The organism is Glutamicibacter sp. NPDC090743, from assembly GCF_044769125.1.
Lineage (GTDB): Bacteria > Actinomycetota > Actinomycetes > Actinomycetales > Micrococcaceae > Glutamicibacter.
Genome location: NZ_JBIVXE010000002.1, coordinates 281,922 through 393,412 on the forward strand (window position 1 = coordinate 281,922; position 111,491 = coordinate 393,412).

Sequence of the window (111,491 nt, forward strand, 5' to 3'; positions counted from 1 at the left end):
CGGAGTTGGTTCAGGAGTCAGTTCCGGAGTTGGTTCAGGAGTCAGTTCCGGAGTTGGTTCAGGAGTCAGTTCCGGAGTTGGTTCAGGAGTCAGTTCCGGAGTTGGTTCAGGAGTCAGTTCCGGAGTTGGTTCAGGAGTCAGTTCCGGAGTTGGTTCAGGAGTCGGCTCGACTGAAGGCTCCACCGTTGGTTCCGGAGTCGGCTCCGGGGTTGATTCAGGAGTCGGCTCGACTGAAGGCTCCACCGTTGGTTCCGGGGTTGGTTCCGGAGTCGGTTCCGCAGTCGGTTCCACTGTTGGTTCCGGAGTCGGTTCCGGAGTCGGTTCCGGAGTCGGTTCCGGAGTCGGCTCGACTGAAGGCTCCACCGTTGGCTCCGCAGTCGGCTCAAAAGTAGATTCAGAGGTCGCTTCAGGTGACGGTCTTGCCGCTGGCACATGTGACAGCGGGTAAAACGGCCTCGTGAATGGCGATTCCACTTGGTTTGTGAATTCTAATTCGTCTTTCGCATCAGGAACGGTTCGCCCAGTCAGGTCCCGCAAGAACATGGCACGGCTCATGACGGCAGATGGCTCGGCCCCAACCATCGGGGCTTCGACTCCTTCCAGCTGGGGCTGGACTGCGCTTTCGGGTGCGCCCCTTTCTCTTTCATCATGCACGATCAGTATCGGTATCAGACCGATGGCGGACGCTGTTACGGCGACACCCACCAAGCCAACGCCTAAAGTAACGGCCAGGCTACTACCTCCTGCAATACTCACACCGGCCCCCGAAGCAACAGAAGCTGCTGTCCCGGCAGTAGCTCCACCAGCAGCCGTTGCCGTGGCTGCCGAAGCTCCCATTCCTGCAATACCTCCCGAGGCAGGAATTCCCAGCGCAGTAATCCCTCCAACGACCAGAGGAAGGACGAAAGCACGCAAAGTAGCACCGATTTCGTCCAATTCCCCGAACACTACTGCGCAATTCGCGCACGACTTCAAGTGCGCCTTGACTCCACGCTCGTTCCGGCTCCCCAGCGTTCCGCGGATAAAGGCCGGCAGATGTTCACGAATATCGGAACAACTTGCGGGCAACCCTGACTGGCCATTCATATGCGCAGCCAAGTAGGCTTCGCGCAGTCCCTCTCGCGCGCGTACCGCCAATGCGGAAACCGCATTGGGTGTCATGCCGAGCATTGGCGCAACGTCTCTCGGCGGCAGTTCCTCTACTTCGGTGAGCCACAGGACCGTCTTCCAGCGCTCGGTCAAGGCCTTGAACGCGAGGATGGCAAAGGTGGATTCATGGCGTTCCATCGCCTCGTCCGCGTGCGCATCGCCTGGCAGGAAGTCCTGGACGTCTTCGACGGTAATCTGCTTTGAGGCTGATTTGTTCCTGGAAAAGGCTTCGCGCGATACCGCAGTCAGTAAATAGGCGCGGAAGAACTCATCAGGTCCTGCCCCACGTTCGATGATACGGAAGACCCGCAGGAAAGCTTCGGAGACGACATCCTCGGCATCGGAAGGAGAGTTCGTATGCCTAAACGCTACGTTCAGCGCCACTTGCCTGTGCCGTCGATACAGGTGGTCCTGGGCCTCGCTGCTTCCGTTCCTAACGCCACGAATTAAATCTGCATCGCTGACGTCAGCAAAGCGTGCCCCAGAATCTATTGTCATTACGTCCCCATAACGTTTCACGCGACAGCGCCGGTACCCGCCGCCGATCGCCCCAAGGATTCCCCAATCCCCGGAGCCGGCAAACGGCAACCAAGGCCCCGTCGACGATGCCGCCCGACTTTGGACGGCATTTTCATCCTTTAGAACCTATCAGGATTTTTCCAATATCTCTATGAAATGGGTTCGAAAATCCTGAAAGGTGGGCGAGCTCCATCCCCCAAGCTTGCAACTCGCCCACCCGTCAGCATCTTCCCCATAAGACAACTGGACGTCTCGAAACCTCATAATTCCTTGTTGCCCAGTTCAGCGCGTACATTACTTAGATACGCGGAAAAGGGAATCATGACGCAAGAATCCGGATTAATCTGAAATTTTTTCTTCGAGCCGGAATTCGCATAGATTCCGCGATTAGTCCGCATCCGGGCGAGTAGCAGGAACCTGGCTCCAAGCACCCTCCAATGCGGACCATATGCTGTCGTCCATTAACGAAGTGGGGGTAACGGAGACATGCAGCAATGAATGGTCCTCGGCATTCAGCAGTTCCTTGCTCACGGAACTGCTGTCCATGGAACCTGCGCCTTCCCAAAGCCCGATTTCCAAGGAATACTTTTCAGGTTCCTGCTTCATGTACCGCTGTACCAATTCGTCTGTCGAAACCCGATTGGACGATGCGATGCCCCGAAAATTCCAGATGTTCAGGCGGTCAACCACGTTCAGAAGCTGCCCGTAGTCTTGGCCGGAATCAGGGCGTCCCCTTGGATCTCCGTTGGCAGGTGATCGCACATCCATGGTGAGCACCGGACCGGTTTCGTCCAGACTTCCAGCCACTTTCTTCATGATCGAGGTGACTGCGTTTGACCGCCATAGGTAGATTTGCTCTGACGTGGAATCAATCGTTCCGTCAGCAGACCTCGGCCAATCAGGGCGCTCGCTGAACTTCGCAAAATTCTCCAAGTCATCCTCGCCGAACGTGTAGCCGGGAAACATCAGCTCCGTGACGTTGATGCCATCGGGTGCATAGCGCCGAACGGCTTCACTAACCAGCTCGACAAGCCTGGTATCAAGTCCATCCTCTTTCCACGCCGAGATACTTGCCCAGTTCTTGGAAGGATGCCCCTCGGAGTTGATTCCTGCTAGCGATGGACGGCGCTCCAGCTCTCTGCCCAGCAACGTATCGATATTCAAGTAGATTGTTCGAGGTCTACCCTGCTCATCGCAGCGGAAGGCACCAATCGCTTCGGCAACATAGTCCCGCCCGGTTTGCGTGACTTCGCTGGATTCGACATCGCGTTGGGCTGGCCAGGGGAAAGCCACCCAGTCGAGACGTCCAATGGAGAGCGATACTCCTGTCGCCCTGACCGAATTTAATCGACGGGCAATTTCCGGAATACGGTCAGGATCTTCGGCGGTAATATCTTCAAAACCAACGTTCACAACTCTGGAAAATCGGGGAAGTTGGGCGTCTATCTTGGAGTGGCGCATGCCGAGGTTGTCTCCTGGGGAACTGGTGCCCTCTGCGCGAGGGGAATCTTGGCAGGCATGCTGCGGAGGCATCGGCGCAACCACCGTGGGGGTCGGTTGATAGGCTGCAGAAGTGGGGAATCCGGTCATGTAGCAAGCAGCCGCCAACAAAAGAAAAGTCACCAAGCCCGCTATGGCTGCCATTGCCAGTTTCCGGCGTTGACGCTGCATCTTGGCCGTGCTCATGATCCGCTTCCAAGAATGGCAGAGAACTCGCCGCTGGAAATGACACCGGTTCTTTGCAGCTTGTTCCATTTGGCGGGCCTCCCGCGGATCTCAAACGCTACCGCTGCGAGCATGGTGAGCCCCATCCCCGTGGCATAGAACGGCCATAGCGGAAGGGTCCACAGGTTCGCCAAATCCCTCCATGCAGTGTTCAACGCAATGCCAAGAACCACCGAAGCCAGCGTGATTCCGATGCCAATCCAACCGACCACCATCGCGGTGCGACCAATTAAGGTTGCTTCTTCTTCGCCGCCGAAGGTAATCAGCCCGGCCGGGATGAAATAGAGCAATCCGGCAAGCACCAGGATCTGAGCCAGTGGCACCACCACCATCGTGAGAAAATTGAACAGCAGGAACACTCCGAACGGCCCGAACCGGGGGTTGCCGTGCATCCGCCAATGCATCTTGATCGATTGCAGCAGGCCCCGTGCCCAGCGGACTCGTTGCTTCCACAGCGCCTGCAGCGTAGAAGGCGACTCCGCCAAGACAATCGCGCGTGGTTCAAAAGCCACACGATATCCGGCACCGTAGAAGCGCCAGGTCAATTCCAAGTCCTCTCCAACCGTATCGGTGCGGAACCCGCCAAGATCCCTGACCAGATCAGCACGGAATGCACCTATATTCCCGGAAACCACCGGCAAGCAATGAATCAGGGACAGCGCCCGCCGAACAACTCCCGTTCCCAGATGCGAAAGGACCGAAAGCATCTTGGTCAGCACCCTGTCCAGGTTTACAGGCCGGTCATCACCGCAAACCGCGCCCACCTTCACATCGCGGAATCCGGTGAGCAACCACGGAATAGTCACCGGCGAAAAAATTCCGTCGGCATCGACAAAAACCAGTATCTCTCCAGTCGCGAGGGCAATCCCACGATTAAGTGCCGCGCCTTTGCCGGCGTTCTCCTGGCTGATGGCCTGCACCAGGCGATGCTCCTTAGCCAGCTCATGCATCAGCCGTGCGGTGCCATCAGTGGATCCGTCATCAACAATCACCACTTCAGCGAGGTTTCCCTTGCTGCGGACAATTGATTCAACGCAGGCGCGCAATACCACTTCCTCGTTATAGGCCGGGATGATTACCGATACCCTGTAGTCCGGGATCTGCCCGAAATGCCTCGACGCCCGGGTTCGACGGCGGGGCCGCAGAATAGCGTTTGCCGGGATACCAGGAGGCAATGACGACAGCTTCCCGTACCGGGTGAAAAGCAGACCCCGGCGGCATTCGAAAAGCAACGCCAAGGGGATCAACCCCAGCTTGAGCACGCCGACGGAAAGGATGACTGCGGTCAGTGTGTAATAGCCAAGAACGAGTGCCGAACTCATGCACAGCCAACTTGCGCTGTGGACGCCACCCCGAGCAAGCGCAATGCAGCATCCAGCAGTTCCGGCGCGGACTGGCTATTGGCTCCAAAACGGGCATTGACCTCGAGCACCACCGGTTGCCCATCGCCACCCAGGCGCACGTCCATGTCTACCGGCCCGACCAGCTCTAGCGACTGCACTGCATTCTTGGCCACCCACGCAACATGAGCGGCTATTGGATCATTCGACTCGCAGCGGCGCACCGATACTGCGTTGCCCACGAGTCCCTCGCGCAGCTCGGTCTTCTCCACCACCACGCAGACCTCGATCTCCCCGGAATCAGGGTTCCTGAAGATCATCGGCGCGAATTCGCGTCCGGGGGCAAAGCGCTGCACAAGATCCCGCGTACCAGCCAGTACGCGGCCTGCCCCGAGGTCTCCTGCCGTAGCCAAGCGAACGCCCCGTCCTCCGCGTGATACGCGTGGCTTGATGATGATCTGCTCTTCCGGGCTGAACTGCGCCAAGGCTTCGCCACTGCCAGTGTTGATCCGGGCAAAGTCGGGGACGGGCACGTTGTCCCCTCGCAAAGTCAGCATCGTGTAGTACTTGTCGTCGCTGATCAGCACGGATTCTTTCGAGGAAATCAATAATCGGGCTCCGGCCGATTCCAGCAGCTCTCGGATACTCTCTGCCGAAAGCACCGGGAGTTCTTCGCTGACGGTAGGGATAACCAGTTCAGCTGAGTGCTGGAGAACAATCTCTTGAAGCCGAGTGGGGTACTGCTGGTGACTGGCTGCTGGAACCTGGTGGAAGGCGTCGAGCAGCGGATCAGTTGTTGGCACCATGTCAGCGCCGATGACGCTATGTCCTCGCGCATGCAGCTGGCGCGCAAGCGAGCTTCCTGCTGGACCGCCGACCCCGGTGACTAGAATCTTCATTAGAAATCCCCCACTGTGGTTGATACGAGGCGCATTACTTCAAACCCTTCGGCCCGCTGCTGCTTGACCTGATTGCCACGGAAAGTGGCCATGGACTCGATCCGCGCACGGGTCATATAGGGCTTGTTCCGCTGATCGGCATGTAGCTTGATGGCTTCCACCTTGACGTCGGTGTAGTTCTCGACGTCAACGAAGAAGCTTGGAGAGAAATCATTGCCCACCGAGGGGCTCTCGAAGCAGAGTATGGAGGGCAGTCGCCTCCCGGCGCGCATTACTGCACGGTGCACCGCCTCATGGTCTTGGTGGATATCAGTAGCAGAATGAGTCAGCACGACATCCGGTTCGAAAGCAGCGATTTCCTCCTCGATCGCTGCAACCATCAGGTTGGAATTCTCCGACAGCCGCGTATCGCAAAAGGACCGCACCGTATGGGACTGGGCACCCAGGTAACCGGCTCCGCGTCGGGCTTCTTGAATCCTGCAAGGAGCATGTCCACCACTTTCACCCTGCGACATGACGACAATACGCACATCATGGCCGGCATCCACCAGTTTCGCGATGGTTGCACCGCAAGCCAGCTCAACATCATCGGGATGTGCTCCGACAGCCAGGAAGCGTCGCGGACGGGTGTTGTTTCGAGGCCTTCGTTGCAACGCCAACATGGACAGGCAGAAAATCAATAGAGAGATGGCCATCATTATGGCCACCACTGCCCCGATGTCCGACTGCTCTTGGGAAAGAAGATGCCAGCAGGCCGCGGCGATGAGCACCAAGTTGCCAGCAACCCAAGCGACAAGGATGGTCTTGTAGTGCGTAAAGTCGCGCACCAGCCATCGTCGTCCCCGCCGGCTCAATGCACTGAAGATCGCGGTTATAGAGGCCACAATGCCGAAGATTGCGAGTGACATACTCATGACGTTCCCTTTCTATGGAGCGTTCAGAAGCGGATCCTTTGCGTTCTTGGCTCTGGTCCTCCTGATAGCGAAGAAAGCCGCATCCCCATGCTGCGCCTGGATTGTTGGGAGATTCCTAAAGCGCATGCTTTCATGCCATCAACGAGTGCCCAATCGATGGATCCATAGAGTTAGAGGGCGCCTGGGTTCACTTCGTGACGGCACTTTCGCAGGAATTCCGAAACTGCGTATCGGCGAGCAAGCAATGCCCATGGTAGTGAGAGCTACAACTGTCAGCTCACTAACGGTTTCTACCGAGGTCCTAGATTCTGGTGAGTCATCGCTGCAGGTTCACAGGGCGGAGGGAACCAGACCGGCAAAGTTCAGATGAGAACACCGGGCGGAGAGGCCATCAGCAACGCACCAAATAAGCCGGCCGGTTGAGTCAAACTCAGGGCGGTCTGAAACAGCTGCCCGTTTTTGCACATCAGCCTGATACGCAAGACGCCCGACCGGAAAGTTAATTCCAGTCGGGCGTATGCGCGAACTATCTTCAACAGCCTAGCTGATCGGTTATACGACAATCGCAAGAGCCTGCTCCGTGAACAGTTCACAGCCTCATTCGAATCCTAGGCTTTAGCCATGACGGCGGTTGCTGCGCCGAGAAATCAGCACACCAGCAGCTGCCAAAAGGAGTCCAGCGACCAACACGTACAGCGCGGTGAAACCTGTGTCCGCAAGCTTGTCATCCTTTTCAGATGGCTGCGGAGCTTCGGCTGAGTCTTCAGCCGAAGTTGACTTCTGAACGAGATCTTCCTCAGCTTCATCGGGATGCCACACCGTATGCCCCGGTGCAAGCACCACTGCGGCATGGAGCTGCGGGTCTTGCGCTAGCTGCAGGGAAATCTTCTCGAGTTCTTCCAGCGCCTCGAATGGCCGCTCCGAGAAATCATGGACGGCACCCTTCCGGTCCCCCATCCAGGATTTCGCGAACCAGGTCCGTCCGGTTTCGGGCGCTGCGCGCACCAGCAAGAGGCGTGATGCGGGATCTGCCCAGCGCAGGAAGCGTGGCAAGGCCGGGTGCACCCGGGTTGCTTCAACCACCGCTATACCTCCAGCCCGTTATCACGTGGGCCAAGCCAAGTGCGGCCCTGCATGGGCTTGAGACTACCAATCTCGTCTTTGACTAACTATCCCGTTGCGTCCGGCCGAATCCCTGTGCTCATCTGCTGTCCTCTAAACCGCGGTTCAAGGCCCCGGTCCGGCGCAGGTCCCCGAGCGCCGAAAGCACTTCAATCCGCGGTGCCGGGAGTTGCCGGGTACCGCTGGCTGGACTCGGAGCTTCATCACGCTCGGCCGGACGCTGATCAGTTGGAGTGCCGTTGGCATGAAGGCGCCAATGGGCATAGGTCTTGAGCCCGAAGGCAAGGAGCACAGCCATGAGGATCGCGCCGAGAACCAGCGACGCCTGAACCACTTCGCCCAACGCCAGATCGTCGACTTCTTTGCTCATTATCGAAGCAGCAGTAATCGCGTTCATACCCATTTCCTGTATTCAGAGTGACGGCTGCTCTATCCCCATAGTGCTGACAGTCTATGAGCTGGGCAGCCCAATCCTTTAACGCCACATCCAATCGATACCTGTTTGTTATGCGCCAGGGAAATAGCCTGCGTACCACCGGTGAATACGCTGCGAATCTGTGGTGGCCAAAGCACGCCGGGGCTATTATTGCCCACGGCGCGGCAGAGCCCCCGTCCTGCGGACAGGGGCTCTGCGAGGTACCGGTTCCTAGCTCTCGCGGCGGATCAGCTGACCCGTTGGATTCTGGAAATCCACGTCGGTCCCGGCAATGATGGACCGGCGGACCACGCCGCTCAGCGTCTTGCCCTGGTACGGGGAGATCGGGTTCTTGTGGTGCAGCTTCTGGACGTCCACCTCGAAGGTGTCCTCAGGAGCGAAGACCGCGAAGTCCGCGTCCTTGCCTACCTCGATGCTGCCCTTGGCGCTCAGTCCGGCAAGCTTCGCGGGATTCAGGCCCATCCACTGCACGACCTGTTCCAGCTTCAGCCCGCGCTTCTTCGCCTCGCTCCAGATCAGCGGCAGCCCCAGCTGCAGCGAAGCCACTCCGCCCCAGGCCACGCCGAAGTCGCCGTTCTCCACATCCTTCAGGTCGATGGTGGACGGGGAATGATCCGAAACGATGCAGTCGATGACGCCTTCTTCCAGGCCCTTCCAGAGCAGCTCGCGGTTGTCGTTCTCGCGGATCGGAGGGCAGCATTTGAAGGCGGTGGCACCGTCGGGGATTTCCTCGGCCAGCAAGGTCAGGTAGTGCGGGCAGGTTTCCACGGTGAGCAGCACGCCCTCGGCCTTCGCCTCGCGGATCATCTCAAGCGCATCCGAGCTGGACAGGTGCAGCACGTGGGCGCGCACTCCGGTTGTGCGGGCGCGTTCGATCACCTGCGCGATGGCGGTGTTCTCGGCATCGCGCGGGCGCGAGTCCAGGAAGCCGGCGTACTTGCCGCCCACCGGTTGCGGGGAGTTGCCGATGATATCGGAGTCCTCGGCGTGCACGATCATCAGCGAGTCGAAGGAGGCCAGTTCGGCCATGTCCTCTTCCATTTCGCCAACGCTCAGGGACGGGAACTCGTCGACTCCCGAATGCAGCAGGAAGCACTTGAAGCCGAAGACTCCGGCCTCGTGCAGCTCGCGCAAATCCTTTTTGTTGCCCGGGATGGCACCGCCCCAGAAGCCGACGTTGACATAGGCGTTCTTGGAAGCGGCCGCGCGCTTGATTTCCAGCGCTTCGAGGTTCACCGTGGGCGGGATGGAGTTCAGCGGCATGTCCACGATGGTGGTCACCCCGCCGGCAGCGGCGGCCTTGGTCGCCGACTCGAACCCTTCCCATTCGGTGCGGCCTGGCTCATTCACGTGCACATGGGTATCAACGAGTCCGGGCAGCAGGACCTCGTCGGAGGCCACCTCGATGACGCGCTCTGCGGCCAGCCCGGCGCCCAAATCCTGCACGGTAACGATCTTTCCGTCGCGCACGCCGATTTCGCGCGGGCCAATGCCCTGCGCGGTCAGCACTTGCTGGCCGCGCAGCACCAGATCATAGGTTGTTCCGGTGGCGGTCGGGGACGATGTGCGGCCAACAGCTTCGTTGATGCTCATGAGGTGTTCCTACTCGTTAATTGCTAGGTGTTCTTGGGGCTCGGCAGCTCTATGCCAAGTCTAGGTTGTTGTGGCGCGGGGCACACCCGTATTGGTGAACCGGTGCCCCGCGCCAAACTTTGCGGGTTGCAGGTCAGCGACGACTGCCCTTTCACGCACCCACGGTGGCCGAGGCTGCCATCGGCACCAACGCGGTTGGTGCATCGGCGGCGTCCAAAGCCAGGTCTTCGAATTCATTGACTGCATCCAGCTGCGCGCCCATGGCGATGTTGGTGACCTTTTCCAGAATCACTTCCACCACAACTGGCACCTGGTGCTCTTCGGCCAGCGCATTGGCCTGCGCGAATCCGGCAGCCAGCTGGCTCGGATCCTCGACGCGCACGGCCTTGCAGCCCAGGCCCTCGGCGACCTTCACATGGTCCACGCCGTAGCCGTTGGTTTCCGGGGAGTTGATGTTATCGAAGCCCAGGGACACGTGGTAATCCATCTCGAAGGCGCGCTGCGATTGGCGGATCAGTCCGAGGTAGGAGTTGTTGACCACCACGTGCACGTACGGCAGCTTGAACTGGGCGCCGACGGCCAGCTCCTCGATCATGAACTGGAAATCGTAGTCTCCGGAGAGGGCCACGACTTTCTCCCCCGGCTTGCCGCGCACGACGCCCAGGGCGGCCGGTCCGGTCCAGCCCAGCGGGCCGGCCTGTCCGGCGTTGATCCAGTTGCGCGGCTTGTAGACATGCAGCATCTGCGCGCCGGCGATCTGGCTGAGCCCGATGGTGGACACGTAGGTAGTGTCCTGGCCGAAGGCGGCGTTCATTTCCTGGTAGACGCGCTGCGGCTTGATCGGCACGTTCTCGAAGTTGGTCTTGCGGTGCCCGGTGGACTTGCGGGCGGTGGCCTCGTTGGCCCAGGCCGAGTAGTCCGGCAGGGTGCCGGCGGCCTTACGCTCGCGCACGACTTCCAGGATGGCCTCGATGGCGGCGCCGGCATCCGAGGTGATTCCCAGGTCCGGGGAGAACACCCGGCCGATCTGCGTGCCTTCGATATCCACGTGGATGAATTTGCGTCCGGCGCGGTAGGTGGCCAGATCCCCGGTGTGGCGGTTGGCCCAGCGGTTGCCCAGGCCCAGCACCATATCCGATTCCAGGAAGGTCTGGTTGCCGTACTTGGTGTGCGTCTGGATGCCGACCATGCCCGACTGCAGGCGGTGGTCATCCGGGATGGCGCCCCAGCCCATCAGGGTCGGGGAGACCGGGATGTCCAGTTCCTCGGCGAGTTCGACCAGCTGCGCGCTGGCGTTGGCGTTGATCACGCCGCCGCCGGCAATGATGATCGGCTTGCTTCCGGAGAGCAGCAGGTCCACGATCTTCTCGGCCTGGCCGCGCGTGGCCTTCGGCTTCTGGACCGGCAACGGCTCATAGGCATCGATGTCGAAGTCGATCTCGGCCATCTGCACGTCGATCGGCAGGTCGATCAGGGCCGGGCCCGGGCGGCCCGAGCGCATGATCTGGAAGGCCTTGGCGAAGGTGCCCGGAACCAGTCCCGGCTCCAGCACGGTCGAGGCATACTTGGTCACCGGCTTGGCGATGGACTCGATGTCCACGGCCTGGAAGTCCTCCTTGTGCAGCACATTGGTGGGGGCCTGCCCGGTGATGCACAGCATCGGGATGGAGTCGGCGATCGCGGCGTACAAGCCGGTGATCATGTCGGTGCCGGCAGGGCCGGAGGTGCCCAGGCACAGGCCGATCTTGCCGGTGGCCCGCGAGTAGCCGTCCGCGGCGTGGCTGGCACCCTCGACGTGGCGGTGCAGGGTGTGGCGGATGCCGCCGTGGGCCTTCATGGCCGAGTACAGCGGGTTGATCGCGGCCCCTGGCAGGCCGAACGCCTCGGTGGCGCCCTCCTTGGCCAGGATCTGGACGACGGCGTCGATTGCGCGCATCTTAGGCATGGGAATACGTCCTTTGGAACGAGAAGAGGAAAAGAAGGATACCTACGGCGGGAAGCCAAGGTGCATGAGTCACCACAACGCCGCTTCCTTGAGCACCAGCTAGCGGCGATGAACTGGAACAAAGCCCATTGCGCATCGGGTACGGTGCGTTGGGCCCCTGCCGTGTACCAGGGGCCCGGATGCACCGGAGCGTAGCCGTATTGCGCGGCCGCTAGCTGAAGAAGCGGGTTACCTAGTTGTCCCCGCCGTAGGAAGATGTGGTGGTGCTAGGCAGGGACCGGGGCGTCGATCTTTCCGGCCAGGCGCTGCACCCCGCGGAAGAGTCCCGAGTGGTCCAGCGCTCCGTCGCCGGAGGCGACGGTGGAGGTGACCAGCTGGGCCACCAGTGCGCCCAGCGGCAGAACCACACCGGCTTCGCGGGCGGCGGAGGTCACGATGCCCATGTCCTTGTTGTGCAAGGCCAGGCGGAAGCCCGGGGCGAATTCGCGGTCCAGGATCTTCTGGGCCTTCTGGTCAAGCACCTTGGAGCCGGCCAGGCCGCCGCCGAGGACCTTGATGGCCGCGTCGGTGTCCACGCCATAGGCCTCGAGGAAAAGCACGGCTTCGGAGAGCGCCTGGATGTTGGCGGCGACGATCAGCTGGTTGGCGGCCTTGACCGTCTGCCCCGAGCCCGACGGGCCCACCAGCACGATGGTCTTGCCCATAGCTTCCAGGACCGGGGCGGCAGCCTCGAAGTCGGCCTGCTCGCCACCGACCATGATGGACAGCACGCCCTCGATGGCCCCTGCTTCGCCGCCGGAAACCGGGGCATCCAGCGGGCGCAAGCCGGCTTCGCGGGCGGCGTCCGATAGCTGCACCGCGACGTCCGGGCGGATCGAGGAGTTATCGATCCAGAGTGCGCCGGCCTTGGCATTGGCGAAGACGCCATCGGCACCGAGGGTGACGTCCTGGACATCAGGGGAATCCGGGACCATGGTGATGACCACGTCTGCATTGGCCACGGCTTGCGCGATGGAGGCGGCCTTGGTTCCGCCAGCTGCGGCCAGCTCATTGCCCGCCTTGTCGCTGCGGTTGTAGCCGGTGACGTTATGACCTGCGTTGACCAGGTTCTTTGCCATCGGCAGGCCCATGATTCCCAGTCCGATGAAGGCGATGTTCTGCGACATGTGATTCTCCAAAAAATTCTTGTGCGAAAAGGTGTTCTCTAGACTGCGGCGTTGCTGCTGGCGTTCTGGAGCCAGTCGAAGGCGGTGGCCGCTTCCTGCTTGTACTCCAGGGCGACGTTGCCGGTGTAGCCCAACTCGCGCGAGCGCTTGATCCAGTCCTGCAGCGGCAGGTCCCCGGTGCCCGGAGCTCCGCGGCCCGGTGCATCGGCGATCTGGATATGGCCGAAGTCCTTGGCATGCGCTTCAATGACGGCGGCGACGTCATCGCCGTTGACGGACAGGTGGTAGAAGTCGGCCAGCAGCGCGATGTTCCCTTCGCCCTGGGCCTTGACAGCCTCGACGACTGCAAGCGCCTGGGCCGCAGTTTTCAGCGGGTAGGCTTCCGTGCCGGAGACCGGCTCGATCAGCACGGTGCCGCCGACCTTGGCCACGCCCTGGGCCGCGGCCACCAGGTTCTCCAAGGCCAGCTCATCCTGGGCCGCCGGGTCGGCGCCCTCGATGCGGTTGCCGTACAGGGCGTTGAAGGCCTTGCAGCCGGTAGCTTCGGCGATGGCCACGACGGCGTCGACATTGTCCTTGAATTCGGACTCGCGCCCCAGCCATGAAACCAGTCCGCGGTCGCCTGCCGGCATGTCGCCGGCGAAGAAGTTCAATCCGTCCAGCTGGACGCCGGCGTTGGCCAGCGAGGCGAGAAATTCGTCGACCTGCTTGCCGGAGGGGGCGGCTTCGCCAAATGGCCACCAGAATTCGACGCTGTCGAAACCGGCCTGCTTGGCGGCATCCGCGCGCTGCAGCAGCGGCAACTCGGTGAGGAGGATCGAGCAGTTCAGAGTGTAGGACACTGGATTTCCCTTCAAGAACACCTTCCAAAGATTCCGCTTTATGGAAGTTAGCTTTTGCTTTATGAAAACTCTAGGACGAGACGCCAATCACTGTCAAGAAGGTTTCGGGACGAAGTGCCGATGCGCGCGGAGTCGCACAGAAGGGGGCTGCAGTGGCATCAGGACAGGAATGGTGCCCGGTGCGATCCTGATAAAAGCAGGCTCATTAGCGGATTCCGGGAATGGAATAAAAGGCTCCGGAATCCGGCCAAAATACCATCTGGTGAAATTATCATTTTCTATTGCGGGAATGTGATCCAGTGCATAAAGTGGTGGTTACTCACCTGGCACATATCTCGGAGTGACTTCCTAGCTCAGGAGCAGCCATGCTTTTTCCACCGTGCATCACGCACAGCGCACAGCGGCTTGCCGCTGCGCCGCGCCCGGCCATGCCGCTTCTCGGCTCGCCGGCCGAGTTCTACGTTAATTTCGGACAGCCGATCTACCCGTAAGCGGGCCCGCCTACCTGTCCTGCGTCCCCGCAGGCAGGCACGGGCCGTTCCCCTGAACGCTCCGCTTCCCAGATCTGTCATCTTCCCCTGCCGCAGTGCGCCCGAATGCGCCTGCCCGGATGCATGACCCTTTGACAAGGATGTCCATCATGTCGCAAAAGACCCCTGAAATGGTGCCCGAGGCCGCACCGCAGGAAAACCCGCCCGCTATCGACCGGGCCAACCCTTTCGAATTGAGCGCGTCGCTCTACAACCAGGACCTGGCACCAACCACCCGCTCCGGGCGCACCTGGAGCTCTTACAGCATCTTCACCCTGTGGGCCAACGACGTGCACTCGCTGGGCAACTACACCTTCGCCATCGGGCTCTTCGCGCTGGGCATGAGCGGCTGGCAGATCCTCGGCGCGCTGGGCATCGGAGCGGTCCTGCTCTTCGCGCTGCTGAACTTCTCGGGGTTCATGGGCGAGAAAACCGGTGTCCCTTTCCCGGTGATGAGCCGCATCGCCTTCGGCATCAACGGCGCCCAGATCCCCGCGCTGCTGCGCGGGGCCGTGGCCATTGCCTGGTTCGGCATCCAGACCTACCTCGCCGCCCAGGTCCTCGCCGTCATGGTGATTGCCGTGGCCCCGGGGTCCGCAGCCCTGGAGCAAACCAGCTTCCTGGGACTGAACGCCCTCGGCTGGATCTGCTTCGTCGCCCTCTGGGCGGTGCAGCTGGTCATCGTCAGCTACGGCATGGAGATGATCCGCAAGTACGAGGCGTTCGCTGGCCCGGTTATCCTGGCCACCTTCCTGGGCCTGGCCATCTGGATGCTCTTCGAATCGGGTTTCAACGTCTCGATGAGCACCGGCGAGTCGAAGACCGGCATCGAGATGTGGACCGCGATGTTCGGCGCAGCCGCCCTGTGGGTCTCGATCTACGGCACCTTCGTCCTGAACTTCTGCGACTTCACCCGTGGCGCATCCTCCAAGAAGGCGATCGTGAAGGGCAACTTCTTCGGCATCCCGCTGAACATGATGTTCTTCGGCGCCATCGTGGTGGTCCTGACCGGTACGCAGTTCTCCATCAACGGCCAGGTCATCACCTCGCCGTCGGATATTGTGGGCGCGATCCCGAACACCTTGCTGCTATTGCTGGCCTCCGCCGCCCTGCTGGTGCTGACCATCGCGGTGAACCTGATGGCCAATTTCGTGGCACCGACCTACGCATTGACCAACCTGCTCCCGAAGAAGCTGAACTTCCGCACCGCCGCACTGATCTCCGGAGTCATCGGTCTGGTCATCCTGCCCTGGAACTTGTACAACTCCCCCGAGATCATCAACTACTTCCTGGGCGGCCTGGGCGCGCTGCTTGGCCCGCTGTTCGGCATCATCATGGCCGACTACTGGCTGATCCGCAAAGCCCGGATCAACGTCTTGGACTTGTACCGCTCGGATGCCGAAGGCACCTACTACTTCACCCGCGGCGTGAACTACCGGGCCGTCGGCGCACTGGTGATCAGCTCGGTGATCGCACTGGTGCTGGCCTTCGTCCCTGCCTTGCACGTTGTCGGCCCGTTTGCCTGGTTCCTGGGTTCGGGCGCCGGCGCCCTGGCCTACCTGGCCTTGGCCAAGCGCCAGCACGATCTGGCAGACATCGATGGCGAGCCAATCGCCGTGGCACCAACCCATTAGGAAAACTCATGCGCATTCTGATCCTGAACGTCAACACCACGCAGTCCATGACCCGCGCCATCGGGGATTCCGCACGGCAGGTCGCCTCGCCCGGTACCGAGATCATCGAGCTGACCCCGGATTTCGGGGCTGACTCATGCGAAGGAAATTTCGAGAGCTACCTGGCGGCCATCGCCGTGATGGACAAGGTGGTCCGCTACACCGAGCCATTCGACGCGGTCATCCAAGCAGGCTACGGCGAGCACGGCCGCGAGGGCCTGCAGGAACTGCTGGATGTCCCGGTCGTGGACATTACCGAAGCCGCCGCCTCCACGGCGCAATTCCTCGGCCACAAGTATTCGGTGGTCACCACGCTGGACCGCACGGTGCCGCTGATCGAGGACCGGCTGAAACTGGCCGGCCTGACCGACCGGCTCGCCTCGGTGCGCGCCAGCGGGCTGGGCGTGCTGGAACTGGAATCCGATCCGCAGCGCGCGGTAGCGGCCATCGTCGAGCAATCCCGCCAGGCAGTGGAGCACGACAAGGCCGAAGTGATCTGCCTGGGCTGCGGCGGCATGGCCGAGCTGGAGGAACAGGTGCGGCTGGCCACCGGCGTGCCAATTGTTGATGGCGTGCGCGCAGCGGTGACCATCGCGGAGTCGCTGGTCCGCATGGGGCTGAGCACCTCCAAGGTGCGCACCTACGCTCCCCCGCGGCCCAAGACCGTGACCGGCTTTCCCATGACTCCGGCGACCGTCGTTCCGGCGGGTCTCTGAATGCCAAGCCAAATGGCAGGCTCAGCCCAGCGCGCTCACAGTCAGCCGTCCTAGAGTTATAAGTACCTCATGAAGGTGCGAGTGATGACAAAAGGAAACCCCGGTGCTTCGGCACCGGGGTTTTCTTCTTGCCCTGCTCTCCATCGAGGACCGGACTGGCCTAGGAGAATTCAGGCACCTTCGGCAATGCCATGTTCTTCGAGAAGAACTCGACCAGTTCCGCGCGGGCAGTCAACGGCAAGACCTGGGCGACATACATGTCCGGGCGGACGACAACCAGGGCTCCGGGCCGGTCGATCTTGCGTTCCGTGAAGATATCCTGATGCGGGATCGCGGCATAGACCTTCTCCCAGTCGGTGATCTGGACCTGGCCCACCTTCGGCATTGCCCGCACCCGGTGCAATAGCGCCCAGCACGAGGGCCGGATCCACGGCAGACCAGCCGATATCGTGCAGCAGCATGGCCGGCAGCACGATATTGGCATCGGCTTGCGGGTGATGGCCCAGCAGCTGATGGGCCAAGGACACCGAATACAGGGTGTGCGCATAATTGCTCCGGACCGCGAGAAGCTCCTTGGCGTCCTCCCACCGCTTTCCCGCGGGCAGAAGGCTCCGCATCCACTCAGTGGAAGCCGCAGAACTTTCATCCGCAGACGCAGAACAGCCCTGCCCCCGTTGCGGAGGCAGGGCTGCGGCTGCGCATTCCTAGACGATCGCTTCCACGATCGGCATGTTGCCGTTGTAGAAGTTCACGGTGGAGCGGCGTGCTGCATTATTGGCCACCACATGGGTGATCACTTCGGCGACGTTCTCGCGCGAGGTCTGCGATGCCTCGCCTTCAACGTCTGCTCCGTTCACCTTGCCTGCCTTGTCAGCCAGCACCACGCGCTGGCTGGCCGGTTCCAGGGTCAGCGCCCCCGGGCCCAGGATCGTGTAGTCCAGCTCCGTGCCGCGCAAGTACGCGTCGGCGTCGTGCTTGGCCTTGGCATAGGCGTAGAACGAGTTGGCCGGATCCAGGCTGTCCACATCCACCAGGGCGCGGCTGTAGGAGACCATCACGAAGCGGTCCACGCCGGCCTGCTTGGCGGCCTGCATGGAACGCACCGCGGCGTCATAGTCCACGGCGCGGGTGCGATGCTCGTTGCCGCCACCGGCACCTGCGGAGAAGACGATGGCGCTGGCACCGGAAAAGGCCTGGGCCAACTGGTCCACGCCAGCGCTTTCGATGTCGATGACTATTGGGGTGGCGCCCGTGGCGCTGATGTCGGCTGCATGCTCCGGGTTGCGTATCAGCGAGTTGACCGCGTAGCCGCGCCCAACCAGCTTGGGCGCTGCCAGCAGGGCAACCTTCCCATGTCCGCCAATGAGAACTACTCGATTTTCTTCAGCCATGAACTGCTCCTTCTGATCGATGCTCGTATTCGGCACAACAAGGCCTGCCACGAGCCTATTCCCGGCGAGCTTCGGCGACGACTTTCTGAGTGCCAGCTTGATAGCGGTCATTTCGGCTGGCAATGGGCGTACGCTCGGGTTCATAGAATTCGCACTCGACCCAGGATGAAGCTCATGAAGCAGAGAACCTTGAACTTGGAACTGAGCAATGACCAATTCGCGGACCTGGCCAATGCGCTGGAGGACCACCGGGACTATTTCAAGAAACGCGCCGATGAAGCAACACTCGGCTTCGGGCTCGACACCGGCTACTGGCAGTCCCGTGCTGCCGAAGTCGAAGAGCTGCTCCAACTAGTCCTCAGCTCCGCCAAGCACGATCAGCATTAGCCCCGCCCCTTCCCCACCCAAGGAGCCAGCATTTTGCCCGCTGGAATTTTCACCATTGGACATTCGGCACGATCCATCGAGGATTTCCTCGCACTGCTAACGCAGTACGGAGTCACGAATGTTGTGGATGTCCGCAAACTGGCCGGCTCCCGCAAATTCCCGCAGTTCAATGCGGATGCCTTGGAAGCCTCCTTGAGCACGGCAGGAATCAGCCTGCACCACGCGGAAGCGCTGGCCGGCAGGCGTCCTGTGAGCCGAAGCGTCGATTTCGCAGTCAACGCATGGTGGACGAACCGCAGCTTCCATAATTACGCCGACCATGCCCTCGGGGACGATTTCCTGCAGGCGCTCCAGCGGTTGCAGGCGCGGGCCGCCGGCCAGAAGACGGCGATCATGTGCGCCGAAGCTGTATGGTGGCGTTGCCATCGCAGGATCATTGCTGATCATCTGCTGGCCCGCGGTGCCGAGGTATTCCACATCATCGATGGGCATCCGGCCAAACCTGCCGAGCTGAGCCCGGGCGCGGTGATCGACCAGCAGTCGCGGATCACCTACCCGGCAGCCTGATACCGGCGCGTAAAACGGGCATCAATGGCAGCATCTGCGCCATGGCTCGGCTCATGCAATGAGCTGGAGGTGCAATTCATTACGCTGCCTGACGCAGCTTCCTCCATGCCTTCGGACACTAATTAAACAAGGCCGATGATCGTTATTTCTCCCTGAAATAGCCCAGTCAGCTGGGGCAAGCCTCATCAAGAGCCGCATTTGCGGACGGTTCCAGCCTTGAATTCGCGCATTTGGGTGACCTAGCTAACATAAGAGCCGTTTGGCTTAATTCGCTCAGATAAGGCTAAGCTAATTATCAGATCACTCAATAGCGCAACCAACGCCGGTTGCTGTCCGAAGAAGGAATACATGTCCTCCATGAAGCTTCGCGCTGCCGCACTGCTGAGCATCGCCGCACTGTCACTGACCGCTTGCGGTTCCGCTACCGATACGGCAGCTGAGGCCAAGGCTGGCGACACCAAGACCGTCACCATCACCGACAATGAAGGTGAGAAGAAGATCGAGGTTCCCGCGAAGTCTGTCGTTGCCACGGATAACCGCACCTTCGAGACCCTGGATTCCTGGGGCATCAAGCTCACCGCAGGCGCTGTCTCGCTGATGCCGGATACCATCTCCTACACCAAGGACGAGAACATCCTGGACTTGGGCAGCCACAAGGAACCGAACCTGGAATCAGTTGTCACCGTCGACCCTGACCTGATCATCAACGGCCAGCGCTACACCCAGCACGCCGCGAAGTTCAAGGAACTGGCTCCGGAAGCCGCCATCATTTCGCTGGACCCACGCGAAGGCGAGCCATTTGACGCTGAGCTGGAACGCCAGGTCACCACCCTGGGCGAGATCTTCGGCAAGCAGGCCGAGGCCAAAAAGCTCGTTGAGGACTTCGAAGCCGCCGAGAAGCGCGTCACCGATGCCTACGACAAGGACCAGACCGTCATGGGCCTGATCGCCTCGGGCGGCGAGCTGGGCTACTCGGCTCCTACCACCGGCCGCACCGTCGGCCCGATGTTCGACTTCCTGGGCCTGACCCCGGCGCTGAAGCTCGACGAATCCTCCACCGACCACGAGGGCGACGACGTTTCGGTCGAAGCCATCGCCAAGTCCAACCCGGACTGGATCATCGTCATGGACCGCGACGCAGCGGTTGAAGCCGACGGTGCGGACTACCAGCCTGCAAAGGACCTGCTGGAGAAGTCCGAGGCGCTGCAGAATGTCACCGCCTCGAAGGAATCCCAGGTTGTCGTCATGCCTGCTGACACCTACACCAACGAGAGCATCCAGACCTACACCGAGTTCCTGAATACTTTCGCTGACGCGCTGGAAGCTGCCAAGTAGCATTCCGGACACCCCAGCCAGCTAGTGGCGAAGCCGTATTCCGGCTTCGCCACTAGAGCTGTTTTCCCACCACTTATTTCCACGGCGGCATAATGACAAGCACGACCTCCCCGGCCCGGACCAAGAGCAAGGTCCTTTCCGGAAAACTCGCATTGGGCATCCTCGCAGTGCTGGTGCTGCTGGCGTTCTCCCTGTTCACCGGCGTCTACGACATCTTCGGCAAGGACGACGGCGCGATGATGTTCGCCGTCACCCGCATTCCGCGCACCATTGCACTGGTACTGGCCGGAGCGGCCATGGCCATGAGCGGATTGGTGATGCAGCTGCTGACCCAGAACCGCTTCGTGGAGCCGACCACCACCGGCACCACCGAATGGGCGGGCCTGGGCCTGCTGACCATGCTGGTGCTCTTCCCCAGCGCGTCGCTGCTGGCCAAGATGAGCGTCGCGATTGTCTTCGCCTTCATCGGCACCATGATCTTCTTCCTGTTCTTGCAGCGCATTTCGCTCAAGGCCTCGCTGACCGTGCCGATCGTGGGCATCATGCTCGGTTCCGTGGTCGGCGCCTTCTCCACCTTCTTCGCGCTGTCCACCGACAAGCTGCAGTCCATGGGCATCTGGCTGGCTGGTTCCTTCACCTCGGTGATCCGCGGGCAGTACGAGGTGCTGTGGATCGTGGCCATCGTCGCCATTGCCATCTACATCGTGGCCGACCGCTTCACCGTAGCAGGGCTCGGCGAGGAAATCGCCACCAATGTCGGGCTGAATTACCGCCAGGTGATGCTGCTGGGCACCGCGCTGATCGCGGTCGCCACCGGCGTGGTCACCGTGGTCATCGGCAACCTGCCATTCCTCGGCCTGATCGTGCCGAATATCGTCTCGATGGTCCGCGGTGACGACCTGCGCAGCAACCTGCCCTGGGTCTGCCTGCTGGGCATCGCGATCACCACGGTGTGCGACCTGATCGGCCGCACCATCATCATGCCGTTCGAGGTCCCGGTCTCCCTGATACTAGGCGTGCTCGGCGCGGCCGTCTTCATCTTCCTGCTTCTGAGGCAGCGCAAAGTTGGCTAATCTCATGACTCACCCCGCATTGGGCATCCACCGCTCCGCCCGTTCTGCCGGGCCGCTGCCCACCAAGAAGGTCCGCAAGCGCTACTGGATCACCCTGTTCCTCATGATCGGGCTGGCCCTGTTCTTCGGGATCGGCCTGCTCGCCTGGGATAACCCCATGCCATTTGGCTCCGACGGATTCTGGATCATCGCCAAGCTGCGCGCCAGCAACATCCTGACCATGGTGATCGTGGCCGCCTGCCAGTCCATCGCCACGGTGGCTTTCCAAACGGTGACCAACAACCGCATCATCACCCCGTCGATCATGGGCTTCGAAGCCTTGTACCGGGTGGTGCAGACCGGTGCGATCTTCGTGCTGGGCGTTGCCGGGGTGACCTTCTTCACCGGTGTCAGCCAGTTCGTCCTGCAAGTGGCGATCATGGTGGGCCTCTCGGTGGCCCTGTACGGCTGGCTGCTTTCGGGCAAGCTGGGCAACATCCAGATCATGCTGCTGGTGGGCATCATCATCGGCACCGGGCTGGGCTCGATCTCGACCTTCATGCAGCGCCTGCTGACCCCGAGCGAATTCGATGTTCTCACCGCACGCCTGTTCGGTTCGATGGCCAACGCCGACATGAGCTACATGCCCGTGGCCATCCCGCTGGTGGTCATTGCCGGCGGCTACCTGGTGCTGTCCTCGAAGAAGATGAACATCCTGGCCCTGGGCAAGGAAACCACCATTAATCTGGGTATCAACCACCGCCGCGAGGTCATGAAGACCTTGTTCTTCGTATCGATTCTCATGGCGGTCACCACCGCACTGGTGGGCCCGCTGACCTTCCTCGGCTTCTTGGTGGCCACCTTGGCCTACCAGCTGGCGGACACCTACGACCATCGCTACATCTACCCGATGTCCTTCCTCATCGGCTTCGTGGTCCTGGCCGGCGCCTACTTCGTCATGAAGAACATCTTCTACGCAGAAGGCGTGGTCGGCATCATCATCGAAGCCGTCGGCGGCATTACATTCCTGATCTTCATCCTGCGAAAGGGCCGGCTGTGATTACCCTCAATTCCGTCAGCAAGAAGTACAGCTCCACGGTCTCCATCGGCCCGGTCAGCTTGGAAATCCCCACCGGCGGCATCACCGCCCTGGTAGGCCCGAACGGCGCCGGCAAGTCCACCATGCTCACCATGGTCGGGCGCCTGCTGGGCATCGACCAGGGTTCCATCGAGGTCTCCGGCTACGACGTATCCAAGACCAACTCGAAGGATCTGGCCAAGATCGTCTCGATCCTGCGCCAGGAAAACCACTTCGTGACCCGCCTGACCGTGCGCCAGCTGGTGGGCTTCGGCCGCTACCCGCACTCCAAGGGCCGGTTGACCCAGGCCGATGAAGAGATCATCTCGCGCTCCATCGACTTCCTGGACCTGGGCGAATTGGAAAGCCGCTACCTCGATGAGCTCTCCGGAGGCCAGCGCCAGCGCGCCTACGTGGCCATGGTCCTGGCCCAGGACACCGACACCGTGCTGCTCGATGAGCCGCTGAACAACCTGGACATGAAGCACTCGGTAGTGATGATGCAGCACCTGCAGCGCGCTGCCCGCGAGCTGAACCGCACCATCGTGATCGTGCTGCACGACATCAACTTCGCCGGCCACTACGCCGACTACATCTGCGCAATGAAGCAGGGCAAGGTCGTCGAGTTCGGCACCCCTGATGAAATCATGTGCGATGAGGTGTTGACCAAGGTCTTCGAAACCCCGGTAAAGGTCATCCCGGGCCCCAATGGCCCGCTGGCGGTTTACTACTAGGCAACGCCATGAACACCAAAAGTTGAGCCCCGTGAACGACAACTAGTTCATGGGGCTCAACTGCATCCATTCACCCGCACTGCGGGCCCTGCTTTTGCTATTGCTTGGACTTCCCCAGCGCATTGATCGCGTCAACCATCGTCACGCCCGGATGCTGACGGCGGTATTCCTTCACATCCCGGGGTGAGAGCCCCTGTGCATCGACGGTGATTTCCTGGGGCTTCGGACTGCCAGTCCAACCCCAAAGCATCAAGGTCCAGCTGCCTACGAGCAACCCCCAGGTAGGTTCCTCCGACAGCGCCATGAGCAGAATAGCGGCGGTTGCCAGCGCCAAAAGAACACTGGTGCGCGTTGATTTGCCCATGGGACCGCCTAGCTCGCTGGGGTGGCGCTGTTCCCTTCCAGCCTTTCAAAGAACACACCGGTGATCAAGGATCCATCCCTTATCCTTTAGCAGGAGGCCTGGGCCGTCCATTCCTCAGCCAACAGCGCGTAGCCCACGGAATCCATCCATTCACCGCTGCGATGCAGGCTGTCCTTGCGGCCATGGAATTCCTTGCGCATCCCCAAACGCTCCATCAGTCTCCATGATGGCTCATTGGCGGCAAAGCATTCGGCAGTAACCCTGCGCAGGCCAAGAGGGCCGAAGCACAGGCCCATGGCAGCGGCAACGGCTTCAGTGGCGTAGCCCTTGCCACCGAAGGAGGGATCGAAGCTCCAGCCGAGGTTGCCCTCAACGCCCTTGGCGCGCTGCTCAATTTCGCTTTGCCCCCAGCCATCCACGATATCCAGCATGACCGTGCCAATCAGCTGGGTCCCCTGCCCGGTGTCCAGTTCCACAGCCAGGTTCCTCAGCGGATAGTCCTTCGCGAAGAACAGCGAACGGAATTCTTCCACGGTTGCTGGGCCAGCGGTAATCCACTGGGTGACATCGGCAAGCTGCCGGTAGCGCCAGAGGTCTTCCACATCAGCCGAATTCACGCGACGCAGGGACAGGCGTTCAGTGCGTACCGGCCAGCTGATCTTTTTCAGCGCATCTTCCATTCCCCAAGCCTAGCCCTACGGTTTCCAGGCGGTCCTAGCCCTACGGTTTCCAGGCGGTCCTAGCCGCCACGTTCGCTCGACTGGGATCTGCCTGGTCTTGTCGATGATGGCCTTCGTAGCGGAGGGCGCCTTGCATGCCAAGCTGGATGATTCGCGCTGCACCTGGCCCCGCGCTGTCCTGGGCACTGCAGGTTCTCACCGGCATCATGCAGGCGTTGCGGCAGAAGGAAACGGGCGGGATCCATAAGGATCCCGCCCGTTCCCATTAGCCAGCGCCATCAGGCTGCAGGCAGTTCAGCGCATGCCCCTAGTCGCGTTTGCTGCTGACAAAACCCCAAATGACCAGGACCAGCAGCGAGCCGCCGATGGCCAGCAGCCAGGTGGACAATGACCAGAACTCGCTCACTCCGACACCGAAAACTGCCGAGCCAATCCAGCCTCCCAGCACCGCCCCGACCACGCCGAGCAGCAGCGTGGCAAGCCAGCCGCCTCCCTGCTTTCCGGGCTTGATTGCCTTCGCGATCGCACCGGCAACGAGGCCAAGGATGATCCAACCGATTATTCCCATATATTCCTACTTCCCCAAGAGATGCGGCACGATGCCCGTGCCGTTAATGGCTATTTCTTGTTTTCCTGGGCCGGCTCAGATGAGCACGGCCTTATTCGAATCCTGCTTTTCCGGCTTCTGGAAGCTGAACGAGATGTGCTTGCGGGAGAAAGGCACCCCCAGCACCATTTCAAGGTCAGGTAACACGCGGCCATTGACCAGCTCGATCCCTCGATTCGCCGGAGCGTCGGCGCGCAGGGTGAATCGCGCATAAAGCACGGGTTCAGCTGCATTGCCGCCAATTCGAACGTTCGCATCCACGATTTCCGGTTGCGTTCGAGCGGCCGTTTCCGCGGCTTTGGCTATTACCGAAGTCTCGATCTCGCTGACTCCTTCGCTGCTCGATTCGTATCTGAATTCATGCGCCGATGGGCGGCGCGGAATGGCAGTGATCAGCACCGCCAGCGAGAGCACGATGCCGGCAATTCCGAGCGCCAGTCCCAGTGGCAGCAGGTACTGCTGATCGATCGGCAGGCTGCTGGCAATCCGGGCTTGGCCGAGGCCAGCGCCTTGGCCAAGCCCCCACCAGACTGCTGCGAGGCGCGAGGCACCGGCCGCCAGCAGGACCAAACCGAAGATCGCCAGAATAAGTCGTTGGCGCACCACATGCGTTCTGAACATTTCTAGTTTCCCCCTCGCCGTTGCACTGAGACCTTGACCTTGGGAGCGCGTTGCAATGGCAACCCGTCGATCACGCGCTGCGCCCGCGCCTGCGCGTTTTCCCGCACGCGCTGAACCGAGTGGGCTGGAGTCTGCACGGTAACCTGGACCAGGGCCGGGCTGGTTTTCACGCTCGCGCGGGTCACCGAATCGGTTCGCTCGACCTCATGCCCCACCAAGGTTGATATTCCACGGCATGAGATTGCCTGTTCCGACCCCGCTGAAGGATCATCGGTATTCAGCAGGATGCTCTGCCGGGGCCCTGGAATGAGCGCGCTGAGCAACAGCAGCAGACCGAGCACCGCAAGAACCACCATGGCGATCACTGCCAGGTTGTCATTGAAGCGCAAGTTGCTGACCGCGTTAATGCCCTGCTGGGCAAAACCGGGCCATTGTCCGCTGGTCAAACGCAGCAGGCAGGATAGCGCCAGGAGAATGCTCGTGGCCAATACGACGATGAAGCTGATCATCAAGGCCAGGGTGCGGGCACTGCGAACGTGCCAGAACCTGCTCATCGCAGCCTCCTGTTGCTAGTTCCTTCATCCGGCGTTGACATCCAGCTCACCCGTATATCGGTTTGCACCTGCTCAACGCCCAGATACTTGCGCAGATCAGCCGCAACCATGTTCCGCACGTCTTCGCAGGCTTGCTGGACATTGCTCGGATAGCTCAATCCAAGGTCCAAATCGACCACCACTGCACTTCCAAGCACCTCGGCCTTGGCCTTGGGCCGGCTGTCAAAATCCTTGTACTTCCCCAACCCCAGGATCCCACCCGCGGCAGAGCCGACAACTGGCACCTTATAGGCTGCTTGGGCAGCGATTTTTGAATAGACGGCCGTGTTCACCGTGGTGCTTCCACGGCTAGAGGACAGCTCTGCCATCTGCTTCACCGCCGACGTTTGCTGAACACTTGGCCGAGGTCAACCCTGTCCTGCAAAAGCCATCCGACTCCAGCGCCGATGATGGCGAAGAATGCCACCACCACGAACTGCGTGAATGATCCGAAGGCAATCAGCAATCCGGCTAGGCAGCCGATGGCCAAACCCCACTTGACGTGTAACATGTTCTGCTCCTTAGATGAGGACAGTTATTTCAGGCCATCGCGGGGCTCGGCGTCATCGTCATCGTCTTCTGGCAGGTGCACGTCGGTGACTTCAATGTTTACCTCGATGACTTCCAGACCGGTGGCGCGTTCAACCTGGGCGATGATATTCGAACGGATCTCGTTGGAGACCTCAACGATCGAGAACCCGTAGGAAACTACGATCGACACGTCGATGGCGGTCTGTTGCTCGCCCTTTTCGACGCTCACGCCTCCGGCCGCGTTGGCTTGGGCACCGGGGATGCGTTCGGCCAGCGAGTTGAAGGTCCGGCGGGCGGCGTTGCCCATGGCGTAGACACCGGAAACTTCGCGGGTGGCGATGCTGGCAATCTTCTGGACCACACGGTCTTCGATGGTCGTCTTGCCCAGTTCGGTGTGCAGCGGACCGCGCAGCTCTTCGTGGACCGGCGTGTCATTTGCGGCCTTTGCCTTGGCCTGGCGTTCCAGCTCTTCGCCGGTTGGCTTGATGATTGGCCCTTGTGAATCGCGTTGCACCATGATGGTCTCCTCATTCATTGAACGGATATTTTTGTGCCTTACACTCATACAGACGAGAGCTACAGATTAATCCTCACACATTATGAGTGTGATATAGATCACTTAAGGAGGGGTGTTTGGAACCGACCCGGTTGACCGTGCTTGTGGGTCGTTCAATGGAGGGGGACCCCGAGGCCTTCGGCGAACTCGTCACCGCGCTGACACCCGGCCTGCGCCAATACTGCAAGACTTTTTTCAGCAGCTGGCACGATGCGGAGGATGCCACCCAGGATGCCTGGATCCGCGCGTGGCAGTCATTGGGCTCGCTGCGCGAACGTGCCGCGTTCAAGACTTGGCTCTACCGCATGGCACGAAATATTTGTCTTGATCGCATCCGCCAGCGTGCCAATGACCAGCAAACCGTGGATGATGAAGTGCTAGAGCAAACCCCAGTCCCTGACCGTGAATTGCCAGAAAACGTCGCCGTGCAACGCGGCGAGATTGCCGATGCCTGGCAGATCATCAACGGATTGCCCTCGGCGCTTCGCCAGGCGTTCGTACTGGTCGCGCTCCAAGGCATGAGCTATAAGGAAGCGGCCCTGGTGACCAACGTTTCAGAATCAACTGTGCGAGGGCGACTCGCACGGGCACGCAATGCAATCAGCGAGGCGGTGTCATGAAAACCCTTCCCTGCGGACGTACAACCGAAGACGTTTTGCTGAACCTGGATGAACCTGCAGATCTGCACGAATTGCAGTGCCGGTGGTGCCACGCCGAACGGCAGCGGCTCAAGGACCAGAACGGATTCATCACTCAACTGCTGCACAGCTCGACCCCGGAGCACCAGCCTGAAGCATTCTCGCAGCGAATATTGGGCAAAATAGCCGAGCACTCGCGATTCCAGCGGATGTGGGATGTGCAGGAAGCGGGCACGGGACTGGCCAAACGCGTATCGTCCCTGGAATTGATCAAGGCGATTCGAGCGGTATTTTCCGAGTCGACGACAGCGCAATTGAACTACACGGAGATCAAGGCGACCGACACGCAGATTCCCCACCTTAACTGGAGGGTGCAATGCCATGTGAGCATGCCTGGGGATAGCTCGGTTAAGGTTATCGAGCAGCAAGTCCTTGACTATGTTCGCTGTGCCATCAGCCCGTTGATCAGCTGGAGGGAACTGGTAGTTAATCTGGTCATTGAAGACCTGCACGGAGAAGCCATCGAGTCCATCACGCTTCAGGGCGAAAACTAGCTATGACTTCCTTGCTCCCCTGTTCCATCGCTCCGCGGGTTTTTTCCACGCAGCACTGGCGAGCAAGCAAGCACCACAAGTCCAGCAATGGGGAACACCATCAGGGCCATGCGCAACCCGAAGTTCTCGGCAAGGAAACCCACTAGCGGCGGGGAGAACAAGAAGCCCAATCGCATGAGCCAGGAGACGATGCTCAGCCCAGTTCCCGGAGGCAGGCCGGGCAGCTTGTCGGCCTGGTCCATCACCGCCGGGACCAGGGTTGCCGAGCCGAATCCAGCCGCGGCAAATCCCAGCAGCGTGCCTGGAACCGTGGGGAAGAACAACGCCAGACCCATACCGATTGCTATCAGCGCTCCCCCGAACTGGGCCATGCCGCGTTGGCCAAAGCGGTTAACCATGCCATCGCCGAGAATTCGGCCAATGAACTGGGCCCCGACCAGAGCGATGAACCCGCTGGCCGCCAGCGCCGCTGGCGCCCCCAGCTGGCCAAGATACAGCGTGGACCACGAATTCCCGGCGTCTTCAACCATCACGCCGGCTACGGAGATCAAGACCAGGGCGCTCATCATCAGCAGCAGCCGTCCGCGGGATCCTGCTGGGGCCGCGGCCCGGGCGGTTCCGGGTGCAGGTGGTGCAACAGGTTCTATGACCGCCAGTTCGGCGGATCGAGGCAGGCAGAATTTCAGGGCAGTCAGTGCCACCGCAGCGAAGAGCACCATCGATATGCCCAAATGCACTGGCAATGCCAAGTTCATCTGGATCGCTCCAGCGGCCATCAAACCGCCGATCACCGCTCCGACAGACCACAACGCGTGGAAGGAATTCAGTATCGAACGCCCATAGCGCCGTTGCACCACCAGCCCGTGCGCGTTCTGCCCGACATCCGTAATCGAATCCATGGCGCCGCCCAGGGCAAAAGCCAGCACGACCAAGACCACGCCCGGCGCGCTGCCGGCGGCCAGCAAGGCCGCACCGGTAACTATCGTGCCCACGACGGCAACCTGCGCGGAACCAAAACGGCGCACCAGCGCACCTGCAGCCAACCCTGCAAGGATTGCCCCAACAGGCCATGCGGTGACCAGCAAGCCGTAGCCGGCGGTGTCCAATTCCAGTTCCCGCTTCAGCTCGGGAAGGCGCGGCGCCATATTGGCAAAGAGTGCTCCGTTGGTGAGGAACAGGGCCGCGACTGCAGCGCGGGCGCGGGAGTTGACGCTGGATTCGCTGGCTGCCATGGGGCCTTTCACTGCACGTGCATGCGGATTCTTCACGGGGAATGCTTCACTAGCATCCAGCGTCGAGAGTACCAGTGCACCTGCTGGCAAATCCCGAAACCGTGCCGAAAGGCCCGGGAATGGGTGTTTTGCGTCTGACCAGCTGCATCAGGATAGCGGCGAGCTGGCCATCCGCCGGTATTCGCGTTTCGGCTGCAACCTTGGAAGCCCAGCTGGTCCAGCAGCTGGATCGCCCCGTTCGCCAGATGCCCTGCCGCCGTGGAGCCTGCGCTCAGCGTGGCCATAGGCATTGTCAATATCGTAGAAACAACCACAGTGAGGGTGCGAGTGATGATCGCAGAAGTTCCCGCCGGTTCCACCGGCGGGAACTTCTGGTTAACTCGCACCCGGAAAATCGGAGCTAGCCATCAAGCCAGCGCACTTCTCCGCTGTCCAGGTCGTAAACAGCTGCCACCACCCGGGTCCGCTTTTCCTGCACTGCCTCGCGAATGATGGCAGATCGCTCCAGTAGCTGCTCGGTGACGGCACGGGCATTGGCCTGAACCACCTGGTCCACCTCTTCGCTACCCGAACCTTCAACTTTTGCCTTGCGGGCAACAGGAGCAATCTGTTCAGCGAAGTCGGCCATCTCGCCGGGCAATTGCGGATTCTTGGCATCTTCTTCCATCGCCTTCAAGGTGCCTGCCACCGCACCACAGGCCGTATGGCCGAGGATCACCAGCAACGGGACCGAATAGGGACTGGAAACAGCGAATTCCATGCTGCCAACCAAGGTGTCATCGAGCACTCCGCCGGCGGTCCGGGTGACGAACAGGTCTCCGATCCCCTGGTCGAACAGGAGCTCGGGGGTCACGCGGGAATCCACGCAGCCGTGGATCAGGGCGAAGGGGTTCTGGTGCTCGGCCTGCTCGCTGCGCCGTTCGGTTGCTTGGTTGGGACGTTCTGGCATGCCGTCGGCGTAGCGCTGGTTCCCGGCGCGCAGTACCTGCAGCACTTCATCGGGGGTCTGCGGGGGTCCGGCGAGGTTTGCCCTGTCCGCGTCCGTGGCCTGCGGTGATGCGCAGGCTGCCAGTCCGGCCAGGGCAATGAGCCCGGAGGCACCGGCGAGCAGGCCGCGGCGCGACGGTCCGGCTGGCGTTGGGTTTTGGCGGTTGAGGAAACGTGGTTCAGGTTGCGGCATCATGCCTTCCAGTGGCGTCTGATCAGCTGCCCAGCAGAATTAACTAGAGCTTGACAGTAAATAACATCAAGCAGTCTAGTGTTTTGCATTTGATTCATAAATAGCAAACGTCATATTTCGGCCCCTTTTAACATGAGCGTTGCATGAGGTGCGGATGGCAGCGCCACTCGGTGCCCTCGTCCGCGGAAGATGGTGATTGACACCACACTTTTTCTTCGGTTGGATGGAAGCAGTCAATCGATTGATTGGCTCTTGAGTCACAGGGTGGTGTCCATGGAACTGGGAAAGGTCCAGCAAGCAGCCGTAGCCTGCTTTGCCCAGCGCGGTTTCGCCGCCACCGGCATCCGCGAACTAGGCAGTGCCGTAGGACTGAACTCGGCGACCCTCTACCATTACGTCGGCGGCAAGGAAGACCTGCTGGTGGGCATCATGAACGACTGCCTGGCCGCCATGATCTCCGGCGCCGAGCAGGCGCTGGCCGGCAGCAAGGACCCGGTACGCCAGCTCGCGTTGCTCGTGGCCTTCCACGTGGGGTTCACCGCCACCAATCCCAGCACCGCACGTGTTACCGAATACGAGATGCGCGCGCTATCGGCCAAGGCCCGCGAGCAGATGCAGGAACTGCGCGACGCCTACGAGCAGCTCTTCGCCGACGCGCTTCAGGCCGGCGAGCGCCAAGGCAGCTTCAGCACCGTGGACCTGGGCATCGCCCGCTTGGCACTGATGGAAATGGGCACCGGTGTCTCGCACTGGTACCGCAAGGACGGCCGGCTCACACTGGCCCAAGTGCAGTTGAACTTCATTTCCCTGGCCATGCGCATCCTGGCCGTGCCCGACGAATTCCCGTTGCCTGCGCAGCAGCTGCCCGTACCCCGGGTAATCGCCAGCGAACCGACCAGCAAGGACTGACTTCGTGAAGACCCTCTCCTCCCACTTGAATCCCGAGCAGTTCGAGCGCAACGCCGCCGACCAGGCACCGCTGCTGGCCGACCTGCACGAACGGCTCGAACGCGCTGCGCGCGGCGGCTCCGAGAAGTCCCGGCAGCGCCATGTGGATCGCGGCAAGCTGCTGCCCCGCGAACGCGTAGACGCGCTGCTGGACGACGGCTCGCCCTTCCTGGAAATCGCACCGCTGGCCGCCGAGGACATGTATGACGGCGCCAGCCCCGGCGCCGGAATGATCGCCGGCATCGGCCTGGTGCACGGCCGCCACGTGCTGGTCATCGCCAACGACGCCACCGTCAAGGGCGGCACCTACTTCCCGATGACGGTCAAGAAGCACCTGCGCGCCCAGGAAATCGCGCTGGAGAACAGCCTGCCCTGCATCTACCTGGTGGATTCGGGCGGGGCGTTCCTGCCCATGCAGGACGAGGTCTTCCCGGACCGCGAGCACTTCGGGCGCATCTTCTACAACCAGGCGCAGCTCTCCGCGAAGAAGATCCCGCAGCTGGCCGCGGTGCTCGGTTCCTGCACCGCCGGCGGCGCCTACGTTCCGGCAATGAGCGACGAGACGGTCATCGTGCGCAACCAGGGCACCATCTTCCTGGGTGGACCACCGCTGGTGAAGGCCGCCATCGGGGAGATCGTCACCGCCGAGGAGCTGGGCGGCGGCGACCTGCACGCCAAGACCTCGGGCGTGGTGGACCACCTGGCCGAGAACGACGAGCACGCGCTGATGATCATCCGCGATATCGTCTCCACCCTGCCGGCCAACCCGGCCCCCGCGTGGACCATCGAGAGCCAGGTCGCCGAGCCGCTCTACCCGGGCAGTGAACTGGCCGGGGTGGTGCCGGTGGATGTCAACGCGCCCTACGACGTGCACGAGATCATTGCCCGCATCGTCGATGCCAGCGAGTTCCACGAATTCAAGGCCGACTACGGCACCACCCTGGTCACCGGCTTCGCGCAGATCCACGGGCACCGGGTAGGCATCATCGCCAACAACGGCGTGCTGTTCTCCGAATCCGCGATGAAGGGCGCGCACTTCATCGAGCTGTGCGACCAGCGCGGCATCCCGCTGCTCTTCTTGCAGAACCTCGCCGGATTCATGGTGGGCCGCGACTACGAGGCGGACGGCATCGCCAAGCACGGGGCCAAGATGGTCACCGCCGTGGCCACCGCCCGGGTGCCCAAGCTGACGGTGGTCATCGGAGGCTCCTTCGGCGCCGGCAACTACTCGATGTGCGGCCGGGCCTACTCCCCGCGCTTCTTGTGGATGTGGCCGGCCGCGCGGATCTCGGTGATGGGCGGGGCCCAGGCCGCCTCGGTGCTCTCCACGGTCAAGCGCGACGGGATCGAGTCGGGCGGCGGCAGCTGGAGCGCCGAGGAGGAGGAATCGTTCAAGGCTCCGATCCGCGAGCAGTACGAAACCCAGGGCAACCCCTACTATTCCACCGCCAGATTATGGGACGACGGGGTCATCGACCCGGCAGATACCCGCCGGGTGCTCGGCCTGGCCCTGGATGTCTGCGCCCGTCAGCCGCTGCCGGAGACCAGCTTCGGCCTCTTCCGGATGTAGTACGAGGAAAACACCATGACTACCAAGCTCTTTGACACTGTCCTGATCGCCAACCGCGGAGAAATCGCGGTGCGCATCATCCGTACCCTGCGGGCGCTGGGCATCGAATCGGTCGCCGTCTACTCCGATGCCGATGCCGGGGCGCTGCATGTGTCCGAAGCCGATCGCGCGGTGCGCATCGGCGCGGCTGCGGCGAATGAAAGCTACCTGGATATCGACGCGGTGATCGCCGCTTGCCGGCACACCGGTGCCCAGGCGGTGCACCCGGGCTACGGGTTCCTCTCCGAGAACGTGGACTTCGCCCGTGCGCTGGAGGCTGCCGGCATCACCTTCATCGGCCCGCCGGTGAACTCCATCAATCTCATGGGCGACAAGATCCGTTCCAAGAACCATGTCCTCTCCCACCAGGTGCCGGTGGTTCCCGGCATCGCCGAACCCGGCCTCGGCGATCAGCAGCTGCTCGCCGCTGCCACGGACGTCGGCTTCCCGCTGCTGATCAAGCCTTCGGCCGGCGGCGGCGGCAAGGGCATGTTCGCCGTGGATTCCGCCGCAGAACTGTCCGAAGCGCTGGCCAGCGCCCGGCGCACCGCACGCAATGCTTTCGGCGATGACGCCCTGTTCCTCGAACGCCTGGTGCGCAATCCGCGGCATATCGAGGTGCAGATCCTGGCCGATGCGCACGGGAACACCGTGCACCTGGGCGAACGCGAATGCTCCTTGCAGCGCCGCCACCAGAAGGTCATCGAGGAAGCCCCGGCTCCGCTGTTCGAGAATCTGGAGCACGGCGCGGCGATCCGCGAGCGCATTGGCGCCGCCGCGGTGGCCGCTGCGCAATCGGTGGGCTACGTCGGCGCCGGAACTGTCGAGTTCCTGGTGAGCGACCAGAACCCCGACGAATTCTTCTTCATGGAAATGAATACCCGCTTGCAGGTGGAGCACCCGGTCACCGAGGAAGTCGTGCGGGTGAACGGCGCAAAGCTGGATCTGGTCCAGTGGCAGGTGCGCATCGCGGCCGGACAGCCACTGGACTTCACCCAGGACCAGGTGGCATTGGAAGGCCATGCCATCGAGGCCCGGCTCTACGCCGAAGACCCGTCCTCCGGCTTCCTGCCCTCGGTGGGCACCGTGCTGCACGTGCGCGAGCCGGAGAATGTCCGGGTGGATTCCTCGCTGCGCGACGGCCTGGAGATCAGCGCCCACTACGATCCGATGCTTTCCAAGCTCATCGCCTGGGGCCCGGATCGCACCGAGGCGCTGGCCCGCTTGGATAAGGCACTGGCCGGCACCGTGGTGCTGGGCGTGCTGACCAACAGCGAATACCTGCGGCTGCTGCTGGCCGACGAGGATGTGGCCGCCGGGGCCCTGGACACCAACCTGATCGAGCGGAAGATGGACCAGTTCGCCTTCCGCCAGGTCGGGGCCCGCGAACTGGCACTGGCAGCGCATCTGGAGGATCGGCGCATTCCAGCCGCGAATACGCCGTGGGGCCTGCGCGATGGCTGGCGCGCCCAGCATCGCCGGGCCAGCATCGGGCACTTCGACGACGAGGCCGCCGAGGGCAGGACCGCATTGCTCAGGGATCCCGATTCGAGCCGGGTGCGCGTGGGCGCCGAAGAATTCACCGTGCGGCAGGAACCGGATGGAACCCTGTCCGTCAACGGCCAGCGCACAGCACTACAGCATGCCTTCGCCGCAGATGGCACGCTGTGGCTGTGCGAGGAAGGCTGGACCGCGGCGGTGCGCAAGCTGCCCCGCGAAGAAGTCCTCGAACGCCAGCTGGCCACCATCGCCAAGCAATCCGGGACCTTCTCCCCGCATGTCCTCTCGCCCATGCCCGGCACCGTGATCGACGTGCAGGCGGCCGATGGCGATGCGGTCGCCGAAGGCCAGCTGCTGCTGAGCATCGAAGCAATGAAGATGGAGCACCAGCTCTTCTCCCCCGCCGATGGCATTGTGCGCATGACCGGGTTGAAGACCGGGGATCTGGTCAAGGCCAAGCAGGTCGTAGCCACCGTGGAAGCAACCCAGCCAACCGAAGCACAGCATCAGGAGCAGGACGCATGAGCGAGCAAACCCCCAAACGTGTCGAGCAGCGCGGCCTCTACTTCGATGAGCTGCAGCTGGGGGCCACCTACGTGCACAAACCCGGGCGCACCCTGACCGAAGCGGATAACGTCTCGTTCACGACGATGACCATGAACAACCAGGGCCTGCACCTGGACGCCGCTTGGGCTTCCACCCAGCCTTTCGGCAAGCCGCTGGTCAACTCCCTGCTCACCCTGAGCACCATGATTGGGCAGTCGGTGGGCCAGCTGACCGAGGGCACCATCGTGGGGCAGCTGGGCATCAATGACGTGCGCTTCCCGCACCCGATGTTCCACGGCGATACCCTCTACACCGAAACCGAGATCACCGCACTGCGCGAATCCAAGTCCCGCCCCGGGCAGGGCCTGGCGTCCATGACGCACACCGGCCGCAACCAGCACGGCGACATCGTGGCCACCGCCACCCGCACCTGCCTGATGTGGACCCAGCAGGCGCACTTGGATTCGCTGGAACCCAAGGGGGAAAGCTCCAATGGCTAGCTTCCTGATGGGTCCTTCCCTGCTGTTCTGCCCGGCCGACCGGCCCGAGCGCTACGCCAAGGCGGCACAGCGTGCCGATGCGGTCATCATCGATCTGGAAGACGCTGTGGCTGCCGGGAACAAGGAAGCGGCCCGCCGCGCCTTGCTGGATACGCCGCTGGATCCCGCGCGGGTCATTGTGCGCGTGAACCCGGTCGATAGCGAGCACTTCGCCAAGGACCTGGCAACGCTGGGGAAAACGGCCTATCGCACCGTGATGCTGCCCAAGTGCGAATCGGCGGCGCAGCCGGCCGCGCTGGCGGGCTACGACGTGCTGGCACTGTGCGAAACCGCCAAGGGCATCACCAATGCCTCGGACATTGCCGGGGCGCATAATGTCGTCGCGCTGATGTGGGGCGCGGAAGACCTGATCGCCTCGCTCGGCGGCACTTCTTCGCGGGGCGAGGATGGCAGCTACCGCGAGGTGGCACGGTTCGCGCGGTCGCAGGTGCTGCTGCATGCGGTGGCCCACGGCAAGGCCGCAATTGATTCCGTGTACCTCGATATCCCTGATCTGGAAGGCCTGGGCGAGGAGTCCCGCGATGCCAAGGCCTCGGGATTCGCCGCGAAAGCCTCGATCCACCCGAACCAGATGCCGGTCATTCGCGAGGCGTTCGCACCGACCGAAGCAGAACGGGAACGTGCCCGGCGGATCCTCGACGCCGCGGAGGCGAATCCCGGAGTTTTCGCTTTCGAAGGGCAGATGGTCGATGAGCCGCTGCTGCGCCAGGCCCGGGCCACCTTGGGCAGATAGGCTGTTTCCCGCCATGGGCTACAGTGTGTAGCAATGACCGCCGACAGCTGGCCAACGGAGGTTCAAATGCCTGTCGTGAAGAAACCCGGAGCCGATACCCTGGTGTATTTCTGGTTTGCGGTTGGACTGGCCGTGCTCGGCATGGTCATCCAGCAAATCGGCGCCGTCATGATGCTCAACGGCTCGCTGGAGCTGAACGTCCTTGAAGTGACCACGCTTCACCTGGTCGCCTGGGGCTGCTATGCCGGATCGGCCATCTTCACCATCGTGGTCATGCACAAGGCCCTGGCCATGCTGATTTATCTCGTGCATCATCGTCGTCCGCTGCCGCCACGCAGGATGCCGGTGATCCGCGATGCCCCGGTGACGGCCCAAACCGCCGAGGCAGCCGCAACAGGCCAAGCCTCCGCTGCCCCATTGGCCATGGCCGATCCGCTGGAGCAGGACGAACCGCCTTCCGGGGCCAAGCTAAAAACCTTTCCGCGGCAGGCGCTGGGTGCAGTGCAGCCGCAGGACCGGCACCCTCGCAGCCGGCGCCAGAACCCCAGCAACGGCAACGACCCCGCATAGCGAATAAGCAGAGCCGATCAGGCGCAAAAACTGAGTCTGCCGCGCTTCGCCATGCACAGCTAATCCCGGCGAGGCAAGGCGCTCCACCTGTTTCGGACATCAATATTTGTTCTTCGCACGTCACGAACTCCAACGCCTGTTAGCGCCGGCGCAATGCTTAAAGCAACACCCAGAAGGAGCATGCGATTGAACTCCCCGAAGCCATTGCGGATCCATCGAGCCTGGCTGGTCGCCATCGTGACCACGCTGGCGCTAGTCGCCACGGCGGCGTTCCGCTCGACCACCGGCGCGTTCTTTGAACCACTTGAATCCGAATTCGGCTGGCTCCGCTCCCAGTTATCGACCGCGGTGACCATCAACCTGGTGGTCTACGGCCTGGCAGCTCCTTTCGCCGCGACTTTGCTGGAACGGTATTCCATGCGCAAGGTGGCTGCCATCGCTCTGGCATTGGTGGCCTCCGGAGCCGGATTGTCCGTATTCATCAGCCAGATCTGGCAGTTGTGGGCGCTCTGGGGTGTGCTGGTTGGACTGGGCACCGGGGCGATGGCGTTGGTTTTCGGTTCTGTGGTTGCCAACCGCTGGTTCTGCGAACGGCGCGGCCTGGTGATGGGCATCTTCTCTGGCGCGAATGCCGCCGGCCAGCTGGTGTTCCTGCCAAGCATTGTGCTGATCATCGAGCAGTACTCATGGAGGGCCGCGGCTCTGGTTGTTGCGGTCTTCGCGGTGCTGATCATCCCGTTGCTGCGCTGGCCCTTCGCCAATTCCCCTGCCGAAGCCGGTGTACTGCCTTACGGCGGGGCCGGAGCTGCAGCCGCGCCGGCATCCGGAACGCAGCAGGGTTCGATGGCTGCCGCGACTCTCAAGGCCCTGTTCGCGGCCTCACGCTACCCGGCATTCTGGGTCTTGGCGATGACCTTCTGGATCTGCGGATGGTCTACCAACGGGCTGGTGCAGACGCACTTCATCCCTGCGGCGCACGACCATGGCATGCCGGCAACGACCGCTTCCGGGTTGCTGGCGCTGGTTGGCATTTTCGATATCCTCGGCACGGTGTTCTCCGGGTGGCTGACCGACCGTGTACGCCCGTGGCTGCTGCTTGCGGTGTACTACGCGTTGCGCGGACTGTCCCTGATGTTCCTGCACTCGCTGATGGGTCCAACCGTCGAGCCGCTGATGTGGATCTTCATTGTCTTCTACGGTTTGGACTGGGTGGCCACCGTGCCTCCTACCGTGGTGCTCTGCCGCCAGTACTTCGGTCCGGTTAGAGCCACCGTGGTCTTCGGCTGGGTCTTCGCCTTCCACATGATCGGCGCAGGCGCCGGCTCGCTGACCGCAGGGCTGTCGCGGGAAACCACCGGCAGCTACCTGGCCGCGTGGATTACCGCTGCGGTGCTGTGCCTTGCGGCAGCCGTCAGCCTGCTGTTCTTGCCGCGCATGCGCAAAGCCTACGAGCATCCTCAGCTCGAGAAAGTTGGGGTGTAGCCCGAATCAGCACCAGCAGCTCTCACGGCTTAACGGAAAACCTCGCAGAACAGATCATTGCTGATCGCTCTGCGAGGTTTTGCTTTTCGTGCTTAGACGAGCGCTACGTCCTTGGAAGGAACGTGGAGCTCCTTGTTGCCGTAGTGCACCGAGAAGAACCAGCCGATACCGGTCACGATATGGATCAGGGACAGGCCCACAGCGGTAGCGGCATCTGCTGCGTTCATGATCGGGAAAACGATCGAGACTACCGCGATGAGCAAGCCAGCCCACTGCGCGATCTTGCAAATGCCCTTGTTTGCCCGTCCGATCAGGAAGACCACCAGGCCGAAGAACAGAATCGGGATCAACGTGAACTGCAACAGGTGGTCAAAGGCGACAACATCAGTTGAATTAGGACCAATCCGGCGGGATGCCCCAGCGGCGCCAGACAGGAAGAAAATGATGACATTCAGGTAGCTGGTACCCAGCGCACCGATAATCACCTGAATGAAATTGAATGGGCTATTGGGTTGTCCCTGAGACGTCATGGCACTCCTAGAATTGTTGATAGTTCGCAACTATTCTATTCCCGAGTGCCTGTGCCACGGCTCTCAGGAGCCCGTGAGAACCGCGACACTTAGCAGGGCTATAGGTTTTCCAGGGCCGCGATCTCGTTGAACTTCCTATTCGAGTAGTTCACCGCGATATACCAAGACGCTGCAACAACCAGGTGCATAATCGCCAGGGTCAGCGCCGTCCCCCAGTCCTCGGCGAAGAACCACTGCACCACCGCTGAGGTCAAGACGGCGGCAACGCCGACCCACTGGGCGATGCGGCAGAAGCCCGGCTTGGCCCGGCCGATCAAGAAGGTCAGGAAGCCGAAAATGAGAATGGGCAGGGCAGTGAATCGCACGATGTGGATGAAATCCAGGTTCCGGAATAAGCCGCCGGAGTACTCCATGGATGCGCCGATAACCCTGGCAACAAAATAGGCCAAGGTGCTAAGCCCCATGGCTCCGAAAGCCGCAATAACCACCTGGGCGAAATTGAACGGCATCTTGAATCTAGCGTCAGCCTGCATCGCGAATCATCCCCTTTTACAGCGAATTCGAGCTGGACCGGTATTTTCACTGTACGCGCATTCCCGCCCGTTGGACCCCGAACTCCGGAACATTCAAGATCGGGCCCCGCATTAGCCGATGGCGGTTTCCGCTGGCCTCCCGCGCCATGGCCCGGACCGCGACAGGGTGACGCCCCTCGGCAACACAAGCCGTTGCAGCCGCGGGCACCCTTCGTCGCTTCACTTGGCCATTTTCCGGTCCACAACCGGGAAACCGGAGTAGACTGGAATTGGATCTAACTTCCGTAGAAATGCCGTCATCGGAAGCACTTCCTACCGGCGTAGAGCTTTTGTGCCCTCCTCATTGCCGAGGACGGCGTTCAGATTAACGCAGCAGTGTTGAACCGGGATCTTTATCGAGGCGGCTCGAATTAACTGCCCGCTTCCTTGCCCTTCTTCCATTTGCCCGATAAGGGTTGCCCGCCAGGAACGAATCACAGTTTTGCTCCAGCAGCCCACAGACCGGTTCGGTCCGCTAGTGGCGAATCATGCAACCAGCACAGCCGGACAACACCTTTGAAGCCGACAGTGCAAAACGGCAGTACGCGCACAACTGCCGCGGTCCCCGCGATGCCCAACTCAAGAAATGGTACGGCGTTTCCCGTGGAACCGGCCTTGAACTGCAGCACCGAGGGCAGAGCGCGGCAATAAAAACGACTATGCAGCAACGGAGGGAATGTCATGAACAAGCCGAACAGCTGTCCGAGGTGCTACAGAAATACCTTGGTTGAAACAGAAACCCGTCGATTCGTCGATGATCAAAACCAGCTCAAGAGATGGGACAACGAAGGCGGCCACGAAGCTGGCCAGCGCCAGGACATGCTGGTAACGATGCGTGAAGTGCTCTGGACCTGCACCTCATGCGGATGGCGCAAGGTTGCCTACAGTTCGCAAGAACCACTACAGGGACCAGAGCGCCGCGTGGACATCTTGCCTGCTACGGGCCAAGCAACCCTACGGCAAGCCTAGCTGAGCTGGCGCCAGGCGCTGCTGCCCACGGCAGAGCACCCTGGTCGACGGCATGGAACGGACATGGAAAGGAAAAGCCATGATGGACTTCTCCCGCACTCTTGGCAAGAAGCACCAGCCGCTGAAGATAGGCCCGGTGCTCATGAACTCTCTGCCGGGAACTTTGCTCAGCGACAAGGCGCCCGGCGCGTACCGGGTTGCCGCCGTTTTCAACCGCCAGCCCGCAGCCGAGGAAACAGAGTTCTTGACCAGCGATTTCATGCGCGGCCAACTCGATGCCGCCGGCTACCCTGATGCCGTTCTGAGCGCAGCTAACCGAAGATTGGAAATTTCCAACACCTCCCTGGAACAACTGCGTGACGGATTGGCAGCATTAATTGCCCGGGAGCTGGCTCTCGCCGGAAAGAAGTTCGAGGCTGATAGGGACGAAAGAAATTCCCAGTTCCACAAGGAAATCGATGCGGAGTCACAGCGTTATGCAGCGGTGCAAAAGCTCGCGGAATCGGTAGCATTCAGCTCCGCGGAGATTCTCGAGCTCCGTGGGCCCTGACCCTTCGGTAAATCCGGGTCCCAGCACCGGTACAGCTAGAGCGCCTGGACTGGCTGCACCGGCCCGGGCATTCGCAATAGGGCCGGAACAGCACTCGCGCCGCGCCCGCAACTCCTCTGGCCGCTATTGCCGCAGCCTCGATAAACCTGCGCCTGGCGAGCACCCGGAACTAGGCGCCGAGCACAAGGATGATCGCGCAAGCGCCTAGAGCCAGCAGCACCGCTGTTGTCAGCAGCACGGCGAGAACATCCGCGCTGACGCGTTCAGCCTTCACGCCTTGCGCCATTTTCCGGTACCGGGCACGCTGCGAGAGCAGAATCCCGAATGCCATCGAGGAAGATATCGCAATCAGCAGGATCACGGCCAGGCCATAGTGCGGAAGCCAGCGCAGGAAGACCGCGGAAACCACGAGAAATGAAACCATTGTCCGGTTCCACGCGAAGACGGTGCGCTCTGGCTGCAACCCCGGGTCGCTGATCTCGATGGGCTCTTTCATCACGAGCTGAGGGACCAGAAAATCATGGCGATCGCTGCCAGTGAGGCCACCACGGCACCGAATGCCAGCAGCGGGACAATGGCGGGAATCGGCAACGGCCTGCCGGTGCGCATGCTGCGTTCCACGCGGACCCAGCGCACGGCTGCACCGGCGGCAATCAGGATGCCGACGCCGATCACCAGCACCGCCAGCCAGGTGCGAACTGGCGACGGGAAGGCCTCTGCGGCGAATGCCTCCAGCGCTGTGCCGCCCGCGAGGAAGGCTAGCGAAGTTCGAATCCAGGCCAAGAAGGTGCGCTCGTTGGCCAGCGTGAAGCGCGGGTCAGGCTCACTGCCCCGTGGCAATATCCAGCGTGAAAGCGGATGATGGCATCAGCTTGCCGATGAAATAACCCGTCTACAGGAGACAGATGAAGCCAGTGATGAAGACCGGAATGCATGCAGTGGCGCTTGGAACTGCTGGCGGCCCGCTATTGAGGCCGGATCCAGGAACCGGTCACCGTCGCGGAATTTCTACCGCGATCGTTGTGGACGGCCACGCTTACTTGGTGGATTGCGGCCATGGCGTCGGTTTGGGCCTGGCTGAGATCGGGATTCACCCCACTTCCCTGCGCGGAATTTTCATTACCCATCAGCATTCAGACCACGTCATTGACCTGAATTCTGTCATGGTCCTGGGCGGCCTTGGGTTCCGCGGCACCGAGGGTCGGCAGGTTCCTGTTTTCGGACCGGGTGATCGAGGAGTGCTGCCCTCGATGCAGACAGCGTCCGAAGAACCGGAAGCCATATTTCCGCAGTCGCCCACACCCGGGACCAACGCCATGGTCAACTTGCTGCTGCGCGCCCATGCGACAGATCTCAACGATCGCCGACGGGATTCGGCGGCACCTGATATTTCGGATATTTTCCATGGCGTAGATATCGAGATTCCCGCCGGCACAGGCTTCCACCCCAACCACAACAACCATCCGGACATGGAGCCTTTTGAAATATACGCTGATCGGCATGTAAAAATTAGCGCTATCCTGGTCCAGCACCAACCTATCGCTCCGGCATTCGCATTCCGCTTTGATTCGAGATATGGATCGGTCGTGGTTTCCGGCGATACAGCGCCAAGCGCAAATCTTGCGCGCCTGTCCCAAGGCTGCGACTTGCTGTTCCATGAAGCTATTGATCTGGAGGCCATCGCTCGTAGCTACCCGCATGCCTCATCCTCCGAACTGGAAGCGAGCATGGGACATCATCGGCGCGCGCACACCACCGCAGAAGACGCAGGTCGAATCGCCCAGCGGGCTGGAGCACGGAACTTGGCGCTGCATCATTTGGTTCCCGCTGGATCTGGAATGGAAGTTTGGCAGCGGGTTTCGAAACAGTTCTCTGGCGGCCTCTTCGTGCCCCGCGACTTGGATATCTTCCATATCGCAAGTGGCACGGTTACCCAGGTGCGCTAGGGCCAAGGCCGGCAGCTATCCGTCAGGCGACTGGAACGATGGTCGATCAATTGCCCCGGGCCGACGACCACGAGCCCAGCACCGGCAAAGGATGCTGGGCCCGCAAGACCATGGAATCTACTTTGATGCACCAATCGCCCACACGCGCGGAAGCTCGGTGCCATTGACCGCCAGGTCGCCAATCAACCGCGCCTTGAACACCCAGGGGTTGTGGTTGCCGGCGGTACGGGCATTGCGCCAGTGCCGGTCCAGGTTCTTGGTAACGCTCGTGGCGCTGGCGGCCAGCGCATCAAAAGCGTGGGTGATCGCGTTGAGGACCAATGGCGTGAGCACCACCTGCGCCTGGGCGCTGGCCAGCTCTGCCGCATCGTTGGCTGCTTCGTCCTCATCCCCGGTCACCTCGCCGGTGTGCAGCGCCTGCGCAGTTTCATAGGCTCCCTGCAATGCCGTCGACACTCGTTCCACCGTTGCCGCGGCAGCGAAGGCCGCCGCGGAGACCTCGCCGATCACCTGCAGCAGCTGCGGGTCTTCGGCCGCCAGATTGGCCGCGGCATGGCTGAAGGTCCGCTTGCGCGCCTTCAGCTCGGCGGCGAAGTCGCGCTCGGCTGCTTTGGCGGAGCCGGCCAGAACAGCGAGCAGCACCTGCTGGTAGAAAGCTGTCTGGTACTTGAAACGCGTATCGAAGTCGATGAGGTCTTCTTCGGCGACAATCGCATCGGTGAAGGTGGAGGTGCCGGTACCCGTGGTGCGCTGGCCGAAGCCATCCCAGTCATCGGCCAGCTCGACGCCGGGCTGGTGGCGGTTGACTGCGGCGATCACGCGCTTTCCGGTGTCGGTGCGCTCTGCGTAGGTATCGAGCCAGTCGGCGAAGATCGAGCCGGTGGAGTAGTACTTGGTGCCGTTGATCTTGAATCCGCCCTCGCCGTCCGGGGTGACCTTGGTGATCACGTCCCCGACCTTGACGGTGCCGACCTCGGTCCAGGAGTTACCCACCAGTTCTCCCGCCACGAAGCGGGCCAGCCACTTGTCGCGCCCCGGGCCGGGGGCCGCAACCAGACGGTCCTCGACGAAGGCGAAGTGCGCGCGCAGCGCTTGGGCAATATTGGAATCCGCGGCCGCGAGATCCACGAAGAGCTCGAAGAGTTCGGGCAGCGTAGCACCGGCACCCCCGTGCGATTCCGGGATCCGAACCGCACCAAAGCCGGCAGCAGCCAGGTCCGCGACCTGCTGGTAGGGCAATTCGCCGGTGCGGTCGCGTTCAGCTGCACCCTGCGCAATGCGCGCGAAGAGCGGTGCGAAGCGGTTTTTGAGTCCTGCGAGTCGATTGCCAGTTGCAAGTACAGTCATCGTTCAGTCCAATCCGGGAGAAGTTTTCTTAGGTGTACAGCGAGAGCGGCTGGGACTCTCCGCGCAGGAAGTAGGCGCCGACCTCGATCTTCTTGTAGTCCACTGGGTCGTGCAGCGAATGGGTGCGCACATTGCGCCAGTACAGGTCCAGACCCACCGAGTTCGCAGTCGAAGATGAACCGGTCACCTCGAAGATCCGGTTCGCCACATCCACTCCCACCTCAGTGGAGACCACCTTGGCTTCAGCAATTTCCACGGCCAACGCCGCTCGTTCGGGCCGGGTGACTTCCCCGGCCTTCGAGAGCAGGGCATCGAATTTCCGGCCCAGCTTCTCGGTCAGCGCCGCCACTGCTGCAGTGCGGGCTTTGAGCTCTCCGACGGTGCGCTGGAAGATCGGGTCCTGCGAGTAGGTCTCTGCCTGCGAGAACAGCCAGGCGTTCTTGCGGCCCAGCAAGATCTGCTTGCCGCGCTCCAGTGCTCCCTGGGCGATGCCCAGGTAGAAGTTGGCGAAGGCCAACTGGATACCGGGGGTAAGCAGGGTGGAGACCGGTTCATCGGTGACGAATCCCAGCAAGTCCCCTGCTTCGAGCCGCACGTTGTGGAACTTCAAGGAATTCGACGCGCTCAGCCGCTGTCCCAGGTAGTCCCAGTCGTCAACGATTTCCAAGCCATCGATATCGCGTGGCAGAACCAACGCGAGAATCTGCCCGTCGTATTCTCCGCCCTGGACCAGCGCGTTGATGACGATGACCTCGCCAACACCGGAACCCGTGGAGAATCGCTTGGCTCCATGCAGTCGGTAGCCGTCCCCTTCGGCGCTCAGCGTCAAATCCGGATCAACTGGATTCACCGAATCGCCCCAGAGCCAGCCACCTTCCACGGTGCGCTGCCACCATGCCCCTTGCGCTTCTGCCGGGGCGTAGAACGCAATGCCGGACTGGTTGATGTAGTGGTAAGCCAGCAACTGCGAGATGGAGCCATCAGCTGCGGCCAGTATGCGGACCGCTTCGAAAGCCATTTCCCAATGGGCTCCGGCTCCGCCGAATTCTGCAGGCACCAAGAGATTGAGCAACCCGGCTTCGCGCAGCAGCTGCACTTCGGCGAAAGGCTGGGCGTTCTTTCGGTCGCGTTCGAGCGCGTCAGCCGCCAGCTGGCCAGCTACTTGCTGGGCGACGTCGCGCCAATGAGCCAGTTCAGCTTCATCAGCAGTGCCGGTGTAGGGCACGCGCGGCAATTGGGTATCCAGTACAGTCATCTTCGTTCTCCTCTTGGGCTATGGATTCCGAAGGATGCAGAAAATCTGCGGATCCATCGAACCTGGCGTTAGCACTACCTGCGGAGTGCAGGCTTGCTGCGGCGTCTCGGAGCCAGGCCTCTCAGCCGCTCTGGATGGGTTGTGCTCCGAGTCAAGCATTACTGGCAGGTCCTCGGGAAGGGCGCTGTCATGCGGAGGAACAGCAGGACAAAATACGTCATCTTCGCGCCTTCGCCCTGCCGGAAAACGGGCAGATAAGACGTCATATGACCTTCGCATGACGCACTTGGCATGCCGGAACTGGATCTCAAGAGCGTTCCCGCAGGCATCGATTGGGAACACAGCGTGGATCAGGGCACTTCCATGCGACCGCATAGAATGGCCATTCAAGATCAATCGGCAGAAGAGGCGGCAAGTGGATCCAGCAGGCGTGATTGCCTTCATGTTCGGGTTGCTGAGCATAACGCTGGTCGCAGCGTTCCTCGCCCCGATGGCACGGGACCGGAAGCTCGCTCGCAATGCGGCGATCGGCATCAAGACGCGCCACACCTTGGCCAGCGATGGGGCCTGGCTCGCCGGGCATCAGCAGGCTGCGCCCCTGCTTGCCGCGGCTTCCTGGGCCGGTTGGGCGGCATTGGCCAGCGCAGCAGTTCTCTGCCTGCTGGGCCAATTCGGTTTCGCCTTCGCCGCGACCGGAGCCGGCTACCTGGCCGCCATCGCGTTGCTGGTGATCTCGACTGCCACAGCGAATAAGGCCGCGCGGAGCTTCCCGGCGGCAGGCCTGGGCTAATCCAGTACTGCTTAAAGCAACGGATCGCGCCATCTGCCGATGGCGCGATCCGTTGCTTTCTTGGAAGGCGTGCTGCTAAAGCAGTACGGCTCCCAGGACCAGTACAGTCAGGAACCCCGCGGTGCCCTGGATGGCGGTAGCCACGCTCAGGGTCTTGTAGGCGGTGATCACCGGAATGCGGCTGAGCTGCGAGACGACCCAGAAGTAGGAGTCGTTGGCGTGCGAGACAACCATCGCACCGGCGCCTACTGCCAATACGGATAGCACCATGCCCAGCTCCGAACCCAAGCCCAGGGAGCCGAGCATCGGAGCGACCAGCGCGGAAGTGGTCACCATTGAGACGGTGGACGAGCCCTGGGCGGACTTCAGTGCAGCGGCGATCAGGAATGGCACAGCCAGGCCCAAGCCCAGTCCGCTGAGTGAATCCGAAAGAATCGTGGTCAGATCCGACGCGGCCAGGACCGCGCCGAAGCCGGCGCCGGCACCGGTGATCAGCAAGATCGGAGCAGCGGTGCGTACAGCTTCGTTCATCTGCTCATTGAAGACCGCCAGCTTGCTGCCACCGCTCAAAAGGAAAGTCGAGGAGATCAAGCCGAAGATCAGCGCAATAACTGGCGTCCCCAGGAAGGAAAGGATTTCCAGGGCAGCGCCTTCGCCCATCGGGTGCGAGGGCAGCTTCGCAATGGATGCGGCACAGATCAGCACCAGCGGAACCAGGATCGGCATGAAGGCCAGCGCCGGGCTGGGCAATTTTCCGAAGCTTGCACGCAGCTGCTCATAGTCGAGTTCGGAGATGTCATTGTGGTCGTCGCTTGGCAACGGGGTCCATTGGGACTTGTTGAAGCGGCTGGCGTAGGCCAAGCCGGCAAGTGCCGAGATGGCCGCAACGGGCAATCCGACAGCGATGATCAAGCCCAGGTTATCGGCAATGCCGATGCTTTCGGCTGCGGCCAGCGGGCCCGGAGTTGGAGGCACCATGGTGTGGGTCGCGTACAGGCCGGTCATCAGGGCGATGGAAGTTGCCAGCCCGGAGACCCCGGTACGCAGGGTGATGGCTTTGCGCAGCGAGTTGAGCACCACGTATCCCGAGTCGCAGAAGACCGGAATGGAAACGATGTAGCCGATAATCGATAGCGTCAGGTTGGGGAACCGGGTACCGAGGACCTTGATCAGCGCATCTGCCATGGAGATCGCGGCGCCGGATTTCTCCAGGATGACACCGATCATTGTTCCGAACAGGATCACCAGTCCGATATTTCCCATGGTGCTGCCAAAGGCCGTGGTGACCGTCGAAGCCACGTCGGCCAGCGGAATCCGGTAGGCGAAGGCCGCCAGGATAGCTGCGCCAACGAGGGCGAGGAATGGGCTGATCTTCAAGCGTGCTGTGACCATCACGATGGCCACAACAAGGATCAGCAGAACAAGCAGTTCGTACACGGCGGGTTGGCTCCTTTGCCAATATCGGTAGTTCAATGCGCCCAGCCCGCAATGGCTCAACGGGTGGACCAGCCCTATCGGCAAAGCTGCTCAAGGCTTTGCCCGTTGGGCTAGATGCCACCGTGCCACCCCGGTTTCGGGCGCAAAGATCGATCATCTTGCCAATACTAGGAAAAGTGACCCCGAATACCTATGGGCACACGACCACATTTCCCTGGGTTCGAAAGAGCCAATGTGTGCAAACACCCCACCCTTCCCAGCCCCGGCGCCAGCTCCCTTCGTTTCCAGGGCCTAGAAAACATGCAGCTGGCCCAAGGCCACTCTCGCGTAGATGGCATGCTGGAGTTTCAGGGATTCGCTGGACCGCCGAATATCGACGCCGCTGACCTGGCTTATCCGCTCAAGTCTTTGCACCAAGGTATTGCGGTGAATATGCAGATCCGTGGCCGCTTGGCTCATCGAAGCAGCTGTCGCAACGACCAGCAGGGTTCTGGCTTGTTCCTCATTGAGCTGCATCGCTGGGGCAGCTGCATGGTCCAGGCTGCGGGCTGGGGTGCGGGCGATAGCCACAGCAATTTCCCGGCTCCACATACGGCGCCGCGCGTGGGATGGCACGAGTGCCGGATAGCCCACCAATACGCGCAGCACTTCGGTTTCGGCCATGAGATCTTCGGCCTTTTCGACAGGCGCGGAGACCAGGAAACGTTCCTGGTCCATGCGCTCGGGAGCGAAAGCTGTCTCGCTGGCAGCGCAAAGCCTCCAGTACGCGCCGGAAAGGCTAATCCATGACGTGCGGTGATGATCCTTCGCCGGCTCTTCGAGCGACGGATCCCCCACGCTTCGGGGCAGCCAAGCTTCAATGCATTTCGGCCCGCGCAAACCATGCGCTGCGAGCGAGCGGTCGATCACTTCAGGTGCAACGCGACCGGCGATTAACGCAGAAATAATGTCGCGGGCTTCGGTCTCGCGCCGCGCGCTGCGAGAGTGCTCGCGTTCCTGGGCAAAGAGCAATTGAACGGTCAATGCAATTAGGCCGGCCAGCGGTTCCACCTCGTGGGGAGCTCCGGTCACGCCCACAACGCCGCAGAGCTGGTCGTTCAGCACCAGCGGCACATTGACCCCTGGCTGGGTTCCGGCCGAGCCGTCGGCCTGGTTGACACGGATGATGTTGTTGCGGCGGATCGCCTCTGCGCTGCCGTCGTGGTGGGTACCGATACGCGCAGCATCCGTAGAAGCAATGATGACTCCGTGAGCATTCATGATGTTCACATTGCGGTTGATGGTCGGCGCAATCGTGTCGACGACTTTCTGCGCCAACGCGCTAGCCAGCCGGGGTTGCTCCTTTTCGCTCATGAGCTCATCCTATCGGCCCGGGACTGCGCAAAGCAGTCCCGGATTAGAACATTGCCGCTAGTCGAGCTTGACGGTGACCGACTTCAGCGAGGTGTAGGCCTCGATGCCTTCACGGCCATTTTCCGCGCCCCACCCCGACTGCTTGAATCCGCCGAACGGCATGTTCGCATCCATGCCGGCACCGGTATTCACCCTGACGTTGCCGGCCTGGATTTTCTTGGCGAAGGTCAACGCGCGGGAAATGTCCTGGGTGAAGATCACCGAATTGAGACCGTAGTCGGTGTCGTTGGCCCGGCGCAGCACCTCGGCCAGCGAATCCTCGTCGCCGAAGGTGCTCACCGAGAGCACCGGCCCGAAGATCTCATCCTTGGCGATGGACATGTCCGGACTGACATTTTTCAGCACGGTGGGCTGCACGAAGAATCCTTCTTCGCCTTCGGCCAAGCCACCGGCAACGAGTTCCGCGCCATCAGCGATGCCCGCCTCGATGTACCCCAGCACGCGCTCGCGCTGCGCCTGGGAGATCAGCGGGCCCAGCTGGGTTCCTTCTGCCAGGCCAGCGCCCAGCTTGAGGTTCTTCGCGAATCCGGCGATGCCTTCGATGACCTGGTCTGCGATGTCTTCGTGGACATACAGTCGCGACCCTGCCGCGCAGACCTGGCCGGAGTTGCCGAAGATGCTCATGGCCGCGGCCGGAATGGCCTTGTCCAGATCCGCGTCGGGATAGATCACCACCGGGGATTTGCCGCCCAGCTCAAGGCTCAGCCGCTTGAGATTGCCCGCTGCCGACGCCAGCAGCTTCTTGCCTACCGCGGTGGATCCGGTGAAGGAGAGCTTGTCGACATCCGGATGGTCGGCGAGCGCTTGGCCAGCCACCGGCCCCAAGCCCTGGACCACGTTCAGCACACCGGCCGGGATGCCTGCTTCAAGCGCAATCTGCGCCATGCGCACGGCGGTCAGCGGGGTCAGCTCCGCGGGCTTGAGCACGACGGTGCAGCCGGACGCCAGCGCCGGAGCCACCTTGGACAGCGCAATGGTGAAGGGGACATTCCATGGCACGATCAGTGCGGCCACGCCCAAGGCTTGGCGCTGGGTATAGGCGTGCCAGGTTCCTGGCAGGGAAATATCGCGGGTTTCGCCGTTGAGCTTGGTGGCCCAGCCGGCGAAGTAGCGCAAGGTCTCGATGCCCGCGGGCAGCTCGCCAAAGCGGGCGATGTTGAAGGGCTTCCCGCAGTTCAGGGACTCCAGGGTAGCCAATTCATCGAGGTTCGCTTCCAATGCATCAGCGAAGCGGTGCAGCGCCCGCTGGCGTGCTGCCGGGGTCATTTCTGCCCAGGGCCCGGACTCGAACGCTGCACGGGCGGCAGCTACTGCGCGGTCGATGTCCGCTGCGGTGGCAGCCGTCGTCTCGGTCAGCAGCTGGCCAGTGGAGGGATCGGTTACCGGCAGCTTCTCCCCCGAGCCAGCGACCTCCTGGCCATTGATCACCAGCGGAAGGGGCGTGGCCGCCAAAGCGGCGCGAAGCTGCTGAGCCAGCGGAACGGCGGAAAGATCTGTTGCTGTCATGGAATGTATCTCCTGGTCTGCCCGGCGCGCTTCGTCGTTGGCATCATTTTGAATGTGAGTCTTGCCACACAATCATACTAAAGATATATTGTGATTCAAGGAATACATTTTGATGCTCAATGTACTTCTTCTTCCGGGAGCCGACCCCGGTCGACAACTCGCAGCCTTCGCCTAGGCACCAAGCTTTCAAGGAGATCCCTATGGTCACGAAACGACGTTTTGCACGGAAGGCCTTCTCCGGCCTCGCAGTCTCTGCCCTCGCAATCGGCACCCTGGCCGCGTGCGGATCCAGCGAGGAGGCCAGCGCCGACGGCCCGGTGAAGCTGCGCGTCGCCATTGCTCCGATCCAGTTCGAAACCGCACGCATCGCTGAAGAGAAGGGCTACTTCGAGGACCAGGGCCTGGACGTTGAATTGGTCAATGGCGCCGACCCCGCCGCCCTGCTGGCCCAGGTGGTCTCTGGTGACGTGAACGTTGCCATCGGCTCGTGGATCAACGTTGCCACCTCCTTCTCCCAAGGTGTTCCGATCCAGGTCATTGGCGGCAACGGCATGGTCGACCCGGAAGCCGACAACTCCGGCGTCATGGTGGCCAAGGATTCCGGGGTCAAGGAACTGGCAGACCTGAAGGGCAAGACCATTGGCGTAGTTGGCGTGAAGTCCGGTGGCGACATCCCCGTGCTCCAGGCATTGGAAGCGGCCGGCGTGAAAGAAAAGGAAGTCACGGAAGTTGCTGTTCCCTACGCGGGCATGGAAGCGGCCCTGGAACAAGGCACCGTGGATGCAGTAGTGCCTGCCGACTCCTTCTACCACCAGATGTCGGAGAAGGGCTACCAGACCATCTCCAACCCGGTACAGGAATTCCAGTCCAGCATGCCGGTAACCGTTTGGACCGTGCAGAAGCAGTGGCTGGAGCAGAATGGCGAGACCGCCAAGAAGTTCGACGCAGCTATGCAGGATGCCGTGAAGTTCTACTCGGACCCGGCCAATCTGGAGGAAGTCCGCAAGGTCCACGCCGAAGCCAACCAGATCGATGTAGCCGATGCGCCCAAGACCTTCGTCCCGGCGGACGTCACCTTCAACGTGGCTGAAGCCCAATCCGGCATCGATGCCATGGTCCACTTCGGCCTGGTCGAGAACAAGGTCATCGTCGAAGATGTGCTCTGGGACGAAGCCCCTACCCGGGCTTCGGCAGACGCCAAGTAGCCCACGTCCGCTACGCCCAACCGGTGGCGTCATCCCCTGCGCTGGCGCCACCAGCACCCCTAGCTTGCAACTGCTTACTCAAGGATTCCCATGAAAGAGTCAACGATTTCACCGGGTCTGCTCTGGACCCTGCGCATCGTGGCCATCGCCGCCCTGCTGGGCATCTGGCAACTGGTGATCGCCTCAGGAACCATGCCCTCCATGCTCCCCGGCGTGGAAAAGATCTTCTCTGCCATCGCCGAAGCCCTGGGCCAAGCGGCCTTCTGGGGCGGGCTAGGCAAGACCCTGCTCGCAGCCCTCACCGGCTGGCTCATTGCTTCGGTCGTGGGTGTCGTCCTGGGCCTGGTCATTGGATCAGTTCGCTTCCTCGACAACTCCACCTCGATTCTGATCGATTTCGGCCGTTCGTTCCCGGTACTGGCCCTGATGCCAGTCGTGATCATGCTGCTCGGCTCGAACACCATGATGGAAATCGTCGTCGTCGCGCTGTCCTGCCTGTGGCCAGTGCTGATCCAGACCATCTACGGCGCACGCCGCCAGGAAGCCGCGGTTGCCGACACCGTCGCCGTCTTCCGCATCCCGCCGATGCTGCGCTTCACCAAGGTCCTGCTGCCTTCTGCCCTGCCGCTGATCGCGACCGGTGTGCGCATTTCCTCGGCCATCGCCATCCTGGTGGCGGTGGGCGTTGAAGTGATCTCCCAGGCACCAGGCATTGGACGCCAGATCACGCTGATGCAGCAGGCGCAGCGTTGGGATCTGGCCTTCGCCTACCTGTTCTTCGCCGGCCTGACCGGATGGGCCGTCGCCCTGCTCTTGCAACAGGCCGAAAACCGTTTGCTGAAGTGGAAGAGGCAGAACGATGACTAACGCAACTTTGAACGCCCCCGCAGTGCCATCACGCGCTTCGAAGGCCAAGGCTCCGAGTTCCTCGGCGGCCGCCGGACGCAAGATACTGGTTTCTTCATGGCTCATCGTTGCCGTGGTTGCGGCTTGGTGGTTCGGCTCGGCAAACTCCACGAACTTCTTCGTCCCCTCGCTGGAGTCCATCCTCGAAGCCTTGGTCCGCGACCTGGGCAACGGCGTGATTATTTCCGGCGCCTGGTACTCGCTGTCCAATCTCTTTGTCGGCTTGGCCCTGGCTGCCTTCTTCGGCATCTGCGGCGGACTGCTGCTGGGCGAAGTCCCGTTGCTGCTGAAGATCGTTGACCCGATCATCCACTTCTTCCGCGCTGTCCCGCAGGCAGCACTGGTTCCGATGATCATCGGCGTCTTCGGCATGGGGCAGGGCCCGAAGATGGGCACCATCGCCTTCGCCTGCATGTGGCCGATCCTGCTGAACACCATCGATGGCATCCTGGGCATCGAGCCAACGGTGCGCAAGTTCTCCAAGGTCTACCGCATCCCGCGCGGCCTGCACTTCCGCCGCGTGATCCTGCCCGGTGCCACCCCGCAGATCGTGGCCGGCATCCGCGTCGCGTTGCCGATCGGCATCACCGTGATGGTGGTTTCGGAAATGTTCGCCTCCATTGAAGGCCTGGGCTTCTACATCCTGAATTCCTCGGCCACCTTCAAGGTTCCGGAGACATGGGCCGGCGCACTGCTGGTCGGTGTCATCGGCTACATCATCTCGATCCTCTTCGTGCTCGTCGAAAAACGGATCCTGCGCTGGTACCACGCCTCCGGCGCCCAGTAGCCTCCGTTTCCGTCCGACCTTCCATCTTCTGACCAAGGAGAATCCCATGACCACCCAAGCACCCGTTGAAACGACCATGGAAACCAAACCGTTGCTCATGAAGGTTCGCGGCATGTCCATGAGCTATGGCGCCGGCCCGGCCGAAAACAAGATCCTGGAGAATTTGGATCTGGACGTGGAGTATGGCCAATTCATCTCGATAGTCGGCCCTTCGGGCGTCGGCAAGACCACCTTGCTGCGATGCCTTTCCGGCTTGCTGAAGCCAAATGCCGGAACCATCGAGGTTTCCGGCACGAAGATCAACGGCCCGCACCCCGATCTCGCCGTGGTCTTCCAGGACTACTCGCGTTCGCTGATGCCGTGGATGACCACCCGCGAAAACGTGGCCTTCCCGCTGCAGGGCAAGGGCATCGGCAAGGCCGAGCGCAACAAGCTGGCCGATGAGCATCTGGCTGCCGTGGGCCTTGAAGGCCAAGGCGGCAAGTTCCCCTGGGAAATGTCAGGAGGCATGCAGCAGCGCGTGGCCATTGCCCGCGCCTTGGCCTACAACGCGAAGGTGCTGCTCATGGATGAGCCCTTCGCCTCGGTTGATGCGCAGACCCGCTTCGACCTCGAAGACCTCGTGCTGGACTTGCAGCACAAGCTGGGTGTGACGATCCTGTTAGTCACCCACGACATCGACGAGGCGCTGTACCTGGCCGACAAGGTGGTCGTGATCGCGGAGAAGCCGGCCACCGTAGTCGACGAGATCGTCACCGGTTTCGGCGAGACCCGCGACCAGCTGGCCACCAAGGCTGACCCGCGCTTCACCGAGGCCCGCGCACGGATCCTCGTGCGCCTGCGCAAGGACTGATCCCCATGGCACTCAGCGCACGGGCAGCACTGGCAAGGCACGGCGATGGCAGCTTCAGCATTGAGGACATCCACGTTGATGCTCCGCTGGGCGCGGAATTGCTGATCGAAGTCAAAGCAGTTGGACTGTGCCAGTCCGATGCCCACCTGGCGGGCATGGATCTGGGCCTTCCCGCCCCGCTGCTGCTGGGCCATGAAGTCGCCGGGGTGGTGCTCAGCACCGGCAACCAAGCCTGCGGTTTCACTGCGGGCGACCACGTGCTGGCCGCCTTGATCCAGTACTGCGCGCAGTGTGCGCTGTGCCTTTCGGGCCAGGAATACCGTTGCGCCAACCGCCCCAGCACGCTGCGCACGGCCGGCCAAGCACCGCGCGCCAGCTGCAAGGATCAGCCGGTGATGCAGATGTTCGGCACCGGCGGATTTTCCCAGTACACCTTGGTGCATGCCAACCAGGCAGTACGGATTCCCGAGGAGTTGCCCTTCGCCCAAGCCGCGGTGATGGCCTGCTCCACGCTGACCGGTGCCGGGGCAGTGTTCAACTCCGCCCAGGTGGCCCAGGGGCAATCCGTCGCAGTCATTGGCGCTGGAGGCATCGGGTTGAACGCGATCAATGCCGCCCAGATCGCCGGCGCTTCGAAGATCATCGCAGTGGATCTGAGCGATGAGAAGCTGGAACTGGCCCGCGAATTCGGGGCAACGCACACGATCAATGGCGGCAGTGGAGACGCTGTCGCCAAAATCCAGGAAATCACCGGCGGCGGGGTGGATCATTCCTTCGAGATGATCGGCCTGCAGGCCACCAGCTTGCAGGCGGTGCGCATGACCCGTGTAGGCGGGGATGCCTATCTGGTCGGGTTGCATAAGCCCGGCGCGCAACTGCCGCTGGATGCCATGGCCGACATCATTGGGCCGCAGCGCAGCCTGCACGGGATCTATATGGGCTCTTCCAGCCCGCAACGTGATGTCCCCAAATACACCGAGCACTATCTTGCCGGGCGCCTCAAGCTCGACGCGCTCGTTGCCCGGGAACTTCATATCTCGCAGATCAACGAGGGCTTCGCAGCGATGAAGGCCGGGCAGGGCGTTGCCCGTTCGGTCATCACCGATTTCAGTTGATTGCCTGCCACTTCATACCCCCTTCAAGCACGACGAGGCCATCTTGAGAACTCCATCTTCCGCGCGCCGGGCCCTGCCCCTGTCCGCGGTCCTGCTCGTTTCCACCATGGCCTTGGCCTCTTGCGGCAACGCTGGGCAAGGCGCCGAAACACCGGGCGGCTTGATCCCGCTGAAGGTCTCGGTGGCCGGCATCCAGTTCGAGCCGGCTTACCTCGCCGAATCCCAAGGCTTCTTCGAAGACCATGGCTTGGACGTTGAAATCATCAATGGCGCAGACCCCGCCGCCCAGATTGCTTCTGCTATCTCCGGCGAGGTGGACATCGCCACCGGTTCCTGGGTCAACGTCGCCACCTCCGTGTCAAAGGGCCTGCCGATCGAAGCGCTGGCTTCGAATGGCGTGGTCGACCCGAACGTCGATAACTCCGGAGTGCTCGTCGCCAAGGACTCTGGGATTGCGAGGCTTGCCGATCTCAAGGGCAAGACCATCGGTGTCATCGGCGTGAAGACCGGCAGCGATCTGCCGGTCTTCCAAGCCCTGGAAGACGCAGGGGTGGGCGCCGAGGAGTTCAGCGAAGTGGGCATGCCCTACGCCGGGATGCAGGCCGCGGTGGAGACCGGGACCGTTGACGCGGTCGTCCCCAGCGACGTCTTCTACCACCAGATGATTGCGGCCGGCTTCCCCTCCTTGGGCAACCCGGTCCGCGAGTACCAGGGGAATCAGCCGGGCACTTTGTGGCTAAGCACTTCCCAGTGGGCCGGTGCGAATCCAGATACTGCCAAGGCCTTCGTATCGGCCATGAAAGAGGCAGTGGAGTTCTACTCCGATGCAGCAAACCTCGAGGAAGTGCAGAAGATACACGCCGAGGTCAACCAGATTCGGGTGGAAAAAGCTCCAACGCGGTTCGCCTTGGCAGGCACCGCGTTCGATGCAGAGGCTTCCCAGTCAGGCCTGGATGCAATGGCACGCTTCGAGCTCATTGACAAGCCCGTAACAGTGGATGAAGTGCTCTGGGAGCACGCGTCTCGCAAATAACCAGCACCGGCAAATCCTTGGACAGCGACTGGCGCGATGCTAGGCTCACGGGAGCACGTTCTGCCCACGGAAGGTTCACCATGAGTTCGGCAATCAGTTACCTCACCGGAGGATTTCTGGTGTCTCTGCTTGTCACCCTGAACATGACCTGGAACCAGCACCTGCCCGGCATCACCGGGTCCGTGGCGGTTGCGCTCAGCTTCATCGGGTTGCTGGGCTGCGTCTTGTACGCCACGCGCATACAGCGCCGCGCGCAGACCGGAGAGTAGCAGCACCCCCAGAACATGAAACAAGGCCAGCGGTTCAAATAGAACTGCTGGCCTTGCTTCGTTCAGCGACCGGCGTCGATAAATCTAGAAGGTAATCACGCTTCGGGCCACCGCACCGCCACGCAGCTGCTCGTATCCCTTGTCGATTTCATCCAAGCTGATATGCGCTGACACCAGTTCGTCGAGCTTGAAACGGCCCTGCAGATACAACTCGGCGTACATGGGGATATCCACCTGGATATTGCTCGACCCCATGGCCACGCCACGGATGCCCTTCTGGCGTCCCATCAGGTCTCCAAATGGGGTGATGCTGACCTGCGCGCCGGGCTTGTGAACGCCAATCAGGTACGCGGTGCCGCCGATTTCCAGCATGGCCACCGCCTGCTCGCTGGTGGCTTGCAGGCCGATGACCTCGAAGGCATGCGTCACTCCCCCGCCAGCAATCCGCTTGACGGTTTCCACCGCATCGCCCTCCCCGCCGTTGATGACGTCGGTGGCACCGAAGACCTCGGCCAGCTCCAGCTTGGCCGGCTGCAGGTCGATAGCGATGATGCGGGTCGCGCCAGCCAGTTTCGCGCCCTGGATGACGTTCAGCCCGACACCACCGGCGCCGATCACGGCAACGGTATCGCCTGGACGGATGCGCGCGGTATTAATAGCCGCGCCAGCACCCGTGACCACTCCACAGCCAAGCAGCGCCGCGCGGTCGAACGGGATAGCGTCCGGAACCCTTACGACGGTGTTCTCATGCACCAGCACCTGTTCCGCGAAGCCGCCAACACCGATGAACTGGGTGAGCCGCTGCCCGCCCAGGGACAATCGCGGATTCTGCTGCGCGGTGCGGTCGGTGTGCGAGGGCACGCGGCACTGGTAGGGTTTGCCGGTGCGGCATCCCTTGCAGACCCCGCAGCTGTGCACTGGAGAAGTCACCACGCGGTCCCCCACCGAGAGCGAGGTGACAGCCGAACCGACGCCCACGACCAGACCCGAGACTTCGTGGCCGAGCACCGCTGGCATGGGGAAGCCGATGTCCGACGTCGCCACGTGCAAATCCGAGTGGCACAGGCCGCTGGCCTTCACGTCAATGAGGACTTCATGGGCTTCGGGGTTGTCAATGCTGATGTCCAGGACATCAAAAGAGCCGGCAACTTCAGAAACGACTGCTGCTTTCATGCTTCCTCCGGAAAATAGTCGCGCAAAGGGGGTGACGCAGAACACTAATGAAAATATACTATTAGAAATAATGCATTTTTATAAAAAGAATCTAACGAAGGATCTGCAATGCGCGCAGCGGTCATCAACTCCATCGGCGAAGGTTTCAGCATCGAGGAACTCGAAGTCGACGAGCCGCGGGGGCAAGAAGTTCTGGTGAAGGTCGAAGCCGCAGGCCTGTGCCACTCGGATCACATAGTTGCCACCGTAGACCGCGGGCGCCCCTTGCCGATGGTGGTCGGCCACGAAATGGCCGGCACCGTCATCGCGCTAGGCCCCGAAGCCACCGACTTCGAAGTGGGAGACCATGTCATCGCCACGGAAATCAGCTTCTGCGGGAGCTGCGAAGAATGCGTCAACGGAGCGACCTACCGCTGCTTGAATCCCCAGCATGCGCTGCGCGGACCGGATACCCCGGCACGCTTGACGCGCAACGGCGAGCGCGTAGAAGGCTTCGGCGTGGCCGGTTTCGCCGAGTACACGGTCCTGCACCAGAACAAGCTGGTCAGGGTGCCCAAGGAAATCCCATTCGCGCAGGCTGCTGTGCTTGGCTGCGCGACAGCCACCGGCGTGGGCGCGGTGCTCAACGCCGCCAAGGTTTCTCCCGGGGAAACCGTCGCGGTCATCGGCTTGGGCGGCATCGGCCTGAATGTCATCCAGGGAGCCAAGCTGGCCGGCGCCAAGACCATCATCGGCATTGACCTGCAGCCAGAGAAGCTGGAGCTGGCCAAGAAATTCGGAGCCACCCATGTCATCAACGGCGGCACCGAAGACGTGGTCAGCGCCATCCGCGCCATCACCGGCCGCGGAGTCCACCATTCCTTCGAAGCCATCGGCATTGCCCCCACGCAGCGCCAGGCCCTGGAAGTCGCCAAAACCGGCGGACACGTGTATTTCATCGGCATTCCCCAGGGCAAGCCGCTGGAAATGAATATCATGCTGGACCTGCTGATCCCGCAGCGCAATCTCCACGGCATCTACATGGGCTCCTCCACGGTCCGCAATGACATTCCCTACTACGCCGAGCTCTATCTGCAGGGCCGGTTGAATCTCGATGACCTGGTGGCGCAGGAGATCCAGCTCGACGAGATCAACGAAGCCTATGCAAAGCAGGAAACCGGGTCCATCGCCCGCAGCGTGATCCGCTTCTGATCCGCATGAGCAACAAGCTGCAGGCCGCGAACCAGTTTCCTGGTTCGCGGCCTGCAGCCCAGCTAGTGGCGGCCAGCCTCTATTTGCCTTCCTTGGCGGCCCGCTCCTTCTCGATGGCTTGGACCTGGGCAACCATGTCCGGAGCAAAGGCATAGAGCTTGCCCTCTGACTGATGGACCCAGAAGCGCCCGCACAGATCAGTCGTCTCGCTTTGGCCATCGGCTGGCCACCAGTCGGCATCCAAGGTGCGGGTAGCTGAGATCTCGTCAGGCTCGAGGTTCTTGGTGCGCGGGTCAGAAGCGTAGGCCTTGGCCAGTTCGGCTTCGGTCGGATTCCCAACGGTTTCCAGCGCCTTGCACTGTTCGCTGTCCAGCTTGCCGTCGTAGTTCAGCATGAAGATGCGTTCAGCGCCGGTATTGCGCTGGACCAGCTGAACGTCGGTGCCGCCGGACGGAACCCAGTCGGGAAGCACGCCATCGGCCACGGCCTTCTCTGAAGTTTTGGCAGTTCGAGTGGTGGATTCATCGTACTTGTCGACGAAGAGATCAGAACCGCTGCAGCCGGTGAGCAGGAGAGCGAAGGGAAGGGCGAGCGCGCCAGTGGCGAGGTACTTTTTCTTGAGCATGATTCCATCGTAGAAATTTCCGCGGCCCGGGGAATCAGCGATGCGAGGTAACTATCCCGTGCCCGGCTCATACCCTCGGCTGATAGTTTCCACTTCTGGGATCAACCCTGAAACTCCATCTCACCCAGTAAAAGCACTCGCTAATATCCGCACATCGCCACTGCTTATTGGTAGATTGCCTACGAACCAAACGCTACTTAGGAGCCATCACCGTTGACGACTATTGACCCTGCGGCACTTGAATCGGAACTGCGCATCGCAGAAGAACGGCGCCTTTCGGCCATGCTCGCCCGTGACCTCGAAACCTTGGGGAACCTGCTTGAGCCGGATGTGCAGTACACCCACTCCACCGGTCGTGTCGATGACCGCGACTCATTGCTGGAACTGCTCGGTTCCGGGGCCGTCGAATATTTGGCGCTCAGCCACGACTTCGAGTCCGTTACCCAGGAGGGCAACGTGGTGGTCGTCGAAGGCAGCATGAAAATGCATCTGATTTCCGGAGGCGTCGAAAAGCATCTGGCAACTGCCAACCGCACGGTGTGGGCCAAGACCGGCGGCCAGTGGAAGGTGCGCCTCTTTGTCGGGGCCACAGCGCAATAGGCCCGCACTTCGACGCTTTAAAAGCCACGGCGGCAGGCTGGATCTTCCAACCTGCCGCCTTTCCACAGTGGCTATCGCCTCAATGCCTAAACCTGGCCGCCATGGCGGGCCACTGCTTCACGAGCCAGCCCCTTGCCGAACTCGGTGTGCGCGGCAAGCGCTGCCTGGGCCGCTGGCGCGTCACCGGCAGCCAGCGCTTCGGTCAATTCTGCAACGTGGCGGTGGTCCAGCTGGCGCGACCACTGCTCTGCGGTCAGCGCTTGGCGCCAGACGGTGCCAATTCCCAAACGGCGGAAGGAATCCACCAGCTGGCTGGAGCCGGCAACGCCAACCAGAGCATCGTGGTAGGCGACATTCAGGGCCAAGAACTCTTCCAGGTCGGATTCCGAAGTCTCACGCAGGTCAGCCAGCTTCGCGGTGATCTCGCGCAGGCTGGAAATGGTCTCTTCGGAAATCTTGCCCAGGTGCGAGGCGATCACCCCGGACTCGATGGTGGCGCGCGAGTCGTAGGCCGAATCGGTCAGTTCTGCGGTAATCGGCTTTGGCTGGTATTTTCCGGTTTCGGTGCGGAAGACCAGGTGCTCGCTTTCCAGCTTCACCAGCGCGTTGGCTACATGATCAGCGTCGGCCCGGGAAGCCGCGGCGATGGCATCCACGTCGAGGTCTTCGCCCAGTGGACTGGTGCGCAGCAGCACCCAGGTGCGGGTGGCCTGGTAGGCAGCCAACTCCTTGGTGGGCTCGAGGCGGCCCATGGTTCCGCGGTAGTAGGCCAGCGGTTCGCGGTCATGGGCTTCAGCGTGGCTGACCAGTCCCAGGAAAACGGTGTGGGTACCGCCGGTCGGGGTTTCGGCCACATGGCATACGATCGTGGCTAATGCGCCGTCAATCAGCGGGATGCCCTCCGCGGAGAAGGTATGCGGCACGGTAGCGAACTTGTCCTCGCCCTTGCGGCCGAAGTGGAAGGCCAGCGCGCCTTGGTCCTCGGCCAGGATGTTGATGCCGAAGACGCCTGCTTCAACTACCCGGTCATGGGTGGAGCTGGAGCGGTTCAGGCAAGCGAGCATCATTGGCGGTTCCATCGACAGGGAGGACACTGCCGAAGCGGTGGTGCCGTAGAGCTGGCCGTCCACGGCCGTGGTGATCACCGTGACACCGGAGGCGAAGTGGCCTACGACGTTGCGGAAGGTGTTCATGTCTACTGGGGTGACCGATTCAAGGTTGATGATGCTCATGGGAGTTGCTCCTGGTAATTCGGGGTGAAGTTTCTAGCGGGGTCCAGCGCCGCCATCAGATCAGTCAGATCCGGTGCGCTGGCGAGGTGTTCGAGCTGGTGCTGCAACGCGTCCTTGCGTGCTGCCAGTTCTGGATGCGAGAACTCGAGATTCTTCGAGAACTTCTCAACTACCTGGTCATGCTCCAGGGGTGTGCGCAAGATGTTTCCGTCCGGGTGCTCCACGCGCACGTGGCGCACCTCGCCGCTGCGCAGCCGTGCAGTGATCTCCGCCGTCAGCCGCTGGCTGTTGGGCAGGGTGCCGGCTAGCTCGATGCGCCCGAGCATCTGCGCCAGCTCCGGGTCCGCCAGCGCGCTGGCGGTCAGGTGCTCGGGGCGAACCGTTCCGTGGATCAAGGCGATCGCCGCGGTGGCGTGCACCGAGAACAGGGCTGCCACGGTGCGGGTGTCCCCCGCCTCGAAGCGCGCCCCGACGAATCCGTTCAGGGTCCGCTCGCTCAGGTGGACGGTGAGGCATTCGATGTCCTTGTAGCCCACCGTGCCGTCGGCCACCAGTTCCGCGCAGGCCTGCAGCGAAGGCTGCGCGGCCCGGCAACTGGCAAAGGGCTTGATCGTGCAGTCCCCATGGAAGCTCACGCCAAGATCCGCCACCGCCAGTTCCGGCTGCGCGTCGATGCCGAACAGCTGGAAGTAGCCGTGCTTGCCGGTCAGCGGATCATCCGCCGCCTTCATGCCGGCTTTGGCCAGTTGCGCGGCGGAAATTCCGGAGCGGGCGGCGAAGGCCATGGGCAGCTTGAAGCCGTTGGCCCCATCGAAGATCGCCGCCACATTGCCCGAAGCCTGGTTGACCGCAATGCCGATGGCATGGCGTGCCTGCGCCTTGTCCAGGCCCAGCATCCGGCTGGCGGTTCCAGCGGCGGCCAGGGCATTCAAGGTGCCGGTATTATCCTGCCCCGAGTACACGTCGAAGCCGCCGGCGATGGCCAGGCGGGCTGCCAGGTCATCGCCCAGCGCCAGCGCGGCCAGTGCTTCTTCTCCGGTGGCGCCGGTGGCTTCGGCCAGGGCCAGCACGACGGCCACGGTGGTTCCGGAGATGTGGGCGGCGACCTGCTTGCCGGCCGGGCCTTCGGCTTCCACCGGCTCGAAGTCGAAGGAGCGGATCAGGGCCGCGTTGACGAAGGCCGCGGAGGTGGCCGGAAGCTTGATTCCGGTACCCAGCACGGTTGCTTCATCGCCGTGGCCCCAGGCCTGCGCCGCTTCGATGAGTCCGGCAATGTCGTCGGCGCGGTGCCCTGCCAGCCCAACGCCCACCGAATCCAGCAGGCGCTGGTTCACGCGCTGGATCGTGGCCGTCGGCAGCTGGCCGTACTGGGTTTCCAGCAGGTGCTCGAGCAGCGCATCGAGCACATCGGGCGTCGGGTTAGCCATGATTTTCCTGCTTCCCTAGGCGCGCGTTGCCGCGGCGTCCAGGTCCAGTGCGGCCTGCTCGGCGATGACCGGGCTGATGCCCAGCTCGGCGAACATCGCCTCGAAGGCACCGGTCTCACCCTTCATCTGCGCCTTGCGGTGATCCAGCCCGCGGGCACGGCTGACCGACCCCAGGTAGAAGCGCTCGTACAGTTCGATGCGGCTGCCCAGGGCGGATCCGGCGAAGTCCCAAGCGGTGCGGAAGATCTTGGCGCGTTCCTCTGGCGCGATGCCGTTGGCTCCCGGCAGGTACTTCTTGAGCAGTGGGCCCAGGCGCGGGTCCTCGAAGGAGGCCGCGGTCGGGGTGGCCAGCAGGTTGTGGCTGCCCATGGACTTGATGATGTCGTTCACGCGGGCCATCCAGATGGGCATCATGGTGCGCAGCGCGGAGATGTCGTCGTGGCAGAAGAACGCCCCGCCGCCCCATTCCGACGCGTTGACCTCGGCCGAGTGGATCACGGCGCGGGCGATGCGCAGGTAGGAGTAGATCTCGCCGAGCATCGATGCGGTGTCCGGCTTGTTGTCGGTGGCGGTGACCTTGGCCATCTGCACGCACAGGTCGTAGGCGAATTCCAACTTCACCGACGCGCGGATGGCGGTCTGCTGCTGGGTGTTGCCGGTGGCGGTGCCGGCGTTCAGGGAATTGTAGACATCGAGCTGGCCGTCGATGAACACGCGATCCCAAGGGACCAGCACGTCGTCGAAGATGATGACCGCATCCTGCTCGTCGAAGCGCGAGGAGAACGGCTTGTCCACTACCGGCTGGTCCACGCCGTAGTGGTCGCGGCAGACCGAGACCACGCCGCTGGTGGCGACCGGGATCGCGAAGGACAGCGCGTATTCCTCGTAGCCCTTCTGGATGGGCACCGCCGGGTAGACATAGAGCTCGTCGGCGATCGGGCCCAGGGTGGCGAGCATCTTCGCGCCGCGCACGATCAGGCCTTCAGCGGTGCGGTCCACCACGCGCAAGGTCAGCTCTTCATTGATGCCCTGCAGTTCGCCAACCGACTTGTCGATGGCCGCGTGCACGATGGTGTGGGTCAGCGCCAGGTCGTTTTCCTGCACATGGCGCCAGTAGTTCTCCAGGCGCTCGTAGTAGACTGGGTCGCCGGATTTGGCGAAGATGTCCGGGCGCGAGGCGTGGCCGGCGAGCACCACGTTGACGTAGTCGGGGGTGCGGCCGAGCATGCCATTGGAGTAGCGGGCCAGGCGGTCGAACGCGCGGTGGCGGCGGGCGATGTCTTCTGCGTTCTTGGGACGCAGCAGGGAGACGTTGTGCTGTTCGCCAGTCTGCTCGTCGTTCATCAGGCAGTCATCGGCGTACTTGTGCTGGTAGTCGAAGTAGGCGGCCATGCCGTTGATCGAGCCGGCAAATGCCGGGTGCTCGGTGACGTCAATGCGCTGATCGCCCAGCCAGACCTCGCGGGAATCCTTGAGCCCTGCCAGGTACTGCTCTCCAGTGCGTGCACTCATCTTCGCTGCTCCTTATCGGGCGTCCCGCTGAGCGGGTTCAAAAATATATTCTGTGCATCAGTTTATATAACTTGTGTGACCCAGATCAAGCTCTGGACCGAAGAATTTTTTCAAACCCGCAGGATTACACGGTTTTCAAAGGCCGGAGAAAATATTATCTGTCTTAAAATGCGTAAAAAGTGGACAAGGTTAGTGAAATGGGCCACTATGGCTTAAGTCACATCAGCGATCAGGAAGGGTTCTCGACGTGTCCGACTCGCAACAGAACCAGCCAGTGCCGGCAATGGAGCCAAGCGACTCCCTCAACACCAAGGATTTGCGCCGCATTCTCGGATCCAGCTTCTTGGGCAGCGTCATCGAGTACTACGACTTCATCTTGTACGCCACTGCGGCGTCGCTGATTTTCGACAAGGTCTTCTTCGGCAACCTGAGCCCGGGCTTGGCACTCTTCGCCTCCTTCGGCACCTTGGCCGTCGGGTACATTGCCCGCCCGCTGGGCGGCATCGTCTTCGGCCACTTCGGCGACCGCCTTGGCCGCAAGAATATGCTGGTGCTTTCCATGATGATGATGGGCGTAGCCACCGTTGCCATTGGCCTATTGCCGACTACCGCAACCATTGGCGCAGCTGCCCCGGTCATCCTGGTCTTGCTCCGCGTGGTCCAGGGAGTCGCAGTTGGCGGCGAATGGGGCGGCGCCACCCTGATGGCCCTGGAACATGCACCCGCTTCCAAGCGCGGTTTCGCAGCTTCCTTCGCTAACGCCGGCGCACCGGCCGGTGGCCTGCTGGCCACCTTCCTGGTTTCCTTCATCTCCTTCTCCACCGGTGATGCGTTCCTGGAATGGGGCTGGCGCATTCCGTTCATCTTCTCGGCAGTCCTGATCATCATCGGCATGGTGATCCGCCTGAAGGTCGCAGAAACTCCGGTCTTCCAGGAGCTGGATGCCAAGGCCGCCGAGCGCAAGCAGGAGCGCAAGACTCCTATCTCGCTGGTGCTCAAGAACCATTCGCGCACCGTGATCATCACCCTGATCGCTTCCCTTGGCTTCTACACCTGCCAGGGCGTGCTGACTTCGTGGGGCGTTTCCGAAGCCGCGGCCCAGGGCGTGGACCGCTCCTTTGTGCTGAACACCAAGGGCTACGCGGCCATGGTCACCATCGTGGTCTGCCTGCTGGCCGCCAAGCTCTCGGACAAGTACGGCCGGAAGATGATCCTGACCATCGGCGGCACCGCCGGCATCCTCTGGGCCTTCCCGGCAGTCTTCCTGATGAGCAACGGCACCGGCTGGGGCTTCGCAGTTGCAGTCATCGTCGGCAACGGCGTCATCCAGGGCATCCTGGCCGGACCGATCGGCGCCTACATCTCCGAGCTGTTCCCAGCTGATGTCCGCTACACCGGCGCTTCGCTGGCCTACCAGGGCTCCTCGACCCTTGGGGCCGGCTTCACCCCGATGATCTGCACCGCGCTGGCCGTCAGCTTCGGCATCACCGCCGTAGGCATCTTCTGGGTGGCAATCCTGATCGTCGGGCTGGTCGCCATCCGCATCAGCCCGGAAGGCGCCGCCCTGCCTCCCAAGGCAGCCGCGTCAGCGCCGTCCAACGCAAAGCTGAACGCCTGAACCCCGGCACCTGTCCGCGTATCAGTTGGTACGCGGACCAGCTTTTAACACCTAACATCAATTTTTCTGAACCCTATGGCGCAAAAGTTCTCCATTTACGACTTTAGAGACTCTTGAAACCATGGACTCAGTGCTTCCCGTCACATCCGCAGGAAAGGATGAGTTTCAATGACTCCCAAGAACCCCCAGCACATGGTGCTCACGACCTTCATGCTCCCCGCTGGCTACCACAAGGATTCGTGGCGCATGGATGGCTCGCGCTCCGAAGAGCTGGCCAACCTGGAATTCGTCTACGACCTGACCAAGATGGCTGAAGACGCCAAGCTGGACGCCATCTTCTTCGGCGACATCGTCCATGCCAACACCGTGATGCGCGGCGATATCAAGATGAACGGCTTCTACGAGCCGATCTCGGTACTTTCCGCACTGGCAGCACGCACCAAGAACATTGGCCTGATCGGAACCGTTTCCACTTCCTTCTCGGAGCCTTACAACCTGGCCCGCCAGATGGCCGGCCTGGACCACATGTCAGGTGGCCGCGCCGGGTGGAACATCGTGACCAGCTCCGATGGTTTCCAGAACTTCGGCATGGACTGCGCGCCGGATCCGGCCACCCGCTACCGCCGCGCCACCGAGTTCGTCGAGGTAGCCAACCAATTGTGGGATTCGTGGGAAGACGACGCCGTCACCAACGACAAGGAGTCGGCATGGTACGTGGACACCGACAAGATCCACCCGATCAACCATGAGGGCGAATTCTTCAAGGTGCAGGGCCCGATCAACATGCCGCGCAGCCCGCAAGGCCGCCCGGTGCTGGTGCAGGCCGGCTCCTCGGGACCAGGCATGGAACTGGGCTCCTCGGTGGCCGATGGCATCTACACCGCGCAGCCGCTGAAGGAACCATCGGTGGAGTTTTACGCCAAGTTCAAGGCGATGGCGGCTGCCAAGGGCCGCAACCCCAACGACATCAAGATCATCCCGGGCATCCTGCCGATCCTCGGCGACACCCAGGCCGAAGCAGATGAGCTGGCCGAGGAACTGGCCAACCACATCCACCTGGAAAACGGCCGCGTGCAGGTGGGTGCCGATCTGAAGATGGATCTGTCCTCGCTGGACTTCAACGAGAGGATTCCCGCCGAGTGGTTCTCCGATGACCCGGCCCTGGGTTCGCGCTACCAGATATACCGCCGCAAGTCGGTGGACCAGGGCATGACCCTGCGCGAGCTGATCGTTGACCTGGCCCGCTCCACCGGACACCAGTGGATGGCCGGCACCGCCTCGGCAGTGGCAGACCGCATGATCGACTGGTTCGATTCCAAGGCCTGCGACGGCTTCAACCTGAACGCCCCGTTCAACCCAGGCGGCTTCAAGCTCATCTGCGACAAGCTGGTCCCTGAATTGCAGAATCGTGGCTACTTCCGCACCGAATACGAGGGCACCACCCTGCGGGATAACTTCGGATTGTCCTACCCGTCCTCGATCCGCACGCGCGTCTAGCCGCTAGCTGCGCCGGCCCGCATTCTCGAAGAGTTCCGCGGCGACTTCCACCCAGGCTTGGGCACGGGAGTTCAGCCGCGAACTGCGGGGCCAAGCCACCGAAACCGGAACCACTGCGATATTTTCGTCATCGAGTTTCAGCGGCTTGAGCACCACGTTCAGCTCTTCGTAGGGTGCTTCCAGGGCCGGCTGCTGGAACAGCACAGCCACCCCGCGGCCGGTACTGACCAGCGAGCGCACGGTCGCATAGGAACGTGAGCGGTGCCGGATCATCGGTTCCAGCCCGCTGCCCTGGTACAGGCCGAGGATGCGCTGGGTGATCGGCTCGGATTCGAAGAGGACCAACGGCTCCTTCGCGATTTCACGCAATGATACCGAGGGGCTGGCCGTCAGCGGATGCCCGGAAGGCAGCAGTATCTGGGCCTCGGCCATCGCCACGGTGGCCGAACGCAAGGCTGGTGAGATCTCCGATCCGTAAAGGAAGGCGACATCGATGGAACCATCGAGCAGCGCATGCTGCATTTCCTGGTGGAACCCCTCCAGGAAATCGACCTCCACCTTCGGGCATTGCTGGGCAAAGGCACTGAGCATGGGCGGAATGATGATCGGGCCCAGGGGCATGAAGCAGCCAACGGTTAACGGGCCGGCAAGCTCTTCGCGGGTCCCCTGGCCCATGGTTTCCAGATCATGGGCCCGCTCCAGCAGTTCCCGGGCCTGGAGCAGCACGGTCTTGCCGGTCGCGGTCAACGTCAGCCCCTTGGCCCGGCGCTTGATCGCCAGCTCGGCACCGACGATGCGTTCGAGTTCCGCTATGGACATGGAAATTGCCGAAGGCGCCAGATGCAGCCGGCGGGCAGCTTCGGCCATGGTTCCAGCCTCGGCCGCGACAACGAAGTGCCAAAGCTGGCGCAAGGTCAGTTGCGGGTGGGACACAAGATTCATGTCATCAAGCATATTGATGACGGCACGAAACAAAGCAAGTTTTTCAGATTAAGACAGTGGGGCCGCGGCGTTCGCCGATGGCCAGTGGAAGGGTGAATCATGGATCGTCGTGAAGAATTTCTTGAGGCAGCCAAGGAAATCGTTGGCGCAGAAAACGTTGTTTCCTTGGGAGATTCCGAGGGCTACTTGGATCCCTACCCGCTGAACCCGGGCCGTACCCCTTGGCCCGGCATCCGCCCGGCCAGCACCGAGGAAGTGCAGGCCATCGTCAAGCTGGCCACCGAGCACGAGGTACCGTTGTGGACCTTCTCCTGCGGCAAGAACCTGGGCTATGGCGGCCCCGAACCACGCGATACCGGGATGGTGGCGCTGGATTTGAGCCGCATGAACCGCATCATCGCGGTCGATGACCGGCTGTGCTACGCCGTGGTGGAGCCCGGCGTCACCTTCTTCGATCTCTTCGAATACATCAAGGAACGCGGCCTGAAGGTCTGGATGTCGGTTCCGGCCTTGGGCTGGGGCTCGGTCATGGGCAATATGCTCGACCGCGGCTACGGCATGACCCCGCTGGGCGACCACGTGAAGTCCTTGTGCGGCATGGAAGTGGTCATGCCCGACGGCGATCTGGTCCGCACCGGCATGGGCGCGATGGACGGCACCGAGCTGGGCCCGATCTTCCAGGGCGGCTTCGGCCCGACCTTGGACGGACTGTTCACCCAGTCCAACTACGGCGTGGTTACCCAGGTCGGACTGTGGCTGATGCCGGCACCGCACACCTACGTCAATGGCGATATTTTCGTCGACGACGAGGCGCACCTGCCGCAACTGATCGACATCCTCACCACCTTGCGCCGCGAGGAAATCATCCAGAACAATGCCCTCTGCGGCAATGTGGTGCGCGCGGCAACCATGCGCGGATCGCGCGCCGACTTCTGGGATGGCGAAGGTTCCATTCCCGACTGGCGCCTGGAAGAAATGCGCCAGGAATTCGGCATTGGCCAGTGGAACTGCAAGTTCGCCTTCTACGGCGACCGCGGACTGTGCGAACGCCGCCTGCAAATCGTCAAGGACAGGATCAGCGTGATCCCCGGTGCCCGCGTTGACGCCCGGTTCTACTCGGGAGAAGAAGGCTTGGCCTTGCAGCATGAGGACATCGCCGCCCAGGACCGCACCCAGATGGCCGGCGTCCCGACCTTGAAGCCGCTGTCCACCGTGGGCTGGGCCGCTGAAAACGGCGGACACATCGACGCGGCGCCGATCATCCCGGCCCGCGGCGAACTCGTGGCCGAGTTCTACCAGGAAGCCAAGAAGCTCTACGCGAAGCACGGCTTCGACCTGTACATCGGGTACCACCTGTACCCCCGGCATATGGTTCACGTGACCATGATCTTCTTCGAGCGCGGCAACCAGGAGATGCTTGCCCGTGCGCGCGCCCTGTACTCCGAGCTGCTCGATGCGGCCCGCGCCCGCGGCTACGCACCGTACCGCAGCCACGTGGACTACATGGACCGCATTGCCGACGGCTTCGACTTCAACGACAACGCAGCACGCCGCCTGCAGGAGAAGATCAAGGATGCACTGGATCCGGCGGGGATCCTGGCCCCTGGCAAACAGGGCGTCTGGCCTGCGCGCTTCCGCGATCAGCGCTCCAGCGTCTAGCCCCAAGCCTGTGCCTTGAGCCACGCATGATCCCCTCACCGCAATAGGCAGTGGGGGGATTTTCATATGGCTCTTCCCCGGAATTAGCGTCGACAGAGAATTGGGCATACGCCCCCGCCAGCTCGGAAGATGCTAGGAAAGTACAGCACTCCATTTTTACATGCGTTGATTTAATGAACCATTGATATAAAGTGGAGAAGATCGGGCACAACGCGCAATCGTGATCACACTGGTATTGAGCATATGCAAACCGACGAATCCCGAATGAGCGCCAGAGGAGCAGTTAAGTGAAAGACTTCTTCCAGTCCCTGTCCAAGCGTGCATTTGCGATCCTCATCGCTATCGTGGTTCTGATTCTGATCGCAGTGCCAACAGCTCTGATGTCAGGACTTCTGAGCAGTATCTTTGATTCACCGGCAGAAGGCATCCGAGTATTTTTCATCATGGTCGGCGCTGGCGCAGTTCTCCTTGTATGCGAGCTATTCATCGAAGAAGCACGCGAACGCCGCCAACTGAAAAAGCGGGCTCTGGCATCGGGCAAAAAGAAATAATCTCCTGCTGGCACTAGTTTCGTTCCCGCCACCATCCGGACCCACGCCACTGCTAGAGACCGCGCGCAAAACCACCGTCAACGCGAACGTTCTGTCCGGTCAGGTAGCTTGACTCGTCGCTGGCCAAGAAGCGCACGGCCTTGGCAATCTCGGTGGTGCTGGCAGCACGGCGCAATGGAATCTTCTGGACCCATGTTTCAGGAACCGTGCTCGGGTCCTCCTTGGTGAAGCCGGGAAGCACGTTATTCATGCGTATGCCCTTGGGCCCGTATTCATCGGTGTACAACTTGGTGAAGGAGGCCAATGCTGCACGGAAGGTCGCAGAGACCGGGTACTTGGGGTTCGGTTCAAAAGGCGAGCTGGTGGAGATGTTCACGATGATCCCTCCCCCATTGGCCTCGAAATGAGGGGTGACGATGCGGCACATGCGAATCACGTTCATAAAGTACATCTGCATGCCGGTTTCCCAATCCCCATCGGTGATCTCCAGGATCGGACCGGATGCTGCATGGCCCGAACCGTTGATCACCAGATCGATCCGCCCGTAGGTCTCCAGCGCCAGATCGACTACGGCCTGCAGGTCTTCGGTCGAGCAGTTCGAACCGACCACACCGGCTCCCCCAAGTTCTTCGGCGAGCGCCTTGGCCTTCCCCGAAGGCGAGAGCGCGACTATCTTGTACCCGTCGCGCGATGCCAATTCGCGGGCTACGGCAGCTCCGATACCGGAGCCCGCTCCAACAACTACAGCTACTTTTAGTGTTTCAGTCATTCAATCCCCTCAGTGGATACCCGCTGAACCTCACGCGCGATCAAGGCATTGATCGCAGCGGAAGAAAGATCGGCAAATTCCATAAAATCAATCTCGTCGCCAGCAGAAGCGGCAACGTAAAACCCATCGGTGAGCGCGCGTCCGAGCACCACCATTTTCCGCCCGAAGTCCGGATCGGCAGCCAGTACTACATCTGGGATTTCCGGTTCAACCCGGGACACCATCAGCTCAAACATTTCTTTTCTGACTTCAAGGTAGCGCTCACGTGCAGCATTGCCTTCGAGCCGCTTCTCCAGCGCAAAGAGCAGCGCCAAGATCCAAAACGCCTCAGTCTCATTTTCCGGGTTGGTGGATCCACCGGCAGATCCGGCGATGCTGCGGCGCAGCAGGTCGCGGTTTGTTGGTCCCGTATGGTCGACTTTCCATTGCTCAAAGCAGAAATCGATCAAATCTGAAAAGAGCTGCTCTTTGTTATTGAAGTGCCAATAGACCGACCCGACCGGCAGCCCGGAGAGTTTCGCAACCTTGGACATCGTGGTGCCCTCGTACCCTGCTGTAACTGCCAAAGTCAGCGCTGCATTGAGAATTGCCTTCTCATTTTCGGGGGTTCCCTGGTGCGATCCATTGCGTCGGGCCACGAACTACTCCTTCTTCCGTACTGCTTGAGTCAACACTGCAGAGACTACTGCACGTGGAAGCGCCCAACACTCTCCCACATGCACCAAGTTGGCACTGGCTCTATTCAGCGCAGAAATTCATGCTCATCTGGACGAATGGTTTCGGTTGCTTCCCAATATTCGATGTTGGTGAATGGCCACACTTGGGAGACCCTGCCCTTGCGGTTCTGGTACCACGTGTTGACATAGGGCTGGCCCCACGCCATCTGGCGGTTTTCTGCGTCCACCCATGTGGTGAAGCGATCCAAGGCTTCCTGGGTGACATCCAGTGCCTTCGCATCGCGTTTGAGCACTTCATGGATTGCCTTGAGCGCGTACTCGCTGGCTCGTTCCAGCATGAAGTGCAGGCTTCCGGCGACGACACCACCAACATTCGGTCCGTACACCATGAAGAAGTTCGGGAATCCCGGAACCGTCACGCCGTTATGCGCACGCGCATCTGACTGCCAGTAATCGTGAATGCGCAAGCCTTCGCGCCCAACAATTTCAAGGCCGTCCAGATAATCCGAGGGCTTGAACCCTGTGGCATAAATGACGATGTCCACCTCGTGATGAACTCCAGCCGCGGTCACTATGCCGTGCTCGGTGAATTCGGCGATCGGCGAGACTTCCAAGGTGGAGTCCTTCGCCGTGAGTGCTTGCGCCCAAACACCGTTATCGCGCAGCATGCGCTTGGCACCCGGCGGGTAGCTCGGGATCGCGTGCTTCAACAGCTCGGGATGTCCCTCGAACTGCTCGCGCAGCATCTCGATGAGCTCCTCACGCACCTGGTGGTTCTTGCACGAAACGCTCAACGGCGCCTGCGACCAGTCCGCTTCAGCACGCACGGTATGGAAACGCCCCGGAATTCCCAGCACCGTCGTCCACAGGCGGAACCACTGCGCGTACTGCGGGACCTTGCGCACCAGCCACGAGAAGGTTTCGCTGACTTCCTGGTGGTATGTCGGCGCTGGAAGCATCCACGGTGCGTTGCGCTGGAAGACCACCAGCTCTTCAACATCCTGGTAGATCGCCGGAACAATCTGGTAGGCGCTGGCCCCGGTACCGATGACCGCAACTTTCTTGCCTCGCCAGTCGACGCTCGGGTCCCAATCCTGGGAGTGCATCTGGATTCCGGCGAATTTGTCCTGGCCCGGGAATTCTGGAATGTTCGGGATATCAAGCTGCCCGGAGGCACTGACCAGAGCGTTGTAGCGACGGGTCTCGCGCTCATTGCCGTCCTTGGATACTACGGCTTCCCATAGGCCAGCGGCTTCATCCCAGGTGGCACTAATCAGCTTCGTTCCGTACTGGATTTTCTCGGACAGGCCAGCCTTGGCGGCCACCGTCTCCAGGTACTCGCGCACTTCTTCACCCTGTGCGAACTGGTGTGGCCAGTCGGACTTCTGAGCGAAGGAATACGAGTATCCGAAGGTCGGGGTATCCAGTCGCACCCCCGGGTACTTGTTCTTCTGCCAAGTCCCGCCCAAACGGGTGCTGGCCTCGATGATCTCGAAAGGCACACCGGCCTGCGCAAATCGGTGCGCGGCCGCAATCCCTGCCACTCCCGATCCCACGATCAGCGCGGTGAACGTCTTGCCGGCGTGGGCAACATCCTCATAGCGCCACGTCGGTGCGCCGCTATTTTCGGGCAGGAACCCCAGCTCGTGCTTGAGCATGTTGTTCCACTCGGATCGGCCATTGCTCAGATAGGCCAGAATCTCTTCGGCAGACTGCGAGTCCAAGGTTGGCGTTGCGGTGATCTGCTGATCGCGCAGCTGGATCAGTCCCGCCAGCGCGACAGCTTTCGCCTTTACCACGGCCGATTCTTCCATGCCGCCGTGCGGGTGGTTCTTGGTGTCCACCGGGGTGAGCGGCGGACGCAGTTCTTCGGCGAGGATCGCGGTGTTCGCCGTTGCCGCGGCGATGGCCGCCAGCAGCGCCGGCAGGTCGGCTTGGTCCACGAGCTGGTCAAGCTCTTCATCACTCTCGGTAATCAGCTCATAGTTTTCCTGCCAGAACAGGTCATCCACTGCCGGGGTCAAGGTGTTCACATTGTTCTCGCTCATGCGACCACTTCCTTGGCCTTGGTGACATCAGAGTGCCCCTCGGTATTCGTCTTTGCGCGCTGGACCTGCTCATAGACCTCGGAGCGAAGCTCGCCGAAGCGGGCCTCGCTGCGCGTGGACAGCTGGTTACGCTGAGCTGGAAGGTCGATTTCAATGTCGTTCTGGATGACGGTGGGCGAGCTGGAGAGCACGAGCACGCGTTCTGCCAGATACACGGACTCGTCAATATCGTGGGTTACGAACAGGATGGTCATGTTGTGCTGCTTCCAAATGCGGCGCACCAGGTCCTCCAGCTCGGCGCGGGTCTGCGCATCCACCGCCGCGAACGGCTCATCCATCAGCAGGACGCTTGGCTGCGCAGCCACAGCACGGGCGATGGCAACTCGCTGCTGCATGCCGCCCGAAAGCTGCCATGGATACTTCTTGCCGGCTTTTTCCAAACCGACAGATTCCAAGGCATCCTGAACACGAGCCGCACGTTCGTTCTTCGCCACACCGCTGGTTTTTAGCGGCAGGTCTACGTTGGCCTCCACCGTCATCCAGGGGAAGAGGCTCCGGCCGTATTCCTGGAAGACGACTGCCATGCCCTTGGCCGGGCCGTTCACAGGCTGGCCATCCAGAACCACGGATCCGGACGTTGCGTTCATCAGACCGGCGATGCATTTGAGCAAGGTGGTCTTGCCGCTTCCCGAGGGGCCGACGAGGCAAACGAATTCGCCTTCATGCAAGTCAAAGGTCAGCGACCTGACTGCTTCGAATTCGTTGCCCGAGGACAGCTTGTAGATCTTTTGGACCTGGTTGACCTCAAGCCGGACGTTGCTTTGCTGATTAGTCATTTTCGTTCTCCTTTAATCCTTCGTACCAAGCAAGAGTGCGCCGCTGAATCCACCCGAAGATGATGGAGAGCACGACTCCGATAAGACCGAGCAGGAATACTCCGCTCCACATTTCAGGGATGGCAATGCGGTTCTGGAAGTTGATGGTCCAGTGCCCGATCCCGTCGGTCGAGGCAAACATTTCAGAGACCACCATCAGGATCAGCGCCACCGCCAGTGACTGGCGGATGCCGGCCATGATTTGCGGCGAGGCGCCCGGCAGAACCAGGTAGCGCAGGCGATCCCAGCTCTTCATCTGCATCATCTGCGAGGTGTTCTTCAAGACCTCGTCGAGGGAGGTCACGCCGGCAACGGTGTTCAGCAGGATCGGCCAGATGCAGCTGAGCACGATCAGCGTGATCTTCATGGTGTCGTTAATGCCGATCAGCAGCAGTAGCACCGGGATCAGGATGGTCGACGGGACGGCGCGGATGAACTCGAAAAGCGGTTCAAGCAGCCAGCGAAGCCACCGCACCGACCCCACCACCACACCGAGCAGCACGCCGATAACGATGGAAATCCCCAGTCCGGCCAGCAACCGGTAGAGGCTCGGGACGACATCGGAGAGGAAGCGTTCAGCGAACCAGATGTTAATAAAGCGGTCAAAGAGTTCCAAGGGCTTCGGGATGAAGAAATTGGTGTTGAAGGACGTGTAAATGAACCACGTCGCGAGCAGGATAATCGGCAGGCCCAGCAAATAGCCGGCCTTCTTGAGCAGTGTCATAGCGAAATGCCTCCTCGTACGCTTTCATGCCAGAACAGGGTCTTGCGCTCAATGAAGCGCATGATCATGTTGATTCCAATGCCCAGCAGGCCACTGGTGATGATCAACGCGTAGATAGCCGGCGCGGAGCCATTGATCTGGGCGAAAGCCACTTCCTGTCCCAGCCCCGGGGTACCGACAATCAGCTCGACACTGATTGCCAGAATTAATGCGATAGTTGCCGACAAGCGCAGGCCGGTCATCAGGAACGGCAGCAGCGTCGGGAAGACCAGGTAGCGCACGCGCTGCATGAAATTCATGCGCAGGGTTCGTGCGGTATCCACCGCGACCTTGTCCAGATCCGAGATTCCGTAGAACACCTGGATCAGCACCACCCAGAAGCAGGCGTAGATGATGATCATCAGTTCGGTGCCGATACGCGGCCCGAAGAGCAAGGCCGCGATGGGAATCAACGCAACCGCAGGAATCGGGCGGAAGAACTCCACCGTTGAATGGGTCGCCTTGACCAGCACATTGCTGGAACCGATGATGATGCCGGCGATAATTCCCAGGACGGTCGAAATCACTACACCCAGCAGCCAGGCCTTCATCGTGTTGCCCACGGCCACCCAGAATTCTGCGTAGGCGAAGTTCAATGCGAAGCGTTCGAATACCACAGTTGGCGGCGGCAGGTGGGTTGGATTCACCAATTCAAGCATCGATGCGGCCTGCCAGATGGCAAGGAACAGCAGGATCCCCAGGGTGCCCAAGGCCACCGGTCCTGCCGTCTGCCACGAGACCCGCCGGCGCTTCGACGTGATATTTGCCCTGCGCACCGAGGCCGCAGGAATCGCTGGATTGCTCATGAGCTCCAGCCCCCTTTCAATTGTCGCTGGCCCGATCGCCGGGTGCCGAAGCTACTTGCTCCATACCGTCTGGTCGATGTCCGGACGTTCTTCAACGAGGCCGTACTTCTTCATGAGATCCGCGAACTGATTCAGCGCATCCACGTCAAGATCCGCATTCCATTCGATGAAGTCGGTCTTCTCTGCGGCTTCCTCGGAGGTGCCCAGAACTTCCGGCAGCAAGGCCCGGACCTCGTCCTGGTGCTCTTCGGCGTAGCTCAATGTCTTATCCAGCGCGGAGGTGAAACCGTCCACCAGTTCTGGATCCTCCTGGACCAAGGCGCCGCTGGAAACGATCACCAGTTCAGCTCCTCCCAGCTTTGATTCCTTGATGAAGTCGCTGATCACGCTGCCACCGTCGGCAACAATCTGCTGCAGGAACGGAGGCCCCGCCATGCCAGCGTCGATTTCGCCGCTTTCCAGCTGCGCGGCCACTTCATTCAGACCCAGCTGGACGAAGTTCACCTTGTCCGGGTCGCCGCCGTCCAGCGAGATGGCCTCTCGAATGCCGATGTCCCCGATGCTGCCCAGCGCGTTGATGGAGACGGTTTCGCCTTCAAGATCCTTGGCACGCTTGATGTCCGACTTCTCGCCGACCAGCACTGCCACGGAATCCTCGACAATGTCGGGACGGTTCTTGGCGTAACCCGAAACGATCTTCACGTCCAAGCCCTTGGTGGTTGCCACCAGTGGGGTGGTGGGGCTTGCCAGCATGAATTCCAGGCTTCCGGAAGTCAGCGATGGAAGCTGGGCGGCGCTGCCCTGCCCGAGCAGCATTTCAAGGTCGATGCCTTCTTCTTCGAAGTAGCCCTTGTTGATGCCCAGCTGGATGGCGCCGACTGCGGAGGAAGGGAACAGCCCGATGGTCGCCTTGGCCAGGCCGCTGCTGGCCATCGAGTCCGATCCCGTTTCGGCACCGCCGGAGATGGAGCCCTGTGCGCACCCGGTGAGGCCGAGTGCTGCAATCAGTGCGAGAGCAGAAAGTGTGCGAGTGGATTTGGTATTCATGAGAGTTCTTTCTTCCATGGATGATCTGGGGTGTGGTGCGGTGCGTGTGTCCGCGTCCTAGCGGGCAGGCTGGATCTGATCGGCCTGTGCTTCAGCGACGGTGCTGCTTTCAGTGGCTCCAGCCGGACCTATGCTGGCCTTATCAAGAATCTGCGTCAGGTTCTGTTCCAAGTTCTGCGCCAGGCATTCGACGGCAACCACGTGATCCGGGCGGACCACCACGGCAGAGACCGGACGCTGGTGGAACCATTGCTTCAAGACACCTGCCGGGTCGCCGACGACCTTTACCCCCGGCGCGGCATTCTGCTGCGCCCAGGGAAGCTGGACGCTGGGAACCACCTGCACCAGGCTTGCGCCCAGGGCCTCGAAGCGGCGGCGGGTTGCCGCACTCAGGAAGTGCGCTGGATCGTTGTTCCACGAATAGATGCGCCAGCCAAGGTCAGTCGCGTCATCCAGCAGGACTTCGCGGCCATCGCTGCCAGTCACCTTGGGCTGCGGGAAGAGCATGCCGGTACTCGACTTCGCGCCATCTTCCACGGGGACCGATTTGGAGGCCTGCCAGGTATCGTGCACCACAACGCCGCGGGTGTACTTGGGCATCGGCTTGAAGCCCTGCCCGGAGACGTAGGACTTGAGCTTGGGCAGGTGGTCGATCACAGCTGCGGTGGCATCGCGCACCGCCGAGGTGATCTTGCTGCGGTTGGTGACCACCTTGGACATGCCCACAGAAAGATCGACCATCGCCTTGACATGGTCCCGGCGTTCATCGGCATAGGTGTCCAGCAACCGGTCCGTGGCCAGGCCTCGAGTTACCGCATGCAACTTCCATCCCAAGTTCATCGCATCGCGGATGCAGGAGTTCCAACCCTGGCCCGCGACCACCGGCATGACGTGCGCGGCGTCGCCGGCAAGCAGTACCCGGCCCTTGCGGAAGCTCTCAGCCACGCGGGCATGGTGCGCGTAGACGCGGCGGCGGATGATATCCAGGCTGCCGGGATCCTCCACATGGTCCTTGAGCAGCCGGTGCAAGAACTCTTCGCTCTCGATGAGTTCATCGCTCTCATCTTCGAGCAGCGTGAACTCCCAGCGGCGGATGCCATGGGGCAGGCTCAAGGTCGCGTAGGCGCGCGACGGGTCGCCGCCGAAGACCGCATGCGGGGTGCCCAGCGGATCGTTGGCCACGTCGATCACTACGCCGCGCTGCGCCCGAGTGGTCCCGGGGAAGCCGATCCCCAGCTGCTTGCGGGTTAATGACGCCCCGCCTTCGCAGCCGACGACGTAGTCAGCGCGGATGGTGCGTTCTTCTCCGGCACCGCCGAGGGTGACGGTGACGCCGTGGGCATCCTGGACCAGTCCGGTGGCTTCCGCCCCGAAGCGGACCTCGACGCAGTCGTAGCGGTCAATGCCTTCGAGCAGCACCTGGTCCACCAGCGGTTGCACGAAGCCGTTGCGGCGCGGCCAGCCGAATTCCCGGGTGGTGGGGTTGATGCCGGCGATGACCTTGCCGGCACCGTTGACGATGCGCACCTGCTGGTCCGGCACGGTATGCACCAGGACCTTATCGATCAGGCCAAGGGACTGCATGGCGCGCAGCGACTCATCGTCGATGCCCACGGCGCGTGGATAGTCGATCAGCTGCTCGCGGGCCTCGATTAGGATGGTCTTCACCCCGAGCTTGCCCAGCAGGTTGGCCAGGGTCAGACCGGTGGGGCCGGCGCCGATGATCAGGATTTCCGTGTGCTCGCTCATTATTTTTCCTCCAATGCCGCGAGTGAAACCCGTGCTTGTTTTCCGACGTATAAAAGGTCGATGCCCAGCCCTGCGTAGGCTAAACCATGGATGCGCATGGCTACGGCGGCAAAAGCAGGGTCGCTGCAATACAGCCCCAAGCCGATGCCGTGCTTGCCCGTGATCGCTGTCAGGTTCTCGACGGCTTGGGCCACAGGGCCCTCCTCCCAGTCCGCCCGTCCGGGCAACCCGTAGCTCACCGCCATATCCGAGGGGCCGATGTACAGCGAGTCGAGACCGGGCACGGCTGCGATCTGTTCTGCAGCTTGCACTCCGGCGGCCGATTCAATCTGCACGATGGCCGATACCGCGTTGTTGCCGGCCTGGCAGTAGTCCGAGCCCTGGTACAAGTTCGGGCGGGTCGGGCCCAGGCTGCGGCCGCCCAGCGGCGGGTATTTCACCGCGTGCACCAAGGCCCTGGCCTGCTGGGCGGTTTCGACGTTGGGGGCCACGATGCCGCGAGCGCCGCTATCGAGCAGGCGGCCGATGGCCCCGGAGTCGATGCTGGCCACCCGCGCGTAGACCCATTGGTTTCCGCGCGGGATCGCGCGAATCATGCTGCAGGCCTGGTCCAGACCGATCTCGCCGTGCTGCAGATCGATCATGACGCCGTCGTAGCCGGCGTTCAGCGCGCTCTCAACCACCGCCATCGAGGGTAGTGCTACGTGCAGCAATACCGGTGCGCTGCCTTCTGCCCGGCTCATTTTTCCGATCCTGCAGCCACGCGGGCCGCGTGCTTTGCAGCGTTTTCGGCACCGAAGACCGGGACGATTTCGCGGCGTTGGATCAGCCAGATGCCATCAACCTTGGCGTACTCCTCATGGAATTCGCCGACGCTGGCCGGGTGCAGCGGATCTGGCTGGCTGTCGCGGAAGGTCATGTAGTAGGTGGTGCTCTTGATGACGCCGTCTTCGACGTAGACGCGGGTGCCGCCGGAGAAGTGGCGGACGATTCCGGCGTTGATCTTGCTGCGGCGTTCGCCCCAGGCGCGGATCGCGTCGCGGCCCTCCATCACGCCCATGGGCCCCACCGAACGGCCATCTTCGGCGTACAGCTCATGGAGCTTGTCTGCCTGGCCGTGGTCCAGGCGCCAGTGGAATTCAGCGACCAACGCCAGGATTTCATTGCGGATATCTGCGGTCAGTTCAGTCATTGTTGGCATCCTTGCTGATCAGGGTCGCGGAGACTTCTCCAAAACCGTGCGAGTATTTCGCGGTATAGGTGACGTCCTCATCCCAGTCGACGATCATGCCGATCGAGCCCGACAGCAAGATCTCCCCTGCGCGCAGCGGGTTGCCGGTGCTGATCGAGGTTTCTGCCAGCCATTGGATGGCATTGATTGGCCCCTGCAAGACATTGCGCCCCACGCCGCGGGTGACTTCTTCGTCGCCGCGGTAGAGCACCATTTCGACCTCGTCCAGATCGACGTCGTCCAGATTCTTGCGAGCACCGCCCACAACCAGGCCTTCGCAGGCAGCGTTGTCGGCCACGGTGTCAAGGATGCTCATCTTGTAGGTGTGGTAGCGGCAATCAACCAGTTCCATGGCCGGAACCACGTAGTCGATGGCTGCCTTGATGCTGTCCATATCGGCGTCGAGGATGTCGCTCTTGAGCACGAAGGCCAGTTCCGCTTCGATTTTAGGGCGGATGAATACCGACCGCGGACGGTCCACCGGGCTTTGAAAGACCATGTCATCGAGCACGATTCCGTAGTCTGGCTGGTCAACCCCGGCCTTCTTCTGCACCATCGGATTGGTCAGGCCCACCTTGCGACCCACCCGGCGCAGGTTGAATTCCTGTTCGCGGCGCTTGGTGTTCAGTTCCGAGATCGCATAGGCAGAATCCAGGTCGCCCTCCTCAAGCTGGTGGCGAATGAAATCGATGGAGGTCAGGTTGGCGCGGGCCTCGTACAGGTCATCCGCGAGCTTCTGGATCAGTGCTGACATGTTCAGGCCTTCCTTGATAGAAAATCGATGGCTCGTTCGTTGAATTTCTGCGGGTCTTCCCATTGCGGCCAGTGCGCCGCATTTTCGATGACGAGCAGTTCACCGTCGGGCAGGTGCGAAGCGAGCTCGAGGCCCGTGTCCACGCCGCCGGTTGGCTCATGGTCGGTCCAGACCAGCAATGTCGGTGCCTTCACTGCCGCAAAGTCGTCTTCGGTCACGCGGTTGCGGAAGCGGATTTCGGGATCCTGCAGTACCAGGATGTGCCCGATGGACTTGCTGAATCCTTCACGAGAGTAGACCGCCTGCCGCATCCTAACCAGCTCGTCGGAGATCAGCTCCTCGTTGTGGATCACGACCTGCAGCCGGGCCTTGACGTTCTCGAAGGTCGGATGGTCCACTGCGTCGCGGGTGACCGAGCTTCCCCTGCTCATCGCTGGCTTGCCGACAATGCGGCCGCCTGGTGCGCTGAGAATCAGGGTGTGGATGCGCTCGGGATGCTTCTGCGCGAACTTCAAGGCGATCCAACCGCCCAGGGATTCGCCGCACAGGTGCGCCCGCTCCAAGCCGAGCTCATCCAGCAAGCCGATCAGGTGCTCTTCGTAGTCAGAGATCTCCAGATCGGCGTTCGCCAAGGTGGAGAATCCATGTCCCGGGTAGTCGTAGGCGACAACACGGTGGTTCTCTGCCAATACGCGGATATTGTGGGTGAAGGCTTCAAGGTGGCCGCTGGTTCCCGCCAGCAGCACGATGGTTTCTTCACCTGATCCCACGGACAGGACGCGGGTGTTCCACGGGCCGATCTGCTTGTACTCCAAGGTGTGCGGAAGGTCGCCAATGGCCTGCCACATGGTGGCCATGCCGGCACTCACTTGGCACCATCCGTGATGGCAGCGACGACGCCGAAGCCGGCACCCCAGGTTTCAACCGGCCAGTACTTGTCCACGGCCAGGCTATAGCTGCCATGGGTAGACAAGGCAGCGAAGGCAGCGATCCAGGTGCGGACCTCATGTGCCCCGCTGCCTCCTTCTTTGCCAAACCATTCATTGGTCCATTGGTCTACCGCCGAGAGATCACCACTGCGCAGCACGTCGAGCACCTCGTTGTCCCAGGCTTCATTCAGCGGCTGGGTGCTGGCCTTGCCTTCAGCGAACTTGCGGATGTTGGCCAGCATGGTTGATTCCTTGATTTCGCGCTGTTCTGGGGTCATAGTCGACTCGATCAGGCGCTGGCGCACTTCTTCCGGAGCGTCATCCCAGACCGGGATGGGCGGGTTGTGGGACAGACCGCCGGATGCGAAGACCAGCACTTTCTTGTCCAGCTTCTTTGCCGCGCGTCCTAGTGCCTCGCCGAGCAGGCGGACCCTTTTCATCGGGGTCAGCGGTAGGCCAACGGAGTTCACGAAGATCGGGACGAATGGGTTGGTGAACCCATGGCCGAAGACGAATTCCAGCGGCTGGAGCACACCGTGGTCCACCTGGAGGTTCTCGGAGCGGGCTATGTCGATTCCGTCTTCAAGGATCAGGCTGTGCAGTTCGCGGGCGATGTCGCCATCTACCGGTAGCGGGCCTGCCACGGTACCCCAGTCGCCGACCCCGCTTGCTTGGGCCCCCACGCAGAACGGCGGCATCATTTCGTACATCACGCCGTTGAAATGGTCCGGCCCCAAAGCAATGGTGATATCAGGAGCGAAATCTTCAACGAATTTGCGAACACCTTCGATGGCTTCGTTGATTTCAGTGAAGATCGTTCCGCCTGGATCCACATTCCCAAACGATGGCGCATGGGACATGGCAGCAACTGCAAGTGTCATTTTCAGATTCCTTCGGAGATCTCGGAGCGGTCTAGCTCCACGAATTCAGCTAAACGTGATCTAGATCATTACTTCTAGAATACTGATTCTAGAGTTGCAGATCACATTAAGCTAGCCCCAAAATCATCTGGCCTCTCCAAGAGGCATCCAAGTCAGCGTTGCGTATCCCCTCCAGGGTAGGGTTATCCAGGAGGTTTCGAGCATAGATAAATGATCTATGGATCATCTAAATAATGTATAAGTTCAGGTCAAATAGAGTCTACGAATGGAGCGTCAGCAACACTTCCCATCCATGGGGGAGGCGTGAGGCCAGCGCCGGCATATGTTCGAGAATCGGAGAATATTCTCCGCGAAATAGCTTGGCCGGCCTCGCGATTGCGGCAATAGATCGATGGACCGCCCGAGGTAGCTTGGGAGCATTATTGAATCGAAACCTGCTGGCGCCCAGCAGAAGGGACATCAAGGCGTCGCCACCGAATTTCAATAAGATGCAACTTTTCGAGATGCCAGCAGTTTTTCAAGGAGCGCCGGGGCGCGCTTGACACCGAAATTGCCCAGACCCGGCAAGAGGGATCGCGGGCAAGCCATGGCCGCAAGCTGGCCGTGACCTTCCCGAGGAACCGCGGCTTTTGCCCGGGGCGACATTTCAGGGCAGGACGCAGCCGCGACAAGTTGCCTGCATGGCAAGGTACGGCATGGAACCCAGGCTTACGTCCCGGGCACCCGTATCACCGCCGAAGTCGTAGGGAGAATCGCCGGGCCAGCGTGTTAAATGGCGAGGTGAAGGCACGGACGTGCCTTCGCCTGACATCTAGTGCATGGCGCCATGAAGCAGAACCGAAGTAAGCTGAAAACCGGTGGGCAAGCAATCAAATAGAGCCTGAGGCAACTTGGAACAATGCCAAGCACCACCACTCATCGGCAGAGGCCGAGCCGCCCAACTCGGCCCACGTCGCGAATCAAGGTGAGATGAAAGAACAAGCTGTACAGAGCGAACCATACATCTTGGTCCCGCACACGGTGACGGACCTCGACGATTTCGTCGCTCATCCCGAAAACTACTTGGTAAGCATGTTCCAGGAGCCTAGACGCGCCGCCGGCATTTGGCGGGATCGACTGAACAGAAACCCGTACGGGAGTGAAGGTTTCCTCTCCTTGTCGTACCACGGGACCGAATTGATTTCAGCCGAGCTGTGGGATGAAGTGACTGGAATCTGGTTTGAGTTGATTGAGCTTGTAGAGGAGTACCTGTTAAAAGGATCAGCCGAAAGACTGTTTCCAGGCCAGCCAGTACCACTACGGCTGGAAGTGAAAGGGCGGTCGACGCTATTCACCGTGAACCAGCAGAAGAACCGCGTTGATCCCAGCGACTTCATCCCGGGAATCCTGGATGAGGCCCATCGCTACTTCACATGGGTCGAAGAAAACATCGGAACCAGCGAGGGCCAGGCACTCCAGGCTATTGATTCCTTGCGCAATCAGTTCCTTGAACGAAAGCATTCACGCTACTGAACTCCCATTCTTGCTTCTTAAGCTAGGTCGCTGCGAAAAGCGGCGACCCAGCTCTTGCCTTGATAGCGCCGCAAAACAGGCTTGCCGGCAATCCGCGTTGCCAAAACACTGTCGGGATAGAGGCCGGATGCGTGCAGCGTCATGATGGAAACTGCGCTTGCGCCGGCTCCGGAACCAGTCGGGGATATTCCCGCTGCAGCAATCCGGGTCAGGGTCTGGGCGTGGGCGTGGGAATGCCCACGAAGGTTCTGGCTACTTGAGCAGCTTCACGTGCGGCAAGCAGGCTAGGCCTACCTCGCCACCGTTTTTCACCGCACTGAGCGTGGTTTCGTAGTGCGCGCGCAATAGCTGGCCAGCCAGTTCCGCATTGCGGTCCAGGGCGGCGTTGAGGATATCGCGATGCTCCTTGTCCAGGTCCCGCTTGGCGTCACGGGTGGCCGGGCCGGCCCAGCGTCCATAGAGCTGGATCAGGTCAGACAGGGTGCGAGTCACCTCGGTCAGCAGCGGAACACCACAGGCCTCAACGAGCTTGTCATGGAAGTTCTGATGCGCGTGATTCCATGCCGGGGTGTGGTTATCCGGGTCTTCGTCCGAACGGCGCGGCGTGCGCTCCAGGGTGTGGTGCGCTGCCATCAGCTCGCTCTCCCACTCCAATGGCGCACGTTCGAAGCCCAGCGAAATTGCCAGCTGCTCGTTGACGCAGCGCATCTCCACGATGTCGCTCAAGTCGGCCAACGACAGTTCCGGGACAAAGAAGCCCTTGTTGGGGCGAAGGGTGACGAGCTTGTCCCCCACCAGCCGGGTCAACGCTTCGCGAATGACCGTACTGGAGGTTTCGTAATGCTCAGAAAGTTGCGTGAGCTGCAGCCGGGCACCTGGTTCCCAGCGCCCATCCAGGATATCGGTGCGCAGGGTGTCGCGGATGTGCTTTGACATCGTCTCTGAATCGGTGCGTTTCGCCATGACACAAATCATACCAAAGTCGGCAAAGAATACATTTTTAGTTGACTTATGCATAACCAAGAGGTGACACTGGTTACATCACGCGCCTGCCAGACCCTGTCGCGCACGGCCCGAAAAGACTTGCTAGGAGTAACCAATGAGCGAATCACTGATCGAGACCGCCGCCACCAAACAGGTAGATGACCTGTACTGGCGCGCAAACTACTCTGCTATCACCGAAAGCGACGAGCAGCTGCGCAAGATCGTTGCAAGCACCGACCTGCCGCCACTGATGGTGGCCCTGGCCGCGGCAACCGGCGATTACACGATCCTTCGTGATGAGCTGCGTCCACCGCAGCCGCCGGTTGACACCGTGGGTCAACCGCACGGTGGCATGGACGCCGCAGCTCAGGAAGCGGCCCGCGAATTGGCCTTCCAAGCACTGCGCCGGATCCGCGATGAAAAAATCACCTCGGTGGAGACCCTGGACGACGAGCAGGCCACCACGATCCTGGACTGGATCACCAACCAGGCCACCACCGATTACCACCAGATGCTCAAGCACGACATGGCATTGGTTCCCGAAGTGAGCGGCGCACCGGCCTTCACCAAGGAACAGGTTGCTCCCACCCGCGACTTCACCGTGGCAGTCATCGGCTCGGGCGTGGCCGGCATGGCCGCCGCTTACCGGCTGAAGCAGGCCGGCCTGGACTACACCGTCTTCGAGAAGGGCCACGAAGTCGGCGGTACCTGGTGGAAGAACACCTACCCCGGCGTGCGCCTCGATACCCCCAACTACGCCTATTCATTTTCCTTCGCGCAGCGCGATGACTGGCCCCAGCAGTTCTCCGAAGGCCCCGAGATCCACAAATACACCCGCGACGTCGCGGAACGCGGCGGCATCACGCAGAACATCCAGATGGGCACCGAGGTGCTTTCGGCTACCTGGGATGAAGAAGACGGACGCTGGGTGCTGTCCATGATCGTGGACGGCGGCGAAGTCCAGGAACGCCGCTTCAATGCCGTCCTGACCGCCGTCGGCCAGCTGGACCGCCCGAAGTTCCCCGATACCCCGGGCCACGACACGTTCGCCGGCGTCCACGTGCATTCGGGCGAATGGAAGCCGGGCATCGATTTGAAGGGCAAGAAGGTTGCCGTCATCGGCACCGGCGCCAGCGCCTACCAGATCGTCCCAGCCATCGTGGATGAGGTCGAAGAGCTCAAGATCTTCCAGCGCTCCTCCCCTTGGATGTTGCCTACCCCGTTCTACTACGAGGACATGCCCGAATCGGTGACCTGGCTGGTCGAGCACCTGCCGCAGTACGGCCAGTGGCTGCGCTTCTGGCAGCACTGGCTGGGCGTCGAGGGCCGCCAGCACACCACCGCCGCGGATCCTAACTGGACCAAGGACGGTTCAGTGTCCGCGGTCAACGAGCGCGTGCGCCAGCAGCTGACCGAGATGCTCAAGGAGCAGTACGCCGATCGCCCGGACTTGCTGGCCAAGGTCACCCCGGACTACATCGTGGGCGGCAAGCGCATGCTGCGCGATAACGGCGTGTGGGCCAAGAGCCTGAAGAAGCCGCAGACCACCCTGGTCACCTCGGGCATGAGCGAAATGACCGAGGCCGGGATCATCGATGGCGACGGCACCCTGCACGAGCTGGACGTCATCATCTACGCCACCGGCTTCCAGGCTTCCGAATTCCTCGAGCCGCTGCGCATCACCGGCCGCGAGGGCAAGGACATCCACGAATACTGGGGCGGCAACGCCACCGCCTATGCCGGGGCCACAGTGCCCGGCTTCCCGAACCTGTTCATCGTTTCCGGACCGAATACCGGGCATGTGGTCAACGGCTCGCTGTTCTCGATGATCGAGTACGGCCTGACCTACATCCTGGACGCACTGAACATCGTGCTCGACAAGGACATCAAGGCACTGGACCTGAAGCAGGAGGTGCTCGACGCGTTCGTGGCGGATCTCGATGCCGCCAACGCGCAGAAGGCCTGGGGCCACCCCGAGGTGCACACCTGGTACAAGAACAAGTTCGGCCGCGTCTCGCAGATCTGGCCTTACCCGATCGTCGAGTACTGGAACATCACCCGCGCGGTCGACCAGTCGCAGTACACGGAAATCCGCTAGGCATGGGGGTTTACAGCTACGCGCAGCGCAGCGCCGGGCGCTTCGGCAAGCTCAGTGAAGCCACCGGACTCACCGCAGCGCAGCCGGCAATTTTCCCGCAGACCCCAGGTTCCCTGGATTGGTTGCTAGGTCCTGCACTGCAGGAACTGCCCCAGTCCGAGGATGCTTTCCAGGTTGCAGTCTTTGCTCCGCAGGATGCCAAGGACCTTCCGGTGATGGTTTTCCTTCCCGGCGGCGGATTCGTTTCCGGCGCCGGCACCGTGCGCTGGTACGACGCGCAGGACTTTGCGGAGAAGCAGAACTGCGTGGTGGCCGTGGTCAACTACCGCATCGGATTGCTGGCCCACAACCAGCAGGTGGGCGGCGGGAATACGCCGCCCGAAGAACTGATCTTGGCCCTCGCATGGGTACAGCGCAATATTGCTGAACTCGGTGGCAACCCGCAGGAAGTCACCCTGGCAGGCCAGTCCGCAGGTGCCTTCTGGGCCTTCGCATTGGCCCAGCTTGAGGCAGCCCGTGGACTGTTCAACAGGCTCTACGTTGGTTCGCTGTCCTTCCAGCCGCCGATGGGTGAAACCCAGGCGCAGGAACGCAATGCGGTGATGGCCCAAGCGCTTAATGGCACCGCCTTGGCCGAGGCAAGCACCGAGCAGCTATTGGCTGCCGGCACAGCACTGGCCCAGGCTTGGGCCGGGCGCGGCTTGGGCCTCTACCCGAGTGCCGATGAGTCCGTTCCGGCGGATCTTTTTGATACCGCGCGGGCAGTCGAACGCCTGCATGTGAAGCAGCTATTGCTGTCCTACACCGCCGATGAGGCAAGTGCCTTCATTGGCATGGCCCCCGAGCAGGCATTCACCCTCGATAGTGTGCGCGGGTTTATTGCAGGGAACTTCAATGAACCGCAAGAAGTCTTCGACGCACTGATTGCCGCAGAACCGCAAGCAACGGCCAAGTCACTCATGGTTAGGGCGATGAGCCTGCACCAGATTCAACTCTATGCCGTGGAATTGGCCGATGCGGCAGCCGCTGCCGGCATCCAGGTGCAGCTCCTGGGCTTCGAAGTTCGCTCCCCGTTGCCTCACGCTGGTTCGGCCCACTGCTTAGAGCTGCCGTTCCTCTTTGGCAACCGTGAGCGCTGGCAGGATGCCCCGATGCTCGATGGCGTGGCCGATGAGCTCTTCGAGCAAACGGCGAAGGTTCTGGGTGATGCCCTAGGGTCATTTATCCGCCTGGGAACCGCAGCTACCAGCGATAATAACGCTCTTGCGGTGCACCAGACGGGTGCTCAATCGCTGACAGCACTGGATGAAACAGGCCTGATCAAGCGAGAAATTCAGCGTCCGTTCAGCACCAGGCGACCGGTTTTGGCCTAGTCTTTGCGCGCCTATTCTTGCGGACCAGCAGGTCTGCTCGGGCAGGCGCGCGAGTCTTTTTCCGAAAACACTGGACAATCTAACTTAATGCAAATAATCTAATTATTTAGATCACAATATTTTTATCGGCTACAGAAGGGATCCACCATGGCTTGGGGATTAATCAGGGAAATGGGCCACGTGTCCATCCAGACCAATGACATCGAAGGATCCATCTTCGACGCCACGCAGCTGCTCGGCCTGCGCGTCACCGAGCGCACCGGCAACGAGGCCTACCTCGCAGCGAACTCAGTGCACCACGAGCTGACCTACGTCGAGTCCGAAGTCAACGGCATCCACTCCCTGGGCCTGATCGCGCAGAACGGCGACGCGCTGCGCGAGATCCGCAAGCGCGTAGCCAACGAGAACTTCAGAATCGTCTCCGAAACCCCGGTCTCCGCCGGCGTGCAGGACGGCTTCTCGTTCATCGGCCCCGAAGGCTGGATCTTCGAGGTCTACACCGGCATGCAGCACAACGACCGCGGCCTGCTTTCCTTCGGCCCGGACCGCTACGGCCACATCAACTTCCACCCGCGCGACGTGCGCGGCATGATGGAATTTTTGCGCCGGATCTTCGACTTCCGCCTCTCTGATGTCATCGGGGATGACTTCGCCTACTTCATGCGCTGCAACCCGGATCACCACGGCATCGCGCTGATCAAGGGCCAGGGCACCTTCCACCACCATGCCTGGCAGGTCCAGTCGATCGGCGACCTCGCCAAGCTCGGCGACCGCCTGGGCGCGGCCGGCCGCGAACTGATCTGGGGCCCGGTCCGCCACGGCGCCGGCCACAATATCGCCGCCTACTACGTGGAAACCTCCGGCGCGGTCGTGGAGCTCTACACCGATTTGGAGCAGATCTACGACGATGAGCGCGATCCCATTGTCTGGGGCGAAGACGAGAACTGGTGGAACATGTGGTCCAACCGCCGCACCGAGGACTTCCGCACCTTCGGCATTCCCACTGTCACCGAACTGAAAACCTTCATCTAGAACACCCGAAAGGCACCACCATGCAGTACGTATCCTTCAAGGCAGCTGACGGCACCGAAACCTGGGGCGTGTCCATCGACGGCACCGTCTACGATCTGGGCCCCACCGGCAAGAACCTGGCCGCCAACACCCGCGACGCCATCGAAAAGGGCATCTTCGGCACCCAGCTGGACCTGTCCGGCGCGCCAACCATTGCCGAGGCCGAGATCGACTTCCTGCCCTCGGTGACCAACCCGGGCAAGATCATCTGCATCGGCGTGAACTACCTGGCCCACCAGGAAGAGTCGGGCAAGACCGGGCAGACCGCACCGACCGTCTTCACCCGCTTCGCCGACTCGCAGATGGGCCACCTGGCTCCTGCGGTCAAGCCGACTTCCACCACCAAGTTCGACTACGAGGGCGAAATGGCCCTGGTCATCTCCAAGGAAGCCTTCCACGTGGAGAAGGAAGACGCCTGGGACCACATCGCCGGCTACGCCTGCTACAACGACTTCTCGGTGCGCGACTGGCAGAAGGCCGCCAGCCAGTGGATCCCGGGCAAGAACTTCCCGGGCACCGGCGGCTTCGGACCGTACCTGGTTCCTGCAGCCGATCTGGGCGACATCACCACCGCCGTACTGGAAACCCGCGTAAACGGCGAAGTGCGCCAGAACGCCCCGGTATCCAACCTGGTCTTCGACATCCCGACCCTGATCAACTACGTCACCGGCTTCACCCAGCTGAACCCGGGCGACGTGATCGTCACCGGCACCCCGGGCGGAGTGGGCCTGTTCTACGGTCCAGAGGGCCTGATCAACCACGGCGACGTCGTCGAGGTCGAGATCACCGGCCTGGGCATCCTGCGCAACACCGTCGCCGATGAGGCTTCGCTGCTGGCCGGCGCACAGGCGACCGCCGGCGCCACCGCCTGACGCGCAGCCGCGCACTGATAATACACGAAGCACAAAGGAAGTAGCGGGCAGTGGCACAGTCTCATGAAATCGACGTCCTGGTCATCGGCTCGGGTCCCACCGGCCTGACCGCCGCCAACCTGCTGGCAGATACCGGCCTGCAGGTTGCATTGATCGAAAAGAACCCGGGCAGTGGCGATGAGCCACGTGCCATCAGCGCCACCGATGAAACCCTGCGCGTCATGGCGCACCTGGGAATCATGGATGAGCTGGGACCGCAGATGCTCATGGACACCGGTGCCCGCTACTTCGGCCTGGGCGGCAAGGTCATTGCCGACGTTCGCCCCGGCACACCCCGCCTAGGCCTGCCCGGCAAGAGCCAGTTCGACCAGCCAATCATGGAAGGCCTGCTCTACGAGGCCGCCACCTTGCGGCAGAACCTGGATCTGCACTACGCCACCGCGGCCACCAGGATCGAACAGCATGCCGACCACGTGATCGTGCACGCCACCCGCACCGGCGAAGCCACCACGGGATTCAACGGCTCCAAGGCAGCAGACACCGGGCAGAACCCCTACGCAGTAGCAGAAGGCGAAGAAACCGCCCTCGAGTTCAAAGCCAAATGGGTACTTGCCTGCGACGGCGGTCGCTCCTTCACCCGCCGCGAACTGGGCATCGGGCTGCAGGGTTCCACCCAGACCGAACGCTGGATCGTGGTGGATCTGCTCGATGTGCCCGGCAACCCCGAACCTTTCGCTTCCTTCCACTGCAACGGGCAGCGCCCGGCCGTAGTGGTCCCCGGGGTCGGTGGCCGCCGCCGCTATGAATTCATGCTCTTCGATCACGAAGATGGCGACGCGATGATCACCCCCGAATCCATCACCGCCCTGGTCGCACCATTCCAGGACACCAACGTGGTCTCCGTACGCCGCGCCGCGGTCTACACCGCACACCAGCGCATCGCCGACACCTACCGCAAGGGACGCATCCTGTTGGCCGGCGACGCCGCGCACCTGATGCCGCCCTTCGCCGGGCAGGGGCTGAACGCCGGCATCCGCGACGCCGTGGGTGCTGCCTGGCGCCTGGCCGCGGTCATCAAGGGTGAAGCCAACGAAATGCTCATCGATGACTACGAAACCGAGCGTCGCCCGCATGCCGAGGAAATGGTCAAGCTTTCCAAGCGCATCGGCTGGGTAGTGATGAACACCAACCCGGTGATCACCCGCGTGCGCGATGCCGTGGTCACCAGCACCCGCATCATCCCACCGCTGAACCGCTGGCTAACCGGCATGCGCTTCCTCAAGCAGCCTCACTACACCACCGGCACCGTCGCCGCACCGGTTTCCGGGGTTCCGCACCTGGCCCAGAACTTTGCCGGTCGCATGCTTCCGCAGCCAAACCTTGAGGTCAATGGCGCCACTGTGATGCTCGACGAGCTGCTGTCGGCCGGTTGGAACACCATTGAGGTGGCTGCCGGATCCCAGCTGGTCTTCACCAATCAGGACGGCGATAGCGTGGGGGCCAAGGACATCAACCGGATCTTCGATACCGCCACCGGTACCGTACTGCTGGTGCGTCCAGACTACTATGTAGCAGGCATTGCACCAGCACGCGAGGTCGACCAACTTCTGGAGGCGCTCAGCGCCAAGGCCACCGTGCTGCGCACCTTCGGTGCCGCCAAGCAAGGAACTCGTGGCTAGGCCAGCAGAAGCTGCCCTGTCCGGCATCCGCGAAGCCATCCTCGATGGCGCGTGGATGCCCGGCGAGCGCCTGGCTCCCCCGCATCTGGCCCAGCGTTTTTCCACCAGCACCACCGTTATCCGCGAATCTCTCACCCGGCTTTCCGGTGAGGGTTTGGTGGCGGCGATCCCCAACCGCGGATTTTTCGTACCGGAGCTGAACCTGCAGCAGTTGCAGGATCAGACTGAGCTGCGCTGTGTCACCGAGGAGTTGGCGGTCAACCTAGCCATCGCCCGCGGGGATCTGGAGTGGGAGTCCGCGCTGATTGCCACGCATTACAGGCTGTCCAAGGCTCCGCGGCGGCAACTAGAAAACCCGGAGCAGTTCACCCCTGAATGGGGTAAGGCGCACCGCGATTTCCATCAGCTGCTGCTGGCTCCATGCGCCTGCCCGCCGATCCTTGAGCTGTCGTCCAACCTGGCCAATTCCACCTTGCTCTACCGGCGTTGGGCGGCCGCTTCGCAGGGTGCCACGCACCGAAATGTTGAGGCCGAGCATGAGGCCCTGCTGCAGGCGGCACTTGATCGCGATGCGCCTGCCTTGGCTGCGCACTTGCGAACCCACTATGAGGCTTCGGCCAAGATTATTCTGGATGCCGGCCTGCTCAAGCTGGATATTTTCTAGCGCCCAGCGACCTAACGTCTAGCGCAGGAAGGTTCGGGCCACGCTGAAAGCTGTGCGCTCGGCTAGCTCCATGGTGTCTGCTGAAAGTTCTGCCAGCGTGGCCGGACCTGGCGCAATCGAGTACGCGGCCAGGATTCCCGAGGCCTCCAGCTGCTCATCGGACAGCTGCACCGAACCGGCCACCACGATCACCTCGGCCTGTTCACCGGCAGCCTGCAACACCCCGGAAACTACCTTGCCGTCCAAGGATTGCGCATCCAGCCGGCCTTCACCGGTGATCACCAGGTCAGCGTCGGCCAGAATTTCATGGGCACCAAGTACCTTGGCCACCAAATCCCAGCCCGGCACCAGCTCCACCTCGAAGTAGGACCCTAGGCTCACCGCAATCCCGCCGGCAGCCCCCATGCCCGGCTGCTCACGCAGTGCCCGGCCGGTATTGGCTTCCAAAACATCGGCCAGTTGCGCCAACCCCTGATCCAGAATCTGGACATCATTTTCACTGGCGCCCTTTTGCGGACCGAAGATCGCAGCCGCACCCTTGGCGCCCAGTAGCGGGTTGGTGACATCGCAGGCGATTTGCCAGTTAACCTGCCCGGCCCGGGCATCCAGCTGCGAAACGTCGATCCGCGACAGCTGGTTCAGTGCCCCGCCCCCTGCGGGAAGCTGCTCCCCGTTGGCGTCCAAGAATTTTGCGCCCAGTGCGCTGAGCAAACCCGTTCCGCCATCGGTGGTTGCTGAACCGCCTAGGCACAGGATGATCCGGGCGACCCCTAGGTCCAGCGCGTGAGATACCAGTGTGCCCAACCCATAGGTAGTGGCATCCAGTGGTTGCCGTGGCACGTCGCTCACCTGCGGCAACCCGGCTGCTTCGGCCGCTTCCACCACCGCGATTTTCCCGTCGGCCGAAAGCCCCAGCCGGGAGGTGACCGGGCGCCCCAAGGCGTCGGTGGTCTCCAGTGCGATCGCCTCGGTCCCCCAGGTGTCGATCAACGCTTCAAGGGTTCCCTCGCCGCCGTCGGCGAAGGGCACCGCGGTAATCTCGACCGCCCGCGACCGGCTAGCCGCACCCTTGCTGAAGCCTCGTGCCAAGGCCGCAGCTACCCCGCTGGCGCGGGCACTTCCCTTGAAGGAGTCGGGCACAATGGCCACCTTGCAGGGCATCGAATGCTGGGTTGAAGTCATACCCATCAGCCTAGGCACTCTTGACACCTGCACCTATGGTCTTTTGACTGTAGTTCGAGCGAAGTTCGGGGCCTGCTTATGTGCATTTGTCTGGCTCGCAGATGCTTTTCAAGTGCATCGCTAATAGCTAGCTCTGCCAAAGGAATGGCACAGAAAGCGGCATTAGAGTTTAAAGCACCTCTTGAAGGTGCGAGTGATGATCATAAGGATTCCCGTCGGATATTGCCCGGCGGGAATCTTTCTTTAACCAAGTTCGTGATTAGTCCCGCTGGGAGTCGCGGTACTCCTCGATGGAAGCGTTGAAGCGCTGCAGGTAGCCGGCGAACTGCTCAACGTCCTCAGCCTCCCACTCATTCAGGATTCGATCCAGGGCATGGAGGGTTACTTCGCGGGCATGCTCCAGCTTCGCCAACCCCAGGTCGGTCAGCGTGATCTTACGCGCAATATGGCCAGCGGGATCTGCGATGCGTTCTAGGTAGCCATCGTCGATTCCATGGGTTACCTGGCGTTGCAGGGTGGAGTTGTCCAGCCTCAGCCCGTGGCTTAGTTCCGCGATACTCAGCGGACCCTGGGCCTGAATGCGACTCATCAGCAGGTACACGCTGCGATCGACACCACCGAACTGGCGCTGCTGCGCGATGGTGTAGCGGCTGAGCATGAGCTGCTCGTATTCGATCTGTTCCAGATGGCGCTTCATTCCGAACTTCTCCAATGTGTAAAATACATACAGTATGTAGCTTACACATTTATCCCGGAAGGCTCTTGTGCCCAACCCCACCCCCACCGGACATCAGAAATCCGGACTCGCCGTCGGCATCCTCGCCACGGCAGGCATCGCCTCATCGCTCACCCAGACGATGGTTGCCCCACTGATCCCCCAGCTGCCTGGAATCTTCAGCACCTCACCGGATAACACCGCATGGATCATTACCGCGACCCTGCTGGCAGCTGCCGTAGTGATGCCGATTTCCGGTCGTCTCGGTGATATGTTCGGCAAACGCCGAATGATCCTGATCCTGGCCATCCCGCTGATCCTCGGTGGAATCATCTGTGCCCTGGCACCAAATGTCACCGTCATGATCATCGGCCGGGCCTTGCAAGGCTTTGGTTCAGGCATGATCCCTCTGGGTATCGCAATGTTGCGCGACCTCGTGGATAAGGCGCATCTGCCGGCAGCCATCGCCACGGTTTCAGCCACCCTTGGTGTGGGCGGTGCGATCGGCCTGCCGCTCTCCGCAGCGCTGATCGAGTTCTCTTCCTGGCGCGTGCTGTTCTTCTTCGGTTCGGCGATTACCGTTGTGGTGGCCGCACTGATCTTGAAGTTCATTCCGGCAATTTCAACCATCGGCGCGAAAACCCGCTTCGATTGGCTTGGTGCCATCGGCCTGGCCATCGGCTTGATCGCCCTGATGCTCGGCGTTTCCAAGGGCTCCACCTGGGGCTGGGCTTCCCCGCTGGTACTGAGCCTGCTGATCGGCGCGGTCATCGTCTTCCTGCTGTGGGGAGTATGGGAACTACGCACCAGTGCACCGCTGGTGGACCTGCGCACCGCCGCAATACCCCGGGTGCTGTTGACCAATATCGCCTCGATCTTCGTGGGCTTCGGCATGTATTCCAGCTCGCTGGTGATGCCGCAGATCCTGCAGATGCCTACCGAGGCAGGCTACGGACTGGGGCAGGGCGTACTGGCCGCCGGCCTCTGGATGGCTCCAGCCGGCCTGATGATGCTCTTCCTCTCCCCTGTGGGCGGTCGACTGACCAGCGCCAAGGGCCCAAAGTTCACCCTGGTGCTGGGTATTTTCATCATGTCCGCTGGCTACGCGGTAGGCCAGATTGGCATGGGCAGCCTCTGGGGCCTGCTGATCACCAGCCTGGTCATCAACTCTGGCGTGGCCCTGGCCTACGGCGCAATGCCAGCCATCGTCATGGGCGCAGTGCCACGCAGCGAAACCGGTGCCGCCAACGGCTTCAACACCCTGATGCGTTCGCTGGGTACCACCTCGGGTGCGGCAGTGATTGGCCTGGTTTTGGCCCAGATGACCACCGACTTCCACGGCACGGTGCTGCCCTCCGAAGCCGGGTTCCACATGACCCTGTGGCTCGGTGCGGGAATCTCCTTGCTGGCGGGGTTGATCGCCCTGTGCATCCCGGCACTGGCCAAGCCCGCCCCGGAGAAGATCTAGTTCACCTCCAGGGATCCATGGCCTACGCGCAGTGCATGCTTACCGCATCCACAGAATGCCAACTTAGAGTATTAAGTACCTCATGAAGGTGCGAGTGATGACGTAGAAACTGGCACTGTCGGTCTTGCGACAGTGCCAGTTTCTGTATCCAAAACCTTTTTGCTCGTGTCCAGCAGTCCGCCGGCCGTGCGGCCCGCCCTCATGGAGTTGAAGCAATTCCCCAAACCTGCAGTTGGCGCTCAGCGCCGGCATAGCTTTGCACCCTACAGTGGTAAATACCTCATGAAGGTGCGAGTGATGATCGAGTAACCCCGGCAAAGCAATTCGCCGGGGTTACGATTTTAACCGGCCGGCGGATAGTCGGGTAGTTGGGTGCCCACTTTAAGTGAGTTGCCCTACAGAGCTACTCGCCCTTTATTGAACAGATTGGATCAACGACCCGCCCTCTGGCCTCAATAGCGCCTTGCCCTTGTTCCACCTCGGAGGCACTACTTACCATGACGATACCCCACGTTCGGCAAACACTTGTTCCGGTCGATCGCAGCTCGCTCACCTGCAACTTTTGGCTCCGCTCACACACGCTTTCATGGATGGACATATCGAAAAGGGTATACATTTTGGCATTGAAAGTCGTTCGTGAATCTAACCCCGATTCGCCCCCTGGGGCTATCATGTCCTGAATTTCTCAATACTTTTATCCGCGGTCCTCGGCAACAGCCTGGTCCGTCCACAAGTCTTACGATCTAGGTGCCATCTGCGACCTGATTTAGTGACCCCGATGTGAATCGGTCGGCTGAGGGGCTAAGTCGAGCCTGTCCTATATGCATTAACGTCGGGCTTAAAAACATCCGGAGTGACTGAATTGTGACTATTAATTTCGCTTGACTCCTATATCGCAGCTCCGGCTGACGGTTATGGGCTCCTTGTAAGCAGAACCTTATGTCTAACCATCGAGAAATACGAAGGCGCGGCCCAAGATCTCGTAACCAACGGCATCGACCGTGCGAAGGAGAATTTGGGCATCATGATTACGGCATGGAAGGAGAGTTGCGATCAGGGCTACCAGGGGTATCAAAATGGCCAAAGTTCCTAATAACCGCACCCCGCGGCCGTGGAACCTAAATTCCATGTGCGGACTTGGACCAATGGTAGATTCTCGAAAATCGGTTGCACTACTATCGATAATAAAAACGTCCCATTCATATCTAAATGTTTAATATTCAACTTAAGCCATAATGATGAAATTTTCCTTTGTCGCATTACCCCTTGCATTGTCTTTGGTGACTGTATCGCCAGGGACGGCGCAAGCTGTTGAAACTCCGGTTGGCGAAACCTACACGTTGCAGCAGTCCTCGGAATACGCCCTTTCAACGAAAGATTTTTTCTCCGAAAAGACCTCTGCAGAATCCAACTACATTGAAGCGGCATCACCTGCCGAAGCAGTGGCCAAAATGAACATGATGGATGAACTGCGTCAAGCGGGATTCAACGTGGGGACCATGGCAAAGGTTAACTATGGGCCTTGCAAGATCGTGGCCGAAGGTTTTCACACCAGAAAATCCGGGAAGTACGAGACGGGTGGCTTCAAATCCACTACCTATTGCACCAAGAAAGTCACTGCGATCCACCATTCTTCCCAGGCACGTTTTAAGCGGCTTGCGTGGTGGGTCAAGGGTGGTCGCGCGATTGGCCAGCCAGCCCAAAAGATAAAAGCTGGTAAACATAATGGCACCTACTACCCGACTGTCTTCCAGCAGACAAATCACGCGCTGACATGTAAATCTGCAAAAACGACCACTTGGTCAGGTCGCACCCTCGGAACAATTGTCTACAATGGCAAGACTTACTATGCTGATGCTTATGCTCCTGTGCGGAAGGGGGTTCGATGCCGCCTCTAAGCAATATCCTGACAAAAATCAAGAATCGTCTTAGATCGAAATATTCAGAGGAACTGATGGTTTTCGTTGTCTACGGTAAACAACCCAGCCCGTTTCCAGATCTAGAACACATAGAGCCAATAATTGCGATCGTGGCCAGTGAGCGTGAATGCTATGAGATTCAGGAAAAGTACCCAGAAACTCAAGTCAGCTGGGAAGCTCGGAAGGTCCAGAATACTGAAGGCATGGAACTGACAGGGGGCGGCATTCTGTATCTCACGCATACTACTTTATTGCCGTACGACGAGGATGGCGATGGGAATCCAATCTTCGGAATCATGGAGTCCCCACAGCCTACAGGCCTATATTGCAGTCGGGACACCGCTGAGCAAGAAGCACCGGGTCAATATCTGCACAGAGTCAGCCTCGGTGAAATAAACCTTCGCGGTGTCGGCGAGCTTTTGTGATAAGCATCCAGTTCCTTACGCCAGTATGTGAAGTTGCCGAACGTGAAAAGGGGGCAAACCAGGCGTGGCTTCTCAGCGTGATGATGACCGCACCAAAGGAGACAGGTTGACCCGTACCGAACATCGCTGAAATTTTCAGCATTGCTCATGCAACCGACTGTCAGACCAGCAGACGAGCCATCGAGCCTACAATTCAATATGGTGATTCAGACACTGCATTTGGCCTCCGGTCATGTGGCATGCCGATGGAGGCCATACGATCTGGTTCAGCAGTTAAATAAGTCGGCTGTGCCTACCGTGCGCTTCAATTTCTCCGACTTAGACCCACAGCAGGGTTGTGACGGCAGTTTTGATATTCACCCCTCACCGGCACCAAAGTAACGATTCGCAGGACCGCACAGCACTGATGAAATCCGTGCGAACAAAGTACCGACCTTCCTCCATGTGGATTCGAGCATGCACCGCTTGTCACCACGAAACTTCGACAGCGGAATGGAAATCTCGTCGATAGGAACATTCAGTAGTCGTAACCACAACCCACCGTGGATTGATTGGCTCCGCAGCGTAATTTGGCAGGAAACGGTGCTTTCTCAGTAAAGACCTCGTGGAGAGTACCAGGCCTGGGCTCTGACTGTTGAGCAATCTGTTCATTCTCCCAACCGGCGAGCGCGTACCTCCCGAATGACGGTCAGCGCCTGCGTCCGATCTGCAGCCCTGAGCCCAATCGGGCATAGGTGCGATAACGTAGACGGGTTCCCATTTTCCCTTCCCTGGGACATCTGACGAAACGGAGCCCCGGTGAGTACCGCGACCGCTGAACTGACGCCCCTGCAACGACAGTCGGTGCTGCGCACCCTGAAGTCCCCGCGATTGCTCAAGACAGAGCTGCTCGCCGGCCTGGTAGTCTCCCTGGCACTGATCCCCGAGGTCATCGCCTTCACCGTGATCGCCGGAGTCGACCCGCGCGTGGGCATCTTCGCGTCCTTCACGATGTCGGTGGTCATCGCGATCACCGGCGGGCGCCCGGCGATGATTTCGGCAGCTGCCGGCGCGGTGGCTCTGGTGGTCGCACCGCTGGTGCGCACCCACGGGGTGGAATACCTCTTCGCCACGGTGGTCTTGGCCGGCATCATCCAGGTATCACTGGCCCTGCTGGGCGTGGCCAAGCTGCTGCGCTTCATCCCGCGCCAGGTGATGATCGGCTTCGTCAACGGCCTGGCCATCTCGATTTTCTGGGCGCAGATGCCCGAGCTGCGCAATGTCCCGTGGATGGTCTACCCGCTGGTGATCCTGGGCGTGGCCATCGTCTGCTTCTTCCCGAAGATCACCAAGGCGGTTCCGGCTCCGCTGATCGCCATCGTGGTGCTCACCGCGATCACCATCTTTGCCAAGGTCGCCGTTCCGACCGTGGGCGGCAAGGGCGAACTGCCTGATTCGCTGCCGATCTTCCACCTGCCCGGGGTGCCGCTGGACCTGGAGACCCTGCAGATCATCGCGCCCTACGCGATCGCGGTGGCCTTCGTGGGGCTGCTCGAATCGCTGCTGACCGCCAAGCTGGTCGATGACATCACCGATACCCCGTCAAGCAAGACCCGCGAGTCCTGGGCACAGGGCACAGCGAATATCGTCACCGGCTTCTTCGGCGGCATCTGCGGTTGCGCGATGATCGGCCAGACCATGGTGGGTGTGAAGGTCTCCGGCGGGCGCACCCGCATTTCCACCGCCTTCGCCGGCGTCTTCATGCTGCTGCTGGCGGTGCTGCTCGGCGACATTGTCGCGCAGATTCCGATGGCGGCCCTGGTGGCGGTGATGATCGTGGTTTCGGCGACCACCTTCGACTGGCATTCCATCCGACCGAGCACGCTGAAGATGATGCCCAAGAGCGAAACCTTCGTCATGGCCATCACCGTGGCGCTCACCGTGATCACCAGCAACCTGGCCATCGGCGTGGGGGCGGGCATCCTCTCGGCGATGGTGCTTTTCGCCAATCGCGTGGCGCATATGGTCACCGTGGATCGCAGCTCAACCCCGGATGCCGCCGTGTACAAGGTCAACGGCGAACTGTTCTTCGCCTCCTCGAACGACCTGTACACCCAGTTCGACTACGCGCAGGACCCCGAGAAGGTCATCATCGACATGTCCGATTCACACCTGTGGGACGCCTCGACCATCGCCGCCCTGGATTCGATCCGCGCCAAGTACCAGAACTACGGGAAAACCGTGGAAATCCGCGGCCTGAACGAGGCCAGCCAGAAGATGCAGGACCGCCTGGGCGGAAAGCTGAACTAGGGCACGGAGCTCAGTTTCCCTCCGCGCTCTTCCCGCGTTCGGCCGTCCGCAGGCGCTTGGAGGAGTACATGTCCCGGTCGGCCCGGAGAATCATCGTGCTCAAGTTGTCATCCGTGCGGGCTTCTGCCGTTCCGAAGCTCCACGCCAGCGGCGATGAACACTCGATGCGCTCCATCAGCACCTGAGCCTGGCCACGGGTCGTATTTGGGAAGACCAGCACGAATTCATCGCCGCCCAAGCGGCTGACCAGGTCCCCTGCCCGCGTGGCACTGCGCAGATGCCGTACCAGTTGCTTCAAGGCAAGATCCCCGGCTTCGTGGCCGCCTTGGTCGTTGATCTCCTTGAATCCGTCCAGGTCCAGCAGCGCCACAGCCAGGGGCCTGCGGTATTTCCGGGAGGAGAGCAAGGCGGCATCGCCGCGCACGGCCAGCCCGACGCGGTTCAAGGCCCCGGTCAATGCGTCGATCTGGGTTTGCTGGCGGAACCGGCGCTTGACGTAGAGGCCGACGAACATCCCGGCGACGGTGAAGAACACCAAGCTCAGCACGTTCAACAGCCCGCTTTGGTGCTCGGTGCCCACAGCAGGGCCGAAGAACACCGAGTAGGGAATCGTGAAAGCCATGATCGGGTAGATGGTCCACCGGGTGATAGCCGGTGGAAAGAGCCACGACATGTACAGTGCGATGAGCGGAAATTCCTGGAGCCTGAACACGATCTGCTCATGGTTGACCGAAAATCCCACAAAGACAACGAAGGCCGAGAGTTCGGCCAAGGCCCCGAGATAGGCGATCCACAACGGAAAACGATCCAGCATCCCCCACACGGCGATCACCAGCCCCAGCGCCCCGGCAACCCTGGCTACCGCCAGCTTCTGGAAGAGCGGAGAGCTGAAATCATTGCCCAGGTTGACCACATAGAAAAGCAGCAGGAAAACTCCCACCATCCCGGTGACAGCCACTTCCAATCGCTTGATGCGGCGGAGCCTGGCTGGAAGGAACCGGCTCCACCAAATTCCATCGTCGTTTGACCGCCGGTCCATTGTCCTCGGCATGCCATCACCCGCTTTCTCTTAAATTCATCTTAACCGCGTGTTCCAGGCCAACGGCGCGGTAAGATCTCATTCGTAGCAACAGCCTAATCAGCGACCAGTTGCCAACCCATACCGCCAGGTTAGGTAGTCCATGAAGTTCGTATTCCAGCCACTGATCAACCTGCGTTCCACAACGCTGCTGGGTTTCGAGGCACTGGCGCGCTTCAGCGACGGGCGCAGCCCTGACGAGCATTTCTCCGCAGCCCGCGCCGAAGGCAACCTGGTTGAACTGGAGCTTCGCGCCCTGGAGCGCATCGTCGAATCCAGCCAAGGCCTGCCCGAGGGGCTGCTGCTCACCATGAATGCTTCGGGTCCAGCGATCAGGGCGTTCGCGCACGCAGGGCCGGCACTCGATCCCCGGCTGCTCTGGGGCCTGGAACTGCACGAGCAGTCCGCGCCGGAAGTTTGCGATGCGGCCCGCATCCATGCAGATGAGCTCGGCTGCCTGCTGCTGGTTGACGATGCCGGCATCGGCTACGCAACGCGGGGGCGCATACTCCGGCTGAAGCCGCACATCGTGAAGCTGGACCGTTCGCTTTTCATCCACTACCTGGCATCGACGCAGGCTCGCGAACACGTTGGCATCCTGCTGGCCGCTGCCCGCGAGATCGGTGCCAGGACCCTGGTCGAGGGGATCGAAACCGGTGAACATCTGGATCTGGCCCGGAAGCTGGACTTCGACTATGCGCAGGGCTTCTATTTCAGCCCGGGCATAGAGCTTGCGGGGTTGCCAGCTGCGATGCATGAGCTACACGGACGCCTCGGGATCGATATTCCGGGTTTCTGAGCGCCGTTCCCGTCCCCGCGAACTGCGGATCCGGATCACCGGCAGCAGCTTGGCCAGTCCCAGGACCAGATAGAGCACGGTGTTGATCGCGACGAACGAAGCGAGCACCGCGAACCAATCACTGAGCAGAACGCTTTCGGGAAGAATGATTCCACGTGGAATCTGGACGAGGTGATTCATCATGAGGTGCTTTCCTTCCGTGCGGCGCCCGCGTGGTCGACGTGCTTCCAATCCGCGCTCCGGGCAAAGGCAATATCCCCCACGCCCTTGAGGAACGCAAGGTCCAGGAAGGCGTCATAGACCAATTCCGGAATCACCAGCGCGGCGATGATCCTGGCTTTCCAGCCGCCGTGCCAGACCGTAACCACGCGCTCGACAGCGAAGAGCGCTCCAAGCAGCATCCAGAAGGGGAACCACACCCAGGTGTCCATGGAGACCAGCATGATGATCATCAGCGCGAAATAGCTGAACAGCGCGATCACGCCGTAGCCGATGCCGATCTGCTGGGCCCAGTACCGCGAGGTCTGCGGGGTGACTCCGTACGCGCCCAGATTCTCCAAGGCGCCGCGCTGCCAGCGCAGCCGCTGCGCCCACAGCATCTTCCAGTTGGGCATCAGCTCGGTGACCACCGTGCAGTCCTGCGGCGATGTGGTCAGCGCGCCGAGGGTTTTCAGCGCAATGGTCAGTTCGTTGTCTTCGGTCAAAGCCGCCGTGTCGTAGACCTCGCCGAAGGTGCCCGGCAGCATGCTCCCGCGTGCCGCAGCCACTTCGCGCAGGGCCGTCGCGCGGAACACCGAGGCCGTTCCGGTCAGCACGAAGACCCGGCCGTCGCGACGGCCGATTTCGCGTTGGTAGCGGGTGTACTCATTGCGCTGGAACTGGCCGATCAGCCCATGGCCCTCTTCTCCGTGGAACAGCCCGCCCACGGACATCAGCGCGCGGTCCCAGGTGAAGCGGTCCCGGGCGGTTGCCAGGAAGTCCGCGCCGATCTGGCTGTCGGCATCCATCACCATGACGCAGTCGTTATCGCCCATCCCGGGCAGGATCGAGTGCAGCGCCTGGTTCAGCGCGCCGCCCTTCTTGTGCTTGTTCTCCACCGATTCGAACACCTCGACCCCGTGCTCGCGGGCAACTTGCACGGTCCGGTCGGTGCAGTTGTCGGCAACCACGATGATGCGCGAGGGAGCAAAGCTCTGCTCTTCCAGTGCTTTCAGGGTGTACGGCAGGGAGGCTTCTTCATTGTGCGCCGGGATCAGCACGGTCACGGTCACCGGCCCGGCGTAGATGCCCCGCGTCCGGGCCATCACCGCCTTGGGCGCCAGCGGCCGGCTCGATTTCTGGATCGGCGTCCGGCGATAGCGCCAGGTGACAAAGCGTTCGCCCAGGACCACCAGCAGCACCAGGATGACCGCTGCGGCGACGGCGAAAGCGAGGATGGACAGATCCGGCAGCTCGGTGCTGTAGAAAGTAGTCCAGAGTTTTCCGATATGGACCTCGATCGGGTTCCACATCAGCGCAGGCTTCCCGCTCATGCTTAACGCCCAGGCCAAGAGCGAGGCCGCGAGAACGACGATCAAAATGACAGCGATGCCCACTAAGCGGCTGAAATGTTTCTGCAAGTACGCGCCCCATTCACGTTCGGATTCCTTGGCAACCCCTGGCCTGGACCTGATCTGGATCAGCAAATCATGCCAGGCTTGCCCAAGGCAAGCTACTTGGAAAACTAGCAGTCGGAAAAATCATCGACGCAGTATTTATGTCCAAGGTCACCTCCACCCAAAGCAACGCTGTGCCTTGCGCCCTGCCTGGTGGCATTTGGCTACAGTTCGAGCACTTTCGCCGCATCCTCGCGCAGCTGGTTCTTGCGGATCTTCCCGGTGACGGTGGTCGGGAAATCCTGCAGGATCTGCACGTAGGCGGGGATCTTGTAATGCGCCAGATGCCCGGTGCAATATTCGCCGATGGCCGCAACGTCCAGGGGTTCGCGGCCGTCCCTCATGCGGATGCAGGCGCAGATCGCCTCGCCGTACTTCTCATCGGGCACCCCGACCACCTGCACGTCCTCGATATCCGGATGCTTGTAGAGGAATTCCTCGATTTCCGCCGGGTAGATGTTCTCCCCGCCACGGATCACCATGTCCTTGATGCGGCCCACGATGGTGCAGCACCCGTCCTCGCGCATCACCGCCAAGTCGCCGGTGTGCATCCAGCCTTCGTCGTCGATGGCCGCCCGGGTCTTGTCTTCGTCGTTCCAGTAGCCGAGCATCACCGAGTAGCCGCGGGTGCAGTATTCGCCGGTTTCCCCGCGCTGCAGGGTTTCGCCGCTCACCGGGTCCACCACCTTGATTTCCACATGCGGGTGCACCCGGCCGATGGTGGAGGTGCGGCGCTCGATATCGTCGTCGCTGCGGGTCTGGCAGGAGACCGGCGAGGTCTCGGTCATGCCGTAGGCGATGGACACCCCGTCCATGCCCATCTCGTCGATGCAGCGGCGCATCACCTCGACCGGGCAGATGGATCCGGCCATGATGCCGGTGCGCAGCGACGAAAGGTCGTAGTCCTTGAAATTGGAGAGGTTCTGCATGGCGATGAACATCGTGGGCACCCCGTACAGGCCCGTGCATTTCTCCTCCGCCACCACCCGCAGCGTGGTTTCGGCGTCGAAGCCCGGGGCCGGGATGACGATGGTCGCGCCCCGGGAGGTGCAGCCCAGGTTGCCCATCACCATGCCGAAGCAGTGGTAGAACGGTACCGGGATGCACAGCCGGTCATGCTCGTCCAGATCGATCATGCCGGTGACCTGGTAGCCGTTATTCAGGATGTTGCGGTGGCTGAGCACCGCGCCCTTGGGGTAGCCGGTGGTGCCCGAGGTGTACTGGATGTTGATCGGGTCCCCGGGCTTGGTGGCCGCCAGATGCCGGGCCAGCTCCTCGTCGCTGACCTGCTCGCCCTCGCCCAGCAATTGGGCGAAGTCCCCGGTGTCCACGTAGACCACGCGTTCGAGGCTCGGGGTGTCGGCGCGGGTCGCCTCCACCATCGAACGGTAGTTGCTGGTCTTGAATTCGGAGACCGCCAGCAGCAGGCGCACCCCGGAGTGGTTGACCGCGTAGGCGTATTCGTGGGTGCGGTAGGCAGGATTGACATTGACCAGGATGACGCCGATCTTCGCGGTGGCGTACTGCGCGAATACCCATTCCGCGCAGTTAGGTGCCCAGATGCCCACCCGGTCTCCCGCCTCCAGGCCGGCGGCCAGCAGGCCCTTGGCCAGGGAGTTGATCTGCGCATCCAGTTCACTCCATGACCAACGCCGTCCGCTGGCCGCTTCGACCAGTGCTTCTGCCGGCCCGAAGCGGGCAGTGGTGCGTTCGAAGTTCGCTCCGATCGTCTCTTCGATCAGCTGCGGTCCGCTCTCGCCCTGGGCATAAGCCTTCATCTGCGTACCCCTTCATGGATCGCCTCGTCGGAATTGGCGGGGACACGAAACATGTGCCCAGCGTCACATTCACACCCTAGCCGCGAGCTGTCCCGCTGCCAAGCGCCAGGAAGGAGCCGCGCCGGTGGCCAAGTGGCGGCATGGGGCCACATGGGGCCCGTGGCAGTCCAGTGCCTCCCGGCATGATTCAAGCCTGGAAATCAATCGTTGAATACAGTGCGGCCCAGTCATTCATACTTGTAGACTCTCAATCGACCCAGAATAAGTATTTCACCCTCTTGGACCGCCGCGTTAGAGTTGCCAGCAAGCGTCTTCTGCGCATTCGACGCGCGGTCCGACGATCGGAGCACCATGGACACGAGACTACTTCGCTACTTTGTCGCCGTCGCCGAAGAACGCCATTTCGGCCGCGCAGCGGCGCGCCTGCATATCGCGCAGCCCCCGCTCTCCCAGCAGATCAAGCAGCTCGAAGAGACCCTGGATACCCAGCTGCTGATCCGCACCACGCGCAAGGTGGAACTGACCAACGCCGGCGAGCTGCTGCTGCGCCGCGGACGCATCCTGCTCGCAGAGCTCGACCAGCTCTCCCGCGATGTGCGCACCGTGGGCCAAGGCGCGCTGGGCGTGCTGCGACTGGGTTCCACCGGCAGCGCCACCTCGCGCATCATGCCCAAGCTCATCGAAGCCAGCTCCCAGCAGATGCCGGGCCTGCAGCTGAACGTGCAGGGCGAAATGCTCACCCCGCAGATGGTCGAGGGACTGGTCGAAGGACGCCTGGACCTGGCCATCCTGCGCCCGCCGGTGCGCGGCACCGAGGTGGACTACATGCTGCTGGACCGCGACCACCTGGCCGTGGCGCTGCCGCTGGGCCACCCGCTCGCCGCCCACGATGAGCTGGACCTGGAACAGCTGGCTGGCGAGAAGTTCATCTGCTACCCGCCATCCTCCGCGGTGAACAACATCATCATGGACTCCTGCCGCCGCGTGGGCTTCGCCCCGCAGATCGCGCAGGTGGCCAGCGAGACTTCCACCCTGCTCACCTTCGTCGCCGCGGGCCTGGGCATCGGGTTGCTGCCCACCACGCACTACCTGCCGCACAGCAACCGGATCACCTTCCGGCCGCTGCGCAACGCACCGGCAGTCGACCTGGCGATCGCCTGGAAGGCCGGCAACGAGTCTGCGCTGGTGCGCAACTTCCTGGAACTTTGCACATTGCTCAACCCCCTAGAAAGGCTGGACCCCGATGCGAATCCAGCGGATTGAAACAATCCCCTACGCCATCCCCTACAACCACCCGCTGCGCTTTGCCAGCGGCGAGGTGCACACCGCCGAGCACGTGCTCATCCGCGTGCACACCGACGAAGGCGTGATCGGCACCGCCGACGCCCCGCCGCGCCCGTACACCTACGGCGAGACGCAGAAGTCCATCGTCGCGATCGTGCAGGATGTCTTCGCCCCGCAGCTGATCGGCGTGGACATCATGGACCGCGCGAAGATCCGCCAGGTGCTGGATCGGACCATCCACAACCAGGTGGCCAAGGGCGCGCTGGACATCGCCGTCTGGGACGCCATCGGCCAGGCGCTGGGCACCCCGGTGCACAAGCTGCTCGGCGGGTTCACCGACTCGATGCGCGTGAGCCACATGCTCGGCTTTCGCCCGGCGCAGGAACTGCTCGATGAGGCCCTGCGCTTCGGCGAGCAGTACGGCATCACCACCTTCAAGCTCAAGGTCGGCCGCCGCCCGCTGGCGCTGGATATCGAAGCCTGCCGCGTGCTGCGCGAAGGCCTGGGCGAGGACGTGGAGCTCTACCTGGACGCCAACCGCGGCTGGAGTGCCAACGAGTCCATGGAAGTACTGCGCCAGACCGAGGGCCTTGGCCTGACCATGCTCGAAGAACCGTGCGATGCCAAGGAAGCGATGAGCCGCCGCCGGCTGGTCGAGCGCTCCCCGATCCCGATCGTCGCCGACGAATCGGTACCGACCGCCGGCGATGTCTCGCGCGAGCTGCTCTCTGGCGGCGCCAACGCGATCTGCATCAAGACCGCCCGTTCGGGCTTCACCGAAGCCACCGAGATCCTGGGCCTGTGCACCGGACTGGGCGTGGACGTCACCATGGGCAATCAGATCGACACCCAGGTCGGCTCGCTGGCCACCGTCACCTTCGGCGCCGCCTTCGAAGCCACCAGCCGCCGTGCCGGCGAACTGTCCAACTTCCTGGATATGGCCGATGACCTGCTGGCCGAACCACTGCAGATCGTCGACGGCCGCATTCCGGTGCGCACCGTGCCCGGCGTGGGAGCGGCGATCGACGAATCCAAGCTGGCGCGTTACCGCCAGGACCACGTGCTTTCCACCTCGAACTAAAGGAGATCCCCCATGTTGTTCCTCGCCCGTATGGACGTTGTTTTCCCGGACCACCTGACCAATGAGCAGGTCGCTGACTTCCAGGCCCGGGAAAAGGAGTACTCCGCAAGCCTGCAGCGCAGCGGCAAGATGCAGGGCATCTGGCGCGTGGTCGGCGAGTACGCGAACCACTCGCTGTACAACGTCGAATCCAACGATGAACTGCACGAAATCCTCAGCGGCTTCCCGATGTACCCGTACATGAAGATCGAGGTCACCGCGCTGGCCAAGCATCCGAATTCGCTGGCCTAGGACTTTTCCGGACCGGCGGATTCCCTCCGTGTCCCAGCCCACAAGCATTGATATTCAAAACGTTCCAATGACCGTCAAATGAGTATTTCACTTGGCATAGACGCTGCACTACATTGAATATCAATCACCCGGGATGATGGGGGTCACAGTATGGATCCGCATCCGCCACACCACATAATTTAGGGGAGTCACCATGACCACTGAAACTCCAGCAGACGCAACTGCAGCCAAGTCCGGCAACGCCGCCACCGACAGCTTCCGCAACTCCGGCAAGCTCGGCAGCATCGCGACCTCCACCGAGCGCGTGAACATGCTTGCTTCCAAGCTCGTCAAGGCCGCAAACGACATCATTCTCGAAGAGCGCGTGAGCTACGACGAGTTCAATGCCCTGAAGGCATGGTTGATCAAGGTTGGCGACGACGGCGAATGGCCATTGTTCCTGGACGTGTGGCTGGAGCACTCGGTGGAAGAGGTCGCCACCGACCACCGTGAAGGCAACAAGGGCTCGATCGAAGGCCCTTACTACGTCCCCGAAGCGCCTTCGCAGAACACCCCTGCCACCATCTCGATGCGCGAGGACGAGAAGGGCACCAACCTGCTCTTCCAGGGCCAGGTTCGCTCCACCGACGGCTCGGCGCTGAAGAATGCCAAGATCGAGCTGTGGCACGCAGACGAAGAGGGCTTCTACTCGCAGTTCGCCCCTGGCATCCCCGAGTGGAACCTGCGCGGCACCTTCATTGCTGACGAGGAAGGCAACTTCCAGATCAACACCATGCAGCCAGCCCCGTACCAGATCCCGACCGACGGCGCCTGCGGCCAGCTGATCGCCGCCGCCGGCTGGCACGCGTGGCGCCCAGCGCACCTGCACCTGAAGGTCTCCGCCGAGGGCCACGAGCTGCTCACCGCCCAGCTGTACTTCCCGGGCGATGCGCACAACGACGACGACATCGCCACCGCGGTGAAGCCGGAACTGATGCTCGACGTGCAGCCAGCAGCATCGGGCAACGGCAAGCAGGTCACCTACGACTTCGTGCTCGACCCTGTGAAGTAAGCCCCAGCGCGCCTCAACACGGCGGGGGTCCCGGCAGCATTGGCCGGACCCCCGCCGTTGCCGTACCCGGAACCTCGACGAACGGGCGAACACCCGCCAATCCAATGGGAGTGCAGCATGAATGCTTCAACACTGAACGATCCAGCCGGGAAGTTCCAGCCCCAATCCATCGCGCACCGAGCTGCCGATGCCAGTGAACCCCAGAACCACTGGGCCTGGACCGGATGGATGCCAGAAGAGGAGCACGGCATCTCGATGCTTGCCGCCTAGGCTTTTGCCCTCAGTACTACCGACGCAAAGCCGAAGGTCCCGACAGCAATGGCGCTGACGGGACCTTCGGCGCACTTGCGGACTGACTCCAGGCAATGCGGCTGCCTGCAGCGGGCGCACTGTTCATCTGGCGGCCAGCTAGCTTGCTCGGGATCAGCCCGCGGCCTTCTTCACCAGTTCCCGGATCCTGTCTTCCGTTGCAGAATCCAGCGAGGTGATAGTCCATGCAACTGGATGCATGTGGGAGCCTTCCTCGTAGGCTGGATTCACGACTTCTCCAAAACCGAAAGCTACGAA

The 111,491-nt window shown here is 61.5% G+C and carries 113 protein-coding genes, 2 pseudogenes and 1 riboswitch (1 of these 116 only partly in view); of the genes and pseudogenes, 55 read left to right on the forward strand and 60 right to left on the reverse strand.

Annotation, left to right across the window (positions count from 1 at the left end):
* The 12 genes and pseudogenes from ACIQTS_RS04715 to ACIQTS_RS04770 all read right to left on the reverse strand — a co-directional run.
* Positions 1-363 (reverse strand): hypothetical protein (locus tag ACIQTS_RS04715; protein ID WP_402472153.1); only part of this gene is annotated, 363 nt, incomplete at its 3' end.
* A 600-nt stretch (positions 364-963) separates the two neighbouring features.
* Positions 964-1,647 (reverse strand): annotated as a pseudogene (locus tag ACIQTS_RS04720) (sigma-70 family RNA polymerase sigma factor); the annotation flags it as partial.
* Between the two features lie 408 nt (positions 1,648-2,055).
* Positions 2,056-3,354 carry a hypothetical protein gene (locus tag ACIQTS_RS04725; protein WP_402471644.1) on the reverse strand — a complete coding sequence of 433 codons (1,299 nt, stop codon included), beginning with the start codon at positions 3,352-3,354 and terminating at the stop codon, positions 2,056-2,058.
* Positions 3,351-4,715 (reverse strand): glycosyltransferase, encoded by a 1,365-nt coding sequence (locus ACIQTS_RS04730; protein WP_402471646.1) that lies wholly within the window; start codon positions 4,713-4,715, stop codon positions 3,351-3,353. Before ACIQTS_RS04730 ends, ACIQTS_RS04725 begins: the two co-directional genes overlap by 4 nt.
* Positions 4,712-5,632, reverse strand: a complete 921-nt coding sequence (locus ACIQTS_RS04735; RefSeq protein ID WP_402471649.1) for an ATP-grasp domain-containing protein — start codon at positions 5,630-5,632, stop codon at positions 4,712-4,714. The genes ACIQTS_RS04730 and ACIQTS_RS04735 overlap by 4 nt, the downstream gene beginning before the upstream one ends.
* Entirely contained in the window at positions 5,632-6,546 is a 915-nt protein-coding gene (locus tag ACIQTS_RS04740; protein ID WP_402471652.1) for a PIG-L deacetylase family protein, read from the reverse strand. Before ACIQTS_RS04740 ends, ACIQTS_RS04735 begins: the two co-directional genes overlap by 1 nt.
* A gap of 615 nt (positions 6,547-7,161) precedes the next feature.
* Entirely contained in the window at positions 7,162-7,629 is a 468-nt protein-coding gene (locus ACIQTS_RS04745) for an LPXTG cell wall anchor domain-containing protein (RefSeq protein WP_400290016.1), read from the reverse strand.
* A gap of 118 nt (positions 7,630-7,747) precedes the next feature.
* A complete protein-coding gene (locus tag ACIQTS_RS04750) occupies positions 7,748-8,065 on the reverse strand; it encodes a hypothetical protein (RefSeq protein WP_402471654.1) in 318 nt (105 codons plus the stop codon).
* A 249-nt stretch (positions 8,066-8,314) separates the two neighbouring features.
* A complete protein-coding gene (gene allB / locus ACIQTS_RS04755; protein ID WP_402471656.1) occupies positions 8,315-9,697 on the reverse strand; it encodes an allantoinase AllB in 1,383 nt (460 codons plus the stop codon).
* A gap of 151 nt (positions 9,698-9,848) precedes the next feature.
* Positions 9,849-11,642, reverse strand: coding sequence for a glyoxylate carboligase (gcl, locus tag ACIQTS_RS04760; protein WP_402471659.1), 1,794 nt, complete (start codon positions 11,640-11,642; stop codon positions 9,849-9,851).
* A gap of 266 nt (positions 11,643-11,908) precedes the next feature.
* Entirely contained in the window at positions 11,909-12,808 is a 900-nt protein-coding gene (locus tag ACIQTS_RS04765) for a 2-hydroxy-3-oxopropionate reductase (protein WP_402471662.1), read from the reverse strand.
* 38 nt (positions 12,809-12,846) lie between these two features.
* Positions 12,847-13,650, reverse strand: a complete 804-nt coding sequence (locus tag ACIQTS_RS04770) for a hydroxypyruvate isomerase family protein (RefSeq protein WP_402471664.1) — start codon at positions 13,648-13,650, stop codon at positions 12,847-12,849.
* A 365-nt stretch (positions 13,651-14,015) separates the two neighbouring features.
* Between ACIQTS_RS04770 and ACIQTS_RS04775 the strand changes: the two genes are divergently transcribed.
* From ACIQTS_RS04775 to ACIQTS_RS04785, 3 genes are all read left to right on the forward strand, one after another.
* Positions 14,016-14,141, forward strand: a complete 126-nt coding sequence (locus ACIQTS_RS04775; protein ID WP_402471666.1) for a hypothetical protein — start codon at positions 14,016-14,018, stop codon at positions 14,139-14,141.
* A 149-nt stretch (positions 14,142-14,290) separates the two neighbouring features.
* Positions 14,291-15,814 (forward strand): NCS1 family nucleobase:cation symporter-1, encoded by a 1,524-nt coding sequence (locus ACIQTS_RS04780; protein ID WP_402471668.1) that lies wholly within the window; start codon positions 14,291-14,293, stop codon positions 15,812-15,814.
* Between the two features lie 8 nt (positions 15,815-15,822).
* Positions 15,823-16,569: an aspartate/glutamate racemase family protein gene (locus ACIQTS_RS04785; protein ID WP_402471671.1), complete on the forward strand. Its 747-nt coding sequence runs from the start codon at positions 15,823-15,825 to the stop codon at positions 16,567-16,569.
* A 160-nt stretch (positions 16,570-16,729) separates the two neighbouring features.
* Here ACIQTS_RS04785 and ACIQTS_RS04790 read toward each other — a convergent pair whose 3' ends face one another.
* Both ACIQTS_RS04790 and ACIQTS_RS04795 read right to left on the reverse strand, forming a co-directional pair.
* A complete protein-coding gene (locus ACIQTS_RS04790) occupies positions 16,730-16,954 on the reverse strand; it encodes a hypothetical protein (protein WP_402471674.1) in 225 nt (74 codons plus the stop codon).
* A 319-nt stretch (positions 16,955-17,273) separates the two neighbouring features.
* Positions 17,274-17,960 (reverse strand): SDR family oxidoreductase, encoded by a 687-nt coding sequence (locus ACIQTS_RS04795; RefSeq protein ID WP_402471676.1) that lies wholly within the window; start codon positions 17,958-17,960, stop codon positions 17,274-17,276.
* Between the two features lie 174 nt (positions 17,961-18,134).
* Between ACIQTS_RS04795 and ACIQTS_RS04800 the strand changes: the two genes are divergently transcribed.
* The 6 genes from ACIQTS_RS04800 to ACIQTS_RS04825 all read left to right on the forward strand — a co-directional run bounded on the left by ACIQTS_RS04800 (position 18,135) and on the right by ACIQTS_RS04825 (position 23,113).
* The gene (locus ACIQTS_RS04800; RefSeq protein ID WP_105656406.1) at positions 18,135-18,347 is read left to right on the forward strand and encodes a hypothetical protein; all 213 of its coding nucleotides are present in this window, start codon (positions 18,135-18,137) and stop codon (positions 18,345-18,347) included.
* Between the two features lie 33 nt (positions 18,348-18,380).
* Entirely contained in the window at positions 18,381-18,914 is a 534-nt protein-coding gene (locus tag ACIQTS_RS04805) for a DUF488 family protein (RefSeq protein WP_402471679.1), read from the forward strand.
* Between the two features lie 348 nt (positions 18,915-19,262).
* On the forward strand, positions 19,263-20,249 hold the full coding sequence (locus tag ACIQTS_RS04810; protein WP_105656408.1) for a siderophore ABC transporter substrate-binding protein: 987 nt from the start codon (positions 19,263-19,265) through the stop codon (positions 20,247-20,249).
* A 92-nt stretch (positions 20,250-20,341) separates the two neighbouring features.
* Entirely contained in the window at positions 20,342-21,322 is a 981-nt protein-coding gene (locus tag ACIQTS_RS04815; RefSeq protein WP_402471681.1) for an ABC transporter permease, read from the forward strand.
* 4 nt (positions 21,323-21,326) lie between these two features.
* Complete coding sequence (locus tag ACIQTS_RS04820) at positions 21,327-22,361, forward strand: iron chelate uptake ABC transporter family permease subunit (RefSeq protein ID WP_402471683.1); 1,035 nt, start codon at positions 21,327-21,329, stop codon at positions 22,359-22,361.
* On the forward strand, positions 22,358-23,113 hold the full coding sequence (locus ACIQTS_RS04825; protein WP_105656411.1) for an ABC transporter ATP-binding protein: 756 nt from the start codon (positions 22,358-22,360) through the stop codon (positions 23,111-23,113). The genes ACIQTS_RS04820 and ACIQTS_RS04825 overlap by 4 nt, the downstream gene beginning before the upstream one ends.
* 97 nt (positions 23,114-23,210) lie before the next feature.
* Here the strand turns inward: ACIQTS_RS04825 and ACIQTS_RS04830 are convergent, their stop codons facing one another.
* Together ACIQTS_RS04830 and ACIQTS_RS04835 are read right to left on the reverse strand one after the other, a co-directional pair.
* Positions 23,211-23,477: a hypothetical protein gene (locus ACIQTS_RS04830; protein WP_105656412.1), complete on the reverse strand. Its 267-nt coding sequence runs from the start codon at positions 23,475-23,477 to the stop codon at positions 23,211-23,213.
* A gap of 86 nt (positions 23,478-23,563) precedes the next feature.
* Positions 23,564-24,157, reverse strand: a complete 594-nt coding sequence (locus ACIQTS_RS04835; protein WP_133833922.1) for a GNAT family N-acetyltransferase — start codon at positions 24,155-24,157, stop codon at positions 23,564-23,566.
* 134 nt (positions 24,158-24,291) lie between these two features.
* On the opposite strand from ACIQTS_RS04835, the gene ACIQTS_RS04840 reads away from it, so the two are divergent.
* Positions 24,292-24,426, forward strand: a complete 135-nt coding sequence (locus tag ACIQTS_RS04840; protein ID WP_286134664.1) for a hypothetical protein — start codon at positions 24,292-24,294, stop codon at positions 24,424-24,426.
* Positions 24,427-24,464: 38 nt separating this feature from the next.
* On the opposite strand, the gene ACIQTS_RS04845 is transcribed toward ACIQTS_RS04840, so the two are convergent.
* From ACIQTS_RS04845 to ACIQTS_RS04870, 6 genes are all read right to left on the reverse strand, one after another.
* Entirely contained in the window at positions 24,465-24,725 is a 261-nt protein-coding gene (locus ACIQTS_RS04845) for a GlsB/YeaQ/YmgE family stress response membrane protein (protein ID WP_105656414.1), read from the reverse strand.
* Positions 24,726-24,800: 75 nt separating this feature from the next.
* Positions 24,801-25,385 (reverse strand): hypothetical protein, encoded by a 585-nt coding sequence (locus ACIQTS_RS04850; RefSeq protein WP_402471689.1) that lies wholly within the window; start codon positions 25,383-25,385, stop codon positions 24,801-24,803.
* A gap of 2 nt (positions 25,386-25,387) precedes the next feature.
* Entirely contained in the window at positions 25,388-25,939 is a 552-nt protein-coding gene (locus ACIQTS_RS04855) for a DUF6286 domain-containing protein (protein WP_402471692.1), read from the reverse strand.
* Positions 25,936-26,307, reverse strand: a complete 372-nt coding sequence (locus ACIQTS_RS04860) for an Asp23/Gls24 family envelope stress response protein (protein WP_146112224.1) — start codon at positions 26,305-26,307, stop codon at positions 25,936-25,938. The genes ACIQTS_RS04855 and ACIQTS_RS04860 overlap by 4 nt, the downstream gene beginning before the upstream one ends.
* A 5-nt stretch (positions 26,308-26,312) precedes the next feature.
* Positions 26,313-26,489: a hypothetical protein gene (locus ACIQTS_RS04865; RefSeq protein ID WP_181148776.1), complete on the reverse strand. Its 177-nt coding sequence runs from the start codon at positions 26,487-26,489 to the stop codon at positions 26,313-26,315.
* Positions 26,490-26,513: 24 nt separating this feature from the next.
* Positions 26,514-27,044, reverse strand: a complete 531-nt coding sequence (locus ACIQTS_RS04870; RefSeq protein ID WP_286134072.1) for an Asp23/Gls24 family envelope stress response protein — start codon at positions 27,042-27,044, stop codon at positions 26,514-26,516.
* A 98-nt stretch (positions 27,045-27,142) separates the two neighbouring features.
* Here ACIQTS_RS04870 and ACIQTS_RS04875 point away from each other — a divergent pair, with 98 nt between their 5' ends.
* Both ACIQTS_RS04875 and ACIQTS_RS04880 read left to right on the forward strand, forming a co-directional pair.
* Positions 27,143-27,685, forward strand: coding sequence for an RNA polymerase sigma factor (locus ACIQTS_RS04875; RefSeq protein ID WP_133833920.1), 543 nt, complete (start codon positions 27,143-27,145; stop codon positions 27,683-27,685).
* Positions 27,682-28,257 carry a hypothetical protein gene (locus ACIQTS_RS04880; RefSeq protein WP_402471695.1) on the forward strand — a complete coding sequence of 192 codons (576 nt, stop codon included), beginning with the start codon at positions 27,682-27,684 and terminating at the stop codon, positions 28,255-28,257. The genes ACIQTS_RS04875 and ACIQTS_RS04880 overlap by 4 nt, the downstream gene beginning before the upstream one ends.
* On the opposite strand, the gene ACIQTS_RS04885 is transcribed toward ACIQTS_RS04880, so the two are convergent.
* Both ACIQTS_RS04885 and ACIQTS_RS04890 read right to left on the reverse strand, forming a co-directional pair.
* Positions 28,254-29,525, reverse strand: coding sequence for an MFS transporter (locus ACIQTS_RS04885; RefSeq protein WP_402471698.1), 1,272 nt, complete (start codon positions 29,523-29,525; stop codon positions 28,254-28,256). The two genes, ACIQTS_RS04880 and ACIQTS_RS04885, sit on opposite strands and share 4 nt — an antisense overlap.
* A 364-nt stretch (positions 29,526-29,889) precedes the next feature.
* Complete coding sequence (locus tag ACIQTS_RS04890; protein ID WP_402471701.1) at positions 29,890-30,672, reverse strand: carbonic anhydrase; 783 nt, start codon at positions 30,670-30,672, stop codon at positions 29,890-29,892.
* Between the two features lie 270 nt (positions 30,673-30,942).
* Here ACIQTS_RS04890 and ACIQTS_RS04895 point away from each other — a divergent pair, with 270 nt between their 5' ends.
* The 7 genes from ACIQTS_RS04895 to ACIQTS_RS04925 all read left to right on the forward strand — a co-directional run bounded on the left by ACIQTS_RS04895 (position 30,943) and on the right by ACIQTS_RS04925 (position 38,617).
* Complete coding sequence (locus tag ACIQTS_RS04895) at positions 30,943-31,578, forward strand: TetR/AcrR family transcriptional regulator (RefSeq protein ID WP_105656422.1); 636 nt, start codon at positions 30,943-30,945, stop codon at positions 31,576-31,578.
* Between the two features lie 4 nt (positions 31,579-31,582).
* A complete protein-coding gene (locus tag ACIQTS_RS04900) occupies positions 31,583-33,187 on the forward strand; it encodes a carboxyl transferase domain-containing protein (protein ID WP_402471704.1) in 1,605 nt (534 codons plus the stop codon).
* A 15-nt stretch (positions 33,188-33,202) separates the two neighbouring features.
* Complete coding sequence (locus tag ACIQTS_RS04905; protein ID WP_402471707.1) at positions 33,203-35,251, forward strand: biotin carboxylase N-terminal domain-containing protein; 2,049 nt, start codon at positions 33,203-33,205, stop codon at positions 35,249-35,251.
* Entirely contained in the window at positions 35,248-35,772 is a 525-nt protein-coding gene (locus tag ACIQTS_RS04910) for a MaoC family dehydratase (RefSeq protein WP_402471710.1), read from the forward strand. Before ACIQTS_RS04905 ends, ACIQTS_RS04910 begins: the two co-directional genes overlap by 4 nt.
* Complete coding sequence (locus tag ACIQTS_RS04915; protein ID WP_402471713.1) at positions 35,765-36,565, forward strand: HpcH/HpaI aldolase/citrate lyase family protein; 801 nt, start codon at positions 35,765-35,767, stop codon at positions 36,563-36,565. Before ACIQTS_RS04910 ends, ACIQTS_RS04915 begins: the two co-directional genes overlap by 8 nt.
* A 66-nt stretch (positions 36,566-36,631) precedes the next feature.
* The gene (locus tag ACIQTS_RS04920) at positions 36,632-37,135 is read left to right on the forward strand and encodes a hypothetical protein (RefSeq protein ID WP_402471715.1); all 504 of its coding nucleotides are present in this window, start codon (positions 36,632-36,634) and stop codon (positions 37,133-37,135) included.
* A gap of 180 nt (positions 37,136-37,315) precedes the next feature.
* Complete coding sequence (locus ACIQTS_RS04925; RefSeq protein ID WP_133833913.1) at positions 37,316-38,617, forward strand: MFS transporter; 1,302 nt, start codon at positions 37,316-37,318, stop codon at positions 38,615-38,617.
* 92 nt (positions 38,618-38,709) lie between these two features.
* Here ACIQTS_RS04925 and ACIQTS_RS04930 read toward each other — a convergent pair whose 3' ends face one another.
* Both ACIQTS_RS04930 and ACIQTS_RS04935 read right to left on the reverse strand, forming a co-directional pair.
* Positions 38,710-39,147: a DUF6069 family protein gene (locus tag ACIQTS_RS04930; protein ID WP_105656428.1), complete on the reverse strand. Its 438-nt coding sequence runs from the start codon at positions 39,145-39,147 to the stop codon at positions 38,710-38,712.
* A gap of 98 nt (positions 39,148-39,245) precedes the next feature.
* Entirely contained in the window at positions 39,246-39,656 is a 411-nt protein-coding gene (locus ACIQTS_RS04935; RefSeq protein ID WP_402471719.1) for a DUF6069 family protein, read from the reverse strand.
* 551 nt (positions 39,657-40,207) lie between these two features.
* Between ACIQTS_RS04935 and ACIQTS_RS04940 the strand changes: the two genes are divergently transcribed.
* The 3 genes from ACIQTS_RS04940 to ACIQTS_RS04950 all read left to right on the forward strand — a co-directional run bounded on the left by ACIQTS_RS04940 (position 40,208) and on the right by ACIQTS_RS04950 (position 41,238).
* Positions 40,208-40,450 (forward strand): hypothetical protein, encoded by a 243-nt coding sequence (locus ACIQTS_RS04940; RefSeq protein WP_402471721.1) that lies wholly within the window; start codon positions 40,208-40,210, stop codon positions 40,448-40,450.
* On the forward strand, positions 40,443-40,688 hold the full coding sequence (locus ACIQTS_RS04945) for a hypothetical protein (protein ID WP_105656430.1): 246 nt from the start codon (positions 40,443-40,445) through the stop codon (positions 40,686-40,688). The genes ACIQTS_RS04940 and ACIQTS_RS04945 overlap by 8 nt, the downstream gene beginning before the upstream one ends.
* A 79-nt stretch (positions 40,689-40,767) precedes the next feature.
* Entirely contained in the window at positions 40,768-41,238 is a 471-nt protein-coding gene (locus tag ACIQTS_RS04950; RefSeq protein ID WP_402471723.1) for a hypothetical protein, read from the forward strand.
* Between the two features lie 169 nt (positions 41,239-41,407).
* Here the strand turns inward: ACIQTS_RS04950 and ACIQTS_RS04955 are convergent, their stop codons facing one another.
* A complete protein-coding gene (locus ACIQTS_RS04955) occupies positions 41,408-41,734 on the reverse strand; it encodes a DUF202 domain-containing protein (protein ID WP_105656432.1) in 327 nt (108 codons plus the stop codon).
* Positions 41,734-42,081 (reverse strand): YidH family protein, encoded by a 348-nt coding sequence (locus ACIQTS_RS04960; protein ID WP_402472143.1) that lies wholly within the window; start codon positions 42,079-42,081, stop codon positions 41,734-41,736. The genes ACIQTS_RS04955 and ACIQTS_RS04960 overlap by 1 nt, the downstream gene beginning before the upstream one ends.
* 86 nt (positions 42,082-42,167) lie before the next feature.
* Here ACIQTS_RS04960 and ACIQTS_RS04965 point away from each other — a divergent pair.
* Together ACIQTS_RS04965 and ACIQTS_RS04970 are read left to right on the forward strand one after the other, a co-directional pair.
* Positions 42,168-42,389, forward strand: a pseudogene (locus ACIQTS_RS04965) (MBL fold metallo-hydrolase); the annotation flags it as partial.
* A gap of 12 nt (positions 42,390-42,401) precedes the next feature.
* Positions 42,402-43,184, forward strand: a complete 783-nt coding sequence (locus ACIQTS_RS04970; RefSeq protein ID WP_402472156.1) for an MBL fold metallo-hydrolase — start codon at positions 42,402-42,404, stop codon at positions 43,182-43,184.
* Between the two features lie 117 nt (positions 43,185-43,301).
* Here ACIQTS_RS04970 and ACIQTS_RS04975 read toward each other — a convergent pair whose 3' ends face one another.
* Together ACIQTS_RS04975 and ACIQTS_RS04980 are read right to left on the reverse strand one after the other, a co-directional pair.
* A complete protein-coding gene (locus ACIQTS_RS04975; RefSeq protein WP_402471726.1) occupies positions 43,302-44,531 on the reverse strand; it encodes an acyl-CoA dehydrogenase family protein in 1,230 nt (409 codons plus the stop codon).
* Between the two features lie 28 nt (positions 44,532-44,559).
* On the reverse strand, positions 44,560-45,786 hold the full coding sequence (locus ACIQTS_RS04980; RefSeq protein WP_402471729.1) for an acyl-CoA dehydrogenase family protein: 1,227 nt from the start codon (positions 45,784-45,786) through the stop codon (positions 44,560-44,562).
* A gap of 50 nt (positions 45,787-45,836) precedes the next feature.
* Positions 45,837-45,927, reverse strand: a riboswitch (SAM riboswitch).
* A 274-nt stretch (positions 45,928-46,201) separates the two neighbouring features.
* On the opposite strand from ACIQTS_RS04980, the gene ACIQTS_RS04985 reads away from it, so the two are divergent.
* A complete protein-coding gene (locus ACIQTS_RS04985; RefSeq protein ID WP_402471731.1) occupies positions 46,202-46,576 on the forward strand; it encodes a hypothetical protein in 375 nt (124 codons plus the stop codon).
* Positions 46,577-46,651: 75 nt separating this feature from the next.
* Here ACIQTS_RS04985 and ACIQTS_RS04990 read toward each other — a convergent pair whose 3' ends face one another.
* The 3 genes from ACIQTS_RS04990 to ACIQTS_RS05000 form a co-directional block, all read right to left on the reverse strand.
* On the reverse strand, positions 46,652-48,013 hold the full coding sequence (locus ACIQTS_RS04990; protein ID WP_402471733.1) for a GntP family permease: 1,362 nt from the start codon (positions 48,011-48,013) through the stop codon (positions 46,652-46,654).
* Between the two features lie 291 nt (positions 48,014-48,304).
* The gene (locus ACIQTS_RS04995) at positions 48,305-49,366 is read right to left on the reverse strand and encodes a CdaR family transcriptional regulator (protein ID WP_402471736.1); all 1,062 of its coding nucleotides are present in this window, start codon (positions 49,364-49,366) and stop codon (positions 48,305-48,307) included.
* Between the two features lie 57 nt (positions 49,367-49,423).
* Positions 49,424-50,932: an aldehyde dehydrogenase family protein gene (locus ACIQTS_RS05000; protein ID WP_402471739.1), complete on the reverse strand. Its 1,509-nt coding sequence runs from the start codon at positions 50,930-50,932 to the stop codon at positions 49,424-49,426.
* Between the two features lie 200 nt (positions 50,933-51,132).
* On the opposite strand from ACIQTS_RS05000, the gene ACIQTS_RS05005 reads away from it, so the two are divergent.
* The 7 genes from ACIQTS_RS05005 to ACIQTS_RS05035 all read left to right on the forward strand — a co-directional run bounded on the left by ACIQTS_RS05005 (position 51,133) and on the right by ACIQTS_RS05035 (position 57,100).
* On the forward strand, positions 51,133-52,137 hold the full coding sequence (locus ACIQTS_RS05005) for an ABC transporter substrate-binding protein (RefSeq protein ID WP_332595029.1): 1,005 nt from the start codon (positions 51,133-51,135) through the stop codon (positions 52,135-52,137).
* 90 nt (positions 52,138-52,227) lie between these two features.
* The gene (locus ACIQTS_RS05010; RefSeq protein WP_402471742.1) at positions 52,228-53,004 is read left to right on the forward strand and encodes an ABC transporter permease; all 777 of its coding nucleotides are present in this window, start codon (positions 52,228-52,230) and stop codon (positions 53,002-53,004) included.
* Positions 52,997-53,830 (forward strand): ABC transporter permease, encoded by an 834-nt coding sequence (locus tag ACIQTS_RS05015; RefSeq protein WP_402471744.1) that lies wholly within the window; start codon positions 52,997-52,999, stop codon positions 53,828-53,830. The genes ACIQTS_RS05010 and ACIQTS_RS05015 overlap by 8 nt, the downstream gene beginning before the upstream one ends.
* A 46-nt stretch (positions 53,831-53,876) precedes the next feature.
* Complete coding sequence (locus tag ACIQTS_RS05020; RefSeq protein ID WP_402471745.1) at positions 53,877-54,683, forward strand: ABC transporter ATP-binding protein; 807 nt, start codon at positions 53,877-53,879, stop codon at positions 54,681-54,683.
* Between the two features lie 5 nt (positions 54,684-54,688).
* Positions 54,689-55,798, forward strand: a complete 1,110-nt coding sequence (locus tag ACIQTS_RS05025) for a zinc-binding dehydrogenase (protein ID WP_402471748.1) — start codon at positions 54,689-54,691, stop codon at positions 55,796-55,798.
* A 43-nt stretch (positions 55,799-55,841) separates the two neighbouring features.
* Positions 55,842-56,831, forward strand: a complete 990-nt coding sequence (locus tag ACIQTS_RS05030) for an ABC transporter substrate-binding protein (protein ID WP_402471751.1) — start codon at positions 55,842-55,844, stop codon at positions 56,829-56,831.
* A 119-nt stretch (positions 56,832-56,950) separates the two neighbouring features.
* Positions 56,951-57,100 (forward strand): hypothetical protein, encoded by a 150-nt coding sequence (locus ACIQTS_RS05035; RefSeq protein ID WP_166650762.1) that lies wholly within the window; start codon positions 56,951-56,953, stop codon positions 57,098-57,100.
* 84 nt (positions 57,101-57,184) lie between these two features.
* Here ACIQTS_RS05035 and ACIQTS_RS05040 read toward each other — a convergent pair whose 3' ends face one another.
* Complete coding sequence (locus ACIQTS_RS05040; protein ID WP_402471755.1) at positions 57,185-58,273, reverse strand: alcohol dehydrogenase catalytic domain-containing protein; 1,089 nt, start codon at positions 58,271-58,273, stop codon at positions 57,185-57,187.
* A 108-nt stretch (positions 58,274-58,381) separates the two neighbouring features.
* On the opposite strand from ACIQTS_RS05040, the gene ACIQTS_RS05045 reads away from it, so the two are divergent.
* Positions 58,382-59,464, forward strand: a complete 1,083-nt coding sequence (locus ACIQTS_RS05045) for a zinc-binding dehydrogenase (protein WP_105656456.1) — start codon at positions 58,382-58,384, stop codon at positions 59,462-59,464.
* 79 nt (positions 59,465-59,543) lie between these two features.
* On the opposite strand, the gene ACIQTS_RS05050 is transcribed toward ACIQTS_RS05045, so the two are convergent.
* The gene (locus ACIQTS_RS05050) at positions 59,544-60,089 is read right to left on the reverse strand and encodes a hypothetical protein (RefSeq protein WP_105656457.1); all 546 of its coding nucleotides are present in this window, start codon (positions 60,087-60,089) and stop codon (positions 59,544-59,546) included.
* 213 nt (positions 60,090-60,302) lie between these two features.
* Here ACIQTS_RS05050 and ACIQTS_RS05055 point away from each other — a divergent pair, with 213 nt between their 5' ends.
* Positions 60,303-60,689, forward strand: a complete 387-nt coding sequence (locus ACIQTS_RS05055) for a nuclear transport factor 2 family protein (RefSeq protein ID WP_402471759.1) — start codon at positions 60,303-60,305, stop codon at positions 60,687-60,689.
* Positions 60,690-60,775: 86 nt separating this feature from the next.
* On the opposite strand, the gene ACIQTS_RS05060 is transcribed toward ACIQTS_RS05055, so the two are convergent.
* Genes ACIQTS_RS05060 through ACIQTS_RS05070 form a run of 3 tightly spaced genes read right to left on the reverse strand, consistent with a single transcriptional unit; the run spans position 60,776 to position 64,860 of the window.
* The gene (locus tag ACIQTS_RS05060; RefSeq protein ID WP_402471761.1) at positions 60,776-61,921 is read right to left on the reverse strand and encodes a flavin reductase; all 1,146 of its coding nucleotides are present in this window, start codon (positions 61,919-61,921) and stop codon (positions 60,776-60,778) included.
* Complete coding sequence (locus ACIQTS_RS05065) at positions 61,918-63,348, reverse strand: MmgE/PrpD family protein (protein WP_402471764.1); 1,431 nt, start codon at positions 63,346-63,348, stop codon at positions 61,918-61,920. Before ACIQTS_RS05065 ends, ACIQTS_RS05060 begins: the two co-directional genes overlap by 4 nt.
* A 15-nt stretch (positions 63,349-63,363) precedes the next feature.
* On the reverse strand, positions 63,364-64,860 hold the full coding sequence (locus ACIQTS_RS05070) for a 4-hydroxyphenylacetate 3-hydroxylase family protein (protein WP_402471767.1): 1,497 nt from the start codon (positions 64,858-64,860) through the stop codon (positions 63,364-63,366).
* Between the two features lie 247 nt (positions 64,861-65,107).
* On the opposite strand from ACIQTS_RS05070, the gene ACIQTS_RS05075 reads away from it, so the two are divergent.
* On the forward strand, positions 65,108-66,478 hold the full coding sequence (locus tag ACIQTS_RS05075) for an MFS transporter (protein ID WP_402471770.1): 1,371 nt from the start codon (positions 65,108-65,110) through the stop codon (positions 66,476-66,478).
* Positions 66,479-66,646: 168 nt separating this feature from the next.
* Positions 66,647-67,975, forward strand: coding sequence for an NtaA/DmoA family FMN-dependent monooxygenase (locus ACIQTS_RS05080; protein ID WP_402471772.1), 1,329 nt, complete (start codon positions 66,647-66,649; stop codon positions 67,973-67,975).
* A gap of 3 nt (positions 67,976-67,978) precedes the next feature.
* Here ACIQTS_RS05080 and ACIQTS_RS05085 read toward each other — a convergent pair whose 3' ends face one another.
* Positions 67,979-68,917, reverse strand: a complete 939-nt coding sequence (locus tag ACIQTS_RS05085; protein WP_402471775.1) for a LysR substrate-binding domain-containing protein — start codon at positions 68,915-68,917, stop codon at positions 67,979-67,981.
* A 99-nt stretch (positions 68,918-69,016) separates the two neighbouring features.
* Here ACIQTS_RS05085 and ACIQTS_RS05090 point away from each other — a divergent pair, with 99 nt between their 5' ends.
* Both ACIQTS_RS05090 and ACIQTS_RS05095 read left to right on the forward strand, forming a co-directional pair.
* Positions 69,017-70,576 carry an FAD-binding oxidoreductase gene (locus ACIQTS_RS05090; RefSeq protein ID WP_402471777.1) on the forward strand — a complete coding sequence of 520 codons (1,560 nt, stop codon included), beginning with the start codon at positions 69,017-69,019 and terminating at the stop codon, positions 70,574-70,576.
* 287 nt (positions 70,577-70,863) lie between these two features.
* Complete coding sequence (locus tag ACIQTS_RS05095; protein ID WP_402471780.1) at positions 70,864-71,127, forward strand: hypothetical protein; 264 nt, start codon at positions 70,864-70,866, stop codon at positions 71,125-71,127.
* A gap of 52 nt (positions 71,128-71,179) precedes the next feature.
* Here ACIQTS_RS05095 and ACIQTS_RS05100 read toward each other — a convergent pair whose 3' ends face one another.
* The 13 genes from ACIQTS_RS05100 to ACIQTS_RS05160 all read right to left on the reverse strand — a co-directional run bounded on the left by ACIQTS_RS05100 (position 71,180) and on the right by ACIQTS_RS05160 (position 83,656).
* Complete coding sequence (locus ACIQTS_RS05100) at positions 71,180-71,896, reverse strand: SDR family oxidoreductase (RefSeq protein WP_402471782.1); 717 nt, start codon at positions 71,894-71,896, stop codon at positions 71,180-71,182.
* A complete protein-coding gene (locus ACIQTS_RS05105; RefSeq protein WP_402471784.1) occupies positions 71,893-72,534 on the reverse strand; it encodes a TetR/AcrR family transcriptional regulator in 642 nt (213 codons plus the stop codon). Before ACIQTS_RS05105 ends, ACIQTS_RS05100 begins: the two co-directional genes overlap by 4 nt.
* 104 nt (positions 72,535-72,638) lie before the next feature.
* Entirely contained in the window at positions 72,639-74,621 is a 1,983-nt protein-coding gene (locus tag ACIQTS_RS05110) for a flavin-containing monooxygenase (protein WP_402471787.1), read from the reverse strand.
* The gene (locus tag ACIQTS_RS05115) at positions 74,618-75,457 is read right to left on the reverse strand and encodes an ABC transporter ATP-binding protein (RefSeq protein WP_402471789.1); all 840 of its coding nucleotides are present in this window, start codon (positions 75,455-75,457) and stop codon (positions 74,618-74,620) included. Before ACIQTS_RS05115 ends, ACIQTS_RS05110 begins: the two co-directional genes overlap by 4 nt.
* A complete protein-coding gene (locus ACIQTS_RS05120; RefSeq protein ID WP_402471791.1) occupies positions 75,450-76,220 on the reverse strand; it encodes an ABC transporter permease in 771 nt (256 codons plus the stop codon). The genes ACIQTS_RS05115 and ACIQTS_RS05120 overlap by 8 nt, the downstream gene beginning before the upstream one ends.
* Positions 76,217-77,065: an ABC transporter permease gene (locus ACIQTS_RS05125; RefSeq protein ID WP_402471793.1), complete on the reverse strand. Its 849-nt coding sequence runs from the start codon at positions 77,063-77,065 to the stop codon at positions 76,217-76,219. The genes ACIQTS_RS05120 and ACIQTS_RS05125 overlap by 4 nt, the downstream gene beginning before the upstream one ends.
* Before the next feature lie 51 nt (positions 77,066-77,116).
* A complete protein-coding gene (locus ACIQTS_RS05130) occupies positions 77,117-78,112 on the reverse strand; it encodes an ABC transporter substrate-binding protein (RefSeq protein ID WP_402471795.1) in 996 nt (331 codons plus the stop codon).
* Positions 78,113-78,169: 57 nt separating this feature from the next.
* Positions 78,170-79,861, reverse strand: a complete 1,692-nt coding sequence (locus ACIQTS_RS05135; protein ID WP_402471797.1) for a bifunctional 3-(3-hydroxy-phenyl)propionate/3-hydroxycinnamic acid hydroxylase — start codon at positions 79,859-79,861, stop codon at positions 78,170-78,172.
* Positions 79,861-80,604, reverse strand: a complete 744-nt coding sequence (locus tag ACIQTS_RS05140; RefSeq protein ID WP_402471799.1) for an HpcH/HpaI aldolase/citrate lyase family protein — start codon at positions 80,602-80,604, stop codon at positions 79,861-79,863. Before ACIQTS_RS05140 ends, ACIQTS_RS05135 begins: the two co-directional genes overlap by 1 nt.
* Positions 80,601-81,053: a nuclear transport factor 2 family protein gene (locus ACIQTS_RS05145; protein WP_402471801.1), complete on the reverse strand. Its 453-nt coding sequence runs from the start codon at positions 81,051-81,053 to the stop codon at positions 80,601-80,603. Before ACIQTS_RS05145 ends, ACIQTS_RS05140 begins: the two co-directional genes overlap by 4 nt.
* The gene (locus tag ACIQTS_RS05150) at positions 81,046-81,846 is read right to left on the reverse strand and encodes a 2-keto-4-pentenoate hydratase (protein WP_402471803.1); all 801 of its coding nucleotides are present in this window, start codon (positions 81,844-81,846) and stop codon (positions 81,046-81,048) included. The genes ACIQTS_RS05145 and ACIQTS_RS05150 overlap by 8 nt, the downstream gene beginning before the upstream one ends.
* Positions 81,847-81,848: 2 nt before the next feature.
* The gene (locus tag ACIQTS_RS05155) at positions 81,849-82,703 is read right to left on the reverse strand and encodes an alpha/beta fold hydrolase (RefSeq protein WP_402471805.1); all 855 of its coding nucleotides are present in this window, start codon (positions 82,701-82,703) and stop codon (positions 81,849-81,851) included.
* 8 nt (positions 82,704-82,711) lie between these two features.
* Positions 82,712-83,656, reverse strand: a complete 945-nt coding sequence (locus ACIQTS_RS05160) for a 3-carboxyethylcatechol 2,3-dioxygenase (RefSeq protein WP_402471808.1) — start codon at positions 83,654-83,656, stop codon at positions 82,712-82,714.
* A 969-nt stretch (positions 83,657-84,625) separates the two neighbouring features.
* Between ACIQTS_RS05160 and ACIQTS_RS05165 the strand changes: the two genes are divergently transcribed.
* Positions 84,626-85,168: a hypothetical protein gene (locus ACIQTS_RS05165; protein ID WP_402471811.1), complete on the forward strand. Its 543-nt coding sequence runs from the start codon at positions 84,626-84,628 to the stop codon at positions 85,166-85,168.
* Between the two features lie 252 nt (positions 85,169-85,420).
* Here the strand turns inward: ACIQTS_RS05165 and ACIQTS_RS05170 are convergent, their stop codons facing one another.
* Positions 85,421-86,131: a GntR family transcriptional regulator gene (locus ACIQTS_RS05170; protein ID WP_402471813.1), complete on the reverse strand. Its 711-nt coding sequence runs from the start codon at positions 86,129-86,131 to the stop codon at positions 85,421-85,423.
* 136 nt (positions 86,132-86,267) lie between these two features.
* Here ACIQTS_RS05170 and ACIQTS_RS05175 point away from each other — a divergent pair, with 136 nt between their 5' ends.
* The 6 genes from ACIQTS_RS05175 (at position 86,268) to ACIQTS_RS05200 (ending at position 93,909) form a co-directional block, all read left to right on the forward strand.
* Entirely contained in the window at positions 86,268-88,250 is a 1,983-nt protein-coding gene (locus ACIQTS_RS05175; RefSeq protein WP_402471815.1) for a flavin-containing monooxygenase, read from the forward strand.
* Positions 88,251-88,252: 2 nt separating this feature from the next.
* Positions 88,253-89,623, forward strand: a complete 1,371-nt coding sequence (locus tag ACIQTS_RS05180; RefSeq protein ID WP_402471817.1) for a carboxylesterase family protein — start codon at positions 88,253-88,255, stop codon at positions 89,621-89,623.
* Positions 89,624-89,770: 147 nt separating this feature from the next.
* Positions 89,771-90,655, forward strand: coding sequence for a VOC family protein (locus tag ACIQTS_RS05185; RefSeq protein WP_105656469.1), 885 nt, complete (start codon positions 89,771-89,773; stop codon positions 90,653-90,655).
* Positions 90,656-90,675: 20 nt separating this feature from the next.
* A complete protein-coding gene (locus ACIQTS_RS05190) occupies positions 90,676-91,566 on the forward strand; it encodes a fumarylacetoacetate hydrolase family protein (RefSeq protein WP_402471821.1) in 891 nt (296 codons plus the stop codon).
* Between the two features lie 50 nt (positions 91,567-91,616).
* On the forward strand, positions 91,617-93,245 hold the full coding sequence (locus ACIQTS_RS05195) for an FAD-dependent monooxygenase (protein WP_402471823.1): 1,629 nt from the start codon (positions 91,617-91,619) through the stop codon (positions 93,243-93,245).
* Positions 93,238-93,909 (forward strand): GntR family transcriptional regulator, encoded by a 672-nt coding sequence (locus tag ACIQTS_RS05200; protein WP_402471825.1) that lies wholly within the window; start codon positions 93,238-93,240, stop codon positions 93,907-93,909. Before ACIQTS_RS05195 ends, ACIQTS_RS05200 begins: the two co-directional genes overlap by 8 nt.
* 18 nt (positions 93,910-93,927) lie before the next feature.
* Here ACIQTS_RS05200 and ACIQTS_RS05205 read toward each other — a convergent pair whose 3' ends face one another.
* Both ACIQTS_RS05205 and ACIQTS_RS05210 read right to left on the reverse strand, forming a co-directional pair.
* Positions 93,928-95,091 carry a glycerate kinase gene (locus ACIQTS_RS05205; protein WP_332594560.1) on the reverse strand — a complete coding sequence of 388 codons (1,164 nt, stop codon included), beginning with the start codon at positions 95,089-95,091 and terminating at the stop codon, positions 93,928-93,930.
* A 259-nt stretch (positions 95,092-95,350) separates the two neighbouring features.
* A complete protein-coding gene (locus tag ACIQTS_RS05210) occupies positions 95,351-95,788 on the reverse strand; it encodes a MarR family winged helix-turn-helix transcriptional regulator (RefSeq protein ID WP_402471827.1) in 438 nt (145 codons plus the stop codon).
* Positions 95,789-95,855: 67 nt separating this feature from the next.
* On the opposite strand from ACIQTS_RS05210, the gene ACIQTS_RS05215 reads away from it, so the two are divergent.
* From ACIQTS_RS05215 to ACIQTS_RS05230, 4 genes are all read left to right on the forward strand, one after another.
* The gene (locus ACIQTS_RS05215; RefSeq protein WP_402471829.1) at positions 95,856-97,274 is read left to right on the forward strand and encodes an MFS transporter; all 1,419 of its coding nucleotides are present in this window, start codon (positions 95,856-95,858) and stop codon (positions 97,272-97,274) included.
* Between the two features lie 1,235 nt (positions 97,275-98,509).
* Positions 98,510-99,172 (forward strand): hypothetical protein, encoded by a 663-nt coding sequence (locus ACIQTS_RS05220; RefSeq protein ID WP_402471832.1) that lies wholly within the window; start codon positions 98,510-98,512, stop codon positions 99,170-99,172.
* Positions 99,160-99,618 carry a hypothetical protein gene (locus ACIQTS_RS05225; RefSeq protein WP_133833883.1) on the forward strand — a complete coding sequence of 153 codons (459 nt, stop codon included), beginning with the start codon at positions 99,160-99,162 and terminating at the stop codon, positions 99,616-99,618. Before ACIQTS_RS05220 ends, ACIQTS_RS05225 begins: the two co-directional genes overlap by 13 nt.
* Before the next feature lie 798 nt (positions 99,619-100,416).
* Positions 100,417-101,907, forward strand: coding sequence for a SulP family inorganic anion transporter (locus tag ACIQTS_RS05230; protein WP_402471834.1), 1,491 nt, complete (start codon positions 100,417-100,419; stop codon positions 101,905-101,907).
* 10 nt (positions 101,908-101,917) lie between these two features.
* Here ACIQTS_RS05230 and ACIQTS_RS05235 read toward each other — a convergent pair whose 3' ends face one another.
* Positions 101,918-102,865, reverse strand: a complete 948-nt coding sequence (locus ACIQTS_RS05235) for a GGDEF domain-containing protein (RefSeq protein WP_402471836.1) — start codon at positions 102,863-102,865, stop codon at positions 101,918-101,920.
* Positions 102,866-103,088: 223 nt separating this feature from the next.
* Here ACIQTS_RS05235 and ACIQTS_RS05240 point away from each other — a divergent pair, with 223 nt between their 5' ends.
* On the forward strand, positions 103,089-103,784 hold the full coding sequence (locus ACIQTS_RS05240) for an EAL domain-containing protein (protein WP_402471839.1): 696 nt from the start codon (positions 103,089-103,091) through the stop codon (positions 103,782-103,784).
* On the opposite strand, the gene ACIQTS_RS05245 is transcribed toward ACIQTS_RS05240, so the two are convergent.
* From ACIQTS_RS05245 to ACIQTS_RS05255, 3 genes are all read right to left on the reverse strand, one after another.
* Positions 103,746-103,967, reverse strand: coding sequence for a hypothetical protein (locus ACIQTS_RS05245; RefSeq protein ID WP_286172179.1), 222 nt, complete (start codon positions 103,965-103,967; stop codon positions 103,746-103,748). The two genes, ACIQTS_RS05240 and ACIQTS_RS05245, sit on opposite strands and share 39 nt — an antisense overlap.
* Positions 103,964-105,316, reverse strand: coding sequence for a glycosyltransferase (locus tag ACIQTS_RS05250; protein ID WP_402471842.1), 1,353 nt, complete (start codon positions 105,314-105,316; stop codon positions 103,964-103,966). The genes ACIQTS_RS05245 and ACIQTS_RS05250 overlap by 4 nt, the downstream gene beginning before the upstream one ends.
* A gap of 287 nt (positions 105,317-105,603) precedes the next feature.
* Positions 105,604-107,217, reverse strand: a complete 1,614-nt coding sequence (locus tag ACIQTS_RS05255; RefSeq protein ID WP_105662274.1) for an AMP-binding protein — start codon at positions 107,215-107,217, stop codon at positions 105,604-105,606.
* A 351-nt stretch (positions 107,218-107,568) separates the two neighbouring features.
* On the opposite strand from ACIQTS_RS05255, the gene ACIQTS_RS05260 reads away from it, so the two are divergent.
* From ACIQTS_RS05260 to ACIQTS_RS05280, 5 genes are all read left to right on the forward strand, one after another.
* Positions 107,569-108,480: a LysR substrate-binding domain-containing protein gene (locus ACIQTS_RS05260; protein ID WP_400289840.1), complete on the forward strand. Its 912-nt coding sequence runs from the start codon at positions 107,569-107,571 to the stop codon at positions 108,478-108,480.
* Positions 108,461-109,582 carry a mandelate racemase/muconate lactonizing enzyme family protein gene (locus ACIQTS_RS05265; protein WP_402471846.1) on the forward strand — a complete coding sequence of 374 codons (1,122 nt, stop codon included), beginning with the start codon at positions 108,461-108,463 and terminating at the stop codon, positions 109,580-109,582. The genes ACIQTS_RS05260 and ACIQTS_RS05265 overlap by 20 nt, the downstream gene beginning before the upstream one ends.
* Positions 109,583-109,594: 12 nt before the next feature.
* The gene (catC, locus tag ACIQTS_RS05270; protein WP_402471850.1) at positions 109,595-109,873 is read left to right on the forward strand and encodes a muconolactone Delta-isomerase; all 279 of its coding nucleotides are present in this window, start codon (positions 109,595-109,597) and stop codon (positions 109,871-109,873) included.
* Between the two features lie 193 nt (positions 109,874-110,066).
* Positions 110,067-110,924, forward strand: coding sequence for a catechol 1,2-dioxygenase (gene catA / locus ACIQTS_RS05275; RefSeq protein ID WP_388024814.1), 858 nt, complete (start codon positions 110,067-110,069; stop codon positions 110,922-110,924).
* Positions 110,925-111,041: 117 nt separating this feature from the next.
* Positions 111,042-111,194 carry a hypothetical protein gene (locus ACIQTS_RS05280; protein ID WP_332594567.1) on the forward strand — a complete coding sequence of 51 codons (153 nt, stop codon included), beginning with the start codon at positions 111,042-111,044 and terminating at the stop codon, positions 111,192-111,194.
* A gap of 153 nt (positions 111,195-111,347) precedes the next feature.
* Here ACIQTS_RS05280 and ACIQTS_RS05285 read toward each other — a convergent pair whose 3' ends face one another.
* Positions 111,348-111,491: the 3' portion of a DUF1801 domain-containing protein gene (locus ACIQTS_RS05285; protein ID WP_402471853.1), read on the reverse strand. The gene runs 198 nt beyond the window's last position; the window shows 144 of its 342 coding nt (coding positions 199-342); its start codon lies beyond the right edge, outside the window — the gene reads right to left on this strand; its stop codon occupies positions 111,348-111,350.

Bases quoted from the DNA above. Each gene is read 5' to 3' on its own strand.
- ACIQTS_RS05190 (WP_402471821.1), top strand. From the start codon at position 90,676: ATGCAGTACGTATCCTTCAAGGCAGCTGACGGCACCGAAACCTGGGGC.
- catA (WP_388024814.1), top strand. From the start codon at position 110,067: ATGACCACTGAAACTCCAGCAGACGCAACTGCAGCCAAGTCCGGCAAC.
- ACIQTS_RS04870 (WP_286134072.1), bottom strand. From the start codon at position 27,044: ATGAATGAGGAGACCATCATGGTGCAACGCGATTCACAAGGGCCAATC.
- ACIQTS_RS04935 (WP_402471719.1), bottom strand. From the start codon at position 39,656: ATGCCGTTCAATTTCGCCCAGGTGGTTATTGCGGCTTTCGGAGCCATG.
- ACIQTS_RS04820 (WP_402471683.1), top strand. From the start codon at position 21,327: ATGACTCACCCCGCATTGGGCATCCACCGCTCCGCCCGTTCTGCCGGG.
- ACIQTS_RS05015 (WP_402471744.1), top strand. From the start codon at position 52,997: ATGACTAACGCAACTTTGAACGCCCCCGCAGTGCCATCACGCGCTTCG.
- ACIQTS_RS05080 (WP_402471772.1), top strand. From the start codon at position 66,647: ATGACTCCCAAGAACCCCCAGCACATGGTGCTCACGACCTTCATGCTC.
- ACIQTS_RS05250 (WP_402471842.1), bottom strand. From the start codon at position 105,316: ATGAGCGGGAAGCCTGCGCTGATGTGGAACCCGATCGAGGTCCATATC.
- ACIQTS_RS04940 (WP_402471721.1), top strand. From the start codon at position 40,208: ATGCAACCAGCACAGCCGGACAACACCTTTGAAGCCGACAGTGCAAAA.
- ACIQTS_RS05100 (WP_402471782.1), bottom strand. From the start codon at position 71,896: ATGACTGAAACACTAAAAGTAGCTGTAGTTGTTGGAGCGGGCTCCGGT.
- ACIQTS_RS04860 (WP_146112224.1), bottom strand. From the start codon at position 26,307: ATGGCAGAGCTGTCCTCTAGCCGTGGAAGCACCACGGTGAACACGGCC.
- ACIQTS_RS05125 (WP_402471793.1), bottom strand. From the start codon at position 77,065: ATGAGCAATCCAGCGATTCCTGCGGCCTCGGTGCGCAGGGCAAATATC.
- ACIQTS_RS04970 (WP_402472156.1), top strand. From the start codon at position 42,402: ATGGTCCTGGGCGGCCTTGGGTTCCGCGGCACCGAGGGTCGGCAGGTT.
- ACIQTS_RS04815 (WP_402471681.1), top strand. From the start codon at position 20,342: ATGACAAGCACGACCTCCCCGGCCCGGACCAAGAGCAAGGTCCTTTCC.
- ACIQTS_RS05145 (WP_402471801.1), bottom strand. From the start codon at position 81,053: ATGACTGAACTGACCGCAGATATCCGCAATGAAATCCTGGCGTTGGTC.
- ACIQTS_RS05070 (WP_402471767.1), bottom strand. From the start codon at position 64,860: ATGAGTGCACGCACTGGAGAGCAGTACCTGGCAGGGCTCAAGGATTCC.
- ACIQTS_RS05140 (WP_402471799.1), bottom strand. From the start codon at position 80,604: ATGAGCCGGGCAGAAGGCAGCGCACCGGTATTGCTGCACGTAGCACTA.
- ACIQTS_RS04920 (WP_402471715.1), top strand. From the start codon at position 36,632: ATGCCTGTCGTGAAGAAACCCGGAGCCGATACCCTGGTGTATTTCTGG.
- ACIQTS_RS04980 (WP_402471729.1), bottom strand. From the start codon at position 45,786: ATGACTGTACTGGATACCCAATTGCCGCGCGTGCCCTACACCGGCACT.
- ACIQTS_RS05060 (WP_402471761.1), bottom strand. From the start codon at position 61,921: ATGAGCATCATCAACCTTGAATCGGTCACCCCAGTAGACATGAACACC.
- ACIQTS_RS04775 (WP_402471666.1), top strand. From the start codon at position 14,016: ATGCTTTTTCCACCGTGCATCACGCACAGCGCACAGCGGCTTGCCGCT.
- ACIQTS_RS04955 (WP_105656432.1), bottom strand. From the start codon at position 41,734: ATGAAAGAGCCCATCGAGATCAGCGACCCGGGGTTGCAGCCAGAGCGC.
- ACIQTS_RS04910 (WP_402471710.1), top strand. From the start codon at position 35,248: ATGAGCGAGCAAACCCCCAAACGTGTCGAGCAGCGCGGCCTCTACTTC.
- gcl (WP_402471659.1), bottom strand. From the start codon at position 11,642: ATGCCTAAGATGCGCGCAATCGACGCCGTCGTCCAGATCCTGGCCAAG.
- ACIQTS_RS05180 (WP_402471817.1), top strand. From the start codon at position 88,253: ATGGGGGTTTACAGCTACGCGCAGCGCAGCGCCGGGCGCTTCGGCAAG.
- ACIQTS_RS05265 (WP_402471846.1), top strand. From the start codon at position 108,461: ATGCGAATCCAGCGGATTGAAACAATCCCCTACGCCATCCCCTACAAC.
- ACIQTS_RS04925 (WP_133833913.1), top strand. From the start codon at position 37,316: ATGCGATTGAACTCCCCGAAGCCATTGCGGATCCATCGAGCCTGGCTG.
- ACIQTS_RS05115 (WP_402471789.1), bottom strand. From the start codon at position 75,457: ATGACTAATCAGCAAAGCAACGTCCGGCTTGAGGTCAACCAGGTCCAA.
- ACIQTS_RS04865 (WP_181148776.1), bottom strand. From the start codon at position 26,489: ATGTTACACGTCAAGTGGGGTTTGGCCATCGGCTGCCTAGCCGGATTG.
- ACIQTS_RS04995 (WP_402471736.1), bottom strand. From the start codon at position 49,366: ATGAGCGAAAAGGAGCAACCCCGGCTGGCTAGCGCGTTGGCGCAGAAA.
- ACIQTS_RS05090 (WP_402471777.1), top strand. From the start codon at position 69,017: ATGGATCGTCGTGAAGAATTTCTTGAGGCAGCCAAGGAAATCGTTGGC.
- ACIQTS_RS05175 (WP_402471815.1), top strand. From the start codon at position 86,268: ATGAGCGAATCACTGATCGAGACCGCCGCCACCAAACAGGTAGATGAC.
- ACIQTS_RS04880 (WP_402471695.1), top strand. From the start codon at position 27,682: ATGAAAACCCTTCCCTGCGGACGTACAACCGAAGACGTTTTGCTGAAC.
- ACIQTS_RS05210 (WP_402471827.1), bottom strand. From the start codon at position 95,788: ATGAAGCGCCATCTGGAACAGATCGAATACGAGCAGCTCATGCTCAGC.
- ACIQTS_RS05085 (WP_402471775.1), bottom strand. From the start codon at position 68,917: ATGAATCTTGTGTCCCACCCGCAACTGACCTTGCGCCAGCTTTGGCAC.
- ACIQTS_RS05135 (WP_402471797.1), bottom strand. From the start codon at position 79,861: ATGAGCGAGCACACGGAAATCCTGATCATCGGCGCCGGCCCCACCGGT.
- ACIQTS_RS05240 (WP_402471839.1), top strand. From the start codon at position 103,089: ATGAAGTTCGTATTCCAGCCACTGATCAACCTGCGTTCCACAACGCTG.
- ACIQTS_RS05010 (WP_402471742.1), top strand. From the start codon at position 52,228: ATGAAAGAGTCAACGATTTCACCGGGTCTGCTCTGGACCCTGCGCATC.
- ACIQTS_RS05245 (WP_286172179.1), bottom strand. From the start codon at position 103,967: ATGATGAATCACCTCGTCCAGATTCCACGTGGAATCATTCTTCCCGAA.
- ACIQTS_RS04735 (WP_402471649.1), bottom strand. From the start codon at position 5,632: ATGAAGATTCTAGTCACCGGGGTCGGCGGTCCAGCAGGAAGCTCGCTT.
- ACIQTS_RS05005 (WP_332595029.1), top strand. From the start codon at position 51,133: ATGGTCACGAAACGACGTTTTGCACGGAAGGCCTTCTCCGGCCTCGCA.
- ACIQTS_RS05220 (WP_402471832.1), top strand. From the start codon at position 98,510: ATGATGAAATTTTCCTTTGTCGCATTACCCCTTGCATTGTCTTTGGTG.
- ACIQTS_RS05040 (WP_402471755.1), bottom strand. From the start codon at position 58,273: ATGAAAGCAGCAGTCGTTTCTGAAGTTGCCGGCTCTTTTGATGTCCTG.
- ACIQTS_RS05000 (WP_402471739.1), bottom strand. From the start codon at position 50,932: ATGACAGCAACAGATCTTTCCGCCGTTCCGCTGGCTCAGCAGCTTCGC.
- allB (WP_402471656.1), bottom strand. From the start codon at position 9,697: ATGAGCATCAACGAAGCTGTTGGCCGCACATCGTCCCCGACCGCCACC.
- ACIQTS_RS04950 (WP_402471723.1), top strand. From the start codon at position 40,768: ATGATGGACTTCTCCCGCACTCTTGGCAAGAAGCACCAGCCGCTGAAG.
- ACIQTS_RS04790 (WP_402471674.1), bottom strand. From the start codon at position 16,954: ATGCCGAAGGTGGGCCAGGTCCAGATCACCGACTGGGAGAAGGTCTAT.
- ACIQTS_RS05205 (WP_332594560.1), bottom strand. From the start codon at position 95,091: ATGACTTCAACCCAGCATTCGATGCCCTGCAAGGTGGCCATTGTGCCC.
- ACIQTS_RS04740 (WP_402471652.1), bottom strand. From the start codon at position 6,546: ATGAGTATGTCACTCGCAATCTTCGGCATTGTGGCCTCTATAACCGCG.
- ACIQTS_RS05110 (WP_402471787.1), bottom strand. From the start codon at position 74,621: ATGAGCGAGAACAATGTGAACACCTTGACCCCGGCAGTGGATGACCTG.
- ACIQTS_RS05150 (WP_402471803.1), bottom strand. From the start codon at position 81,846: ATGTCAGCACTGATCCAGAAGCTCGCGGATGACCTGTACGAGGCCCGC.
- ACIQTS_RS04725 (WP_402471644.1), bottom strand. From the start codon at position 3,354: ATGAGCACGGCCAAGATGCAGCGTCAACGCCGGAAACTGGCAATGGCA.
- ACIQTS_RS04840 (WP_286134664.1), top strand. From the start codon at position 24,292: ATGCCAAGCTGGATGATTCGCGCTGCACCTGGCCCCGCGCTGTCCTGG.
- ACIQTS_RS04795 (WP_402471676.1), bottom strand. From the start codon at position 17,960: ATGGCTGAAGAAAATCGAGTAGTTCTCATTGGCGGACATGGGAAGGTT.
- ACIQTS_RS04905 (WP_402471707.1), top strand. From the start codon at position 33,203: ATGACTACCAAGCTCTTTGACACTGTCCTGATCGCCAACCGCGGAGAA.
- ACIQTS_RS05170 (WP_402471813.1), bottom strand. From the start codon at position 86,131: ATGGCGAAACGCACCGATTCAGAGACGATGTCAAAGCACATCCGCGAC.
- ACIQTS_RS05225 (WP_133833883.1), top strand. From the start codon at position 99,160: ATGCCGCCTCTAAGCAATATCCTGACAAAAATCAAGAATCGTCTTAGA.
- catC (WP_402471850.1), top strand. From the start codon at position 109,595: ATGTTGTTCCTCGCCCGTATGGACGTTGTTTTCCCGGACCACCTGACC.
- ACIQTS_RS04810 (WP_105656408.1), top strand. From the start codon at position 19,263: ATGTCCTCCATGAAGCTTCGCGCTGCCGCACTGCTGAGCATCGCCGCA.
- ACIQTS_RS05165 (WP_402471811.1), top strand. From the start codon at position 84,626: ATGAAAGAACAAGCTGTACAGAGCGAACCATACATCTTGGTCCCGCAC.
- ACIQTS_RS05185 (WP_105656469.1), top strand. From the start codon at position 89,771: ATGGCTTGGGGATTAATCAGGGAAATGGGCCACGTGTCCATCCAGACC.
- ACIQTS_RS05120 (WP_402471791.1), bottom strand. From the start codon at position 76,220: ATGACACTGCTCAAGAAGGCCGGCTATTTGCTGGGCCTGCCGATTATC.
- ACIQTS_RS05020 (WP_402471745.1), top strand. From the start codon at position 53,877: ATGACCACCCAAGCACCCGTTGAAACGACCATGGAAACCAAACCGTTG.
- ACIQTS_RS04785 (WP_402471671.1), top strand. From the start codon at position 15,823: ATGCGCATTCTGATCCTGAACGTCAACACCACGCAGTCCATGACCCGC.
- ACIQTS_RS04895 (WP_105656422.1), top strand. From the start codon at position 30,943: ATGGAACTGGGAAAGGTCCAGCAAGCAGCCGTAGCCTGCTTTGCCCAG.
- ACIQTS_RS04765 (WP_402471662.1), bottom strand. From the start codon at position 12,808: ATGTCGCAGAACATCGCCTTCATCGGACTGGGAATCATGGGCCTGCCG.
- ACIQTS_RS04835 (WP_133833922.1), bottom strand. From the start codon at position 24,157: ATGGAAGATGCGCTGAAAAAGATCAGCTGGCCGGTACGCACTGAACGC.
- ACIQTS_RS04915 (WP_402471713.1), top strand. From the start codon at position 35,765: ATGGCTAGCTTCCTGATGGGTCCTTCCCTGCTGTTCTGCCCGGCCGAC.
- ACIQTS_RS04890 (WP_402471701.1), bottom strand. From the start codon at position 30,672: ATGATGCCGCAACCTGAACCACGTTTCCTCAACCGCCAAAACCCAACG.
- ACIQTS_RS05045 (WP_105656456.1), top strand. From the start codon at position 58,382: ATGCGCGCAGCGGTCATCAACTCCATCGGCGAAGGTTTCAGCATCGAG.
- ACIQTS_RS04750 (WP_402471654.1), bottom strand. From the start codon at position 8,065: ATGAACGCGATTACTGCTGCTTCGATAATGAGCAAAGAAGTCGACGAT.
- ACIQTS_RS05255 (WP_105662274.1), bottom strand. From the start codon at position 107,217: ATGAAGGCTTATGCCCAGGGCGAGAGCGGACCGCAGCTGATCGAAGAG.
- ACIQTS_RS04855 (WP_402471692.1), bottom strand. From the start codon at position 25,939: ATGAGCAGGTTCTGGCACGTTCGCAGTGCCCGCACCCTGGCCTTGATG.
- ACIQTS_RS05025 (WP_402471748.1), top strand. From the start codon at position 54,689: ATGGCACTCAGCGCACGGGCAGCACTGGCAAGGCACGGCGATGGCAGC.
- ACIQTS_RS05155 (WP_402471805.1), bottom strand. From the start codon at position 82,703: ATGGCCACCATGTGGCAGGCCATTGGCGACCTTCCGCACACCTTGGAG.
- ACIQTS_RS05130 (WP_402471795.1), bottom strand. From the start codon at position 78,112: ATGAATACCAAATCCACTCGCACACTTTCTGCTCTCGCACTGATTGCA.
- ACIQTS_RS04975 (WP_402471726.1), bottom strand. From the start codon at position 44,531: ATGACTGTACTTGCAACTGGCAATCGACTCGCAGGACTCAAAAACCGC.
- ACIQTS_RS05065 (WP_402471764.1), bottom strand. From the start codon at position 63,348: ATGGCTAACCCGACGCCCGATGTGCTCGATGCGCTGCTCGAGCACCTG.
- ACIQTS_RS05260 (WP_400289840.1), top strand. From the start codon at position 107,569: ATGGACACGAGACTACTTCGCTACTTTGTCGCCGTCGCCGAAGAACGC.
- ACIQTS_RS04845 (WP_105656414.1), bottom strand. From the start codon at position 24,725: ATGGGAATAATCGGTTGGATCATCCTTGGCCTCGTTGCCGGTGCGATC.
- ACIQTS_RS04730 (WP_402471646.1), bottom strand. From the start codon at position 4,715: ATGAGTTCGGCACTCGTTCTTGGCTATTACACACTGACCGCAGTCATC.
- ACIQTS_RS04780 (WP_402471668.1), top strand. From the start codon at position 14,291: ATGTCGCAAAAGACCCCTGAAATGGTGCCCGAGGCCGCACCGCAGGAA.
- ACIQTS_RS04830 (WP_105656412.1), bottom strand. From the start codon at position 23,477: ATGGGCAAATCAACGCGCACCAGTGTTCTTTTGGCGCTGGCAACCGCC.
- ACIQTS_RS05160 (WP_402471808.1), bottom strand. From the start codon at position 83,656: ATGACACTTGCAGTTGCTGCCATGTCCCATGCGCCATCGTTTGGGAAT.
- ACIQTS_RS05050 (WP_105656457.1), bottom strand. From the start codon at position 60,089: ATGCTCAAGAAAAAGTACCTCGCCACTGGCGCGCTCGCCCTTCCCTTC.
- ACIQTS_RS04930 (WP_105656428.1), bottom strand. From the start codon at position 39,147: ATGACGTCTCAGGGACAACCCAATAGCCCATTCAATTTCATTCAGGTG.
- ACIQTS_RS04800 (WP_105656406.1), top strand. From the start codon at position 18,135: ATGAAGCAGAGAACCTTGAACTTGGAACTGAGCAATGACCAATTCGCG.
- ACIQTS_RS04850 (WP_402471689.1), bottom strand. From the start codon at position 25,385: ATGTTCAGAACGCATGTGGTGCGCCAACGACTTATTCTGGCGATCTTC.
- ACIQTS_RS05280 (WP_332594567.1), top strand. From the start codon at position 111,042: ATGAATGCTTCAACACTGAACGATCCAGCCGGGAAGTTCCAGCCCCAA.